Annotated in this window: 103 protein-coding genes (1 of these 103 cut by a window edge); 48 read left to right on the forward strand and 55 right to left on the reverse strand. The window is 71.9% G+C overall.

Translation table 11 applies throughout. The annotated features are described in order from the left end of the window. The coding region (locus tag AB0J69_RS27765; RefSeq protein WP_364122879.1) for a DUF916 domain-containing protein at positions 1-955 on the forward strand (955 nt) is incomplete at its 5' end. A gap of 99 nt (positions 956-1,054) precedes the next feature. Here AB0J69_RS27765 and AB0J69_RS27770 read toward each other — a convergent pair. Then, positions 1,055-1,459, reverse strand: coding sequence for a hypothetical protein (locus tag AB0J69_RS27770; RefSeq protein ID WP_364122881.1), 405 nt, complete (start codon positions 1,457-1,459; stop codon positions 1,055-1,057). A 195-nt stretch (positions 1,460-1,654) separates the two neighbouring features. Continuing rightward, positions 1,655-2,443, reverse strand: a complete 789-nt coding sequence (locus AB0J69_RS27775; RefSeq protein ID WP_364122883.1) for an SDR family oxidoreductase — start codon at positions 2,441-2,443, stop codon at positions 1,655-1,657. Positions 2,444-2,529: 86 nt separating this feature from the next. Between AB0J69_RS27775 and AB0J69_RS27780 the strand changes: the two genes are divergently transcribed. Then, the gene (locus tag AB0J69_RS27780; RefSeq protein ID WP_364122885.1) at positions 2,530-3,381 is read left to right on the forward strand and encodes a helix-turn-helix transcriptional regulator; all 852 of its coding nucleotides are present in this window, start codon (positions 2,530-2,532) and stop codon (positions 3,379-3,381) included. 1 nt (position 3,382) lies between these two features. Here AB0J69_RS27780 and AB0J69_RS27785 read toward each other — a convergent pair whose 3' ends face one another. Together AB0J69_RS27785 and AB0J69_RS27790 are read right to left on the reverse strand one after the other, a co-directional pair. Next, positions 3,383-3,703 carry a hypothetical protein gene (locus AB0J69_RS27785; RefSeq protein WP_364122886.1) on the reverse strand — a complete coding sequence of 107 codons (321 nt, stop codon included), beginning with the start codon at positions 3,701-3,703 and terminating at the stop codon, positions 3,383-3,385. 56 nt (positions 3,704-3,759) lie between these two features. Then, positions 3,760-4,125, reverse strand: coding sequence for a hypothetical protein (locus AB0J69_RS27790; RefSeq protein ID WP_364122888.1), 366 nt, complete (start codon positions 4,123-4,125; stop codon positions 3,760-3,762). A gap of 374 nt (positions 4,126-4,499) precedes the next feature. Between AB0J69_RS27790 and AB0J69_RS27795 the strand changes: the two genes are divergently transcribed. The 3 genes from AB0J69_RS27795 to AB0J69_RS27805 all read left to right on the forward strand — a co-directional run bounded on the left by AB0J69_RS27795 (position 4,500) and on the right by AB0J69_RS27805 (position 8,175). Then, on the forward strand, positions 4,500-5,822 hold the full coding sequence (locus tag AB0J69_RS27795) for a cellulase family glycosylhydrolase (RefSeq protein ID WP_364122890.1): 1,323 nt from the start codon (positions 4,500-4,502) through the stop codon (positions 5,820-5,822). 25 nt (positions 5,823-5,847) lie between these two features. After that, complete coding sequence (locus tag AB0J69_RS27800; protein WP_364122892.1) at positions 5,848-7,065, forward strand: ROK family transcriptional regulator; 1,218 nt, start codon at positions 5,848-5,850, stop codon at positions 7,063-7,065. Between the two features lie 93 nt (positions 7,066-7,158). Next, entirely contained in the window at positions 7,159-8,175 is a 1,017-nt protein-coding gene (locus AB0J69_RS27805) for a hypothetical protein (protein ID WP_364122894.1), read from the forward strand. Positions 8,176-8,182: 7 nt separating this feature from the next. Here the strand turns inward: AB0J69_RS27805 and AB0J69_RS27810 are convergent, their stop codons facing one another. The 3 genes from AB0J69_RS27810 to AB0J69_RS27820 form a co-directional block, all read right to left on the reverse strand. Further along, positions 8,183-9,175 carry a S66 peptidase family protein gene (locus tag AB0J69_RS27810; protein WP_364122896.1) on the reverse strand — a complete coding sequence of 331 codons (993 nt, stop codon included), beginning with the start codon at positions 9,173-9,175 and terminating at the stop codon, positions 8,183-8,185. Positions 9,176-9,303: 128 nt separating this feature from the next. Then, positions 9,304-10,602, reverse strand: a complete 1,299-nt coding sequence (locus AB0J69_RS27815) for an SGNH/GDSL hydrolase family protein (RefSeq protein WP_364122897.1) — start codon at positions 10,600-10,602, stop codon at positions 9,304-9,306. Positions 10,603-10,640: 38 nt separating this feature from the next. Then, positions 10,641-11,480, reverse strand: a complete 840-nt coding sequence (locus tag AB0J69_RS27820) for an NAD(P)H-binding protein (protein ID WP_364122899.1) — start codon at positions 11,478-11,480, stop codon at positions 10,641-10,643. Between the two features lie 738 nt (positions 11,481-12,218). Here AB0J69_RS27820 and AB0J69_RS27825 point away from each other — a divergent pair. From AB0J69_RS27825 to AB0J69_RS27835, 3 genes are read left to right on the forward strand one after another with little or no spacing between them, the layout of a single operon-like run. Beyond that, positions 12,219-13,343: a ThiF family adenylyltransferase gene (locus tag AB0J69_RS27825; RefSeq protein ID WP_364122901.1), complete on the forward strand. Its 1,125-nt coding sequence runs from the start codon at positions 12,219-12,221 to the stop codon at positions 13,341-13,343. After that, entirely contained in the window at positions 13,340-14,560 is a 1,221-nt protein-coding gene (locus AB0J69_RS27830; RefSeq protein WP_364122903.1) for a hypothetical protein, read from the forward strand. Before AB0J69_RS27825 ends, AB0J69_RS27830 begins: the two co-directional genes overlap by 4 nt. 7 nt (positions 14,561-14,567) lie before the next feature. Continuing rightward, the gene (locus AB0J69_RS27835; protein ID WP_364122905.1) at positions 14,568-15,740 is read left to right on the forward strand and encodes a ScyD/ScyE family protein; all 1,173 of its coding nucleotides are present in this window, start codon (positions 14,568-14,570) and stop codon (positions 15,738-15,740) included. Positions 15,741-15,751: 11 nt separating this feature from the next. Here AB0J69_RS27835 and AB0J69_RS27840 read toward each other — a convergent pair whose 3' ends face one another. Continuing rightward, positions 15,752-16,543: a maleylpyruvate isomerase family mycothiol-dependent enzyme gene (locus AB0J69_RS27840; protein WP_364122907.1), complete on the reverse strand. Its 792-nt coding sequence runs from the start codon at positions 16,541-16,543 to the stop codon at positions 15,752-15,754. Between the two features lie 76 nt (positions 16,544-16,619). Then, entirely contained in the window at positions 16,620-19,127 is a 2,508-nt protein-coding gene (locus tag AB0J69_RS27845; RefSeq protein ID WP_364122909.1) for a hypothetical protein, read from the reverse strand. 174 nt (positions 19,128-19,301) lie between these two features. Here AB0J69_RS27845 and AB0J69_RS27850 point away from each other — a divergent pair, with 174 nt between their 5' ends. Continuing rightward, a complete protein-coding gene (locus AB0J69_RS27850; protein WP_364122911.1) occupies positions 19,302-20,528 on the forward strand; it encodes a cytochrome P450 in 1,227 nt (408 codons plus the stop codon). 12 nt (positions 20,529-20,540) lie between these two features. On the opposite strand, the gene AB0J69_RS27855 is transcribed toward AB0J69_RS27850, so the two are convergent. The 5 genes from AB0J69_RS27855 to AB0J69_RS27875 form a co-directional block, all read right to left on the reverse strand. Continuing rightward, a complete protein-coding gene (locus tag AB0J69_RS27855) occupies positions 20,541-21,461 on the reverse strand; it encodes an RNA polymerase sigma-70 factor (protein ID WP_364123119.1) in 921 nt (306 codons plus the stop codon). A gap of 170 nt (positions 21,462-21,631) precedes the next feature. Then, positions 21,632-22,801 (reverse strand): serine hydrolase domain-containing protein, encoded by a 1,170-nt coding sequence (locus AB0J69_RS27860; protein WP_364122913.1) that lies wholly within the window; start codon positions 22,799-22,801, stop codon positions 21,632-21,634. A 44-nt stretch (positions 22,802-22,845) separates the two neighbouring features. After that, on the reverse strand, positions 22,846-23,223 hold the full coding sequence (locus AB0J69_RS27865; protein WP_364122915.1) for a hypothetical protein: 378 nt from the start codon (positions 23,221-23,223) through the stop codon (positions 22,846-22,848). A gap of 155 nt (positions 23,224-23,378) precedes the next feature. Then, on the reverse strand, positions 23,379-23,978 hold the full coding sequence (locus AB0J69_RS27870; protein WP_364122917.1) for a TetR family transcriptional regulator: 600 nt from the start codon (positions 23,976-23,978) through the stop codon (positions 23,379-23,381). Between the two features lie 74 nt (positions 23,979-24,052). Beyond that, the gene (locus AB0J69_RS27875) at positions 24,053-24,910 is read right to left on the reverse strand and encodes a helix-turn-helix transcriptional regulator (protein ID WP_364122919.1); all 858 of its coding nucleotides are present in this window, start codon (positions 24,908-24,910) and stop codon (positions 24,053-24,055) included. Between AB0J69_RS27875 and AB0J69_RS27880 the strand changes: the two genes are divergently transcribed. Continuing rightward, entirely contained in the window at positions 24,896-25,081 is a 186-nt protein-coding gene (locus AB0J69_RS27880) for a hypothetical protein (protein ID WP_364122921.1), read from the forward strand. The genes AB0J69_RS27875 and AB0J69_RS27880 overlap by 15 nt on opposite strands. A 76-nt stretch (positions 25,082-25,157) precedes the next feature. Here AB0J69_RS27880 and AB0J69_RS27885 read toward each other — a convergent pair whose 3' ends face one another. Continuing rightward, positions 25,158-27,485, reverse strand: coding sequence for a DUF4132 domain-containing protein (locus tag AB0J69_RS27885; protein ID WP_364122923.1), 2,328 nt, complete (start codon positions 27,483-27,485; stop codon positions 25,158-25,160). Positions 27,486-27,595: 110 nt separating this feature from the next. On the opposite strand from AB0J69_RS27885, the gene AB0J69_RS27890 reads away from it, so the two are divergent. The 6 genes from AB0J69_RS27890 to AB0J69_RS27915 all read left to right on the forward strand — a co-directional run bounded on the left by AB0J69_RS27890 (position 27,596) and on the right by AB0J69_RS27915 (position 36,593). Continuing rightward, positions 27,596-28,255 (forward strand): TetR/AcrR family transcriptional regulator C-terminal domain-containing protein, encoded by a 660-nt coding sequence (locus AB0J69_RS27890; RefSeq protein ID WP_364122925.1) that lies wholly within the window; start codon positions 27,596-27,598, stop codon positions 28,253-28,255. A gap of 62 nt (positions 28,256-28,317) precedes the next feature. Next, positions 28,318-30,894: an ATP-binding cassette domain-containing protein gene (locus AB0J69_RS27895; protein WP_364122927.1), complete on the forward strand. Its 2,577-nt coding sequence runs from the start codon at positions 28,318-28,320 to the stop codon at positions 30,892-30,894. After that, on the forward strand, positions 30,891-32,600 hold the full coding sequence (locus AB0J69_RS27900) for an ABC transporter ATP-binding protein (RefSeq protein ID WP_364122929.1): 1,710 nt from the start codon (positions 30,891-30,893) through the stop codon (positions 32,598-32,600). The genes AB0J69_RS27895 and AB0J69_RS27900 overlap by 4 nt, the downstream gene beginning before the upstream one ends. A gap of 80 nt (positions 32,601-32,680) precedes the next feature. Next, positions 32,681-33,517, forward strand: a complete 837-nt coding sequence (locus tag AB0J69_RS27905; protein WP_364122931.1) for an ABC transporter ATP-binding protein — start codon at positions 32,681-32,683, stop codon at positions 33,515-33,517. Positions 33,518-33,528: 11 nt separating this feature from the next. After that, a complete protein-coding gene (locus AB0J69_RS27910; RefSeq protein WP_364122933.1) occupies positions 33,529-34,509 on the forward strand; it encodes an iron-siderophore ABC transporter substrate-binding protein in 981 nt (326 codons plus the stop codon). Further along, positions 34,506-36,593: an iron ABC transporter permease gene (locus AB0J69_RS27915; protein ID WP_364122935.1), complete on the forward strand. Its 2,088-nt coding sequence runs from the start codon at positions 34,506-34,508 to the stop codon at positions 36,591-36,593. Before AB0J69_RS27910 ends, AB0J69_RS27915 begins: the two co-directional genes overlap by 4 nt. A 186-nt stretch (positions 36,594-36,779) precedes the next feature. Here the strand turns inward: AB0J69_RS27915 and AB0J69_RS27920 are convergent, their stop codons facing one another. The 4 genes from AB0J69_RS27920 to AB0J69_RS27935 all read right to left on the reverse strand — a co-directional run bounded on the left by AB0J69_RS27920 (position 36,780) and on the right by AB0J69_RS27935 (position 41,030). Beyond that, on the reverse strand, positions 36,780-37,607 hold the full coding sequence (locus tag AB0J69_RS27920; protein ID WP_364122937.1) for a glycerophosphodiester phosphodiesterase family protein: 828 nt from the start codon (positions 37,605-37,607) through the stop codon (positions 36,780-36,782). Between the two features lie 158 nt (positions 37,608-37,765). After that, positions 37,766-38,599 carry a discoidin domain-containing protein gene (locus tag AB0J69_RS27925; protein ID WP_364122939.1) on the reverse strand — a complete coding sequence of 278 codons (834 nt, stop codon included), beginning with the start codon at positions 38,597-38,599 and terminating at the stop codon, positions 37,766-37,768. A 13-nt stretch (positions 38,600-38,612) separates the two neighbouring features. After that, complete coding sequence (locus AB0J69_RS27930) at positions 38,613-40,199, reverse strand: alkaline phosphatase D family protein (RefSeq protein WP_364122941.1); 1,587 nt, start codon at positions 40,197-40,199, stop codon at positions 38,613-38,615. Positions 40,200-40,292: 93 nt separating this feature from the next. After that, positions 40,293-41,030, reverse strand: coding sequence for a DeoR/GlpR family DNA-binding transcription regulator (locus AB0J69_RS27935; RefSeq protein ID WP_364122943.1), 738 nt, complete (start codon positions 41,028-41,030; stop codon positions 40,293-40,295). A 259-nt stretch (positions 41,031-41,289) separates the two neighbouring features. Between AB0J69_RS27935 and AB0J69_RS27940 the strand changes: the two genes are divergently transcribed. From AB0J69_RS27940 to AB0J69_RS27955, 4 genes are read left to right on the forward strand one after another with little or no spacing between them, the layout of a single operon-like run. Further along, positions 41,290-42,594, forward strand: coding sequence for an extracellular solute-binding protein (locus AB0J69_RS27940; protein ID WP_364122945.1), 1,305 nt, complete (start codon positions 41,290-41,292; stop codon positions 42,592-42,594). Continuing rightward, a complete protein-coding gene (locus AB0J69_RS27945; RefSeq protein WP_364122948.1) occupies positions 42,591-43,502 on the forward strand; it encodes a sugar ABC transporter permease in 912 nt (303 codons plus the stop codon). The genes AB0J69_RS27940 and AB0J69_RS27945 overlap by 4 nt, the downstream gene beginning before the upstream one ends. Next, positions 43,499-44,311, forward strand: a complete 813-nt coding sequence (locus AB0J69_RS27950; protein WP_364122950.1) for a carbohydrate ABC transporter permease — start codon at positions 43,499-43,501, stop codon at positions 44,309-44,311. Before AB0J69_RS27945 ends, AB0J69_RS27950 begins: the two co-directional genes overlap by 4 nt. Then, a complete protein-coding gene (locus AB0J69_RS27955; protein ID WP_364122951.1) occupies positions 44,308-47,877 on the forward strand; it encodes a hypothetical protein in 3,570 nt (1,189 codons plus the stop codon). The genes AB0J69_RS27950 and AB0J69_RS27955 overlap by 4 nt, the downstream gene beginning before the upstream one ends. On the opposite strand, the gene AB0J69_RS27960 is transcribed toward AB0J69_RS27955, so the two are convergent. The 7 genes from AB0J69_RS27960 to AB0J69_RS27990 all read right to left on the reverse strand — a co-directional run bounded on the left by AB0J69_RS27960 (position 47,874) and on the right by AB0J69_RS27990 (position 55,493). Further along, entirely contained in the window at positions 47,874-48,767 is an 894-nt protein-coding gene (locus tag AB0J69_RS27960; RefSeq protein ID WP_364122953.1) for a sugar phosphate isomerase/epimerase, read from the reverse strand. The two genes, AB0J69_RS27955 and AB0J69_RS27960, sit on opposite strands and share 4 nt — an antisense overlap. Positions 48,768-48,775: 8 nt before the next feature. Then, positions 48,776-50,878 (reverse strand): PQQ-dependent sugar dehydrogenase, encoded by a 2,103-nt coding sequence (locus tag AB0J69_RS27965; RefSeq protein WP_364122955.1) that lies wholly within the window; start codon positions 50,876-50,878, stop codon positions 48,776-48,778. 191 nt (positions 50,879-51,069) lie between these two features. Further along, positions 51,070-52,284 (reverse strand): trypsin-like peptidase domain-containing protein, encoded by a 1,215-nt coding sequence (locus tag AB0J69_RS27970; protein WP_364122957.1) that lies wholly within the window; start codon positions 52,282-52,284, stop codon positions 51,070-51,072. Between the two features lie 148 nt (positions 52,285-52,432). Continuing rightward, complete coding sequence (locus AB0J69_RS27975) at positions 52,433-52,747, reverse strand: hypothetical protein (RefSeq protein ID WP_364122959.1); 315 nt, start codon at positions 52,745-52,747, stop codon at positions 52,433-52,435. Between the two features lie 234 nt (positions 52,748-52,981). Continuing rightward, positions 52,982-53,650, reverse strand: coding sequence for a response regulator transcription factor (locus tag AB0J69_RS27980; protein ID WP_364122961.1), 669 nt, complete (start codon positions 53,648-53,650; stop codon positions 52,982-52,984). Then, complete coding sequence (locus AB0J69_RS27985; protein WP_364122963.1) at positions 53,647-54,867, reverse strand: histidine kinase; 1,221 nt, start codon at positions 54,865-54,867, stop codon at positions 53,647-53,649. Before AB0J69_RS27985 ends, AB0J69_RS27980 begins: the two co-directional genes overlap by 4 nt. Positions 54,868-54,890: 23 nt before the next feature. Continuing rightward, positions 54,891-55,493 (reverse strand): hypothetical protein, encoded by a 603-nt coding sequence (locus AB0J69_RS27990; RefSeq protein ID WP_364122965.1) that lies wholly within the window; start codon positions 55,491-55,493, stop codon positions 54,891-54,893. A gap of 162 nt (positions 55,494-55,655) precedes the next feature. On the opposite strand from AB0J69_RS27990, the gene AB0J69_RS27995 reads away from it, so the two are divergent. Beyond that, complete coding sequence (locus AB0J69_RS27995; protein WP_364123121.1) at positions 55,656-56,855, forward strand: serine hydrolase domain-containing protein; 1,200 nt, start codon at positions 55,656-55,658, stop codon at positions 56,853-56,855. Between the two features lie 333 nt (positions 56,856-57,188). Here the strand turns inward: AB0J69_RS27995 and AB0J69_RS28000 are convergent, their stop codons facing one another. Continuing rightward, positions 57,189-57,878 carry a hypothetical protein gene (locus AB0J69_RS28000; protein ID WP_364122967.1) on the reverse strand — a complete coding sequence of 230 codons (690 nt, stop codon included), beginning with the start codon at positions 57,876-57,878 and terminating at the stop codon, positions 57,189-57,191. A gap of 306 nt (positions 57,879-58,184) precedes the next feature. Here AB0J69_RS28000 and AB0J69_RS28005 point away from each other — a divergent pair, with 306 nt between their 5' ends. Beyond that, entirely contained in the window at positions 58,185-59,243 is a 1,059-nt protein-coding gene (locus AB0J69_RS28005; protein WP_364122969.1) for a peptidase, read from the forward strand. A gap of 7 nt (positions 59,244-59,250) precedes the next feature. On the opposite strand, the gene AB0J69_RS28010 is transcribed toward AB0J69_RS28005, so the two are convergent. Further along, a complete protein-coding gene (locus tag AB0J69_RS28010) occupies positions 59,251-60,087 on the reverse strand; it encodes an alpha/beta fold hydrolase (protein WP_364122971.1) in 837 nt (278 codons plus the stop codon). Between the two features lie 153 nt (positions 60,088-60,240). On the opposite strand from AB0J69_RS28010, the gene AB0J69_RS28015 reads away from it, so the two are divergent. From AB0J69_RS28015 to AB0J69_RS28025, 3 genes are read left to right on the forward strand one after another with little or no spacing between them, the layout of a single operon-like run. Further along, positions 60,241-60,690, forward strand: a complete 450-nt coding sequence (locus AB0J69_RS28015; RefSeq protein WP_364122973.1) for a hypothetical protein — start codon at positions 60,241-60,243, stop codon at positions 60,688-60,690. A gap of 13 nt (positions 60,691-60,703) precedes the next feature. Then, the gene (locus AB0J69_RS28020; protein WP_364122975.1) at positions 60,704-61,303 is read left to right on the forward strand and encodes a cell wall protein; all 600 of its coding nucleotides are present in this window, start codon (positions 60,704-60,706) and stop codon (positions 61,301-61,303) included. A gap of 11 nt (positions 61,304-61,314) precedes the next feature. Beyond that, the gene (locus tag AB0J69_RS28025) at positions 61,315-62,070 is read left to right on the forward strand and encodes a MauE/DoxX family redox-associated membrane protein (protein ID WP_364122977.1); all 756 of its coding nucleotides are present in this window, start codon (positions 61,315-61,317) and stop codon (positions 62,068-62,070) included. Here the strand turns inward: AB0J69_RS28025 and AB0J69_RS28030 are convergent. The 4 genes from AB0J69_RS28030 to AB0J69_RS28045 are packed head-to-tail and all read right to left on the reverse strand — an operon-like array spanning position 62,067 to position 65,964. Continuing rightward, entirely contained in the window at positions 62,067-62,903 is an 837-nt protein-coding gene (locus AB0J69_RS28030) for a TIM barrel protein (protein WP_364122979.1), read from the reverse strand. The genes AB0J69_RS28025 and AB0J69_RS28030 overlap by 4 nt on opposite strands. A 12-nt stretch (positions 62,904-62,915) precedes the next feature. Further along, a complete protein-coding gene (locus AB0J69_RS28035) occupies positions 62,916-63,752 on the reverse strand; it encodes a carbohydrate ABC transporter permease (RefSeq protein ID WP_364122981.1) in 837 nt (278 codons plus the stop codon). After that, positions 63,746-64,633, reverse strand: a complete 888-nt coding sequence (locus AB0J69_RS28040; RefSeq protein WP_364122983.1) for a sugar ABC transporter permease — start codon at positions 64,631-64,633, stop codon at positions 63,746-63,748. The genes AB0J69_RS28035 and AB0J69_RS28040 overlap by 7 nt, the downstream gene beginning before the upstream one ends. An 11-nt stretch (positions 64,634-64,644) precedes the next feature. Next, positions 64,645-65,964 (reverse strand): extracellular solute-binding protein, encoded by a 1,320-nt coding sequence (locus tag AB0J69_RS28045; RefSeq protein WP_364122984.1) that lies wholly within the window; start codon positions 65,962-65,964, stop codon positions 64,645-64,647. Between the two features lie 263 nt (positions 65,965-66,227). On the opposite strand from AB0J69_RS28045, the gene AB0J69_RS28050 reads away from it, so the two are divergent. The 3 genes from AB0J69_RS28050 to AB0J69_RS28060 are packed head-to-tail and all read left to right on the forward strand — an operon-like array spanning position 66,228 to position 69,227. After that, on the forward strand, positions 66,228-67,232 hold the full coding sequence (locus tag AB0J69_RS28050; protein ID WP_364122986.1) for an SIS domain-containing protein: 1,005 nt from the start codon (positions 66,228-66,230) through the stop codon (positions 67,230-67,232). Between the two features lie 3 nt (positions 67,233-67,235). After that, positions 67,236-68,105, forward strand: a complete 870-nt coding sequence (locus AB0J69_RS28055; protein ID WP_364122988.1) for a PfkB family carbohydrate kinase — start codon at positions 67,236-67,238, stop codon at positions 68,103-68,105. A 30-nt stretch (positions 68,106-68,135) separates the two neighbouring features. After that, the gene (locus AB0J69_RS28060) at positions 68,136-69,227 is read left to right on the forward strand and encodes a LacI family DNA-binding transcriptional regulator (RefSeq protein ID WP_364122990.1); all 1,092 of its coding nucleotides are present in this window, start codon (positions 68,136-68,138) and stop codon (positions 69,225-69,227) included. Positions 69,228-69,258: 31 nt separating this feature from the next. On the opposite strand, the gene AB0J69_RS28065 is transcribed toward AB0J69_RS28060, so the two are convergent. Beyond that, positions 69,259-69,597 carry a chorismate mutase gene (locus AB0J69_RS28065; RefSeq protein WP_364122992.1) on the reverse strand — a complete coding sequence of 113 codons (339 nt, stop codon included), beginning with the start codon at positions 69,595-69,597 and terminating at the stop codon, positions 69,259-69,261. A gap of 48 nt (positions 69,598-69,645) precedes the next feature. Further along, positions 69,646-70,818, reverse strand: a complete 1,173-nt coding sequence (locus tag AB0J69_RS28070) for a 4-hydroxybenzoate 3-monooxygenase (RefSeq protein ID WP_364122994.1) — start codon at positions 70,816-70,818, stop codon at positions 69,646-69,648. A 413-nt stretch (positions 70,819-71,231) separates the two neighbouring features. On the opposite strand from AB0J69_RS28070, the gene AB0J69_RS28075 reads away from it, so the two are divergent. Next, positions 71,232-71,639, forward strand: coding sequence for a DUF2267 domain-containing protein (locus AB0J69_RS28075; RefSeq protein ID WP_364122996.1), 408 nt, complete (start codon positions 71,232-71,234; stop codon positions 71,637-71,639). 4 nt (positions 71,640-71,643) lie between these two features. Here AB0J69_RS28075 and AB0J69_RS28080 read toward each other — a convergent pair whose 3' ends face one another. The 3 genes from AB0J69_RS28080 to AB0J69_RS28090 are packed head-to-tail and all read right to left on the reverse strand — an operon-like array spanning position 71,644 to position 73,274. Further along, entirely contained in the window at positions 71,644-71,898 is a 255-nt protein-coding gene (locus AB0J69_RS28080) for a hypothetical protein (protein WP_364122998.1), read from the reverse strand. 57 nt (positions 71,899-71,955) lie between these two features. Next, positions 71,956-72,327, reverse strand: coding sequence for a hypothetical protein (locus AB0J69_RS28085; protein ID WP_364123000.1), 372 nt, complete (start codon positions 72,325-72,327; stop codon positions 71,956-71,958). After that, positions 72,324-73,274, reverse strand: coding sequence for a DUF6221 family protein (locus AB0J69_RS28090; protein WP_364123002.1), 951 nt, complete (start codon positions 73,272-73,274; stop codon positions 72,324-72,326). The genes AB0J69_RS28085 and AB0J69_RS28090 overlap by 4 nt, the downstream gene beginning before the upstream one ends. 274 nt (positions 73,275-73,548) lie before the next feature. Here AB0J69_RS28090 and AB0J69_RS28095 point away from each other — a divergent pair, with 274 nt between their 5' ends. Further along, positions 73,549-74,883 (forward strand): hypothetical protein, encoded by a 1,335-nt coding sequence (locus tag AB0J69_RS28095; RefSeq protein WP_364123004.1) that lies wholly within the window; start codon positions 73,549-73,551, stop codon positions 74,881-74,883. A 60-nt stretch (positions 74,884-74,943) separates the two neighbouring features. Here the strand turns inward: AB0J69_RS28095 and AB0J69_RS28100 are convergent, their stop codons facing one another. Further along, positions 74,944-76,347, reverse strand: a complete 1,404-nt coding sequence (locus AB0J69_RS28100; RefSeq protein WP_364123006.1) for a hypothetical protein — start codon at positions 76,345-76,347, stop codon at positions 74,944-74,946. 209 nt (positions 76,348-76,556) lie between these two features. On the opposite strand from AB0J69_RS28100, the gene AB0J69_RS28105 reads away from it, so the two are divergent. Next, positions 76,557-76,697, forward strand: coding sequence for a hypothetical protein (locus tag AB0J69_RS28105; protein WP_364123008.1), 141 nt, complete (start codon positions 76,557-76,559; stop codon positions 76,695-76,697). A gap of 121 nt (positions 76,698-76,818) precedes the next feature. Further along, on the forward strand, positions 76,819-77,601 hold the full coding sequence (locus tag AB0J69_RS28110; protein ID WP_364123010.1) for an SAM-dependent methyltransferase: 783 nt from the start codon (positions 76,819-76,821) through the stop codon (positions 77,599-77,601). Between the two features lie 187 nt (positions 77,602-77,788). Here AB0J69_RS28110 and AB0J69_RS28115 read toward each other — a convergent pair whose 3' ends face one another. Next, positions 77,789-78,142 carry a hypothetical protein gene (locus AB0J69_RS28115; protein WP_364123012.1) on the reverse strand — a complete coding sequence of 118 codons (354 nt, stop codon included), beginning with the start codon at positions 78,140-78,142 and terminating at the stop codon, positions 77,789-77,791. After that, positions 78,139-78,609 carry a hypothetical protein gene (locus AB0J69_RS28120; protein ID WP_364123014.1) on the reverse strand — a complete coding sequence of 157 codons (471 nt, stop codon included), beginning with the start codon at positions 78,607-78,609 and terminating at the stop codon, positions 78,139-78,141. Before AB0J69_RS28120 ends, AB0J69_RS28115 begins: the two co-directional genes overlap by 4 nt. A gap of 261 nt (positions 78,610-78,870) precedes the next feature. Here AB0J69_RS28120 and AB0J69_RS28125 point away from each other — a divergent pair, with 261 nt between their 5' ends. Both AB0J69_RS28125 and AB0J69_RS28130 read left to right on the forward strand, forming a co-directional pair. Beyond that, positions 78,871-79,374: a hypothetical protein gene (locus AB0J69_RS28125; RefSeq protein ID WP_364123016.1), complete on the forward strand. Its 504-nt coding sequence runs from the start codon at positions 78,871-78,873 to the stop codon at positions 79,372-79,374. Between the two features lie 112 nt (positions 79,375-79,486). Beyond that, positions 79,487-80,227 (forward strand): response regulator transcription factor, encoded by a 741-nt coding sequence (locus AB0J69_RS28130; protein WP_364123018.1) that lies wholly within the window; start codon positions 79,487-79,489, stop codon positions 80,225-80,227. Between the two features lie 69 nt (positions 80,228-80,296). Here AB0J69_RS28130 and AB0J69_RS28135 read toward each other — a convergent pair whose 3' ends face one another. Both AB0J69_RS28135 and AB0J69_RS28140 read right to left on the reverse strand, forming a co-directional pair. Beyond that, entirely contained in the window at positions 80,297-81,787 is a 1,491-nt protein-coding gene (locus tag AB0J69_RS28135) for a hypothetical protein (RefSeq protein WP_364123020.1), read from the reverse strand. Further along, entirely contained in the window at positions 81,784-82,668 is an 885-nt protein-coding gene (locus AB0J69_RS28140) for an ABC transporter ATP-binding protein (protein WP_364123022.1), read from the reverse strand. The genes AB0J69_RS28135 and AB0J69_RS28140 overlap by 4 nt, the downstream gene beginning before the upstream one ends. 65 nt (positions 82,669-82,733) lie before the next feature. Between AB0J69_RS28140 and AB0J69_RS28145 the strand changes: the two genes are divergently transcribed. From AB0J69_RS28145 to AB0J69_RS28160, 4 genes are all read left to right on the forward strand, one after another. Further along, positions 82,734-83,306, forward strand: a complete 573-nt coding sequence (locus tag AB0J69_RS28145) for a TetR/AcrR family transcriptional regulator (RefSeq protein WP_364123024.1) — start codon at positions 82,734-82,736, stop codon at positions 83,304-83,306. Positions 83,307-83,375: 69 nt separating this feature from the next. Beyond that, positions 83,376-83,954, forward strand: coding sequence for an NAD(P)H-dependent oxidoreductase (locus AB0J69_RS28150; RefSeq protein ID WP_364123123.1), 579 nt, complete (start codon positions 83,376-83,378; stop codon positions 83,952-83,954). Between the two features lie 22 nt (positions 83,955-83,976). After that, a complete protein-coding gene (locus AB0J69_RS28155) occupies positions 83,977-84,948 on the forward strand; it encodes an ATP-binding cassette domain-containing protein (RefSeq protein WP_364123026.1) in 972 nt (323 codons plus the stop codon). After that, positions 84,945-85,787, forward strand: a complete 843-nt coding sequence (locus AB0J69_RS28160; RefSeq protein ID WP_364123028.1) for an ABC transporter permease — start codon at positions 84,945-84,947, stop codon at positions 85,785-85,787. Before AB0J69_RS28155 ends, AB0J69_RS28160 begins: the two co-directional genes overlap by 4 nt. Before the next feature lie 48 nt (positions 85,788-85,835). Here the strand turns inward: AB0J69_RS28160 and AB0J69_RS28165 are convergent, their stop codons facing one another. Further along, on the reverse strand, positions 85,836-86,633 hold the full coding sequence (locus AB0J69_RS28165) for a class I SAM-dependent methyltransferase (protein ID WP_364123030.1): 798 nt from the start codon (positions 86,631-86,633) through the stop codon (positions 85,836-85,838). 85 nt (positions 86,634-86,718) lie between these two features. Here AB0J69_RS28165 and AB0J69_RS28170 point away from each other — a divergent pair, with 85 nt between their 5' ends. Together AB0J69_RS28170 and AB0J69_RS28175 are read left to right on the forward strand one after the other, a co-directional pair. After that, positions 86,719-87,324, forward strand: a complete 606-nt coding sequence (locus AB0J69_RS28170; RefSeq protein WP_364123032.1) for a YdcF family protein — start codon at positions 86,719-86,721, stop codon at positions 87,322-87,324. Positions 87,325-87,419: 95 nt separating this feature from the next. Next, complete coding sequence (locus AB0J69_RS28175) at positions 87,420-88,916, forward strand: ricin-type beta-trefoil lectin domain protein (protein ID WP_364123033.1); 1,497 nt, start codon at positions 87,420-87,422, stop codon at positions 88,914-88,916. On the opposite strand, the gene AB0J69_RS28180 is transcribed toward AB0J69_RS28175, so the two are convergent. Then, positions 88,913-92,167: an AAA family ATPase gene (locus AB0J69_RS28180; RefSeq protein ID WP_364123035.1), complete on the reverse strand. Its 3,255-nt coding sequence runs from the start codon at positions 92,165-92,167 to the stop codon at positions 88,913-88,915. The genes AB0J69_RS28175 and AB0J69_RS28180 overlap by 4 nt on opposite strands. A 111-nt stretch (positions 92,168-92,278) precedes the next feature. Further along, positions 92,279-93,475: a cytochrome P450 gene (locus AB0J69_RS28185; RefSeq protein ID WP_364123037.1), complete on the reverse strand. Its 1,197-nt coding sequence runs from the start codon at positions 93,473-93,475 to the stop codon at positions 92,279-92,281. A 190-nt stretch (positions 93,476-93,665) separates the two neighbouring features. Between AB0J69_RS28185 and AB0J69_RS28190 the strand changes: the two genes are divergently transcribed. Together AB0J69_RS28190 and AB0J69_RS28195 are read left to right on the forward strand one after the other, a co-directional pair. Beyond that, the gene (locus AB0J69_RS28190; RefSeq protein ID WP_364123039.1) at positions 93,666-95,192 is read left to right on the forward strand and encodes an FAD-dependent monooxygenase; all 1,527 of its coding nucleotides are present in this window, start codon (positions 93,666-93,668) and stop codon (positions 95,190-95,192) included. A gap of 236 nt (positions 95,193-95,428) precedes the next feature. Continuing rightward, positions 95,429-96,121 carry a maleylpyruvate isomerase family mycothiol-dependent enzyme gene (locus AB0J69_RS28195; RefSeq protein ID WP_364123041.1) on the forward strand — a complete coding sequence of 231 codons (693 nt, stop codon included), beginning with the start codon at positions 95,429-95,431 and terminating at the stop codon, positions 96,119-96,121. Between the two features lie 34 nt (positions 96,122-96,155). Here AB0J69_RS28195 and AB0J69_RS28200 read toward each other — a convergent pair whose 3' ends face one another. Together AB0J69_RS28200 and AB0J69_RS28205 are read right to left on the reverse strand one after the other, a co-directional pair. Next, on the reverse strand, positions 96,156-96,704 hold the full coding sequence (locus tag AB0J69_RS28200; RefSeq protein ID WP_364123043.1) for a hypothetical protein: 549 nt from the start codon (positions 96,702-96,704) through the stop codon (positions 96,156-96,158). Continuing rightward, on the reverse strand, positions 96,701-97,102 hold the full coding sequence (locus tag AB0J69_RS28205) for a VOC family protein (protein WP_364123045.1): 402 nt from the start codon (positions 97,100-97,102) through the stop codon (positions 96,701-96,703). The genes AB0J69_RS28200 and AB0J69_RS28205 overlap by 4 nt, the downstream gene beginning before the upstream one ends. A 60-nt stretch (positions 97,103-97,162) precedes the next feature. On the opposite strand from AB0J69_RS28205, the gene AB0J69_RS28210 reads away from it, so the two are divergent. From AB0J69_RS28210 to AB0J69_RS28220, 3 genes are all read left to right on the forward strand, one after another. Then, entirely contained in the window at positions 97,163-97,807 is a 645-nt protein-coding gene (locus AB0J69_RS28210) for a TetR/AcrR family transcriptional regulator (RefSeq protein WP_364123047.1), read from the forward strand. 110 nt (positions 97,808-97,917) lie between these two features. Continuing rightward, a complete protein-coding gene (locus tag AB0J69_RS28215; RefSeq protein ID WP_364123049.1) occupies positions 97,918-98,376 on the forward strand; it encodes an N-acetyltransferase in 459 nt (152 codons plus the stop codon). Between the two features lie 474 nt (positions 98,377-98,850). Beyond that, complete coding sequence (locus tag AB0J69_RS28220) at positions 98,851-99,819, forward strand: NAD(P)-dependent oxidoreductase (protein ID WP_364123051.1); 969 nt, start codon at positions 98,851-98,853, stop codon at positions 99,817-99,819. Positions 99,820-99,924: 105 nt separating this feature from the next. Here AB0J69_RS28220 and AB0J69_RS28225 read toward each other — a convergent pair whose 3' ends face one another. Genes AB0J69_RS28225 through AB0J69_RS28245 form a run of 5 tightly spaced genes read right to left on the reverse strand, consistent with a single transcriptional unit; the run spans position 99,925 to position 104,557 of the window. Then, entirely contained in the window at positions 99,925-101,193 is a 1,269-nt protein-coding gene (locus AB0J69_RS28225) for an ABC transporter substrate-binding protein (RefSeq protein ID WP_364123053.1), read from the reverse strand. 5 nt (positions 101,194-101,198) lie between these two features. Continuing rightward, entirely contained in the window at positions 101,199-102,203 is a 1,005-nt protein-coding gene (locus AB0J69_RS28230) for a branched-chain amino acid ABC transporter permease (protein WP_364123055.1), read from the reverse strand. Further along, entirely contained in the window at positions 102,200-103,081 is an 882-nt protein-coding gene (locus AB0J69_RS28235; RefSeq protein WP_364123057.1) for a branched-chain amino acid ABC transporter permease, read from the reverse strand. Before AB0J69_RS28235 ends, AB0J69_RS28230 begins: the two co-directional genes overlap by 4 nt. A gap of 4 nt (positions 103,082-103,085) precedes the next feature. Next, positions 103,086-103,802 (reverse strand): ABC transporter ATP-binding protein, encoded by a 717-nt coding sequence (locus tag AB0J69_RS28240; protein WP_364123059.1) that lies wholly within the window; start codon positions 103,800-103,802, stop codon positions 103,086-103,088. After that, positions 103,799-104,557: an ABC transporter ATP-binding protein gene (locus AB0J69_RS28245; RefSeq protein ID WP_364123061.1), complete on the reverse strand. Its 759-nt coding sequence runs from the start codon at positions 104,555-104,557 to the stop codon at positions 103,799-103,801. The genes AB0J69_RS28240 and AB0J69_RS28245 overlap by 4 nt, the downstream gene beginning before the upstream one ends. 178 nt (positions 104,558-104,735) lie before the next feature. Here AB0J69_RS28245 and AB0J69_RS28250 point away from each other — a divergent pair, with 178 nt between their 5' ends. From AB0J69_RS28250 to AB0J69_RS28260, 3 genes are read left to right on the forward strand one after another with little or no spacing between them, the layout of a single operon-like run. After that, on the forward strand, positions 104,736-106,100 hold the full coding sequence (locus AB0J69_RS28250) for a helix-turn-helix domain-containing protein (RefSeq protein ID WP_364123063.1): 1,365 nt from the start codon (positions 104,736-104,738) through the stop codon (positions 106,098-106,100). After that, on the forward strand, positions 106,087-107,559 hold the full coding sequence (locus tag AB0J69_RS28255; protein ID WP_364123065.1) for a long-chain fatty acid--CoA ligase: 1,473 nt from the start codon (positions 106,087-106,089) through the stop codon (positions 107,557-107,559). Before AB0J69_RS28250 ends, AB0J69_RS28255 begins: the two co-directional genes overlap by 14 nt. Before the next feature lie 41 nt (positions 107,560-107,600). After that, the gene (locus AB0J69_RS28260; protein ID WP_364123067.1) at positions 107,601-108,242 is read left to right on the forward strand and encodes a response regulator transcription factor; all 642 of its coding nucleotides are present in this window, start codon (positions 107,601-107,603) and stop codon (positions 108,240-108,242) included. 30 nt (positions 108,243-108,272) lie between these two features. Here AB0J69_RS28260 and AB0J69_RS28265 read toward each other — a convergent pair whose 3' ends face one another. The 3 genes from AB0J69_RS28265 to AB0J69_RS28275 all read right to left on the reverse strand — a co-directional run. Then, the gene (locus AB0J69_RS28265; RefSeq protein WP_364123069.1) at positions 108,273-109,961 is read right to left on the reverse strand and encodes a GAF domain-containing protein; all 1,689 of its coding nucleotides are present in this window, start codon (positions 109,959-109,961) and stop codon (positions 108,273-108,275) included. 85 nt (positions 109,962-110,046) lie between these two features. Further along, positions 110,047-110,781 (reverse strand): SDR family oxidoreductase, encoded by a 735-nt coding sequence (locus tag AB0J69_RS28270; RefSeq protein WP_364123071.1) that lies wholly within the window; start codon positions 110,779-110,781, stop codon positions 110,047-110,049. Further along, positions 110,778-111,199, reverse strand: the 3' portion of a protein-coding gene (locus AB0J69_RS28275; protein ID WP_364123073.1) for a dihydrodipicolinate synthase family protein. It continues 454 nt past the right edge of the window; only the last 422 of its 876 coding nucleotides appear in the window; its start codon lies off the right edge, out of view; the stop codon is at positions 110,778-110,780. The genes AB0J69_RS28270 and AB0J69_RS28275 overlap by 4 nt, the downstream gene beginning before the upstream one ends.

Here is a 111,199-nt window from a genome sequence, read left to right on the forward strand (position 1 = left end):
TTCGACCATGATCTGCCGGGCCGCCGCCGTGGCGCTGCTCGCCGCGCTCGGCCTCGCGGGCGCGCAGGCCGGACCCGCCACGGCGGCGGACACCTCCTGGACGGTCCGTACGGCGGCCAACGACTTCGGCTCCGACCGACAGAACTACGGCTACACCATCGACCCGGGCGGGCAGGTCACGGACGGTCTCGTGGTCGTCAACCCCGGCACCGCGCCGCTCCGCCTCGCGGTGTACGCCGCCGACGCCTTCACCGCCGGGGACGGCCGGCTCGACCTGGTCGCCAGGGACACGAAGCCGGCGGCCGTGGGCGCGTGGGTCCACCCGGACCGGCCCGAGGTGACGGTCCCGCCGGGCGGGTCGGCCGAGGTGCCGTTCACGGTGACGCTGCCGGAGGACGCCGCGCCCGGCGAGTACATGGGCGGCATCGTCACCTCGCTCGCCCGGGCCGGCGAGGCGGACGGGACCGGCGCGGGCGAGCGGCTCGGCATCCGGATCCGGCTGCGGGTGGGCGGCGCGCTGAAGCCCGGCCTGTCGGTGGAGGACCCGCGGGTGCGCTACTCGGGCAGTCCGCTCGGTAAGGGTGACGCCACTGTCACGTACACGATCCGCAACACGGGCAACGCCATCCTCGCCGCCCGGCAGACGGTGTCCGTGTCGGGCCCGTTCGGGGGCTCGGGCGTACCCGCCGGGCGGATCGGCGACTCGCCCCAGCTCCTCCCCGGCGACACCTGGAACGTCTCCGTGCCGGTGCACGGCGTGGCTCCCCTGCTGCGCCTGACGGGGACGATCAACCTCGTCCCGCTGCTCACAGACGCGTCGAACTCGGTCGCCCCGCTCGCCGCCGTCGAGGCCACGGCGGACACCTGGACCGCCCCCTGGGCACTGCCGCTCCTCCTCGCCGCCGTGTGCGTGGTCGCGGCCCTGGTCCTCCGCCGCCGGCGGCGTCACTCGTAGCGGGCCCGGCGGGCGATCATCTCGAATCCGAGACCGCGGAAGAGGGCGGCCGAGGCCGGGTTGTCGACGTCGACGTCCAGGAAGACCTCCGGGGTGGAGCTACGTCGGTCGGGCCTCCCGCCCGTGGACGATGAGCGCGTACAGCACGAGCACGTCGATCGCGATGACGGCGAGCGACCACCAGGGATTCACCGCGATCCAGGTCAGCTGGGTCAGGGCGTTCAGCATCACCAGCACGACGCCGACGATCCTGGCCCAGTCCAGCCCCATGGTGACGCCGATGCCCGTGGCCAGGACGAGGACGCCCAGGATGAAGTGGACCCAGCCCCACGTGGTGATGTCGAAGAGCAGGAGGCGGGCGGGGGTCTGTACGTAGACGCGGTTGGCGAAGACGGCGGCCAGGCCGGTGATGATGTTGAACAGCCCGGCCATGACCATCATTGCGCCGCCGAACCAGACCCAGCCGACCCACCCGGTTACCCGAGGTGTGTGATGGTAGATCATCGGAGATTTCCCTCCCCTATGTCGTCCTGCGCTCCATGGCCTGCCCCGGCAGACATCACAAAAAGCGACATTCCTCCATAAATGGGGATAAGGTGGCGGCGGATTTTCCCCGTCTTGGCGAAAGGCGGCTCGCACGAGCCGTACAGGCCCGGCCGGCGACCCGCTGACCGAAGCTGCCGGCCGGTGGGGCCCCGGTCAGAGCCGGGCCCCGCCGTCGACCCTGAGGACCGCGCCGGTGACGAAGGATGCCCGGTCGCTGAGCAGCCACGCGGCCGCCTGGGCGATCTCGCCGGGGTCGGCCGAGCGGCCCAGCGGGGTGTGCGCCTTGAGCCGCTCGACGAGGCCGGGCGAATCCTGCTCCCACGTACGGATCATCTCGGTCAGGGTGCCGCCGGGGGCGACGGCGTTGACGCGGATGCCCTCGGGGCCGTACGTGACGGCGGCCGACTCGGTGAGGCTGTTGACCGCCCGCTTCATCGCCCCGTAGGCGGGCAGCTCGGGATTGGCCCCCAGGCTGCCGACGCTGGAGTTGTTGACGATGGCCCCCGTGCCGGCGGTGGCCCGGATGGCGGCGACCTCGGCGACCATGACCAGCCACGGGCCCCTGAGGTTCACGGCGTAGACGTGGTCGAAGTCGTCCTGCGCCACCTGGTCCATGGGGCCGGGCGGCACGAACGCCGCGCCGTTGTTGAAGGCCACGTCGAGCCGCCCGTACAGGTCCACGGCGCGCTCCACGGCCGCCCGCACGCCGGCCGGGTCGGCCAGGTCGCACACCACGTGGTCGGCGGTGCCGCCCGCCGCCCTGACCTCTTCGGTCACGGCCTTCAGCTGGGCCTCGGTCCGGGCCGCGAGCAGCAGCCGGGCGCCCTCCTGGGCGAACAGCCGCGCCGCGGCGGCGCCGATGCCGCGCCCGGCGCCGGTGATGAAGGCGACCTTGCCGGCCAGCAGGCCCAGACCGGCGGAAGTGTTCGGTGTTGTGTTCATGGTTACGAGCTTGCGCGGGTCCGCCGAGCCCATCCAGGTACCGCCGATACCTGCATGAACTGCTCGGACCGGCACACACTGGAGGTATGGACAGACGAGAACTGGCGGCCTTCCTGCGCAGCAGGCGTGAGCGGATCACGCCCTCCGACGTGGGTCTGCCGGCCGGGCCGCGGCGCCGTACGCCGGGGTTGCGCCGTGAGGAGGCGGCGCAGCTGGCGTACATCTCGACCGAGTACTACACGCGGCTGGAGCAGGCCCGTGGCCCGCACCCGTCGCGGGAGGTGCTGGCCGGGCTGGCCCGGGCGCTGCGCCTGTCGGACGCCGAGCGCGTCCACCTCCACCACCTCGCCGGCGCCCCGCCCGGCCCCCCGCCCGGACCCTCGCGCGAGGTGCGGCAGAGCATCCTCGACCTGCTGCGGCGGCTGCCGCTGGCCGCCGCGACCGTGACGTCCGCGACGCACGAGGTGATCGCCTGGAACGAGCTGGCGGCCGCCCTCATGGAGGACTTCTCCGCCGTGCCGCGACGCGACCGCAACCTCCTGCGCCGCGCCTTCCTCGGACCGCACCCGGACGGGCGGCGGTTGTACGGGGTGTCGGACGCCGACGAGTTCGGCCGCCGCGCGACCCAGAACCTGCGCGCCGCCGCCGCCCGCTACCCGGACGATCCGGAAGTGGCCGAGCTGGTGCGCGATCTCCTGGCCGGGAGCGAGGAGTTCGCGCGCCTGTGGGCCTCCCACGACGTGAGCTCCGAGCCCACCTTGCGCAAGACCTTCCAGCACCCGCTGGTCGGCCCCGTCACCGTCAACTGCGACGTCCTCGACATCGCCGACCGGGACCAGCGGGTCGTGATCTACACCGCCACGCCCGGCTCGCCGTCCGAGGAGGCGCTGCGGCTGCTGTCCGTCATCGGCACGCAGCGCATGGACGTGCCCCGGTGAGCTACACCCTCAGGCCCAGCTCCGGCTGCCCCAGCCAGTCCAGCCGGACCGCCGCGGCCCGTGCCCGCTCCTCCAGCTTCAGCCGCACCTTGTACACGCTCAGCAGGAGGGCCTGCAGGGAGTCGACGCCGAAGGCCGCCCCGATTCCCGCCTCGCCCAGGCCCACGACCTGGTGAGGGCAGCACCAGTCGCCGTTCGTGCTCAGCTCGTCGGGGCGCGGCTTGCCGAACCTCACGGTGACCAGGGTGCGGGTCCCGTCGGCGGCCACCCCCTCCACCTGGCGTTCGGCCACGATCTCGCCCAGCTCGTACGTCGTCTCCATGCCTTCAGTCTGCTGCCCGGGGCCCGCCTCCGTGGGCCCCGGGCGGCATGCCGGGATCATGAGTACAGGCGGACCTGCTCCGAGTCCTGGCTGAGGTTGACGCACAGTTCGTGCGGGTCGGGGGCGTCGTCCGGCTGGCGCTGCTGGCATGACCACTGTGCCCCGTCGACCTGGACCGTCGTGGTGGCCGCATCGCCTCCCGGGCCCGGCGGGGCGCCCTCGAACCAGGCTTCGGCCACCTTGACGGCGGTGGCACAGGCGGTGGCCTTGTCCTTCGAACTCTGCGCGACGACGTGCAGGGAGGGAGACCCGCAGTCGTAGTCCTGTGACGCGGACGCGTCTGACGGCGATGACAGGACGGTGGCGGTGAGGGCTCCGGCCGCGAGCACGGCGGCCGAGGCATGGATCGTGACCTTGTTCATGATTCCCCCCGATTGATCGCCTGATGGCGGGAAGTCGGCCGGCCCCGAATGTCCAGATCCTTCCGGTACGCCTCCAGGATGTCCGCCCTATCTGGCCCGCGCGGCAACGGCGCGGCCAAGACCAGCCCATGGGTTCATACGGCAGGCCGGACCGTGGCGATCCAAACCCCGGCGCTTATTTAACTACTGAAAGTTTCAGCAGCCGCGGCCTGCCGTCCACGGACTCCGATGGCCCGGTCGCCGCAGGTGGAAGCACCGATCCGGGCCGCCGGCCACCCGTACGCAACCGGACGTGATCTTCATCGTCCTTCACTCCGCTTCGGCGGATATGTAGCGTTTGGCCGCCCCGGCCCCGACGCGACACGAGGTAGGTCATGAAGAGGAAGCTTCTCGCCCTGGGCGCGGCCCTGCTCGCGGCCGTCGCGTCGATCCTGGTGGTGCACCTCCCGCCCGCCTCCGCCGCCGGAGGCCTGCATGTCAGCGGGACGAAGATCGTGGAGGCGAACGGCCAGGAGTTCGTCATGCGGGGCGTCAACCACCCGCATGTCTGGTTCACCGGCCGGACCAGCTCGTTCGCCGACATCAAGGCGCTCGGCGCCAACACCGTCCGGGTCGTGCTGGGCAGCGGCAAGCGGTGGGGCCCGTCCGACGACGTGGCCGAGGTGATCTCCCTGTGCAAGCAGAACCGGCTGATCTGCGTACTGGAGGTGCACGACACCACCGGCTACGGCGAGGAGGGCGCCGCCGCCTCGCTCGACGAGGCGGTCACCTACTGGATCGGCCACAAGAGCGCCCTGGTCGGCCAGGAGAACTACGTCGTGATCAACATCGGCAACGAGCCGATCGGCAACGTCGACGCCGGCCAGTGGATCGACGCCACCGCGAACGCGGTCAAGAGGATGCGCGGCAACGGATTCGAGCACCTGCTCATGGTCGACGCGCCCAACTGGGGCCAGGACTGGCAGTTCACCATGCGGGACAACGCGCAGACGATCCTGGACGCCGACAGCCTGCGCAACACGGTGTTGTCGATCCACATGTACAGCGTCTTCAACACCCCCGCCGCCATCACCGACTACCTCGACCGCTTCCAGGCCAACGGGTGGCCGCTGGTCATCGGTGAGTTCGGCTGGCGGTTCAACACGGGCGAAGCGGACGACGAGACGATCGTGGCCGAGGCGCGGTCGCGGGGACTCGGGTACCTCGCCTGGTCCTGGAGCGGCAACACCGACCCGATCCTGGACATGACGGTCAACTTCGATCCCAACCAGCTCACCACCTGGGGCAAGCGGATCTTCGACGGCCCCAACGGCATCAAGGCGACCGCCAAGGAGGCCACGATCTACGGCGGCGGGACCGGCAGCCCGTCCCCGACCGTCTCGCCGACCCCGCCGACCGGCGGCTGCTCGGCCACCTACCGGGTGACCGGCCAGTGGGGCGGCGGCTTCCAGGGCGACGTACGGGTCACCGCGGGCAGCTCGGCGATCAGGGGCTGGACGGTGACGTGGACCTTCGCCAACGGCCAGACCGTCACCAACGCCTGGAACGCGACGGTCAGCAGCAGCGGGTCCGACGTGACCGCCCGCAACATGGGCTACAACGGCAGCCTCGGCGCCGGCGCGAGCACGACCTTCGGATTCCTCGGCTCGTGGAACGGCAGCAACGGCGTTCCCACGCCGTCCTGCACCGCGAGCTGACGCGACGAAGGAAGGAGGAGGCAGGATGGCGACCCGCTCCGGGAGGCGGCCGAGGACGCGCGGCATGGTCCTCGACCGCATCCGGGCGGCCCGCACCATCAGCCGCATCGAGCTGGCCGCCAGCTCCGGAGTGACGCCGGCGACCATCACCCAGGTGGTCCGCGAGCTCATGGCCCACGAGCTGGTCGTCGAGGTCGGGCGCGGCGCCTCGACCGGCGGCAAGCCGCGGACGATGCTGCAGCTCAACCCACGGGCGCGGTACGCCGTGGGAGTCCTGTTCGAGCGCAACACGTGCGTCGTCGTCATCGTCGACCTGACCGGGCGGCAGGTCGCGCGGACCTCGTTCCCCGGCACGACGCTGCTGCCTCCCGAGGAGGCGCTTGCGCAGGTGGCCGCGCGGGTGGAGGCGCTGCTCGGCACCGCCGGCGTCGAGCGCGACCGGGTGCTCGGGGTGGGCCTGGTGACCTACGGGCCCCAGGATCGGCGGGCCGGCGTACTGCTGACCCACCAGCCGACCGGCGCCTGGTTCGGGTACCCGGTCGCGCCCCGCCTGTCGGAGCTCCTGGACCTGCCGGTGCTGCTCGACAACGACGCGGCGGCCGCGGCGATCGGCGAGCACTGGCTGGGGGCGGCGCGGTCGGACACCTTCGGCTGCATCTACATGGCCAGCGGGATCGGCGGAGGGGTCGTCCTCGACGGCCAGGTGTACCGGGGCAGCTCCTCCAACGGCGTCGAGATCGGCCACATCACCGTCGACCTGGACGGAGGCCCGTGCGACTGCGGCAACCACGGCTGCCTGGCGAACTACGCGGACCCCACCGCGGTGATCAGGCAGGCGGTGGCGACGCCGAGCCTCGGCCGGCGGCTGGAGCTCGACCCGGACGACCCGGACGTCATGACCGGGTTCGGCCGGATCGCGGCCGCGGCCGGCGCCGGGGACCCGGCCGCCCGGGCTCTCATCGAGCGCTCCGCCCGCCTTCTGGGCACCGCCGCCGTCACCCTGGCGAGCCTGTTCGACCTCGACCTGATCGTGCTGGCCGGGCCCAGCCTCACCGTGGCGGGCCCGATCTACCGGCCGGTGGTCGAGGAGGAGGTGCGGCGCCGCACGTTCGCCCGCCGGGCGCATCCGGTACGGGTGATCACCTCGGTCAGCGGCTCGGACGCGGCGGCGATCGGCGGCGCCGTGCTCGTCCTGCAGAGCGAGCTGGCCGTCCTGGAGCTGGACGCGCCGGCCCGGGCGTGACCCCGGGAGGTCACCGGAACCCCAGCCCTCTGGACAACCACCGCGACGCAGCCGATCCTCAATCCAGTGATTCGCCCTCTTGGAGGAGGACCGTTGGTCAGGATCGGTTTCCTGCTGCTGCTCGTCGGGTTCGGCTGGCTGACCGCGGACATGACCGGCCTGTCCCGGCTGGAGCACTCCGGCGGCTACCTGCTGCTCAGCAGCCTGCTGCTCGCGGTGGGCCTGTACGGCAGCACGCACGGCATCGACCGGACCGAGGCGCGCCAGCACACGAAGCTGATCCTGCTCGCGGTGACCGTCGGGGTGCTGTTGAAGGCGGCCTTCATCGCCGGCGTGGTCTATCTGGTGTCCGGGGACCCGCGGGCGATGATCCTGGCGGTGACCGTCGCCCAGATCGACCCGCTGTCGGTGGCCTCGGCCATGGGCGGTAACCGCCTGTCGGACCGGGCCAGGACCATCCTCGGCGCGTGGTCGTCCTTCGACGATCCGGTGACCGTGATCCTGGCGTTCTACGCGGTGTCGTTCACCAAGCCGGGCCAGGACGGCCTGTCGGCGTCGTACCTGGCGGATCTGGGGCTGAACGCGCTGTTCGTGGCGGTCGCGTACGGGGTGTGGCGGCTGATCAGGAACGCGCCGCCGGTGCTGAGCTACCTCGCGGCGATCAGCGCGGTCCTGTCCGCGGCGTGGAGCTCGCTCATGCTCGGCGTGGCGGCCGCCGGGCTCTACCTGCGACTGCCGGACCCGCGATGGCTGGCGCGGGCGGTGAGCGTGGCGTTCGCCCTGTCGGCGTTCCTGATGGGTCTGTTGCTGGTCGGCGGGGCGAACCTGATGATGGGCGTCCTGCTGGGGCTGGCGGCGTTCGCCGCGCAGATGCTCGCGGCACTCGTCCTCACCCGTGGGCTGCCCGTCGCCGACCGGGTGCACCTGGGGCTGGCGCAGCAGAACGGCATCACCGCGGTGATCCTGGCCCTGGCCTTCGAGCGCGACTTCCCGGGCTTCGTGGCGGTGATCGCCCCCGCGATCCTGACCGTCAACCTGGTCTACGTCGCCGCCAACCGCATCGCCGACGCCTGCCGCGTCCGCCGCGACCTGTCCGCCCCGCAGGAGTAGCGGAGGGTCAGTGGCGCAGCAGGGTCAGCTCCGCGTCCGTGCCGGTGACGGTGAGCCGGGCCTGGCCGCCGATCGGGAAGGTGGCCAGCGGATAGGTGTGGCCGACGTCGATGTTGGCCAGGACAGGGAGTCCGGCCAGCGCCGGCTGGGTGTCGACGATCTGCTCCAGCAGCGGGCGGGACATGCGGCTGGCCTGCTGGAACCGGCCGATCGCCAGCCCACGGACCCGCGGGCCGTCGGGAAGCTGCAGCAGGGAGGTCAGGTCGCGGGCGAAGGTCGCCGGGTGCGACTCCAGGTCGTCCTCGATGATCAGGATCGCGCCGTCGAGTGAGGGCATGTACGGGGTGCCCTGCAGCAGGTTCAGCGTGGCCAGGTTGCCGCCGACGAGGTGCCCCTCCGCGGCGCCCGGCCGGATCCGCCACCACCCGTCGTTGGGGATGAGCTCGCGCTTGTCCTGGTCGAGGAACCAGAGGTCGTCGCTCCAGTGCGCCGCCGGGGACAGGGCGACCGGGGCGGTGCCGAACATGACCGAGGTGAACCAGTCAAGCGTCTGCTCGAAGTGATCCCGCATCCCGAACGTCGACCAGTGCGGACCCGAGTAGGTGACCAGCCCGGTGCGGGCGAGGATGGCGTTCTGCAGGGCGGAGATGTCGGAGTAGCCGCACAGGATCTTCGGGTTGGCCCGGATCAGCTCCCAGTCCAGGAACGGCAGGAGCTCGTTGCAGTTGTAGCCGCCGATGACCGTCAGGATCGCCGCCACCGACGGGTCCGCGAAGGCTTCGTGCAGGTCGGCGACCCGTGAGGCGACGCCGGCGGAGTCGAACGCGTCCCGCTCGTCGACGTGCTCGCCGTACGAGAGCGTCAGGCCGAGCTCGGCGAACCGGGAGTCGATGAGGCCGGTGTGGTCATGCTCCATCACCATCGCGCGGGACCTGGCCGGCGCCACCACGCGCACCCCGTCGCCTGCCTTCAACTTGGGCGGGAACATCACATCCGTCACCCCCGAACCCTATCGGCGACGCCGTTCCCACCCTTGCACTCGATGACGGAAGCCTGCTCGGCGAAGTGGTCCGGCCAACGGATGCTGAACACGGCCGGAATGTATCGGCCCGGGGAAGCCGGGGTCGGTCAGCGGAGCGTGCCGAGGTCGATCGCGCGGGCCATGGCGTCGAGGCCGGCATCGTTGGGGTGCAGCCAGTCGCCCTCCTGGCCGTCGCGGGTGTTGTACTCGGGACGCAGCCGGTCAGGGTCATGGGGGTCGGCGAGGACTCGTTCGAAGTCGACCACGGCGTCGTACTCACCACCGGTACGGATCCAGTGGTTGACCGCGTCACGCGTCTTCTCCATGGCGAGCGTCTGCGCGTTGTCCTGCGGGTAGAGCCAGGGGTTGCCCTTGAACGGCATGATCGTGCCGCCGATGACCTTGATCCCGTGGGCGCGGGCCGCCCGGATGAGCGCGCGGTGGCCCTCGATGAGCTGCTCGGCCGTCACCGCCGTGTTCGGCTTGCTGCACGGGGTGTCCATCAGCGGGTACGTGATGTCGTTGATCCCCTCCATCACGATCACCGACTGCACGCCCGGCCGGTCGAGCACGTCTCGCCGGAAGCGGGCGGAGGCGTTCTCCCCGAAGCAGGCGGAGTCGTTCAGCAGCCGGTTGCCCGAGATGCCGGCGTTGAGCACGCCGAGCCGCCGGCCGGAGGCGGCGAGCCGCTCGGCGAGCTGGTCGGGGTAGCGGTTGTCCGCCCCCTCGGTCGAACCGGTGCCGTCGGTGACCGAATCGCCGAACGTGACCACCGAGCCGGTGCCGCCGAGCACGTCCACGCCGGTCAGGTAGTACCAGGAGGACGAGGTCTCGGTGAACGCCGTGGCACGCGGGTCGAGGCGGTGGTCCCCGCGGGCGCGGTAGGTGGTGGCCGAAGCGATGTCGTGGAAGGTGGCCGGGCCGGTGGGGGCCTTGACGTAGAGGGTGACGCTCACCTTGTCGAGCGCGGCGACGGGCAGCCGGACGGCGTCGCTGACGGCCTCCTGACCGGCGGGGATGACCGTGCCGGGCCAGTGGCGGAACGTGACGGGTCTCAGCGTGGCCGGGTGGACCGACGCACCGGCACCGGCCCTGCCGACGGTGACGCCGGTTACCTGCAGCGGGGTGGCGCCGTACCGGTTGGACAGCCTGATCCTGAGCTTCGCGCCGCCGGTGCTGACGCGCACCACCTGGCGGAGCGTGTGGTCGGTGAAGCCGGCCTCGGACCAGTTGGTGCTGCCGGGCATGCCGCCCGGGGAGGGCTGCTGCATCGCGGCAGCCCACGCCCCGGTCCAGGCTCCGGGCCCGGCGGTGGCGGCGGCCTGGACAGGAAGGCCCGGCGGCGCGATCAGCGCCGCCACGGTGGCGGCGGCGATCGCGGCGGCGCGGTTCAGGGGAATTCTCATGAGAGTGCGGGATCCGTTGCTCGGAGGCGGGTGACAGGTCAGCTGAAGTCGGCGACGTGGTCGGCGACCCACTGCGCGTAGCCGCGGGCGGGCCGGCCGGTGAGGTCGGCGACCAGGGAGTTCACCGGGGCGGGCTTGCCCACGGTCGCCGCCATCAGGTCGAACAGCGCGTTGATGAAGGCCGGATCCATGAACTGGCCCATCTGCGCCCGGACCGGCTCCGGGTCGAGCTCCTCGAAGCTCAGCGGGCGGCCGAGCACCCGGCCGAGCGTGCTCACCTGCTCGGCCTGGGTCATGGACTCGGGCCCGGTGAGCTCGTAGACCTTCCCGGCGTGCCCGTCCTCGGTCAGCACGCGCGCCGCCACCTCGCCGACGTCGCCCTCGTGGACGGGGGCGCTCTGGGCGCCGGCGTACGGGCCGCGCACGACGTCACCATCGGCGAGCTGCATCGCGAACGACAACGAGTTGATCGCCGGGAAGAAGATCCGCAGGAACGTCCACTCCGCGCCGTTCGCCCTGATGGCCCGCTCGACACCGTGGTGGTAGGCGGCGATCACATCGGGCTGCTCGTCAGCGCCCTCGACCACGGCGCCGGAGGACAGGAACACGATCCGCCCCACCCCCGCCTCGCGCGCCGCGTCCAGGAACGCCGTCGGGTCCATCTGGTACGGCAGCACCAGAAACACCGCCGTCACCCCGGTCAACGCCGGGGCCAGCGTCGCTGCCTGCGTGAGGTCTCCCCGCACGACCTCGACGCCATCGGGGAGCCCGGCGGCCTCCGGCGTCCGGCTCAGCGCCCGGACCTGATGGCCCGCGGCGACGAGCGACTCGACGGCCTGCCGGCCGAAGTGGGCGGTGGCTCCGGCAACAAGGATCATCTTCGTTTCCTTCGATCATGGCGGCTGAACGCCGCGGCTACCTACGGGACGAGTCTACCAGAACGGAATACTATGTTCCGACAGTGGGCTTCCAGCTTCCGCCCGCACATGCGTGGCGACGGCCGGCCCCGTCGCCAGCCACGGTCTACGCTCCACCCGGCCTCCTCACCCGCAAAAATGCACACGAAGCATATGTAACAGCCACAAATCATCACTTCCCTCACGCCTCGGCCGCGATGCCGCGCCGCAGGTTCCCCGGCCGACCGACGGCGGTCAGGGTCAGGGTCCGGCACGAAGGCAGCCGCTCGCGATGTCCCGCCTCCAGCCGCGGCAGGCGCCTCGCGCAAGATGCGCATGTCCTCGGCCGGCAGCACCCGAATCACCTCGGTGACCTGCCTTCAGGGCGAAGGATGTCCGCAGCTCAGCGAAGTGGAGCCTGCGCGCCGGAAATGGCGGTTGAAACGAAATTGCAACGGCTCCTGTGACCCTGGGCAAAGGGACGACGGATTCGCTCGTGAATTCGTGCCCCCGGGTGCGTGAAAGGAGGTGGACAACGATGAAGGTTCAGATCCGGCGCCTCGAGAAGATCGAGACGACTGCTGCCTGTAACGCTTGCTGCTGCTGCGGCGACTGCTGATGCCCTATTACCCGGCCCCGGCATCGGCAGCGGTGCGGGGCCGGGCCCCGGGCCGCCCTGTCCGATGAGGAACACGCCGAGGAACACGGAGAAAAGAAGATATGCAACGCCCACGGATGAAATTAGTCTTCCCGCCGATTCCCATCGGCGCCGGACGCATCCGGATCGCCAGCATGGACCTGGGCATCGCCTCCGAACTGGAGGACGACGACCAGGGCAACACCTGGCGGCTGATGGAGCTCATGGACGGCACGCGTACCGTGCCGGAGCTGCACGCCGACATGCGGGGCGAGAACCGTGACGTCACCCTGACCGACATCGAGGACGCGGTCGCCGCGCTCGGGAACGCCGGCTTCGCGGAGGACGCCGCGATCCCGCCACCGGACAGCCTCTCCCCCGCCGAGCTGGAGCGTTACCGGCGCAACCTCGAGTTCTTCTCCTACTTCCACCGCCCGCCGGCCACGTCGTACGACTTCCAGCGCCGGCTGCAGGGAGCGAGGGTCACGCTGCTCGGGCTCGGCGGGCTCGGCTCGTTCGTCGCGATGAGCCTGGCCGCGATCGGCGTGGGCGACATCCTGCTGGTGGACTACGACCGTGTCGAGCTGATGAATCTCAACCGCCAGATTCTCTACACCGACCGCGACATAGGCCGGTTGAAGACCGACGCCTCGGCCGACCGGCTGCGCCTGATCAACCCGCACGTCACCGTCACCACCCTGAACACCATGGTGGACGGCGTGGACGCGGCGCGGGCCATCATGGCGGGCCGCGATCTCATCATATGCGCGGCGGATCGGCCGCGAATTCAGCTTTACCAGTGGCTCAACGAGGCGGCGCTGGCCGAGGGAATCGCGTGGGTCCGGGGCTCCCAGAGCGGGCTCACGGTGAATCTCATGATGCATATTCCGCAGGAAAGCGCCTGTTTCCAGTGCGCGGAGCAGGACGCGCTCGCCAAATTCCCCTGGTACGGCCCGTCACAACGCTATTTCATGGACGTCATCGGGGACCGCACGGTCAATCCCTGCATGGCACCGCTCGCCGGGATGATCGGCAATCTGGCCGCTCTGGAGGCGGTGAAATATCTCACCGGAATGGCGGACCCGGTCATTCGCGGCCGCATGTTCTTCATCGACCTGCTGCGCATGAGCACCGAGTTCGCCGAGCCCGGCCGGCTCGCTGATTGCACGGCCTGTGGATCAGCGGTCGCCCCTGCGGTGAGCGCATGAACGACGACAGCGTCGTCACCCTGCACGAGCTGCACTTCGGCGTCGAGGAGGACGGCGAGTGGGAGGTCGGCAGGCCGGAGACCGGGCAGTTCGTGCGGTTGCCGGTGGAGGGCGTCGCGTTGCTGGAGTTGCTCTCGCTCGGGCTGCGGCTCGCGGAGGTGCGCGAGCGCTTCGCCGACCGGTTCGGCGCCGAGCCCGAGCTCGACGAGTTCCTCGAGGGGATCGGTGAGTGCGGCTTCGTCGCGTCCGTGGACGGCCAGGTGCTCGCCGACCCGCTCGGCCCCGCCGCGCCGCGCAGGGGGCTGACCCTGCTGGCGAACGTCCGGCAGGAGCGGGTCGCCTGGCTGGTCACCCGGCCGATGCTCGCCCTCTACCTGGCCGTCTGGGTCGCCGTGCCGGTGCTGCTGCTGGCCGACCCGCGGCTGCTGCCCCGGCCGTCGGACGCGCTGCCGTTCGACGGGGCCCTCGTCAACGCCGTCACGCTGGGCTTCGTCGGCTGGGGACTCGTCCTGCTGCACGAGTGCGCGCACGCCATCATCGCGCGGGCCCTCGGCTGCACCGGCTCGCTCTCGCTGAGCCGCCGGCTGTACTTCCTGGTCGCGCAGACCGACGTGAGCGGGGTGCGGTCCGCCCCCCGCCGCCGCCGGTACGCCGTCTTCCTCGCCGGGATGACCTGGGACCTGGCCGTCATGCTCGGTTGCCTCGCCGGTCAGCTCCTCGGCCTGAGCGGTCCCGCCGAGCAGCTGGCCCGCGCGGTCGCGTACGCGCTCGCCCTTTCGGTGATCTTCCAGTTCCAGGTGTTCATGCGTACGGACATGTACTACGTGCTCGTCAACTGGCTGCGGCTCGGCAACTTGATGGAGGACACCCGGCACTGGCTCGCCGATGCCGTGCGGTCCCTGGTCAACCGGCCGCCGCGGCACGACATGAGCCTGGTGCCCGCGCGTGAGCTGCGCATCGTCCGCTGGTACGCGCCCTTCTACCTGCTCGGCTCGGCCGCGGCGTTCGCCGTGCTGGGCCTGCTGACGGTCCCCGCGCTGAGTCAGATGGTCGACCTCGCGCTGCGGGGTATCGGCGGCGGCCCGTCCTCTTCCCACTTCTGGGACGGCCTCGGCTTCCTGCTGCTGGTCGCGTTCCAGCTCGCCGCGCTCGCCTGGGTGTTCGTCGTCGAACGACGTGACCGCCGGGGCGGCGAGTTATCCGTCGGCTCTCCTTAGGTTGCACATGAAGAAATCGACACGCGGCGCCCTGGCCCTGGCATTGACCGGCACGGCGCTGAGCACAGTGATGCTGCCCGCGGATCCCGCCGCGGCGCGAGCAGGCAGCACGATCGAGGTGGTGGCCGAAGGGCTGGACACCCCGCGCGGGCTCGTCTACGACGCGGGCAACCGCCGGGTGCTGCTCGCCGAGGCCGGCGAGGGCGGGCCGTCGGGGCCCGACGGCGGCACCTGCGGGCAAACCGGTCTCGGCGCGGTCTGGTGCTACGGGGCGACCGGGGCGATCTTCCAGTACTCCGAGCGCCGCCGGTCCGGCCGCCGGATCGTCACCGGGCTTCCCTCCACCGGGATCTACGACGACAGCGGGACCCAGCGGTTCAGCGTGCTCGGCGTGCACGACCTGAGCCTGAGCTCGGCCGGCCACCTGCGCGCCGTCTTCGGGCTCGCCGGGGAACGGCCGTTCCGCGACCAGCTCGGCCCGGGGGCGGTGCCGCTCGGGCAGCTCGCCCGGGTCGCCGGTCACTCGGGCGAGCTCGTTCCCGAGGCCGATCTCGCCACGTACGAGCAGCGGCACGACCCGCATCCGGGCGACACCGAGTCCAACCTCTACGGCCTGGACTCCGGCCCGTACGGGACCGTCGTCGTGGACGCGTCCGGCAACGACGTGCTGCTGGTCCGGCCGGACGGCGGCATCAAGGTGCTCGCCGTGCTCCCGGCCAGAGCCCCGGCCGCCGATCCGGGCGGGCTCGTCGAATCCGTGCCGACGGCGGTGGTCCGGGGCCCCGGCGGCGCGTTCTACGTCGGCGAGCTCAGCGGTTTCCCGTACCACAAGGGCGAGGCCAAGGTCTGGCGGCTGGTCCCCGGCCGGTCCCCCACGGTGTACGCCGACGGCTTCACCAACATCGCCGACCTCACCTTCGACGAGCGCGGCCGGCTGATCGTGCTGGAGATGGCGAAGGACGGCCTCTTCGACGGCAACCCCGGGCACAGCGGGGACACCGTGACCGGCCGGCTGGTGCGGGTGAACGCCGACGGGTCACGGACCGACCTGGCCACCACCGGCCTGGAGAACCCGGGCGGGGTGGCGTACGCCGGGGACGGCGTGTTCTACGTGACCAACCGCAGCACGGGCGCCGGCGACACGGGGCAGCTCCTCCGCGTCAAGGTGCCCCGCGGCTGATGCCCCGCGGCTCAGTAGCCGGGGAAGACCCGGCGCAGCAGGTCGAGCTCGGCGGCGCCGGTGGTGACGACGTCGCCGGGGGTGTGGCGCGGCGCCAGCCGGCCGGCCACCAGCCGCAACCAGGCTTCTGCGGGCAGTTCGAGCGTGCCGTCGGGCTTGTCGGGGAGGTCGAAGTCCACGCTGATCCGTTCGCCCAGGCGCAGGGCGAACTCCGACGCGGGCTCGGTCGTGGTGACCCGGAGGACCGCCTGCCGGCCCTCGAGCTGCTCGGGCTTGCCGGTCCAGCCGATGAGGTCGGGCGAGCCGTGCAGGAGCTGGTGGGTGGCGGCCGGGGTGAGCACGGCGTGCTCGTCGAAGGCCACGCGTACGTCCCACGAGTGCAGGGCCAGCTCGCTGAGCCGCATCCGCGCCGCCGTGGCCAGGTCCACGGGGGCGGGCAGGAAGCCCAGATCGATGCGCAGGTTGGTCCGGGTGGGCGCGTCGAGGGATTCGTACAGCGCGGTCAGGCTCTCGTTCGCCTGGAGGAAGCCGTCGGCGCGTTGGCGGCGCGTCATGGCGTTCCACCGGTCCCAGACGCTGTGCATGAAGTCCTGGCCCGGAGCCGGCTCGCCGTCCAGAGCTGCCCGGAGGGTGGCCCGCGTGATCTCGGCGCCGCTGCCGAGATGGCTCAGCACCTCCGAGACATCCCATTCGGCCGCGCCCGAGGGCCGGGCCAGGTCGTCCTCGCCGAATGAGGACACTGCTTCGGTGAGCACGCCGTATTCGGTACGGAGTGCGGCGATCACCGCGTCGGAGCCTGTCATACGTTCTCCAGAGGTGTGTCGGCGGCTGTGAGGGCGGGCGTCGTCGCCCGCCCTCACAGCGAACGTATCGTGGCCGTCAGACACCGAAGGCAGGCAGGGTTCCGGACGTCTGAGGCAGGCGGGCGGTGGCGGAGTTGTTCCGGATGAAGCCGATCCGGATCCGCTGCCCCGGCGAGAGGCCGAGGCCGGACAGGGGGACGGCCGCCTCGACGACAGTGTCGTTGCGGGCGAAGGTGGCCTGGCCGCGCGGAGTCCACGACCAGCCGCTGCCGCCGTGGCGGTAGAGGTTCGCGTTCTCCAGCATGAACTCGGCGCCCGACGGGTTCGTCCAGCCGGCCGCCGCGTAACCGGTCGCGGGATTGTTGTCGGTGTCGAGGAAGAACTGCTCCAGGACGTTGAGGCCGGTGCCGCGGGCGAGCAGGTACAGGTGGACGCCGTCGCTGGCCGCCGAGATCGACTGCACGTCGCCGGTGCCGGTCATCAGCGGCGCCGTCCCGGCCCAGTCGGACGCCGACCCGTCGATGGTGAAGCCCTGCCCCGGGGTGGGAGTGGGGGTGGGGGTAGGAGTGGGAGTCGGCGTGGGGGTCGGGGTCGGCGTGGGGGTCGGAGTCGGGGTGGAGGTGCCCCCCGGTACGGTGAACGCGACCGAGGCCCCGCCGAAGTTGGCGCTCCTGAACCAGGTCCAGATCTCCCTGCCCGCCATGGTCTCGGGAAAGACGTGCTCCCTGGCGAACTCCAGCTCCGCCCGGTTGCCCGACTGCACCACCCGTACGGGCCATCCCCGGTTCGCCGGCGAGCCCGTGCTGGAGAATCGGAAGACGTCGCCCTGACCGGCCCCCGCGTGCGGCAGCAGGTACGCCTGGTTCAGGGACTCCAGGTAGACCCGCGCGTCCGGCGAGGTCGGCCACCACGGCTGCCACCCGGACGGGCCGTCCCGGTCGTGGTCGAAGTAGATCATCTCCTGGGCCAGGTTGAGCGCCTGCCTGGCCTCGACCATCATGAAGAACCGGTCGCCGACGAACCTGGTGAAGACCTTGGTGATCCCCTTGCCGTTGGCGCCGGCCGGGTCGTTGAAGACCGGGGTCTGCGCGGACCACTCGCCGAACGAGCCGTCCGCCACGAAGCCCCCGCACAGGTCGGTGGGATGCGCCCCCGCCTGGCCCTGCGCGGCAAGCCCCTGGGCGTCCAGCCAGTTCTTGGCGTCGTCGTAGATCGCCGAGTTGAAGTGGTTGGCGCCGCTGACGTCGTAGCCGAGGTAGCCGCTGCGGGTGACCACCTCGTTCATCCACTTGTGGGTGCCGGACGCGGGCACCCGGAAGTCGATGATCACCACGTTGAAGCCGTCGGCGGCGCCGGCCTGGGCGTTGACGTAGTCCTTCCAGAAGCCGCCGAAGTTGTCGCGGCTCCGGTACGTCGGCGAGCCCGGGTCGGTGTTCCAGTTGTCGGCGTATCCGGGGCTGGTGTCGTAGAAGCCCGGTATGTAGGTGTTGTAGTACCAGGACTCGGTCACGAAGACGTTGATGGCGTGGCGGTAGCGGGCGGCGAACTGGGAGGTGCCCTCGTCGGGGTTGAAGTACCAGTAGCCGCGGTTGGCCGCCACCACCTTCGACGGGTCCACCGCCTTGATCTTCTCCACGAGCTCGACCATGCCCTTGGCGGTGAACCCGAAGTTGCCCCTCGGCCCCCAGGACACCGACGGCCCGGCCCCGCCGACCGGGTCGGGGGTGTCGACGGTGTCCAGGAAAACGCCGTCGTACTCGCCGTCGTGCACGATCTTGTCCACCTGGTAGGTGACGAACCGCTGCCACGCGGGGTCGCCGCCGTTGATGTACCCGCCTCCGTACGTGCGGTTGACGTCCACGACGCCGTCGCCGTCCTTCCAGTAGCCGCCGTACGGGTAGCGCGCGTCGGTCACCCAGGTGCCCTGCTGGTCGAGGTACCAGGGCATGACTCCCTTGCCGGCCCAGCGCAGCCGGTTGCCCCAGGAGGAGTGGTCAGGGGCGATGGAGACGCCCTGGTAGCCGGCGTAGTCGTCGCCGTAGGTGCCGTCGGGCGTCGCGCCGTGCTCGACGTCCACGTACCCGCCGGAGGCGGTGTAGTTCCACGGATTGGGGCCGTGCAGCGGCCCCGACGGGCCCTGGTAGCCGGCGGGCAGCAGGCCCAGCTCGATGCCCTTGGCGACGGTCATGTGCCCGGACGACCCGGGGATGATCGTGGGGAGCATCTCGCCCACCGAGAGGTAGCCGAGCACGATCACGTCGTCCGCCGTGCCGAGCGCGCCGTCCAGGCCGCGCTTGATCTCCTGGACCTGGGCGCTGGTGACCGACTCGAAGTAGAAGTGGTCGGCGGTCACGTTGAGCACGCGCAGCGTGGGTTCGAGCACGACGAGGTCGTAGCCCTTGAGCTGGTTGGTCTTGGTCTGGTCGAGCTGGCCGTACCAGAAGGCGACGCGGCTGTTGCGGTCGAGCGTGGGGACCTTGCCGTAGAACGGCGTGCGGCCGAGCTCGAACTGCGCCGCCGAGGCGGTCTCCAGCGGGAACAGGATCGTGGCGACGAGGAGAAGTAACAGGGGCAGGAGTCTCATGGGGGCTCCTCAGGGGCTGGATCTTGAGCTTAATAATGGAGTCCATGGAAATTAAGTCAAGACCTCAGCGCGCCGATCAGGCTGATCAGTGCTGATATCAGGGAGACCTGAATAAAGACTCATTGCGGGTTATAGTCAGGGCAAATTGCCAATCTTCGGGCAAAGGTGATGGGCATGTCCCTGGGCGATCTCTACGACCCGCTCCGTACGCACCTGAACGATCCCTATCCCTTCTACGAGCGGGCACGGCGCGAGGAGCCGATGTTCTTCTCCCCGGCGATCGGCGCCTGGGTCGTGACGAAGATGGCCGACGTGCGCAAAGTGCTGCGCGACGGGCAGACCTACTCCTCGGCCAACACCCTGCGGCCGTACGCGCCGTTTCCCCCGGCGGTCCTCCAGGAGCTGGCCAAGGGCATACCGCCGCGGGAGAACTTCATCACGATGGACGGCGAACCGCACCGGCGGCTGCGGGCGCCCGGGGCGGCGGCCCTGTCCCCCGAACGCGTCACCGCGGCCGAGCCGTACATCACCGAACGCGCCGGGCAGCTCATCGACGGCTTCGCCAAGGACGGCCGCGTCGAGTTCATGGCCGGGTACGCCAACCGGCTCCCCGTCGACGTGATCGCCCGGCTGACCGGCTTCGCGGAGGAGGACAGCACCGCGTTCGGGGACGACAGCCGGGCCGGGGCGGCCATGAGCATGGGGCACCAGTTCAGGTCGGACGAGGAGCAGCTCGAGTGCGCGCGGGCGTGGGTGCGCTTCCAGCGGCTCATCGAGCGGTACGTGACCGATCGCCGCGCGGCGCCCCGTGACGACCTGATCAGCGACTACATCGCCGCGTACGCCCCGGGCGACGGACCGCTCACCGACGAGCAGATGGCGGGACTCGTCGGCCTGGTCCTGGGCGTCGCCCTGCCGGGCCACATCACCACCTCGGCGCTGCTCGGCAACGGGCTGCTCCGGCTGCTGTCGCACCCCGAGCAGTGGCGGCTGCTCCGCGAACGGCCCGACCTCGTGCCGAACGCGGCGGAGGAGATCGCCCGCTACGACACGCCCACCCACATGTTCCTCCGGGTGGCGACCGCCGACACCAGCCTCGGCGGACGAGACCTCCCGGCCGGCACCGAGGTCGCCCTCTGCCTGGCCTCCGCCAACCGCGACGAGGAGGCCTTCGAGCGGGCCGAGGAGTTCGACATCACCCGGCCGCTGCGGGCCAACGTGGTCTTCGGCCAGGGCGCCCACTACTGCCCCGGCGCCGGGCTGGCCCGCCGCCAGGTCGAGATCTCGCTGCGCCTGCTCACCGAACGCCTGCCCGATCTCCGCCTCGTACCGGACCAGCGCGTCGAGTACCGCGGCACGCTGGATCACCGGGGCCCCTTCGAGCTCCACTTCCAGTGGTGAGCCCGCGCCCGGTCAGCCGGGCGCGGCGGCCGGACGCGGGCGTGACCGTTCGAAGGCGTCGAGCTTGACCGGGTTGACGATCCACATGACGTGATGGATGCCCTGCGGCGAGGCCTCGACGGTGAGCATCGTGACCCCGCTGCGGCCGCGCGGGACGATCGCGGCGGCGAGCCCGTTCACCTCGACCCACTCCATCTCGGCGCCCGGCCAGAACCTCGGGGCGAACGCGGCCAGGAACCGCGCCACCCGGAGGCTGCCCAGCAGCGGGAAGCGGGCCGCCCCTCTGAGCCCGCCGCCGTCGGAGGAGCTGACGACGTCCGCGGCGAACAGGTCTTCCAGCGCGGCGATGTCCCCCGTCTGGGCGGCGTCGATGAAGGCCCGCAGGAGACGCCGGTGCTCGCTCTTGTCGATGGGCTCGCGCCGCGCGGCGGTCAGCCGCTTGCGGGCGCGGCTGACGAGCTGGCGGACGTTGACCGGGGTGAGCTGGAGGATCTCCGCGATCTGGCGGTAGGGGTAGACGAAGGCTTCGCGCAGGACGTACGCGGCTCGCTCGGTGGGGTTGAGCCTTTCCAGCAGGAGCAGGAAGGCGAGCTCGAGCGCCTCCCCGCGTTCGGCACCGAGCGCGGGGTCGAGGCTGGTGTCCACGGGCTCGGGGAGCCAGGGCCCGATGTAGGTCTCGCGGCGCGCGCGGGCGGAGGTGGCGACGTTGATGGACAGGCGGGTGGTGATCAACGCCAGGTAGGCCGAGGGATTGTCGACGGCCGCCCGGTCGGTGCCCTGCCACCGCATCCAGACCTCCTGCAGGATGTCCTCGGCCTCCGACGCGCTGCCCAGCATCCGATAGGCGATGCCGAACAACCGCGGGCGCAGCTCGACGAAGGCGGAAGCGGCCTCGTCGAGCGCGCTCGCGTGGTCCAGGAACTCTGTCTGCATGTCCACCCGTGCCTTCGCTGCGTTCGCCCGGCAGATCACCCGCGGTGACGCGCACCCGAGATCAGGACGCGCCTGGATACCGGGCGTCTCTCGCCGACCCCGTCGTCAGCTAAGACAAGGCAGCCTCCCCGCTTTGTGACGGTTTCGGGGAAATTTCTTCGCCGCCGATCTCAGAGGGCGCTCCGGACCGCGTCGAAGAGCTTGGCCGCCCTCGGGTCCGGCACGCCTTCCTGGATGTGGTTCATGACGTAGCCGAAGGCGAGGCCGGTCGCCGGGTCGGCGAAGCCGAGCGATCCGCCGTAGCCGCCGAACCCGAAGGCGGTCGGGCTGTACCAGAACATCTCGGGCGTGGGCAGGCCGAAGCCCGTGCCGATCCGGACCGGCATGCGCAGGACCCGGTCGACGCCGCTGACCTGTTCGGCGGTCGCGGCCGCCAGCGTGCCGGGCGACAGGATGCGGTGCCCGTCGACCTCGCCGATGAGCGCGGCGTAGAAGCGGGCCAGGGCGCGGGCGGTGCAGATGCCGTTGGTCGACGGCATCTCGGCGTACTGCTCGGCGGGGTCGTCGTGGTTCAGCGGCGGCGTGACGACGCTCATCGCGCGTACGGTCAGCGACGTCGGATCGGCGAAGGCGGCCATCACGTCGCGCGTGGCCTCGGGGAGGGTGTCCAGGTCGGTCCCGGTCAGCGCGTCCAGGTCGACCTTCGGGACGACGAGCCGGCTGACCCGGTGCCGCTCCGCTTCCGGCAACCCGATCCACAGGTCCAGGCCGAGCGGTGCGGCGATCTCCTCGGCGAGGAACGTGCCGATGCTGCGGCCGGTCACCCGGCGGACGACCTCGCCGACGAGCCAGCCGTACGTGAGCGCGTGGTAGCCGTGCTCGGTGCCCGGCTCCCAGCACGGCCGCTGGGCGGCCAGCGCGGTCACCATCGGCTCCCACGCGAGCGCCTCGGCCGGGGTGATCGGCCGGTCGAGCACCGGCAGCCCGGCCTGGTGGGTGAGCAGCCAGCGGACCGGGACGCGCTCCTTCCCGTTCGCCGCGAACTCGGGCCAGTAGGCGGCGACGGGCGCGTCGAGGTCCAGCTCGCCCCGCTGGGCCAGCAGGTGCGCGCACGCGGCGGTGACGCCCTTGGTGGTGGAGAACACGACCTGGAGGGTGTCGCGCTCCCAGCGGCGGCCGGTGCCCGGGTCGGCGACGCCGCCCCACAGGTCGACGACCTTGCGGCCGTGCACGTAGACGCCGACCGCGGCGCCCACCTCCTGGCCGCCGGCCAGATTGGCCGCGAACGCCTCCCGCACCCCTTCGAATCCCGGTGCGGTCTCCCCGCCGATTTCGAGCATGCGTCATCGCCTTCCGTTGCAGGTGTGGTGTGCCGCCGGAGGTGCTAGCCGCGCCAGTGCCCGATGAGCCAGGCGCAGACCTCCGGCTCGGTCATCTCGGGAAATTCCTCGGTGAACGTGGCGAGCGCGCGCAGGGCCTCGTCCCGGTCGAGGCCGCGGATGGCGGCCGCCTTGAGGTATTCCTGGCGCGCGGCGGTAGGGCGGCCGCCACCGGCGCCGCGGCCCGGCAGGCTGTCGCGCCACCGGACGATTTCCGGCAGCCGCTCGGGCCGCCAGCCGGGAGCCCCGTCGATCTCGACGTCGGGCTCGGGAAACGGGTGCGTCGAATCACCCGGGTGGCGGGAGCGCCACTTGTGCACCGCGTGCCGGCTCACCCCCAGCGCTTCGGCAATGCCGAGCACACCGAGGTAGGACACGGTCATGGCGCACCAACTTGTCTGTCTGGCCTCCTCAGGAATCTCATTACTACCACGCCGCCGGCAGGACGATACGTGTCAACGTCGTCTCGCTCGGAGACGACGTTAGTGGTCCCATCAAAGGTCGTCAACAACGTGGACGAAGATTCAGCCGGTGCTCGTCAGAGCAGGCGCCGCTGCACGACGTCGGCCATGACGGTGGCGACGACCCGGTCGACGGCCCCGGTCTCCGGCGGGGCGCCCTCGCGGCCGGCGAAGAGCAGGTGGGCGGCGCCGATCAGCGTGAGGGCGAGCGTGTCGACGTCGGCGTCGGCGGCGATGCGGCCCAGCGCGCGCTCCTCGGTGAGGTAGGAGGCGATCATGGCCGCCCCCTCCGTCAGGATGGGGATGCCGGCCGGCGTGGTCTGGCGGAGCCGGGCGCGCAGCTCGTCCCGGAAGATCAGCAGGCCGACGATCGCCACGCCGACCGACTCGAACAGGTCGATCAGCGCGCCGGTGAGGTTGGCCGTGACGGTGCCGGTGCCGGCCGCCCCGCGCAGGGCGATCGTCCGGGCGTCGATCCGGCCGATGCGATCGCGTACGAGCTCGGCCAGGAAGGCGTCGAAGTCGGCGAAGTGCCGGTGCAGGACCCCTTTGGCGCAGCCCGCCTCCGTGGTGACGGCCCGGCTGGTCAGCGCGTTCGGCCCGTCGCGGAGCAGGACCCGCTCGGCGGCCTCGAACAGCTGCCGGCGCGCGTCGCGCATGGCCACCCCTGTCGGCATACCGCGCCTTCCCTCTCCTGCCGTGCCCCGTTGACGAGTGGGCGCACGCCCACTAAGGTGGGCACACGCCCACCCTAACCGAGAACGGTCCTGGGTACGTCCGGCGTGCGCGCCCAGGTGGCCGGCAGCCGGACCGCGGCCTCGGTGGTGCCGCCCTCGACCGGCACGAGCACGACCAGCCGCTGCCGGGAGTCGCCGGTCGGGATGAAGTGCTCATAGGCGAACGTGACGGTGCCCAGGGCGGGATGCCGGAAGCTCTTCACCCCATGCGTACGCACGCTGACGTCGCGGGCGCTCCACAAGCCGCGGAACGCCTCGCTGCCGTCGTGCAGCTCGCCGATCAGCTCGGCCAGCTCGGTGTCCCTCGGGTACAGCCCCCGCGTGACCCGCAGCTGCCCCGCGGTCAGGGCGGCCATCTCCTCCCACTCGACGTAGAAGTCCTGGCCGGCAGGATCGAGGAACAGCCGCCTGGCCAGGTTCGGCCGCTGCCGTGAGCCCTCCAGGGAGAACAGGCGGGCGGCCACGGCGTTGGCCGCGAGGACGCCGAACCGGTCGTCGATCACCATGGCGGGCGTGTGGATCAGGTGCAGCATCCGTACCAGGTCCGGGCGGACGTCCTCGGCCCGCGAGCCGGGCGCCGGGAGGGGGCGTTCCCGTACCGCGAGGGCCAGTGAGCGCAGGTGCTCGCGCTCCACGTCGTCGAGGCGGAGCGCGGCGGCGATGGCGTCGAGCACCTCGGGCGACGGATGCGCGGCCCGCCCCTGCTCCAGCCGCTGGTAGTACTCCACGCTGATCCCGGCGAGCTGGGCGACCTCCTCCCGGCGCAACCCCGCCACCCGGCGTCGCGCCCCGCCACTGGGGCCGGCGTTCTCGGGGGCGACCCGCCCCCTACGGGAGCGGAGGAATCCGGCCAGCTCGTGTCGATCTGCCACGAGGCCCAGTATGTCGGGTTTCATCGACTATGGGCAGCGCTGACCACCACCTTCCACCGGGCCGGCAAGACCTGGGCGGCGCACGTGTACGAGGGCACGCCGCACTCGATCTTCGACGCCTGGCACCGCGTCCCCGCCTGCACCGCACGGCACCGGCAGCCGACGGCGTGAAACGGAGAGGTGACGTCGGCGACCAGCCGCGTGCGGGGTGCTCGGCGACGTCGGCGGCCGGCCGCGTGCGGGGTGCTCAGCCCTTGATCTGCCTGACGATGCTCTCGTCGGTGATCTCGGTGTCCCTGGCGAGGAGCAGGGCCTTGCTGAGGATGAGCGCCAGCCGGTCGTCCTCCTCGAAGGGCAGGAACAGCCGCTCGTCGCGGTCGCGTGCGGACACGATGCACAAATAGACGTCACCCGGCTCCATGAGGATGTTGCCGCTGCCCAGATGGATCTTGTAAGTGCGCAGGTCACCACGCACCACCAGGAACCGATCGCCGAGGACGCAGCGGTCGGCGACGGACGTGCGCGGCAGGATGCGGGCCAGCGCGTCGCGGCGCACCTCGCCCGAGGGTTGCAGCGGGCCGAAGGAGGTCTCGCGCCAATAGTCGAGATGGCGGTCGTGCCCGCGATCGGCCCACTCCGGATCGGCCGCGATCGAGGTCACCGCCACGAACAGGTCCACGTCGCGCATCGCCTCGCTGAACACCAGCGGGGGCACCTCCGCCAGCGGCGCCTCCTGCCAGCCCTCGGCGCCGCGCCGGTGGAAGCGCACCTGGTCGGTGGTGGCGTATTCGCCCGGCTCGTCGTACAGGTAGTCGTGGTAGAACGACACCTGCCACCGGCCCTCGGCCAGCACTCGCCTGGCCTCCCCCGCGTCGCCGCCGTCCCACGGGCCGAGCATCCGCGTCTCCCAGGCGCGTGCCTTGAACATCGCGTACAGGCGGCGGTAGTCGACGACGTGGGCGGCGAACCGGTTGGAATAGGCGGCCGTCTCCTCCTCCGCCGGCGTCAGCGGGTAGACCTCGCGGAAGGCCTGCTTGAACGGCTGCCTGAGCCGCCTCTCGGTCACCGCCTCCCGCCAGCGGCCCACCTCCGCCACCGTCGCGCGCGCCGGATGCCACAGCCGCACCCGGTCGCCGGTCACCTCCAGCGCTTCCGGGCCGCCCAGCACGGCCCGCCACTCGCCGGGCGCCACCTCGATCTCCCAGATCAGCCGCGCCGCCATCGAGCCGGCGATCGGGTGCTCGGCCACCTGCCCGCGCCACATCGCGTACGGCAGCGCGCTCTCCCCCGCGAACCCCGCCTCCAGCGCCCTGGCCAGCGTCGTCAGCTGCCGCCGCACCTGCTTGACCAGCTCGCGCAGCCGCTTGACCTCCTCGGGATGCTCCTTGCGCACCGCCGCGGGCACGCTCTTGAGCTGCCGGTCGCCCTGCCACCAGCTCAGCGCGAACTCGCCGCCCTCGCCGGGCGCGACCACCGCCCGGTGCTCTCCCAGCGGCACCTCCAGCCGCCCGCCCGGCCCGAACCCCAGGTCCGGCATGCGGAAGGCCGCCTCGACGCGGTCGGCCAGCCCCGGCTCGGCCCGCTTGATCATGCGGTCGAGCTGCTTGACCACCCCGGCGTGCCGGGTGGCCGCGCGGGCCGCGCGCAGCGCCGTGAGCGCCTCCGGGGTCGGGAACCGCTCCACCGCGCGGCCGATCTCGAACAGCAGCGCCTGCGACGGCAGCGTCTTGGCCGCCGTCGGCGCGACCGCGACCCGGCTCAGCAGGCTGCCGATCAGCTCGGGCAGCCACGGCTCGTCGCGGAACAGCGCCAGCCGCGCGGCCCGGCCGAGCGCCGGCACCTCCGCCGCGGTGAACGCCTTGTCGGCGCGGTAGGGCAGCTCGCCGGCGTGGATCGCGGCCAGCCTGGCCTCGGCGGCCTCCAGCGCGGCGCGGGCGAAGCTCACGTAGGCGGGCAACTCCGCCAGCCGCTCCCAGGCATCGGGGAGCTCGGGCGGCGACCCGTAGGAGCGGGGCCCGACCTCCGCGACCAGCGCCCGGCCGGCCGGATCGAGGCCCAGCACCAGGTCGCGCTCGGCCGCCGCCAGCGAGGCGGGCTGCTCGTCCGTCATCACCGTCACCTCGTCCATCCCGGCCACCCCGGCCACGGCCAGCAGCGCGTACGGCGTCTCGAGCCGCTCGTTCGCGACCATGAACCCGGTCAGGACGCGCGCGAGACCGGCCAGCTCTCCGGTCTCCGCCCCGCCCGGCGTCCGCAGCAGCGCCCCCGCCGCCAGGCACATGTCGGCCCACTTGCGTTTCTCCAGGCGGTCGACCAGGGCTTCGTAGAGCGCGCGGCGCGACTCCCGGGTGAACTCCGGCTGCCGCTGCCTGACCTCGTCCTCCACGGCGCGCCGCATCGAGAAGGCCGGGCTCCCGGTGCCCGGTGTGCGGTAGGCGAGGGGCAGCAGGTGGCCCAGGTCGGTGGCGGTCAGCCGGGAGGGCTCCGGCCACGGGTCGGGATAGCCGATATCGGGCTCCGTCAGATAGCGGTGCACCCGCCGGGCCTCGGGGGAGAGCGCGTGTGTCACGTCCACGGGTCAGCAGCCTGCCGCATGCCACCGACAAATCCCAGGGGCGCGCGACCCTTGCGCCTCCCCGGATCGTTCTTCTAAGTTAGGCCCCGTAACTAAGGGAAGGCTAACCAATGAAAACCGGCGGGCGCACGGCCAGTTTCACGCTCCAGGACGTGATCGACGCGGGCGTGCGGATCGGCCTGACCGACCTGTCCATGCAGGGCGTGGCCGACGCGCTCGGGGTCACGGCGGCCGCCGTCTACCGCCACGTACGGAGCCGTGCGGCGCTGGAGAGCCTGATCGGCGAGGCGATCCTCGAGGGCCTGCACCTGGTCGACGACCCGGCGGAACCGGCCGCTCGCCACCTGGTCGGCTTCGCCGTGCAGCTGCGCGGCTTCACGCTCGCGCACCCGGGCACGGCCCGCTATCTCCAGCGGCTGTTCCCGCGCGGGCCGTCCGGCATCCGGCTCCTCGAGCACGAGATCACCGCCCTGGGCAGGCGCGGCTACGACCCGGCCGCGGCCACCGCGCTCACCTCCGCCGTCGCCACCCTCACGATCGGCGCCACCGTGGCCGAGCAGGAGCGCGCGGCGGCCCACCTCGAGACCGAGGCCACCGACGCGGCACTGGCCGCGATGGCGGGCTCGGCGCTCATCCGGCAGGCGCAGGCGGGTATCCCGGCACACACTCCGGAGGACTACTTCGTGTTCATGCTCACCGCGACCGCCGAGGGGCTGGTCGCCCAGCTCCCGCCCGGCAAGCCGATCACGATCCCGAGGATGTCGTCCTGAACGCCAGAGGGTACGGCGGCGCGATCGCCAAGGCGTTCGGGGCCCAGGATCACACGATCACCGTGGCGGCCGTCCGGGACGTCACCCCGCACTTCCGCCGCATCACGTTCGACGCGCCGACATTGTTCGACGAGCATCCGATCGAACCGGCCGCCTGGGTACGCCTCTGGGCGCCCGACCCGGACCGCCCGGGCCGCGAGCACCAGCGGGGCTACACGCTCGTCGACCCCGACCCGGACCGGCGGCAGGTCACCCTGGAGTTCCTGCTGCACGAACCGGCGGGCCCGGCCTCGGCGTGGGCGCGCCGGGCCGGCGTCGGTGACACCGTCTCCGTGACGAGATGGGCCTCCACCCACTTCGCCGCGCCCGACCCGGCCCCGGAGGGCTACCTGCTGATCGGCGACGCGGCCTCGCTGCCGGGGATCAACGCGATCCTCGCCGCCGTACCGGACACGACACCGGTCGAGCTGCTGCTGGAGCAGTTCCACGAGGGGGACCGGGAGATCCCGATCACCCCGCACCCGGCGTGCGCCGTCACGTGGTTACCGTCCGGCGGCGACCCGGCCACGCTCGCCCGCGCGATCGGCGAGCGGGACTGGTCGAACTGGTACGCCTGGGTCACCGGCGAGACGGCGACCACCAAGCAGGTCCGGGCCCGGCTGAAGGAGCTCGGCTTCCCCAAGCCGGACGTGCACGGCCGGGCGTACTGGACCAGGGGCAAGGCCATGGGCGTCGACCGCGAGCGCCCCGCCGAACCGGAACGCCCCGTAGACGGCGAGCGCCCCGCCGAACCGGAACGCCCCGCAGACGGCGAGCGACCCGACGAACCGGAACGCCGCGTGCACGACGAGCGGCCGGACGAGCAGGGGCGCCTTGAGGAGCTGGAGCGACCTGAGGAGCGGGGGCCGTCGCGGAAGCCGGGCTCGGGCCGGTGGCGGTCGCGGGCGGGGGCGCGGCTGCTGGCCCCGCTGCGGACCCGCCTCCTGGCGGCCGGGCTCCTCCAGGCCGTGATCTCCCTGCTCCAGCTCGCCCCCTACGTCCTGCTGGCCGAGCTGTGCCGCAGGCTGCTGGCCGGCGAGGGCGGCCTGGCGGAGCTGGGCGTCCTCGCCCTGATCCTGATGGGCGCGGGGACGGCCCTGGCGGGCCTGCTGGTCGTGGCGATGCACGTGCTGGACGCCCGGTTCGGCCACCAGGTACGCACGCAGGTGGTGAACAAGCTGTCCCGCCTCCCCCTGGGCTGGTTCAGCGCCCGCAGCTCCGGCCGGATCAAACAGGCCGTCCAGGACGACGCGGCCGACCTGCACTACCTGGTGACCCACGCGGTGCTCGACGTCGTGGCGGCCCTGGTGACGCCGCTGGCCGTGCTGGCGTACCTGTTCTCCGTCTCGGGCTGGCTGGCGGCGACCCTGCTGGTCCCGCTGCTGGTCTTCTTCGTCCTGACCGCCCGCATGGTCCAGAGCTCGACCGCGCAGCTGGCCCGGTTCACGGAGTGGGAGGCGCGGGTCGGCTCGGAGGCGATCGCCTATCTCGACGGCCTGGCCGTGGTGCGGGCCTACGACTCCGGCCCGGCGGGCGGGTTCCGCGCCACCCTCGCCGAGCGGGCCCGCTTCCTGGACGCCTGGCAGCGGCCGCTGTCGAGCCGCAAGACGCTGGTCGAGCTGGTGGCCCGCCCGCTGACCTCGCTGGTGCTGATCATCGTGGCGGGCGGGCTGATGCTGGCATGCGGCCTGCTGACGGCGGTGGACCTGCTGCCGTTCCTGTTGCTCGGGGTGACCTTCGGCAGCCAGCTGCTGGCGGCGGCGTACGGGATGGGCTCGGTCCGGGAGGCGCAGGCGGCCGCTCAGCGGATCGGCCTGCTGCTTGATGAGCCCGAGCTGGCCGAGCCGGACCGGCCCCGCTCCCTGGCGGGCGATCGCCACACGGTCCGGTTCGAGAACGTCGGGTTCGGTTACGACGGGCGGCCGTCCGTACTGGAGGGCATCGACCTGGAGCTGGCCCCCGGCACGGTGACGGCGCTGGTCGGCCCGAGCGGCGCGGGCAAGTCCACCCTCGCCGCGCTGCTGGCGCGCTTCCACGACCCGGCCGAGGGCCGGATCACGCTCGACGGCGTCGACCTCGCCGACCTTCCCCTGGCCGAGCTCTACCGCAAGGTCGGCTTCGTCTTCCAGGACGTCTCCCTGGTCCAGGGCAGCGTGCACGACAACATCGCGCTGGCCCGGCCCGGGGCGAGCCGCGAGGAGGTGGAGCGGGCGGCCAGGGCGGCCGGGATCCACGACCGGATCACGCGGCTGCCCGAGGGCTACGACACGCACGCCCGGCTGTCCGGCGGCGAGGCGCAGCGCGTCACCATCGCCCGGGCGCTGCTGGCCGATCCCAGCGTGCTGGTGCTGGACGAGGCGACCGCCTTCGCCGACCCGGAGTCGGAACACCAGGTGCAGCGGGCACTCAGCCACCTGGTGGCCGGCCGTACCGTCCTGGTCATCGCGCACCGCCTGCACACGATCGCCGGCGCCGACGCCATCGTGGTGCTCGACGGCGGGCGCGTGGTGCAGCGGGGCACGCATCCCCAGCTCCTCGCCGTGCCGGGGCTCTACCGCGAGCTGTGGCTGGCCGCCCAGCCGAGTGAGGTTTCCACGTGATCCTGGACCTGATCGACGACCGCCGTACGGTCGCCCGCTACGCGGCCCTGCTCGCGGCGAGCGCCGTGATCCGGGCCGGGGCCATGCTGAGCCTGGTCCCGCTGCTGTCCGCGCTCTTCTCCGGCGGCGCCGCGCTGCCCTGGATCGCCACGCTGGCGGTGCTGGTGGCCGCGGGCTGGGTGCTGGACCACCGCGTGGCGGACGCCGGGTTCGCCATCGGGTTCCAGCTGCTGGGCGGCCTGGAGCAACGGCTGGTCGACCGGCTGCGGCGGACGCCGCTGGGCTGGTTCACCGCCGAGCGGAAGGGGGAGGGCCGGCGGGCGCTGACGTCGTCCGGCCGCGAGCTGTGCCAGGCGATCACCTGGCTGGTCACCCCGGCCGCCAACGCGCTGCTCACCCCGGCGCTGATCGGGCTCGGCCTGCTGCTGGTCGCCCCGGCCCTGGGGCTGGTCGCGCTGGCGGCGGTGCCGCTGCTGCTGGGCACGCTCTGGGCGAGCATGCGGCTGGTCCGGGCCGCGGACGACTCCTACGCCGCGGCCTCGGCGGAGGCGGGGCAGCGCATCGTCGAGCTGGCCCTGGCCCAGCGCGCGCTGCGGGCGGCCGGCCGGGCCGGCACGGAGGGCACCGCCATCGGCCGCGCGCTGGCCAGACAGCGCACGGCGGCGCTGCGGCTCGTCGGGTACGGCGTGCCGGGGCAGCTCATGTTCGGCCTGGCCACGCAGGCGATCCTGCTCGGCCTGGCCGCCACCGCCGTGCTGTCGGAGCTGACCGCGCCCGAGGTGGTCGGCCTGGTCATCGTCGCGGTCCGGTTCATCGAGCCGTTCACCACCCTGGCCGAGCTCTCCCCGGCGCTGCAGAACCTGCGCGGCACGCTCGTCCGGGTGCGGGCCCTGCTCGGCGCGCCCGTGCTCGACGGTTCGGTGCTCGCCCCCGATCCGGGCGCGCCCGCGCTGGAGCTGTGCGACGTACGGTTCGGCTACGAGCCGGGGCCCGCCACGATCGACGGCGTCTCCTTCACCGTGGAACGCGGGACCACCACGGCCGTCGTCGGCCCGTCCGGCGCGGGCAAGAGCACCCTGCTGGCGCTCATCGCCCGCTTCCACGAGGTGGACGCCGGCGCCATCCGGGTCGGCGGCCACGACGTGCGCGACTACGACCCGGCGGCGCTGATGGCCCAGCTCGGCATCGTCTTCCAGGACGTCTACCTGTTCGAGGCGAGCCTCCTGGACAACGTCCGGCTGGGGCACGCGCGAGCCGGCGACGAGCAGGTCCGGGCGGCGGCCTCGGCGGCCCGGCTCGACGAGCTGGTCGAGCGCCTGCCCGACGGCTGGGAGACCCGGGTCGGCGAGCGGGGCGCCACCCTGTCCGGCGGCGAGCGCCAGCGGGTCAGCATCGCCCGCGCCCTGCTCAAGGACGCGCCCGTCCTGCTGCTGGACGAGGCCACCGCCGCGCTGGACACGGGCAACGAGCGGGCCATCGTGGGCGCTCTGGAGGCCGGCGGGAAGGAGCGGGCGACATTGATCATCGCGCACCGGCTGAGCACCATCGCGCGCGCCGACCGGATCGTCTTCCTGGAGGGCGGGCGCGTGGTGGAGTCGGGGACGATGGCCGAGTTGCTCGCCCAGGAGGGCAGGTTCGCGGACTACTGGCGGCAGCGCGAGCAGGCGGCGGGCTGGACGCTCACCGAGGTCCCCGTCACCGAGTAGGAGGGCCCGCCGGACTCGATCCGGCCAATCGGGCATACCCGCCATAGCGCCCAAAGCAAGGTTAGCCTAACCTTAGCTCCATGACCGAGGAGATCTCCCTCCGCGGCACGGAGCTCTGCCTCAGTTACCACGGCACCACCGTGGTCGAGGACGGCCGCATAGCCCTGCGGCCGGGCCACGTGACCGCCCTCGTGGGCCCGAACGGCAGCGGCAAGTCCACGCTGCTGCGCGCGCTGGCCAGGCTGCACCGCCCCGACAGCGGCGCCGTGACCCTGGGCGACGGCGCCAGCGCGCTGGACCTGTCGGCGCGCGACTTCGCCCGGCGGGTTACTCTGCTGGCGCAGAGCCGGCCCACCCCCGGTGGCGTGCAGGTGCGCGACGTCGTCGAGTACGGCCGCCACCCCTACAGGCGCCGGTGGAAGGCCGCGGACCCCGCGGGTGCCGCGGCCGTCGCCAGGGCGATGGAGCTCACCGGCGTGACCGCGATGGCCGACCGGCCCGTGGACGAGCTGTCCGGCGGCGAGCTGCAGCGCGTCTGGCTGGCCACCTGCCTGGCCCAGGACACCGGCGTCCTGCTGCTGGACGAGCCCACCACGTTCCTCGACCTGCGTTACCAGGTGGAGCTGCTGGAGCTCGTCCGCGACCTGGCCGACGACCACGGCGTCGCGATCGGCGTCGTCCTGCACGACCTCAACCAGGCCGCCGAGATCGCCGACCACGTCGTCCTGCTGCACCGGGGCCGGGTCCGCGCCGACGGCCCGCCCGCGCAGGTCCTCACCGAGAGCCTGCTCACCGACACCTACGGCCTGCGCATCGAGGTCAGCCAGGACCCCCGGACGGGCACCGTCATCACCCGCCCCGTAGGCCGCCACACCAGAAGCATTTCCAACAGCTCGACCGTCCCAGCAACAACATGACAGGAACCAGCATGCGCAGTGCCCTGACGGCCATCGCCGCAATCGTCGCCCTCGCCGCCTGCGGCACGACCGAGGCACCCGTACCCGAGCAGGCCCCGTCCAGCGGCGCGGCATCGGCCGCCCCCGCGGCGGTGACCGTGACCGACGGCCGCGGCAAGGAGATCAAACTCGACGCCCCGGCCACCCGGGTGGTCAGCCTCGAGTGGGGCGAGACCGAGATGCTGGTCAGCCTCGGCGTCATGCCCGTGGGCGCGGCCGACGTGAAGGGGTACGCCACCTGGGTGACCGCCGCCGGGCTCGACTCCTCGGTCAAGGACGTCGGCACCCGGCAGGAGCCGAGCGTCGACTCCATCAGCGCGCTCCAGCCCGATCTGGTCGTCATGGAGTCCGACGACGAGGAGCTGGCCGCCCAGCTCGAGAAGTTCGTGCCGGTGCTCGTGGCCAAGGGCAGCGACGCCACCGACAACCTCAAGCGCATGCGCGACGACCTCACCATGATCGCCACGGCGGTCGGCAAGACGGACGCCGCCGCCAAGCTGATGTCCGACTTCGACGCGGCGATGGCCGCCGGCAAGGAGAAGATCGCCGCCGCGGGCGCCGCGGGCAAGCCGTTCGTCATGGCCGACGGATGGAAGCAGGGCAGCACGATCTCCGTCCGCACGTTCGGCGAGGGCTCGCTGGTCTCCGAGGTCGCCACCCGGCTCGGCCTGAAGAACGCCTGGACGGGCAAGGTCGACGAGATCTGGGGCCTGGGCACCACCGACGTCGAGGGCCTGTCCGTGCTCAAGGACCCCGACATCCGCTTCTTCTACAACGCCTCGGACGGGGTCGACGTGTTCGCCGACGGGCTGGCGGGCAACGCCATCTGGAAGTCGCTGCCGTTCGTGAAGAACCAGCAGGTCACCAAGATCCCGAACGGCATCTGGACCTTCGGTGGCCCGCTGTCCTGCCGGCAGTTCGCCGACGTGATGGTGAAGGCGTTCACGGGTTGAGCACGGACGTCCTGGCCCCGGCACCGCCCCAGACGCCGCTGCGGCGGCTGGGCACCACCGGGGTCTTCCTTCTCGCGCTGGCCGCCACCCTCCTGGTGGCCGCCGTGCACGTGACGCAGGGGACGTCGTCGGTCGGCGCGCTGGACCTGCTGGCGCTGCCGTTCGGCGGCAGCGACGAGGCCGCCCGCGTGCTGCTGGCCTCCCGGCTGCCCCGGCTGCTGGCCGGCGTCTGCGTCGGCGTCGCGCTCGGCGTGGCCGGCGCGCTGCTGCAGGCCATCGCCCGCAACGCGATGGCCTCACCGGACACGCTGGCCGTCAGCTCGGGCGCCTACCTGGCGGTCGCCGCCGCGGCCGCGTTCGGGCTGACGCTGCCGGTGCCGGTGTCGGGCGCGCTCGCCCTGGTGGGCGGGCTGGCCGCGGCCGCGCTGGTGATGGCGCTGTCGGCGGGCGGGCGTACCGGGACGACCCGGCTGATCCTGGCCGGCTCGGCCACCGCCCTGGCGCTCAGCTCCCTGACGAACCTGCTCATGATCCTTTTCGAGCAGGAGACCACCGGGCTGTTCGCCTGGGGCAGCGGCTCGCTCGTGCAGAGCGATCTGGACGCCGTCACCCAGCTCGGCCCGGTGATCGCGCTGGCGCTGGCCGCCGCGATGGCGGCCGGGCCCCGGCTGGACATCCTCGGCCTGGGCGACGACACCGCCACCGTGCTCGGGGTGAACGTGCGGCGGCTGCGCCTGTGGCTCACCCTGCTGGCCGTGCTGCTGGCCGCTGCCGCGGTGACGATCGCGGGGCCGATCGGGTTCGTCGGGCTGTGCGCGCCGGTGATCGTCCGGCTGCTGCCCAGGTCCGTCCCCGGCCTGCACCGGAGCCGCACGATGGTGCCCCTTTCGGGCGTCGCGGGTGTGCTGGTCGTGCTGGGCTCCGACATCGCACTGCGCGCCGCGCTGGGCGCGCAGGCGGGCGTGGAGGTGCCGCCCGGCGTGGTGACCACGGTGCTCGGCGCGGCGGTGATGATGTGGCTGGCCCGCCGCTATCGCGACGCCGGGCCGACGCGCCGGCCGCCGGCCGTGCGTACGGGCGCGACCCGATCGCGTACGGCCTTCCTGGCCGTGGTCGCCGTCTGCGCCGCCCTGCTCGCCGGGGCGCTGCTCCTGGGCCTGCTCGGCGGGGACCGGTGGCTGCTGACCGGCGACGTGGTCAACTGGCTCCAGGGGCGCAGCGGGCGGGCCCTGACCTTCGTGCTCGACCAGCGCTGGCCGCGCGTGCTCGCCGCCGTACTGGCCGGGGCGGCGCTGGCGGTGGCCGGGTCGGCCGTGCAGGCCGTGTGCCGCAACCCGCTCGCCGAGCCGGGCGTGCTGGGCGTCACCGCCGGTGCGGGCGTGGGCGCGGTCCTGCTGCTCACGCTGGTGCCGCTGGCCGGCATCTGGCCGATGTCCGTGGCGGCCGGCCTGGGCGCGCTGATCGCGTTCGCCGTGGTGTATGGGCTGTCCTGGCGCGGCGGGCTGGACTCCGACCGCCTCGTCCTCATCGGGGTCGGCGTGCAGGCCGCCTGCACCGCCATCACCGTCCTGATCATCGTGCTGTCCGACCCCTGGAACACCGCCAAGGCCCTGACCTGGCTGTCCGGCTCCACGTACGGCCGCGTGCCGGCCCAGCTCGTCCCCGTCGCCCTGGCGCTCCTGCTCAGCGTCCCGCTGCTGGCCTGGCTGCGCCGGGACCTCGACCTGCTGTCGCTGGACGAGGACACCCCGCGCATCCTGGGCGTCCCCCTGGAGCCGGTCCGGCTCGGCGCCCTCGCCTGCGCCGTGCTGCTCACCTCGACGGCGGTGTCGGCGGTCGGCGTGATCGGGTTCGTCGGCCTGGTGGCCCCGCACGTGGCCCGCGCCCTGGTCGGGACCCACCACGTCAGGGTCCTGCCGGTGGCCGCACTGCTCGGCGCGCTCCTGGTGAGCCTGGCCGACACCCTCGGGCGCACGGTGATCGCCCCCGCGCAGGTGCCGGCGGGGCTGGTGACGGCGCTGCTCGGCACGCCGTACTTCGTCTACCTGCTGTGGCGCGCCCGCGCCCGGAGCGAGGCCGGCTGAATCCGGCCGGCGGGCCGGGCTCGGCCGTGCCGGCATCGTCGTGCGGCCGTCAGTCGGCGGCGTGGGCGGGGCGCCTGCCGAAGACGCCGCCGAGGACGTGGAACACGCCCATGGCCAGCACCCCCAGCGCGCCGGTGACGAGCGCGACGATCGGCCGTAGCGGCTGTGAGCAAGATTGTCAGATCGTCAACGGGCGTACCGCTTGACGTCGGCCAGGCGGTCGGGCCGGTTGGTCATGATGCCGTCCACCCCGTACGAGATCAGGCGGCCCATGACGGCCGGCCGGTCCGCCGTCCAGGTGTAGACCCGCATGCCCCGGTCGTGCACCTTCCTGACGTATCGCGTGGTCAGGCCGCCGTGCGGGAGGGTGATCCCGTCGGCGTAGCGGGCCAGCTCGGCCAGCCGGGCGGCGGGCGGCTTGCCGAGCAGCGCGATCGGGACGTCGGGCACCATGTCGTTCAGCACCCGCATCGACGGCCAGCCGAACGCCTGCACGGTCAGCCGGTCGGCGCTCCACGACTCGCGGTTCTCCTGCAGCTCGGCGGCCACCCGCCGGTCGATGTCCGGGCTGCGCGGATCGTGCTTGATCTCCAGGAGCAGCCTGGCCCCGGTGCCGCGGATCTCCTGGAGGGCCTCCAGGAGGGTGGGCACCCGCTCGCCCCGGTAGCGTTGCGAGAACCACGAGCCGGCGTCCAGCCGCTGGATCTCCGCGAGCGTGAAGTCGGAGACCCGCCACGGCGACCGGCGGGGGAAGACCTTCTCGACGTCGGTCGTACGGGCCAGCGTCTCGTCGTGCATGAGCACGAGCCGGTGGTCCTTGGTCTGCTGGACGTCGAACTCGCACACATCGGCCCCCTGCTTCCGGGCAACTTCGCAGGCCGCGATAGTGTTCTCTGGCGCGAGCGCGGAGCCGCCCCGGTGCGCGATGTTGTCGACCTGCGGCGGCGCGGCCCAGGCGGGCCGCGCCATGACGGCCAGGGTCGCGATGACGGCGATGCCGAGCGAGCGGTACATGTTCCTCCTCAGGCGGGGCCCGACCCGACAAAGACCTCTTATGTCGGAGTTATGGAGAAAAGTGCCCACAAGGGATAGCAACGACCGTTATCGCCCGGCGTGTCGCTCCTTTTGCGACGAACATTTTGGCAGCCGGAAAGAGCCGTTTGGCGCAGCCGTCAGCGGATCTCCACCTCGATGATCCGGGTGTAGTCGTTGGCCCCGTTCGAGGCCAGGGCGACGACGCGGACCGCGTCGGCGCCGACGGGGGCGAAGTCGGAGCGCGCGTTGCCCGCGGTGTTGCCGCGTACCTGCGCGACCGTCTGCCACTGGCCGCCCACCTGCGCCTGCACGTCCCAGTCCCGCAGCCCGAAGGTCGCGGCCGGATAGCGTTCGGTGTCCAGCGTGTACAGGTCCACCCGGGAGACCTGCCGGGTCCCGCCCAGCGCGATCGCCACGGTGTCCGGCCAGGCCCGGCCGGTGGCGTCGTTCCAGCCGTTGCCGCCGGCCCAGCCGTTGGAGGAGCGGTCGCCGTCGGCGATGCTGCAGGGCGGGTAGTTGGCGTTGACGTGCTGGGAGGAGGCGGTGACCGGGCGGCGGAGCGCGACATTGCCGCCGTTGTCGAGCCGGTCCACGGGCACCACCTCGACCGGCACCGACAACGTCCGGGCCGGGGTGCGCAGGCGCAGGCCGTACTCGCCTTCCGTGGCCCCGGGCGGGACGGCGACCAGCAGCTTCGCGCCGAGCTCGTAGCCGGGCGGCAAATAGCTGGTCAGCATGGAGCGGGAGGCGGTCAGCGGCGGGTCGATCTCCACGTTCATGGTGGCGTACTGGGGCTTCTTCGCGTCGCTGCGCATGCCGATCTCGATCTTGGCGGGGCAGGCGGGGTCCACGCCGAGCGGGGCGATCAAACGGTCGGCCCCGGCGATCGGGGTCACGTCCCCGGGCCTGGCGGCGCCGGTGGTGGCGATGACCAGGGCGGCCATGGCGAGCGCGGCGGTGAGGTGGCGCATGGTCGTTTCCTTCCTAGAGCGCTTGCAGGCCGGGGACGCCGTCGAGGGTGACCAGGCTCGCCCTGGTGGAGACCGGGGCGCCGGGCCGGTCCACGTACGGGACGACCTTGAAGTCGGCCCGCCACTGACTCCTGGTGACCTCGCACGAGACGTAGCCGCGCTGGTAGCTGGAGAACCTGAGATGCGGGTTGACCGGGTCGCTGCCGCCCGGCGGCAGGCCCGTGTTCGCGTTGCCGTTGCCGCCGCTGCTGACGGACGTGCCGACGAACTCCACGCCGATCGCGGGCGAGGCCGGGTCGTCGAAGTTCGTCCGCAGTTCGCCGGCCATGTTGTAGTGGAGGTCGCCGGTCAGCACCACGGGATTGCTCACCTGGCGCTCGACCATGCCGTTGAGCACGCGGTCCTTGGCCGCCTTGTAGCCGTCCCAGAGGTCCATGCTGAGCCGCTGCGCCGGGCCCGGGTCGTAGTCGAGCTGGATCATGGCGATCTGCTGGGCCAGGACGTTCCACCTGGCGCGGGAGGCGTCCAGGCCGTCGAGCAGCCACTTCTCCTGCTCGGCGCCGAGCATCTGCCTGGCCGGGTCGAGCCGCTCGGCGCAGTCCACCTGCTGGCCGTCGCCGCAGACCTGGTCGTCGCGGTACTGCCGGGTGTCGAGCACGTTGAACTCGGCGAGGTCGCCGAAGGCGAACCTGCGGTAGATCCGGGCGTCCGGCCCCTGCACCTCCGGCACCCGGACCGGCATGTTCTCCCAGAAGGCGCGGAAGGCGTTGGCCCGGATGACCAGGTAGTCCTGCTCGGTCACCTCGCCGCCGGGGCCGTTCGGGCCCGCCCAGTTGTCGAGCACCTCGTGGTCGTCCCAGGTGACGATCCACGGCGCGCGGTGGTGCGCGGCCTGGAGGTCGGGGTCGCTCTTGTAGAGGCCGTACTGGACGCGGAAGCGGTCGAGGGTGTCGCACTGCACCCGGAACTGCTCGGGCACCGGCGTGTTCCGCAGGCCGCCGGTGGGCACGATGCCGTACTCGTAGATGTAGTCCCCGAGGTGGAAGACCACGTCGGGCTCCTCCTCGGCGAGGTGGCGGTAGGCGCTGTAGTAGCCGTCCTGCCACAGCGCGCACGAGGCGAAGGCCAGGCGCAGCGCCTCGGGGCTGCTCCCGGGCGCGGGCGCGGTCTTGGTGCGGCCGACGGGGCTGGTCTCGCCGCCGGCGCGGAAGCGGTAGAAGTATTCGCGGCCCGGCCGCAGGCCCTTGGCGTCCACGTGGACGGAGTGGCCGTACTCGGGGGTGGCCCAGGTGGAGCCGTGGCGGGCGCGCCGGGTGAACGCCTCGTCCTCCGCGATCTCCCAGTCGACCCTGATCCTCGCGTACGGCAGCCCGCCGAGCGGCTCCAGCGGGTCGGCCGCCAGCCGCGTCCAGAGGATCACCCGGTCGGGCAGCGGATCACCGGAGGCGACGCCCAACCGGAAGGGATAGCCGGCCCGGAAGGGGTCGTCGCCCTTCACGCCGGCCCGTGCCGTCCACGGGTCGGCCAGGTCGGTGGTGAAGGCCAGGGCGAGCGCGGCGCTGCCGAGGCCGAGGAACGATCGGCGCGAGGGAGGGCACATGTTGCTTCCTAAGCTGGGGGGCGAAAGCCCTCACTTTGTAGCAAGCAGGCAACCTCTTAACAAGATGCAAGTTACAAATCACGCCGATTAGCGTTACAACTGGGCGACCCGAACGTCCGCGTGGTGGTCGCGCAGCCGCTGGAGCAGATCGCCCGGAGCGTTGGCGTCGACCACGACGACGTCGAAGTCGTCGAGCGGCGCGACCCGGTGCAGCGCCACCCGGGCCAGCTTGGAGCCGTCCACGGCCAGGATGCGCCGGGCGCCGGCGCGCAGCATCGCCCGCTTCACCAGCACGATCTCCTGCTCCTGGTGGAAGGCGTACTTCTCGGAGATGGCCGAGGTGGAGACCACGACCACGTCCGTGCTGACCGCTTCGACCGCGTCCACGCAGCCGAGCCCGAGAAAGGAGTCGTGGGTGGCGTGATATTCGCCGCCCAGCGCGATGAGCCGGACGTCGGGGCTGCCGGCCAGCAGCCTGATCGCCTCCAGGAAGTTCGTCACCACGGTCAGCGGGCCCACCTCGGCCAGGTGGCGGGCCACCGCCAGCGCGGTCGTGGAGTCGTCGAGCATGACCGAGCTGCCCGGCTCGATCAGCTCCGTGACCAGGCGCGCGATGGCGTCCTTCTCGGCGGTGTGCGCCTTGAGCCGGTAGGCGATGTTGCTCTCCCACACGTTGCTGGCCTGGGCGGTGGCGCCGCCGCGGACCTTGCGCACCATGCCCTGGCGCTCCAGCTCGTCGAGGTCACGGTGGACGGTCATCACGCTGACCCCGAAGCTCTCGGCGAGCTCCGTGACGGAGGCGGAGCCCTGCCGCACGATGTGCTCGGCCATGCCATGCCAGCGCGCTGACCTGCTGGAGGTTTGCTGCCGGGAATTCACTCTGGGTCTCCACCCTCTCGGACGGCTGCGCATCCTACCCTTGACACCCGTCTCGGGCGACTCATACCCTCCCCACATCTACCACTTTTAACAAGATTGATTGTTAACTTAACAATCCAGTCACGGGGAGCGCGCCGAGCGCTTCCGGCCGGCCTTCATTAAAACGTTCGCATTGCTGTTCCTCGGGGGATCGGATCTTAGGAGACGTAGCATGACCGACCTGCTGCACGACGCCCGGGTGAGTCGCGGCCAGTTCCTTCGCATGATGGGCGGCCTGGCCGTGGCCGCGGCCGCCACCGCGTGTTCGACCCGCCCCGAGACCACGGCCACGACCGGTGGCGGGCAGGCCACGACCGAGCTGAAGTTCATCGGCGTGGCCGACCAGAAGACGCCGATGGACGAGCTGGTGACCGCCTACCAGAAGGTCAAGCCCACGGTGCGGCTCACCGCGTCCTACGCCCCCACCGACCAGGTGCAGACCTCCGTACGCACCCAGCTGGGCGCCGGCAACGCCCCTGACCTGCACGTCGTGTACCCGGGCAACGGCAGCGCCATGTCCATGAGCCAGATCGCCAAGGCCGGGCTGCTGGCCGACCTGTCGGCCCAGGCGTGGACCCGGACCATCCCCGCGGGGTTCAAGCCCGCCTTCCAGCTCGACGGCAAGACCTACATCTACTCGGCGGGCTCGTCGGTCATCGGGGCGGTCTACAACAAGAAGGCGTTCGAGCAGGCGGGCATCGACGCGCCGCCGACGACGTGGACCGAGTTCCTCGCGGTCTGCGACAAGCTGAAGAAGGCCGGGATCGTGCCGATCGCGCTGGGCGCGCAGACGCCGTGGGTCACCCAGCTCATCACGTACGCGCTAGTGCCCTCCACCGTCTACGCCAAGGACCCCACGTTCGACGACAAGCAGCTCGCCGGGCAGACCACGTTCGCGCAGTCCGGCTGGCGCCAGGCCATGGAGATGTACCTGGAGCTGCAGAAGCGCGGCTTCTTCAACGACAAGCCCAACGGCACCACGTTCGAGCAGCAGACCTCCATGGTGGCCACCGGCAAGGCCGCCATGGCCGTGCAGGTGTCGGCCGTGCTGCCGGACTTCCGCAAGGCCGCCTCCTCCCCCGACGACCTGTCGATGTTCCCCGTGCCGGGCGCCGACGACGCGGCCTCGGTGTGGATCCCGGCCGGCGTCGTCGTCGGGCTCGGGGCCAGCGCCAAGGGCAAGAACGTGGAGGAGGCCAAGGCGTTCCTCGACTTCCTCGGCAAGCAGGAGAACATCAACGCCTGGGCCAAGGCGATCGCCGCCATCCCGCTCACCCAGGACGCCTCCTCGACCATCGACCCGGCCGTGCAGTCGTTCCTGCCGTTCACCAAGGACCGGGCCGTGCCCTTCATGGACCAGCGCTGGCCCAACGCCGAGGTGCAGCCGGTGCACTTCGCGGTGATCCAGGAGCTGCTGGCCGGCAAGTCCACGATCGACGAGGCCCTGAAGAAGATGGACGAGGCGTACCAGAAGTGACCCCGCTGACCGCCTTCCGTGCCCGGCCCGCACGCGCGGCGCGGCGGCGCTCCAGCGCCGCCACGCCGCCCTGGCTGTTCGCCGCGCCCGCCCTCGTGGTGTACGCGCTGGTGGTGCTCCATCCCGCGGTCAGCGGCGTGGTCTACGCGTTCACGGACTGGAGCGGGATCGGCCAGGACATGTCGTTCGTCGGCCTGGCCAACTTCCGCACGCTGCTGGGCGACGAGCAGGCCATGGGCTCCATCGGCAACACGCTGCTGCTCACCGTGGCGATCGTGGCCGTGCAGAACGGCGTCGGCCTGCTGCTGGCCCTCGGCGTGCACGCGAAGCTGAAGAGCCGGGCGCTGCTGCGGGTGATCTTCTTCGCGCCGGTCGTGGTCAGCCCGGTCATGGTGGCGTTCCTGTGGAAGTACATCTACAACCCCGACCCGGCCGCCGGGCTCAACGGCCTGCTCGGCCTGGAGGTGGACTGGCTCGGCGACCCGTCGATGGCGCTGTGGTCGATCGCCGGCATGGTGGTCTGGCAGTACGCCGGATACTCCATGGTCATCTTCCTGGCCGGGCTGGAGGGGGTGCCCAAGGAGCTGCACGAGGCGGCCATGATCGACGGCGCGGGCACCTGGCAGCGCTTCCGCTACGTCACCTGGCCGCTGCTCGCCCCCGCCGTGACGATCAACCTGATGTTGTCCACGATCGGCGGGCTCAAGCTCTTCGACCAGATCTTCGCCGCCACGAACGGCGGCCCCGGCTACGCCACGGAGACGCTGTCCACCGTGCTCTACAAGCAGGCGTTCGTGTTCGGCAAGTTCGGCTACAGCACGGCGATCGCGCTGGTGCTGGCCCTGTTCGTGGCCGCGGTGTCCCTCGTACAGGTCTATTACCTGCGCGGCCGGGAGGTGTCGGCGTGAGAAGGACCTTCCTGCTGGAGATCGTGATGATCGCGGTGGCGGTGGCGTTCCTGTTCCCCGTCTACACGCTGGTCTCGCTGTCGCTGAAGGATCCGGCGCAGATCTCCCAGTCGCCGCTGGCGCTGCCGAACCCGCCCACGTTCGGCAACTTCGCCGACGCGTGGTCGCTGGCGGCGCTCGGCCCGTCCCTGGTGAACAGCACGGTGATCACGGTGGTCAGCCTGGTCGCCCTCATCGCGCTCGGCTCGTTCGCCGCCTACTTCCTGGCCCGGGTGCAGACCCGCCTCGGATACGGCCTGTACGTGCTGTTCCTGCTGGGCATCGTGCTGCCGTTCCAGCTCGGCATGATCCCGCTCTACGAGCTGGTGACCGACCTGGGGCTGATCGGCTCACACGCCGGGATGATCCTCTTCTACACCGGCATCCAGCTCCCGTTCACGGTGTTCCTCTACACCGGGTTCATCAGGGCGCTGCCCCGCGACTACGCCAGCGCCGCCCAGATCGACGGCGCCACCCACTTCGTGGCCTTCACCCGCGTCGTCTTCCCGCTGCTGCGCCCCATCACCGGCACGGTGCTGATCCTCAACGCCGTCTTCATCTGGAACGACTTCTTCACCCCGCTGGTCTACCTCGGCGGCTCCGGCTTCGAGACGGTCCCGGTCAGCGTCTTCGCCTACGTCGGCCAGTACGTCTCCCAGCACGGCCTGGTCTTCGCCGGCCTCGTGCTCGGCGCGCTGCCGATCGTGCTGGTCTTCCTGGCCCTGCAGCGCTACGTCATCAAGGGCTTTTCCACCGGACTCAAGGGATGAACGTGCTCGACCTGCTCAGGGAGCCGCCCCGTCAGTACTCCCCGGCGGCCATCTGGTGGTGGAGCGGCGACCCGCTGCGCCGGGACCGGCTGCGCTGGCAGATGGAGCGCCTGGTCGCCGGGGGCGTGCACAACCTGGTCATCCTGAACCTCGCGCCCTCGGGGCCGACGTTCGGCGCGGACGCCGACGACCCGCCGTTCCTGTCGGAGGCGTGGTGGGAGTTGCTCGACGGGGTGTGCGCCGACGCGTACGAGCTGGGCGCGTACCTGTGGTTCTACGACCAGCTCGGCTTCTCCGGCGCGGACCTGCAGGCCCGGCTGGTGGTCGAACGCCCGGAGTTCGCCGGGCAGTGGCTGGCCCCGGACGGGTCCGTGTCGCTGCGCGGGTTCGACTACCTCTCGCCCGAGGCGTGCGCGGTGCTGCTGGACCGGGTGCACGGCGAGTTCGAGCGGCGGGTCGGGAAGTGGTTCGGGCGGGTGATCGCCGGGTCGTTCCAGGACGAGCTGCCGACCCTGCCCACCTGGTCCGCCCGCTTCGCCGAGGAGTACCGGGCCCGCCGGGGCGTGGAGTTCTCGCTCGGCGACCCGGACTGGCGGGCGTACCAGCGGACCCGTGCCGAGCTTGCCGAGGAGGCGTTCTTCCGGCCGCTGGCCGAGTGGCACGAGCGGCACGGCCTGCTGAACGGCTGCGACCAGCAGGACCCGGCCCGAGCCGGGCACCCGGTGGAGGGCGTGCAGCTCTACGCCGACTACGCGCGCACCCACCGCTGGTTCGGCGCGCCCGGCTCCGACCACCACGGCGACGCCCGCCTGCACGCCTCCCTCGCCCACCTGTACGGGCGGTCGCGCACCTGGATCGAGGCGTTCCACTCCAGCGGCTGGGGCGGCACCCTGGAGGAGACCCTCGACTGGCTGCTGCCCTGGTTGCGGGCCGGGGCGACGCTGTACAACCCGCACGCGGTCTACTACACGACCCGGCGCGGCTGGTGGGAGTGGGCACCGCCGTCCACCGACTGGCGGCAGCCGTACTGGCGGCACCACCGGGTCTTCGCCGACGCCGTCACCCGGCTGTGCGCCGCGCTGTCCCAGGGACGGCACGCCTGCGACGTCGCGGTCCTGCTGCCCACGGCCACCGCCCAATCCGGCACCGGCCTCGACCGGGTGGACCCGGCCGCCGCGCGGGCGCAGGAGGTCTACCGGGAGATCGTGGGCGACATGGCCTGGTTCGCCACCGTGCCCGGCGTGCTCGACCGGCTGTGCCTCGACGCCGACGTGATCGACGACGACTCGGTGCGCCGGGCGGCGGTCGCGGACGGGCGGCTGGCCGTGTCCACCGAGGCGTACCGCGCGATCGTCCTGCCCGCCGTCACGACCCTCGACGAGGACGTCGCCGCCCGGCTGGCCGAGTTCGCCGCGCACGGCGGCTCGCTCGTCGCCGTCGGCACGCTGCCCGACTCCCTGCGCGGCCTGGCCTCCTACGTGGCCGCCCCGGACCAGCTCGGCGAGGCGCTGGCCGGGCTGCCCCGCCGGGTCGAGGCGCCGGTGCCCGCGCTGGTGCGCGAGGTGGGCGACACCACGCTGGTGTTCCTCACGGCGGCGCACCCCATGGCCAGCAGGATCGGCGTGGGACGGCCCGAGGAGCGCGGCGTCGAGCTCGGCTGGCTGGACGCCGTCATCGACTTCGACCCCGCCCGGTACGCCCGCGACATGCGGATCACCGTCAGGGGCGTCTCGGGCACCCCGCTGCTGGCCCGCCTCTTCGACGGGGGCGAGCCCCGGCCGCTGCCGCACACGCGTGACGGGGACGACGTGGAGGTCGTCGTGCCGTTCGACGACGGGCCGGCCGCACTGCTGGTGTTCGACGGCACGACCGCCGAGCCGGCCCCGCCGCCCGAGCCGCTCCCCGTGGAGGTCGATCTCGGGGACGAGTGGGACGTCGAGCTGGTGCCCACCCTGGACGACACGTGGTCCGATTTCGGCGGGTCCGATTCCGGCGGGTCCGATCTCGGCGCGTCCGATCTCGGCGGGTCCGGCGTCGAGTGCTGGACCCTGCGGACGCCCGGCGGGGAGCGGGTGGACGTGACGTTCGGGCCCGGGGGCGAGCAGCGGACGGGCGACGGCCCGTGGACGCCCTCGGTGTGGTCGGCCTCCCGGGGGCTGCGCAAGGACCCCGTCCATCGGGAGACGCTCGGGCCGAAGGGGCACGTGCCCATGGAGTTCCTGGCGTTCGGCCGCGTCGGGGCGGGCGTCGAGGCCCGCTTCCGCACCGTGCTCACCGTGCCGCCCGGCCCGCCCGCCTGGCCGGCCATCGGGGCGGGAGCGGCGAAGACCCTCTGGCTCGACGGTGAGCGGCAGCCGCTCGCCGACCGCGGCTATGCCGCCGTCGCGCTATCGCCCCTCGCCCCCGGCGAACATCTGGTGGAGCTGCTGCTCGTCCCGGACGAGGAGCTCGACCTGCGGGCCTACGTGTGCCTGGTGGCCGACCCCGACGACGCCGTCCGCCCCGAGTGGATCGCCGGCACGCCGCTGGAGACCGTCGTGCGCGCCGGAGCGGAGCCGCCGGAGCTGTTGCAGGTGGCCTCCACCGCGGCCTGCCGGGTGCTGGTCAACGGCACGGAAGTGGGCAGGCAGGGCGGTTTCGACCCCTACGCCGAGGCGGACATCCCCCGGGTGCGCAGGTATGACGTGTCCCACGTGCTGCGCCCGGGCGACAACACGATCAGGATCGAGTCGGACGGCTGGGTGCTGGTCGACGGTCTCGCGGTCTCCGGTCCTGGCTGGTCGCCCGATCCCCGGGTGCGCCGCCGCCAGCACGGCGACCCCGCCGCCCTCTACCTGCGCCCCCGCCCGCACCCGCTGCCGCAGGCGGGCTGGCTCGACGGCCGCCCGGCCGCCCTGCCCGCCGTCTTCGCCGTCCCTGGCGCCCGCCCGCGGACCGAGACGTTCCTCCTGGACCCGCCGCCAGGGGCGACCGGCATCGAGGTGGACGGTGACGTGGAGGTGCGCGGGGAACTGCCCGGGACGATCGAGGGCGACGTGGAGGCGCGCGGGAAGCTGCCCAGGACGGTCGAGGGCGACGTGGAGGCGCGCCGGGAGCTGCCCAGGACGATCGAGCTGCGTGCCGTCACGGTGCCGGGAGCGCAGGCGGGGGCGGCGTTCGCCGGGCCCGTCCGGTTCACCTGCGGGCCCGGGCGGATGCGGCTCGGGAACTGGGAGGAGCGCGGCCTGGCCGGGTACAGCGGCGGCGTCCGGTACCGCACCACCGTTTCCGCCGACGCACCCGGGCCGGGCGTGCTGGACCTGGGGCGGGTCCGGGGCACGGCCGAGGTGACGGTGAACGGGCGGGCGTGCGGGGTGCGGGTGTGCTCGCCGTACACGTTCGAGGTCGAGCTGGGGGAAGGGGTCAACACGGTCGAGATCCTGGTGCTCGGCACGCTGGCGCCGTACTTCGACGAGGTCAGCCCGACCCACTTCGTCTTCCTCGGCCAGCGCACCACCGGCCTGTTCGGCCCCGTACGGCTGCGCACCCGCCGGGCCCGGACCGGGCCCGGCGGGGCACCGCGCTAGAACCGCAGCTTGCGCAGGTAGCGGTAGCCGACCTCCGAGGTCTGCCGGGGCGTCACGTCAGGAGTGTCGTTCTCCACGATGTACTCCCGCACGCGGTGCGCGTCGAAGACGCGGCGGAAGTCGATCGTCCCGGTGCCGAGGTCGGCCATGTCGCCGTCCAGGTGCCGGTCCTTGACGTGGTACTGCAGCACGCGCTGCGGCGCCCTGCGGATGACGTCGATCGCGAACTTCACCGGGTCGCGGGCGCCGCGCCCGACGCCGCCGGTGACCGCCCAGTAGATGTCGATCTCCAGGTGGACCAGGCGCGGGTCGAGCTCGGCGGTGAGCACGTCCCACGGCGTCTTCCCGCCGCCGAGGTCGGTCGTGAACTCGTGGGCGTGGTTGTGGTAGCCGTAGCGCAGGCCGGCCGACCGGGCGGCCCGCGCCTCGACGTTCATCCGCTCGGCCCAGCCCTTCCACTCGTCCAGGCTGGTGGAGTTCAGGTAGGGCACGACCATGTACGTCTGGCCGAGGGTCAGCGCGTTCTCGATCTTCGTCTCCAGCGCGGCGTCATCGGGGCTGATGCCGTCGTGGCTGGAGCTGGCCTCGAGGCCGAGCCCGTCGAGGAACTCGCGGAGCTGACTCGCCGTGCGGCCGAAGTAGCCGAGCGCGAGCTCGACCTTCGGGTAGCCGATCTCGGCCAGGTAGGCGAGCGTGGTGTCGTAGTTCTGGGCGAGGTCGTCACGTACGGTCCAGAGCTGGACGCTGATCTGGCCCGGCGGGACGCGCTCCCCGCGCGGATGGCCCGTCGACGCCGCGGCGGCCGGGGAGGCGGCGGCCAGGGCGGCCGCGCCTAACCCGAGGCCCGCGGCCAGCAGGGAGCGCCTGCTGGGGCCGTAGCCGTAACACATGGGGTCTCCTAACTCGTGGGCTGGAGCACCACCTGGGTGCTGCCGGTCAGCGGCGGCAGGCCGCCGGTGCCGGGGTCGGTGTAGCTGGCGACGAAGACGCCGGTGAGGTCGTCCGTCTCCGGGTCGTGCCCGCTGGGGACGGTGGTCTGGATGGAGCCCGTGCAGCCGCGGGCCGTGGTCTGCGGATGGCCGTGGTCGGCGTGGCCGAGGATGTAGTCCACGGTCACGTTGGCGCAGTTCACCGGCTGGTCGTCGGTGACGCGCACCTCGAACTCGACGACGTCGCCGAACGTGAACTGCTGCCCGTTGACCGGCCGGACCAGCTCCACGACCGGCGTGGCGTTGCCGACCACGATCCGTACGGACGTGGCCGCCGACATGCCGTCGGGGTCGGTGACCCGCAGCGTGGCGTTGTAGAGGCCGTTCTCGCGGTAGGTGTACGACCCCGAGGGGCTGCGCGAGTCGACCCTGCCGTCGGCGTTGAAGTCCCACGCGTAGCGGAGCCGGTCGCCGTCGGGGTCGCTCGTGCCGGTGCTGGTGAAGTTGACGGTGAGCGGCGCGTGGCCGGCCGTCGCCGACGCCTGGGCCGCCGGGATCGGCGAGTGGTTGCCGGTGTATCCGATGTAGTCGATCCGGGACAGCTGGGCGTCCGGGTTCTCGCTGAAGAAGCCGTCGCCGTACTCCAGCACGTAGAGCGCGCCGTCGGGGCCGAACTCCAGGTCCATCGGGTTGTCGAAGACGAACGAGGACAGCACGTCCTCGATCCGCCCGTCCCGGTGGAACGCCTTGACGTAGTCGCGGGTCCACTCGTAGAAGAGCGGCACGCCGTCGTAGTACCTCGGCCAGGCCACGGGAGCGCGGCCGCGCGTGTCAGCCGGGTCGAACTCGTACGCGGGCCCGGCCATCGGCCCGATCCCGCCGGTGCCCAGCGCGGGGAACTCGGGTGACTGCCCGTACGAGTACCACACGTCCGGCTGCGTGACCGGAGGCAGCTCGCGCAGGCCCGTGTTGCGCGGCGACTCGTTGACCGGGGCCGCGCAGTTGAACGCCGCGCCCGACGCGCCGGTCGCGAAGTCGTAGTCCACGTACGGCAGCCGCGCCGTCGCGCAGTACGGCCAGCCGTAGTTCCCGGCCTTGCGGATGACCGTCCACTTGCCGGTGCCCGACGGGCCGCGCTGGGGATCGGCCTCCCGCTGGTCGGGGGAGTAGTCGCCGACGTACAACTCGCCGGTGGAGCGGTTCAGCTCGATCCGGAACGGGTTGCGCAGGCCCATCGCGTAGATCTCCGGCCGCGTACGCGCCGTGCCGGGGCGGAAGAGGTTGCCGCGGGGGATCGTGTAGGAGCCGTCGGAGCGCACGCTGATGCGCAGGATCTTGCCCCGCAGGTCGTTGGTGTTGCCGGAGCTGCGCTGGGCGTCGAAGGCCGGGTTCCGGTCGGGCCGCTCGTCGATCGGGGTGAAGCCGTCGGAGAAGAACGGGTTCGTGTCGTCGCCGGTGGACAGGTAGAGGTTGCCCGCGGCGTCGAAGACGATGTCCCCGCCGACGTGGCAGCAGATGCCGCGGTCCACCGGCACGTCGAGGATGCGCTGCTCGGTGCGCAGGTCGATGGTGGCGCCGGTGAAGCGGAAGCGGGACAACCGGATCAGGCCCTTGAAGGGCGCGAAGTCCTGCGGCGTGCCGGTGAACGGGGCGTCGCCCTCGTTCACGTCCGGCGTGGCCGGGTCGTCGACGGGGGTGTCGAGCGGGGGCGAGTAGTAGAGGTAGACCCAGTCGTCCTTCTTGGAGCCCTTGCCGAAGCCGGGGCTGAGGGCGATGCTCTGGAGGCCCTCCTCGTCGTGCTGGTAGACGTCGAGGCGGGCGGCCAGCGTGTTGAGACCGGTCTTGGGATCGTGTAACCAGACCTCGCCGGGCCTGGTGGTGTGCAGGACCCTCGAATCCGGTAACACCGCCAGGTCCATCGGCTCGCCCGGGTTGTCGTTGAGCGTCACCTTCTGGAACTGGTCGTCCGGCGGTGGGGCCGCGGCGCCCGCGGTCCCGGAGGCTTGTGCGGCAGCCGCCGGCATGAGGATCGCCGCAGCTGTAAGGGCCGCGATCGCGGTTCTCGCTCTCATGCCTCTCTCCTTCGGTCTACTCGGGGAATAAGAGAGGGCAAATTAACGTGAATGTATCCCGGCTTACGCCGATCGAGGAGGGCCTAATCACGCACGATCGGTCACCTTTCGCCTCCGATCGGACTAAGTGCTCCGGACAGCAAAGCGCCTCCCACCCGCGGGGAGCGGGCAGGAGGCGCTTTGACGTGGGCTTACTTCTTCTCCTCCATGGTGAGGGTCACGGTGCCCGGCTTGCCGTCGCGCTGGTAGGCGATCTCGACCTGCTGGCCGACCTTGTACCCCCGTACCTGTCCGACGACCGTGTCCCCGCCCTGCACCGGCGTGTCGCCGATCTTCGTGATCAGGTCCCCCTGCTTCAGGCCGGCCTTCTCGGCCGGGCCGCCCGCGGTCACCTGGCGGACGAGCGCGCCGGGCACGTCGCCGGTGGCGTCGGCGAGGCTCACGCCCAGGTACACGTGGCTCACCGTCCCCTTGCTGATGAGCTGCTCGGAGACGTGCTTGGCGGTGTTCACCGGGATCGCGAAGCCGAGGTTGACGCCGTCGGCGGCGACCGCGCTGTTGATGCCGACCAGCTCGCCGGCGGCGTTCACCAGGGCGCCGCCCGAGTTGCCGGGGTTGATCGCCGCGTCGGTCTGGATCATGCCGCCCAGCGTGGTCGTCTCCGCCGCCTGCTCCCGCCCGCCGAAGCCGGGCGGGAGCTGCCGCTCGTCCGGCCCGCTCCCGGAGGTCACGGTACGGTCCAGCGCGCTGACGATGCCCGAGGTCACAGTCCCGTCCAGGCCCAGCGGGCTGCCGATGGCCAGCACGTCGTCGCCCACCTTGAGCTGGTCGCTGTCGCCCAGCGCCACCTTGGCCAGCCCCGACACGCCCTCGGCCCGGATGACGGCCAGGTCCGTCGCCGGGTCGGCGCCGGCCACGCTCGCCTTGGCCGTCCTCCCGTCGTTGAACTTGACCGTGAGCGGGCTCTTCTGCCCGGACACCACGTGGTTGTTGGTGAGGATCAGCCCGTCCTCCGACAGCACCACGCCGGAGCCCTCACTGGTCTGCCCCTGGATCATCACCACGGACGGCTGCACCTTCTCCGCCACCTGCGCGACCGTGTACTGGTCCGCGGCGGTACGGAACACGGGGCTGGCGCCGGCGGGCGTGGCGGTCGCCGCCGGCCGGCTCCCCTCGGCCAGGTACGCGCCCATCGCGCCACCGCCCAGCGCCGCCGCCGACAGGGCGGCCACGGCCGCCAGCGCGAGCCCGGCGATCGCCTTGCGGGTCAGCACGAACCCGGCCCGCCGCGGCGCGGGGGGCCGGGGCGGCGTGACCGGCGGGCTCGGCCGGGTGAACCCGCCGGCGGCGGGCGGCGTCTCGCCGAACTGGCTCCAACCACCGGAACGAGGTTCGTTCGCGTCCATGTCATCTCCTAGTGTCCCGATGACACAAGAGTGACCAATGGTGGGTAAATGCCAGCTAAGCCGTTGATCGCCGCCCTCCGCAGCCCCTCATTTCCGCCTTATCCCCCCTGGCTGGGCACGCCGCCCAATCCAGGAAATTTCCCGAAATTCACGGCGCCGTGTCGCAGTACGGCCCCGGCGGCACGCCCATCCCGTAGAACGACATGCACATCACGTCCCCCGAGACCAGCGGCGGGAACGGCTGGTACCAGCCCCGCAGGTAGCCGGGCCCGGTGACGTAGGACATGCTGCCGGTGGCGGGCGCCCCGTTGACCGTGGCGCTCACCGACAGCGTGGCGGGCGCCGGCTGGATCGTGAAGACGAAGCGCCCGTTGTCGAGGCCCGCGCACACGGGCGCCTCGGGAACGCAGAACGGCGCGGCCTGCGCCGGCTGAGCCGCCACGAGCAGGGCGAGGGGCGTCAAGAGCCCCAGGACGATGCGGGTGACCAGTTTGGCGTTGATGACGCACCCCCGTCGGGTTGGTGGGTACTCGCGAAACGACCTGACAGTAACCCGATCAACCGGTCAGGTCCATGGGTGATCCGCGGGCTCCCGGCGCCCGTCGGCGGGCGCCGCTGGGGACCGGTCCCCGGGCGTCACGGGGAACGGTCGGCGGGCGTCGCCGGGGAACGGTCGGCGGGCGCCGGCCGGGCGGGGTCAGCGACTATCGCCCGGGACGGTCAGGCCCGTCTCGTACGCGACGATCACCGCCTGCACCCGGTCGCGCAGCCCCAGCTTGGTCAGCACGTTGCTGACGTGCGTCTTCACCGTGTGCTCGCTCACCACCAGCTCCCGCGCGATCTCCGCGTTGGACAGCCCCCTGGCGATCAGCCGCAGCGTCTCCTGCTCGCGCCCGGTCAGCGCCGACAGCCGCTCCGCGGGCGGCGCGGCGGGCCGGGGGGCCGCCCTGGAGGTGAAGTCGGCGATCAGCTTCGTGGTGACCGAGGGGGCGAGCAGGGATTCGCCGGCCGCGACCACCCGTACGGCGTGCACGAGGTCGTCGCGCCGGACGTCCTTGAGCAGGAACCCGCTGGCCCCCGCCCGCAGCGCGTCGTAGACGTAGTCGTCCAGGTCGAACGTGGTCAGCATGAGGACGCGGCAGTCCCCGTCCGCGCACACGATCCGGGCGGCCTCGATGCCGTCCATGACAGGCATCCGGATGTCGAGCAGGAGCAGGTCAGGGCGGTGTTCGCGGACGGCGGCGACCGCCTGCTCGCCGTCGCCCGCCTCGGCGACGACCTCGATGTCCGGCTGGGCGTCGAGGATCATGCTGAACCCGGCGCGTACCAGCTCCTGGTCGTCGGCCACCACGACGCGGATGGTCATGCCGCCGCCAGCGGGAGCCGCACGAGCACGCGGAAGCCGGGGCCGTCCGGGCGCGGCCCGGTGACGGCGGTGCCGCCGCAGGCGGCGGCGCGCTCGCGGATGCCGATGAGGCCGTTCCCGCCCGAGGGGAGGCCAGTGGGGAGGCCAGTGGGGATGCCCTCGGGGATACCTGTGGGGAGGCCCGCGGGAAGGCCCGGGTCCCGGCCCCGGCCGTCGTCGGTGATCTCGATCATGAGTGCGTGGTCCTGCCAGGCGAGGGCGATGCCGGCGCGCGTGGCGCCCGCGTGCTTGACGATGTTGGTGAGGGCTTCCTGGGTGATCCGGTACGCGGCCACCTCCGCGTCGGGAGACAGCGGCCTCGGCTCGCCCGAGGTGGAGTATGTCACGTGGAGTCCGGTTGCCCGGACCTGGTCGGCCAGGGCGGGCAGCGTGGCGATGGTCGGCTGGGGCCCGCGCGGGCCCTGCTCCTCCTTCAGGACGTTCAGCATCCGGCGGAGCTGGTCCATGGCGTCGCGACCGGCGGCGGCGATCGCGTCGAAGGCGGCCACGGCCCTGGCCGGGTCGCTCCCGACCGCCACGGGCCCGGCCTCGGCCTGGACCACCATGACGCTGACCGCGTGGGCGAGGATGTCGTGCATGTCGCGGGCGATCCTGGCCCGCTCGCGCTCGGCGGCCCGCTCGGCCTCGGCCTCGCGCTCGCGGGCGAGCTGGGCGGCGCGCTCCTCCAGCGCGACGGCGTGGGCGCGGGAGGCGGCGGCCGCGCGGCCGATGGCGTACGCGGCGACGAACAGCACGATCCCGCGCAGCGCGGTCTCGGCCGAGCCGACGATGAGCAGGCCGCCGGCGAGCGTGATGGCGAACATGGCCCAGCGGATCCACCTGGTGCAGTAGACGGCCACGGTGTAGAAGGCCACCAGTCCCCCGTACCAGATCGGCTGGGCGGGCACCTGGTCCACGATGTCGTAGAGGGTGGTCGGGAGGAGCGTGCCGAGCAGGACGGCCACCGGCGCGCGGCGCCGCCAGACCAGCGGCACGCACGCGGCGACCACGACGGCGTAGCCGAGCCAGTGCCAGGGCCCGCCCCACGGGTTGTCCCGCGAGACGAACGGCCACAGCTGCACGACCAGCACCAGCGCCGCGAGAGCGGCGTCCACCAGGATCGTGGGCAGCGAGGCCGACCAGCGGCGGAACCGCGTGACATACCGTGGCTCGGACATGGGACCCCATCTTGCCCTGCGCGTCATGACATGGTCGCGGCGGGCCGCACGGTCGCGGCAGCGGGGACCTCGCGGCGCGCGAGCGGGGCGAACGAGACGAGCAGGAAGAGCGCGCCGAGCGGGATGAGGTCCTTGTCGGCGAACGGCAGGGCGAGGTCGATCAGCACCAGGACCGGCGTCCACGGCTGGACCCGGCGCATGACCGCGAGCTGGATCACCAGGGCGAGCTGGGCCAGGTAGAACAGGAACGGTCCCCCGTCGTAGACGGCGATGGCCACGCCCGGGACGCTCTGCACCCGGTCGAACAGCACGCTCATGCCGGCGTGGTCGGCGGCCAGGAACCCGACCACGACGTCGATGCCGAACTGCGCGAGCAGCGCGGCGATCCCGGCGGTGCCGGCCACGGCGCTCACGGTGGACAGGGTGTCCCGGCCGGCCATGGCGCGCAGTTGCCAGAAGATCCCGGCGAACAGCACGAGGGCCGCCATGAAGGCGAGGTGGCCCGTGGTCCAGGCGAGGCCGGGGCCGCGGCTGCCGTCGAGACCGTCGAGGATGCGGATCACGCCGTAGGCGAGGACGAGCAGGGGCGCGGCGATGAAGGCGGAGCGAGCGTTCATGGGGTTCATGGAGAGAATCCTCGGCCGGGAGAGGGAGGCCGGGCATCGCCGGTGCGAGGGATTCGGGGGCTCCCTCTCGGGAGCGAGGCGAAATGGGTCGTACCGGCGATCCGCCGAGAGGGCCGTCTTCAGCAGGATTGCCGCATTCCCGAAACCTGGAGAAACACCGTGATGAAGACCGCCGCCGCCTGCCTCGCCCTCGCCACCCTGCTCGTGGGGGCGCCCGCCCGGGCGGCCACGCCGACGCCGAGCCCCTGCCCGACACCGCCGGCCGTCCAGGTTCCGCAGGACGGCCGGCAGATCCCGCCGATCAACGAGGCGGCGCTGCGCAAGTCCATCGCGGGCCTGCCGGCGGCCGACGCCACCGCGGCGGTCGTGCGCGTGGGCGGCACGGAGGGCTCGTGGCGAGGGGTGACCGGGGTCGCCGACCTGCGGACGGGGCGCAAGGCGTCCGAGCACGTACGCTTCCGCGCGGGCAGCGTGACGAAGATGTTCACCACCGCGGTCGTGCTGCAGCTCGTGGCCGAGGGGAAGGTCTCGCTCGACGGCACCGTGCAGGACTACCTGCCCGGCCTGCTGCCCGATTCCTACCCTGACGTAAGCGTCGGCCGGCTGCTGAACCACACCAGCGGCCTGCCCGCCCCCGACCTGCCCGACTCGTTCGAGTGGGTCTACGAGACCCGGTTCAAGACGTGGACGCCCCGCGAGTACGTCGCCCTGGCCGTGCGCAACCCCATCGAGTTCACCCCCGGAACCAGGCAGCACTACCTCAACATCAACACGTTCGTGGCGGGGATGCTGATCGAGAAGGTCACGGGCAGATCGTACGAGCACGAGGTCACCACCCGGATCCTGCGCCCCGTCGGCATGCGGGACAGCTATCTGCCCGGCACGTCGGTGCGCGTCAAGGGCCCGCATCACCAGGGTTACCAGTCCGTGCCCGCCGGCTTCCCGAACGCCGTTCCCTACGAGGACGGGCACGTGGTGGACGTCACGAACACGAGCGTCACCTCGACCTGGGCCTCCGGCGATCTCGTCTCGACCGTCGCCGACCTGGAGAAGTTCGTCAAGGCGCTGTTCTCCGGCAAGGTGGTGCCGCCGGCGCAGCTGGAGCCCATGTTCACCGTCCCGGACGTGCTGGCGTACGGCAAGTGCGAGCCCGCGAGCTACACCTCTGGGATGTCCAGGCTGGTGCTGCCCGGCGGGATCGTCGCGTACGGCAAGACCGGTGCCCGCTGGGGCTACGCCGCCGGCGTCGGTGCCACCCGGGACCTGTCCCGTACGGTGGTCTACTCGGTCAACTCCACCGACGCCAAGGCCTCCGGCCAGAACCAGCGGACGCTGGGCATCGCGCTGGCGTCCTTCTCCTGACCGTCACGTACTCGTGGACACCACGCGAGATGTGAGGGTGGACGCCCTCACATCCCGGGGACGATCGCTCATCGGCGGTGGCGCCGCCTGCGGCGGCGTGCGCGGCTGCTGGAGTCGCCGTTGCCGTACGGAGGCTTGGGCTCTGGGCCGGGAATGCGGAGGAATGGCACGCGGAACGATGTCATTCCCAGATATCGCAGGATGCTCATGGTGTCCCCCTCGTCGAAGCCTAGGAGGCCCCGCGCACCGGACGGCTGCGCGTCCGGGCACAGCCGGACTGGACCCATCCCATACCCGGCGAATCAGTCCGGAACCCATCTGACCTGGGATTCTCTACTTCACCGACAGAAGGCGGCGCTTGAACATCGGGTGCTTGGTCTCCCAGTAGCGCCAGCCCTCGACCCTGGAGGGCACGTTGGCGATGCCGGTGTCGATCGCGCGGCGCTCGCAGGAGCCGAACACCGACCACGCGGACCAGCCGACGCGGTAACCGAAGACCCGGTACCACATGTTGCCGTATTTCCCGTCGCTGATCTCCCGGGTGTATTCGTGCCCGGTGAAGACCATGTGCCGCTCTTCGAGGTGCGGCAGACCGAGCCGGCGCAATTGCTCGAGCACCGTCTTGGTGTCGAGATTCGTCTCGTCGCCCTCCTTCGTGAATGTCTTCGCCAGTTCCTTGGTCTTCTCGTTCTCCGACTCGAGGAAGGCGAGGACCTCGTGCTCGCGCGTGACCGACACCGTCATCGAGCCGCCGGGGCCGTCGGTGTAGCGGGTGCGGGGCACGAAGAAGTTCCGCGGCGAGAGCTTGTGGATCCGGAAGAACGTGTGTGGCCTGCAGTTCCTGCCACCGTCGTCGCCGTGGTGGTCGGTGTGGAAGCCACGGTCGCTGTGGATGCCCTTGAAGTGCCGGTCCTTGTCGGGGTCCGAGGCCGCGCTAGCCGCCGGCGCCATGGTGACCGCCAGCGTCACCGCGAGAAGGCCATGCGTGGCGGGCCTCGCTATTTTTCTGATTGGGGTGAGCATTTTACCGTTCCTTTCGGAATGCGACCCATAGTCGCCAGACCGGTACGATGCTTACAGTTGCCGCGAGCGAGATGACAACGCCACGCCGAAGTCGAATTTCCCTTAACGGGAAAGAACCGGTGAAAGAGCGTCAATATCCGGTGCCTATTCCATAAAGAGCACGCCAAAACCATCCCACCGTGACACTCCGTGGCCTGTCGCGTTCATCCCGTAATAGCGCCATATCCAAATGCGCAGGCGTTGAGGAAGATGGACCGCTCCGCGCGTACCTCCCTACGGCAGATTCCGGGTTTCGGGAGGTACGCAATGCACCGCAGAGTCGCCCTGCTCTCCACCGTCGCGCTCGCCCTCGCGGGCGCCCTGGTTCCCGCGGGCGCCGCGCAGGCCGGCACCGCGAACGAGCTCGACCCCAGGCGGCCCGCCGGGTGGACGGCCACGGACTCCTGGTCGGAGCGCAGGACCGTCTCGCAGTACTGGACCACGCGGCGCATGCTCGCCGCCCAGCCACTGCAGGCGCCCGCGCCCCGCCGCGGCACCCAGTCGCGCGGGCCGTCCCAGGGCACCCCGTGGGCCACCCGCGGCGCCTCGGCCACCACCACCCGGCGCACCCCGTGGAGCACCCGCGGCACGTCCTGGGCGAGCTTCGCCACCGCTCGGACGCAGGCCCTGGTGCCCAACAGCCCCGGCCTGCAGTGGACGGACGGCGGCGCGGTGGTGCGCACCGTCGGCCGGGTCTTCTTCACCACCGCGGACGGCCGCAACTCCTCCTGCTCCGGCACGGCCGTGACCAGCGCCAACGAGAGCGTCGTGATGACCGCGGGGCACTGCGTGAAGCTGAACGGCGCCGCCCACCGCAACTGGATGTTCGTCCCGGCGTTCGACGACGGGCGCGCTCCGTTCGGGGCCTGGGTGGCCACGAGAATGCTGACGACGCAGCAGTGGAACGCCAGGGAGGACATCAACTTCGACGTGGCCGCCGTCGTCGTGGCGCCGCTGAACGGCCGCACGCTGACCGACGTGGTGGGCGGGCAGGGGGTGGCGTTCAACCAGCCCAGGCAGCGGCAGAACTTCGCCTTCGGGTACCCGGCGGCGGAGCCGTTCGACGGGTCGGAGCTGATCTACTGCAGCGGGCGCGCGTTCAACGACACCGTCATGACGAGGGACCAGGGGCTGCGCTGCAACATGACCGGCGGGTCCAGCGGCGGGCCGTGGTTCCAGGGGTTCGACGAGTCGACGGGGCTCGGCTGGCTGAACTCGGTCAACAGCTTCACCTACAACTTCGCCCCGAACTTCATGTTCGGCCCCTTCTTCGGGAACGAGGCCATGGCCGTCTACCAGGCGGCGCAGAACGCCGACGCCGCCTGATCCGCGCTCAGCGCACGGGGACGTGCCGGCCGAGGAAGGCCAGCACCGCGCGGGTGAGGGCCACGCGGTGGTCTGACAGGGCGTGGTCGGTCGGGAAGAGGTGGTGTTCGAGGCGCTCGACCGGCTGCGCCCGGTAGGCGGCCAGCACGGGCTCGTAGTGCGCAGGCGCCGGGGTGACGTCGTCGCGCCCGGTGCCGATCAGCAGGACGGGCCGGTCGGCCAGCCGCCCGGCCAGCCCCGCCAGGCTCCAGCGCTCCCCCGCCGCCTCCATCTCGGCGACCAGCGCCTCGCCGCTGGTCCCGCGCAGGGGCAACAACTCGCCGTCGAAGGCCTCGACGTACGCGGCCCGCGCCCCGGCACTCGCGCGGCAGGCCGCGGCGGCGACCCCGAAGTCGAAGGCCGCGATCGAGGCCACGGCGGCGATCGACGGGTCCGCCGCCGCGGTCATCAGCGCCGCGAACCCGCCGAGGCTGTGCCCGGCCAGCGCCACCCGCCCCGGGTCCAGCCGGTGCGCCGCCGCCGTCCCGGGCTCGCGCACGGCGGCGACCGCGGCGGCGGTGTCCTCCAGGACGTTCGCCCACGAGTACGAGCCCCCGACCCCCCACGAGCCCCGGTAGTGGAAGACCAGCGCCGCGTACCCGGCCCGCCGCAGCGCCTGCGCCAGGTCGAAGTTGCGCTCGTTGCCCGGGAAGCCGTGCGCCAGCACGACGACGGGATACGGCCCCGGCCCCGCCGGGACGTGCAGCACCCCGAGCAGCGGCACACCCCCGATGGCCAGGGAAGGAGTGCTGGCCGGAGGCACGAGGCCGCCCGGCTGGTCGGTGACGAGAGGGTCCACGCTCACGGCTGCTCCAGCAGAGATCGAACCGATCGGTACGACCTCACCATCCCACAAATCGGCCATTGACGAAAAATCCTTACATGGTACTCATAGATCGAGTCGGAAAGCTTCAACCCCTCGCTGAGATCGTCCAGAGCTCACCCAAGGAGGACGCGCATGGCGCGTAGCAAGTCCACCGACCCGCCCGCCGACTTACTCGGCCCCGTCCAAGGAGAGGTCTCCTGGTTCTGCTGCGGCACCGCCTGGGGACCGTGCAGCAGCACCGGCAAGGGAGCCTGCGGCACCTGCAACTCCGGGAACCTCCAGCACGCCTGGCCCAACACCTCGGACGCCTGCTGGGCGATCACCCGCCCCGACAGCTGCGGCGTCGGCCTGTCGCGCCGGACCTGCGGTTTCCGCCACCGCGTCACGGCACTGTGCAGCGGCACCAGCGTCGTCACCGCCATCGCCGACTGCGGCCCGCAGACCGACCTGTTCTGCGGGGAGCGCAGCTGCTGCGGCGCGACCTGCGCGAGCAACCGGCTGATCGACCTCACCCCGGCCGCCTACAGCCAGATCGCCAGCCTCTCGTCCGGCCTGCGGCCGGTGGAGATCTCGACGGCCTAGAAGGGGGCGACCGATGCGCAGCAGAAGGGACATGCTCAGGTCGGCCGTGCTCGGCGGAGGCGCCGGCGTCGTCGCCGCGACCGCGCTGGGCTCGCTCGGCCCCGAGGCGGCCTTCGCCACCACGACCGCCCAGAAGGTCGAGCCGGGCGCGCCCGACCCGGACTTCGCCGAGGGCCGGATCCGCTCGATCAAGGACAACACGCTGCTCGTCCTGGGCTCGAACATGGTCTTCCACACCATCAGGGTCGTGGACGGCACGAGCCTGTGGAAGCTCGGTCCGGTCCCGTTCGACCAGGCCAGACCCGGTGACGGCCTGTACGCCAGGGGCGTGCGCATGCCGGACGGGATGCTGGCCGCCGAGTCGGTGTGGCTCAACATCGTCAACATCAAGGGCCACATCAAGAACATCACCAGCCAGACCATCCACCTCGACCACAACGGTCACGAGGTGCTGTGCCACGTCGTGGCCGGCAGGTCGGTCGCCATCCACTCCGAGTCGCCGCCCACCGCGGACCTGTCGATGCTGAAAGTGAGCCAGCACGTGCAGATCCTCGGCGCCTGGCGCCCGGACACGAACGAAGTGGACATCGCCACCGTCTTCTCCCCTCACTAGGAAGGAAGCAGATGCACGGGATCGCCGCGTCGCAGCCGTACGTGATCGCCCTCTTCCTCCTCTGGGCCGGCCTGACGAAGCTGCTCAGCCGCCGGATGCGGGCACAGGCCGGGCAGACCGCCCTGGCCCGGCTGACCGGCCCGGCGCGCGCGGTCCCCGCGCTGCGGCTCGTCGGCCTGGCCGAGCTGGCGGTGGCGGCCGCGCTGCCGCTGCCCTCGCTCCACCCCCTGAACGCGACGGCCGCCGCGGCGCTGTCGGCCGGGTTCCTCGCCTACCTCACCTACGCGCACGTCGCCGCGCCCACCGCGTCGTGCGGCTGCCTGGGCGCCCACTCCCGGCCCGTGGACGCGCGCGCCTTCGCCCGCGCCGGGCTGCTGCTGGCCGCCGCCCTGATCGCCATGACCGGATCGGGGCAACCGCCACTGCCCGCCGTCGTGCTGGTGGAGGTCCTGGTCCTGCTGGCTCTCTCGGCCGAGCTGGACCGCCACTGGCTCACCCCGCTGCGGCGCCTCCTGGTCCGCCTGCGCCGCCCCCTCGCCGGCCCGGCTCCCGCGGCCGTCCCGCTGGAGTCCTCCCTGCACCTGCTGCGCCGCAGCCCCGCGTACTGCTCGGCGTCCGCCCAGCTCACCTCGGACGTGCGCGAGACGTGGGACGAGGACGGCGTGCGGTTCGTGGTGTACGGGGCCCGCGAGCGCACTGCGGTCTTCGCCGTCCCCCTGTCCGGCGACGACCCCGGAGCCGTACGGGTCGCCCTGGTGAACGCCTAACCGGGCAGCGCGGCCCGCACGGCGGCGAGACAGCGCTCGACGGCCGCCCGGGGGCCGAAGGCGTACGTGCCGTCGCCGAACAGCTCGAACGTCAGCTGCCCCCGATACCCCCGGCGGTCCAGGGCCGCCAGGTAGCCGGCCAGCGGCAGCTCCCCGTCGCCCCAGGCCAGATGGCCGGCCGGGCGCCCGTCGATCAGGTGGACGTGCCGGACGCGGTCGCCGAGGGCGTCGAAGTAGTCGTCCACCGACTCCCCCGCGACCGCCATGGCCACGGTGTCGAGCACGGCGCCCAGGTTCGGCGCCCTGATCTCGCCGATCATCCTGGCCAGCGCCCGCGAGTCGTTGACCAGGTTCGACTCCACCCGCTGGAGCGCCTCCAGCACGCATGTCACGCCGAGCGTCCGCGCGTACTCGGCGATCTCGCCGATCGCGTCGGCCGAGCGGCGCCACCCGGCCTCGACCGGCTCGTCCTCGAAGCCGCGCCCCGGCGTGAGCAGCAGCAGCTCCGCCCCGAGTTCGGCGCTCAGCTCCGCGGCCCGGCGGAACACGGCCACGCTCCGCGCGCGCAGCCAGGTGACCGGGGAGGCCAGGTTGACCGGGTACATCACCTGCTCGGGGGTGAGGCAGTGGACGGCGAGCCCGCGCGACTCGACGCGGCGCCGGATCGCGCGGGCCTCGGCGTCGCTGAGCCGCGGGACGTGCAGCTGGGGCGCGATGCCCCACAGCTCGACCCGCTCGCGGCCGAGCTCCGCGGCGTCGTCCAGGAAGCGGTCGAACGGCAGGTGCTGGTAGCCGAAGTTCGAGCCGGTGACCTGCCGGAGGGAGAGTGCCATCTTCGGAGCTCCTTACTTGCCCATGCCGTCGGCCAGGCCCTTGACGATGTAGCGCTGGCCGAGGAAGAACAGCAGCACCACCGGGAGCGCCGCGATCACCATCCCGGCGAAGACGACGGGATATTCGGTGCCGTGCTTGCTCATCAGGCTCGTCAGGCCCACCGGGAGGGTCTGCACGCCGGTGCCGCTGGTGAAGACCATCGCGAAGAGGTACTCGTTCCAGGTGAAGAGGATCTGCAGCAGCACCGTCGAGGTGAGGATCGGCTTGCACATCGGCAGGATGATCCGCCAGAACGCCGTCCACCTGCCCGCCCCGTCCATCTCCGCGGCCTCGTCCACCTCACGCGGCAGATCGATCATGTACGCGCGGATGAGGAAGGTCGTGAACGGGATGCGGAAGGCGGTGTACAGGATGAGCAGCGCCCAGAACGTGTTGTACAGCCCCATGGCCTGGAACATCTTCACCAGCGGCACGAGCGCCACGGTCGGGGCGAGCATGAGCCCGCCGAGGATCGCCGCCGTGAGGGTCCTGTTGAGCGGGATGTTCACCCGGGTCAGGCCGTAGGCGGCCCACGCGCTGACGAACACGGTGGCGACCGTCGAGGTCAGCGTGACCAGCACGCTGGTGGTGAGATAGTCGCTGACGCCGCGGTTCCACGCCTTCTGGTAGTTCTCGAAGCTCCAGTGCACGGGCAGCGCGAACGGGTCGCCGAACAGCTCGGCGTTGGTCTTGAACCCGTTGAGCGTCATCCACAGCAGGGGATAGAGCACGACCACCGCGAGGGCCAGCAGGAACGCCCACATGAAGACCCGGGCGATCACCCCGAGGAAGCTCAGGCGCGTCACCATTCCACCCTTCTCCTGCGGGTGACCCAGAGCTGCGCCACCGCGATGCCGAGCGTGATCATGAACAGGACGGTCGCGATGGCGGCGGCGTAGCCGAAGTTGTTGCGGACGAACCCGCTGCGGTACAACCAGGTGCCCAGCACCTGCGTCGAGTTGTTCGGCCCGCCGGCGGTCATCACCATGACCTCGTTGAACACCTGGAACGCGCCCGAGATCGTGACGATCGCCATGAGCCCGGTCATCTCCCGCACGAGCGGCACCGTCACGCTGAAGAAGCGGCGCACCGGGCCGACGCCGTCGATGGCGGCGGCCCCGTAGATCTCCGTGGGGATGCGCTGGATGGCGACCGCGAACAGCAGCGTGGAGTAGCCGAAGCCCTGCCACTGGCTCATCGCGATGATCGCCGACATGGCCGTGCTCTCCTGCCCCAGCCACGCCTGGGCCAGGTCGCCGAGGCCGGCCGCCTTGAGCGCGTGGTTGAGCGGGCCCAGGTTGGGCTCGTAGACGAAGTAGAACAGCAGGCCCGCCACGGTCAGCGAGATCGCCGACGGGATGAAGTAGACCGCCCGCAACACGCGCTGCCACCGCTCGCTGCGCACTCCCTCGATGATCGCGGCCAGCAGCAGCGCGCCGAACACCTGGAACACGATAGAGACCACCGCGTACAGCACGTTGTTGCCGAACGACGACCAGAAGACCGGGTCCTCGACGAGCTTCGTGTAGTTGGCCAGGCCGACGTACTCCTGGCTGCCGCTGTAGATGTCCCACTTGAGCGTGCTGAACTGCAGGTTCTGGACGAGCGGCAGGTAGACGAACGCTCCGACCAGCACGAGGGCGGGCAGGACCCACGCCAGGCCGAGGGTCCTTCGCAGGGTGGCGCGCACGGAGGGTCTCCCTACCTGGCCTCGGCCGAGGCCTGACGCACGCTTTCGAGCACCTTCTCGGCCGTCATGCCACCGCTGATGATCGCCTCGCCGCCGGCCAGCCACGCGTCGGCCACCTCGGGCACGGTGACGGTGTCGAGCCAGATGGCCAGCTTGGGCGCCTTGTTGACGAGTTGCACGCCCTCGTAGACGGCCTTGCTGGAGGTCTCGGGCGTGACCGCGCCGACGACCGTGCTGGGCTGCCCGTACGGCGGGGAGGACAGGGTCTTGGCGTTGTCCAGGCTCGTGGCGAACTTCATGAAGTCCACGGCCAGCGCGGCCCGGGGCGACTTGGCGTTGATCAGGTAGCCCTCGGGCGAGCCCTCCAGCACCGCCGGGTCACCCGCGGCGCCCTGCGGGACCGGGAGCTGGAAGATGCCGAAGTCGTCCGGCTTCACCCGGGCCGACGTGGCGTTGTCGAACTCCAGGATCTCCTGGTAGTACATGGCGGCCTTGCCGTTGGCGAACGCCTCCTGGGCGGAGCTGTAGAGCACGCCGTTCGTGCCGTCGCGGGTGTCGGTGCACTGGTCGACCAGGGTCCTGAACTGGCCGAGCGCCTTGACGTAGCCCGGGTCGTCGAGCTTGGCCGTGGCCGGGTCGAAGTCTGCCTGCAGAGTGGCCTCGGGCACGTTGTAGGCGAAGAGCTGCTGCAGGTAGTGCAGGGCGGGCCAGCCGTCCTTGTTGCCGAAGGCGATGGGCTCGTACCCGGCCTCGCGCAGGGGGCCGCAGGCGGCGATCAGCTCCTCGAACGTGCCGGGCACCTTGACCCCGGCCTTGTCGAAGGCGCTCTTGCTGTAGCCCATGAACTTGCCGTTGCCGTACAGCGGGATCCCGTAGTTCTTGCCGTCGCGGGCGAAGGCGGCCAGCGAGCCCGGGCTGAAGGTCCGGCCCCATTCGGTGTCCGGGCCGATCACCTTCGTGAGGTCGGCCGCGCGGCCGCCGCGGATGTAGTTGTCCGCCCAGTTGCCGGTCCAGGTGAAGTAGACGTCGGGCAGCGCGTCGGAGGCGGTGAGCGTCTTGAGCTTGTCCTTGATGCTCTGGTCGGTCTCCTGGATGAGCTCGATCTTCACCTGCGGGTGCTGCTTCTGGTACGCGGCCGCGAGGTTCTCGAAATAGGGGCCCGTGGGCTCACCGGCGAACTTGGTGAGGATGCTCAGCGTGCCGGAGAACTCCGGCTTGGCCGCGGTGTCGGCCGCCGGGGCCGGTGCGGCGGCACCGCCGCCTCCGGAGCAGGCGGCCAGCGTGAGGGTCCCGAGGAGTGCCGCGAACGTCGACAGTGCGCGAGGGCGCATGGGCTTCCTTTCTCTTCCAGGAGCCTTGGTGTTGGCCGACCATACAGCTCGTCTGATACCGGTACCAGACCCGTAAGCCAAGATCTTTCTTTCGTTAACCCGGCGTGACCTCATGACGCTCCAACGAATCCCTGCTCAGACCGGCTATAGAGGCAGGCGAGGTTGACGGCGCGAGGCGCGCTGTGCCAACGTGACTGCCGCGTGATACCGGTATCAGACCGCATGGACGGCGCCGGTCGCGGCATTTCCCCGGAAAGGATGCGATGATGCTCGGATTCGACGAGCCGGAATTTGTCTCCCAGGTGGCGAGCGCGGTGGCCCTGCGCCCTGAGATTGAGGAGCTGGTCGACCGGCTCGCGGACCGGGGGTTCGACCAGTTGCTCCTGGTCGGCGCGGGCGGCACATATGCCCAGATGTGGCCGTACGAGCACCTCGCCCGGCGGCTGTCCACGCTCGACGTGCGCGCCGCGATCGCGGCCGAGCTGATCGTCTCCGGTGACGCCCGGCTCGGCGAGCGCACGGTGGCGGTCTTCACCTCCGTCTCCGGCACCACCGACGACAGCGTCCGCGCCATCGAGTACTGCAGGTCCAAGGGCGCCTACACGATCGCCTTCACCGGCCACGCCGACTCGCCCATCGCCGAGAAGGTGGACGCGGCGCTCGTCTCCAAGCCCAAGACCTGGCCGTTCGACATGCAGCTGCTGCTGTTCACGGGCCGGCTGCTCGCCCGCAGGGGCGAGTTCGACGGTTACGGGAAGCTGGCCGACGAGCTGGCCGGGCTGCCCGGGATCCTGGTCGAGGTGGCCAGGCAGGCCGAGCCGGTGGCCGCCGCGTTCGCCGAGGCCCACAAGGACGCCGACTACCACTTCCTCATCGGCGGCGGGAACCTGTGGGGCTTCACCTACCTCTACTCCATGTGCATCCTCGAGGAGATGCAGTGGCTGCGCACCACCAGGGTGCACAGCGCGGAGTTCTTCCACGGCTCACTGGAGCTGCTGGAGGAGGACACGAGCGTGATCGTCTTCCAGGGCGAGGACGAGACGCGGCCGCTCACCGACCGCGCCGAGGCGTTCGCCCGCCGCGTCTCCAAGGACGTCACCGTCTTCGACACGCGTGACTACCCCCTCACCGGGATCAGCTCCGAGTTCCGCGGCCTGCTCGCGCCGCTCGTGCTCGACACCGTGATGAGCCGGGTCAGCAAGCACCTGGAGCGGGTCCGCGACCACTCCCTCGACCTGCGCCGCTACTACCGGGTCATGGACTACTGAGTAATGAGAGTGCTCGGCTTCGGCGACAACATCGTCGACCGGTTCGGCGACCGGGGCATCGACTACCCGGGCGGCAACAGCGTCAACGTCGCCGTCTACGCCCGCCGCCTCGGCGCCGAGGCCGCCTACCTGGGCGTCTTCGGAAACGACGACCTGGGGCGCTTCCTGCGCGAGTCGATCGCCGCCGAAGGGGTGGCCGTGGAGCGCAGCGTCGTACGGGCGGGTGAGAGCGGCGTCTCGCACCTGCGCGTCGACGACGGCGACCGCGTCTTCCTCGGCTGGAACGGCGGCGGCGTCACCGTGCGCGAGCCTCTCGTGCTCGACGACGACCTGCTCGCCTACGTGAGCGGCTTCGACCTCGTGCATTCGAGCGTCTACTCCCGCAGCGAGCCCGAGCTGCCCAAGCTGGCCGCGCTCGGCACGCTGGTCAGCTTCGACCTGTCCAGCGAGGAGGACTACCGCGACACCGGCTACCTCGACCGCGTCTGCCCGCACGCCGACCTGGTGCTGCTGTCCTGCTCCCACCTGGACGAGGAGGCCACCGCCGGCCTGCTCGCCGAGGCGGTACGGCGGGGCGCCCGGCTCGCGCTCGGCACCCGCGGCGTGCACGGCGCGCTCGCCCATGACGGCCGGGTCACCCTGTCGGCCCCGGCCCGCCTGGCCGAGGGCATCATGGACACGATGGGCTGCGGCGACGCCTTCCTCACCGGGTTCGCCGTCTCGCTGCTGCGCGACGGCTGGGCCGCCGGCTCCCCCGCGAGGCCCGCCATGATCGAGCGGGCCCTGCGGCAGGGCGCCGAGGCGGCCCGGGATCAGTGCTTCGTCGAGGGCGCCTTCGGCCATGGCCGGCGGGCTCCCGTGACTAGCATGTGATGGGCCGAACAGGAACGAGGGACGGGATCCATGCCAGCTGACCGTGGCCAGGCGGGGCCGACCATCTCCGAGGTGGCGGCGGAGGCCGGCGTGGGCCGCGCCACGGCGGCCCGGACGCTGGGCGGTTACGGATACGTCAGCCCCGAGCTGCGCGCGCGGGTGCTCGCGGCCGCCGAAAAGCTCGGTTACCGGGCCAACGCCCTGGCGCGGAGCATGTCCACGGGCGTGAGCCACACCCTGGGCGTGATCGTCGCCGACATCGGCAACCCGTTCTTCGCCGGGCTGCTGCGCGGCATCTCCGACACCTCGCGGGCGCGGGGCTTCGACGTGATCGTGCTGAGCACGTACGAGAACCTCCAGGAGGAGGTGGCGGCCACCGACGTGCTCATCGACAAGCGCGTGGACGGCATGATCGTCTCCTCGGCGGCCCTCGACCGCAACCAGGTCGCCCACCTCAGGGCCGCCATGGACCGGGGCATCCCGGTCGTGCTGGTCGACCGCGCGGTCGCCGCGCTCGACCTCGACGCGGTGGTCATCGAGAACCGGGAGGCGGCGCGCGAGGCGGTCGAGGTGCTCATCGCGGCCGGGCACCGCCGCATCGGGTTCGTCTGGGGGCCACCGGTCGCGAAGGTCCCCGCGACCAGGCGGGAGCTGCTGGCCGCCGCCGCCCACAACCTGTGGACGGACGGGGAGCGGCTGCGCGGATACCTCGACGCGCTCGATGACGCGCACATCCCGTTCGATCCGGAGCTGGTGATGGTCGGGCCCAAGACCGAGGAGCGGGTGGTGGGCGAGGTCGGCCGCATGCTCGCGCTGCCCGACCGGGTCACCGCCGTGTTCTGCACCGAGACCGACGGCATGACGGGCACGCTGCGCGCCCTGCGGAAGGCGGGGCTGTCCTATCCGGACGACGTGGCGCTGATCGGCTTCGACGACAGCGCGTGGGCCGCCGTCATGGAGCCACCGCTGACGATGATCGCCCAGCCGGTGCACGAGCTGGGCGCGAAGGCCGCGCAGGTGCTCCTCGACATCCTCGGCGGGGCCGCGCCCGCCCGCGAGATGCACACCCTGCGCTCACGCCTCATCCAGCGCGCCTCGGTGGCTGCTCCTCGGGAGGGCTGACCTGCCGGCGTGCTCGTTCTCCCCGGCGGCCTCAGGTGGCGCGGGCCGCGGCCCTGCTGCTGGCGATCAGCTCGTGGTGCCGGACGACCTCGGCGATGATGAAGGTCAGGAACCGCTCGGCGAAGACCGGATCGAGCTTGGAGTCCTCGGCCAGCGCGCGCAGGCGGCGGATCTGGGCCGCCTCCCGCTCGGGGTCCGCCGGGGGGAGCTGATATTCGGCCTTGAGCCGGCCGACCTCCTGGGTGCACTTGAACCGCTCGGCCAGCAGGTGGACGAGGGCGGCGTCCAGGTTGTCGATGCTTGCCCGGAGCCGCTGCAGCTCCTTGCGGACGAATATCTCCTCATCAGGCCGATCTTCAGAGGCTTTCACCACAAAAATGTCCCCCTTGGGCGGAATATGGCCTTTGAAGGGGAAATGTTACCCGCCAGCCATCAGGTCGGCGAAGGCACGAGCCGCCGCGCCCGAGGCGAACAGCCGCTCCAGCCGCGCCCTGGCGAGCTCACGGCGGAACGGCCCGGCCAGCGTGGCGTCACCCGACTCGTGCAGCATCTCGGTCATCCAGCGGGAGAACTCCTGGTGGTTCCAGACCCGCTTGAGGCATGTGGCCGAGTACGCGGCCAGCCGCTCGTCATCACCCTCGCGCAGCGCCGCGCGCAACGCGTGGGCCAGCACGTTCGCATCGGCGATGGCCAGGTTCATGCCCTTGCCGCCCATCGGGGTGATGATGTGCGCGGCGTCGCCGACCAGGAAGAGCCGGCCGTGGCTCATCGGGTCGACGACGAAGCTGCGCATCTCCACGACCGCCTTCTCCGTGATCGGCCCCTCGGGCAGGCCCGCGTCACCGAGCCGGAGCCTCAACTGCGCCCAGATCCGCTCGTCTCCCCAGTCGCCGAGGGCGTCGTCGGGCGCGCATTCGAGATAGAAGCGGCTGGCCCTGGGCCCTCTGGGGAACTGGGCCGCGAAGCCCGCCGGATGCACCGCGAGGAGCGGGTGGCGCGGCGGCGGGACGTCGGCGAGCACAGTGAACCAGCCGATGCCGTGGTCGTAGGTGTACGTGGTCAGCGCCCCCGCGGGCACGGCGGTGCGGCTGACGCCGTGGTAGCCGTCACAGCCGGCGACGTAGGAGCAGGCGATCTCGCGTACGACGCCATCCGGGCCCCGGTAGGTGACGGCCGGGGAGGCGCCGTCGAGGTCGTGCGGGCTCACCTCGCCCGCGTCGAACCGCAGATCTCCCCCACCCTCCAGGAAGGCCGCGACGAGCCGGCCGACGAGGACCTGCTGCGGCACGATCCGGCCCGCCCTGCCGTCGGCCAGGCCGGGAACGTCGAGGTAGCGCGGCTCGCCGTCCACGCGGATCTCCAGCATGCCGTCGCGCGGCGTGCCCGCGAGCACGCTGTCGGCCAGGCCCCAGTCCTCGAAGACACGCGCGCCCGCGTGTTCCAGCACGCCCGCGCGCTGCCGCTGCTCCACGTAGGACCGGCTCTGCCGCTCCAGCACCACGCAGGCGACACCGGCCCGCTGGAGCAGGTTGGCCAGGGTCAGGCCGGCCGGGCCGGCTCCGATGACGACGACCTCGGTGCTCTCGCGCATGCCGGTCTCCTGGGGGTGAGAGATCCCTACGGCTCGGCATCCGACACCAAGATCGACGCATCCGCAACCCTTCCAGGTCACGAGGGGTCCGCGGGGCCCTCCTCCTGCGCCACCGGCACGCCGCGGGCGAACTGCTGGAAGCGCTCGTTGTCCACCAGGCGGCCGTCCGGCCGCTCGGTGATCATCTTCCCTGCCACGCGTCCTCCCTCGATCGGGGACACTTTCATCCCGCCGCCACGCGTAGGAGTCGTTTCCGTATAAGGCGCACGGGTAGCCAGCTCAGGAGGGCCCGCTCTTCCCGGGATTCCGTGCCCGGGCCGGGGGGCGGGAGCCAGCCCGCCCAGTAGGCGGCGCTGTAGATCCTCGGTCAACACATCCACGCCACAGGGCGGACTCAGTCGTGTGGAGGAATCGTGCAACACGACGAATTCATCGGAAAAGTACAGGCACGCGCTCACCTCCGCGGCCGTGAGCAGGCCGAGCGGGCGAGCAGGGCGACACTGGAGACGCTCGGCGAGCGCATTCCCGAAGGGCTCGCCGAACATCTCGCCGCCCAGTTGCCGCACGAGATCGCCGAGAACCTCCGGCGTACCGAGGTCTTCGGGGGCCTCGGCACCGGGGAGCACTTCGGACGGGAGGAGTTCGTGCAGCGGGTCGCCGGCCGCGCCGGCGTCGACAAGCCGCAGGCCACCTACATCGCGCGGGTGGTGCTGGAGGTCACCGCGGAGGCGACGCAGGGCCATGTCATGGACAAGGTCTGCGACAGCCTCCCGCAGGACCTGCGCCCGCTCGTGACGGCCGGCAGCCGGGGTCACCTCTGACGGATCAGGCGCCCAGGTCCCGGACGATGTTGTCCAGCCGGTGGGCCAGGTCGTCGAGGACCTGGTCCGTCGGGGCGTCGTCCGGGAGCTGGGCCAGCACCTCGTCCCGCCGCGCGATGACCAGCCCCTTGTGGGCGTCGTCCACCTGAGCGGCCGGCATGACCACGCAGTCGCCCCGTACGAACACCAGCGTGGCGTCCGGCTGCGACGAGTCCAGCAGTTGGCGGACGCATTCTCTGTCGATCAGCGACATGGACATCTCAAGCTCCTCCGTCGGCTCCCGCCTGGCGTTTACCCAGCTGGGAGCTGTGAAACCTCAGCCGAACGTGGGCGGGCCGCCGTTCGAGCGGGACCGCCGCACGCTGAAGGCGACCAGGTAGACGGCCGCGGCCAGCGCCACCACGGCGGGCGGGACGGCCAGCGCGGGCCGGGCGGCGAGCAGCGCCAGCACGGTCAGCACCACCCCGGCGAGCAGCACGAGGGCGGCGGCGAGCAGGCGCAGGCTCAGTTTGTTCGCCGGCGGCGGGGATTGCGGCCAGTGCCCGTGACCGGCTCCGGGCACGCCCGGCACACCGGTGTCGCTCACCGGCCCGTCCTCCGGGGGCGGCGGCTCCCGCAGCACCGGAGCGAAGAACTCGTCGTCGGGATCGTCCCGCCGGTTCGTGCCGGGGTCGTCGGGCCGGTTCATGATGCGCCCCTTGCCGCCCATTCGTCCCGCCAGCCGGGACGCAGGTGGTAGCCGGCCGCCAGGCACCGCAGCGTCGAGCAGGGCGACCCGGCCGCGCACTCGGGGCAGTCCCGGCCGTGCTCGGCCAGCAGCGCCAGCTCGGCCGTGCAGCGCGCGACGACGTCGGCCGGGTCGTGCAGCGCGATGTGGATCGCCTCCACCGGCTGCAGCAGGTCGTCGTCGTGGAAGCCGATCGCGGCCACGCTCCGCCGCTCGTCGAACTCCAGCCGGTTGCCCTTGTGGGCCGGCACGTACCGCCAGGCGCGCGCCCCCGCCGACTCGGCGGTCGCCTTGTCCGCCTCGATCTGCGTACGCAGCCACTCCGGCATCGGCCCCGCCTCCCCGCCGCCCTCCAGCTCCCGCACGAACGGGGTGACCACGGCGTTCAGCTCCGCGATGAGCGCCTCGAGCGCGGCCTGGGCGTCGTCGAGATTGGGCAGCCCGGAGGCCCGCGCCTTGGTGGGGGTGGGCAGGCGGTCGGCGGGCAGGGGCAGGCGCAGCTCCATCGTGGTCAGCGCGGTCGGCCGCTCGTACGGCGGCGCCGCGTACGTCCCGTCGTCCCCGTCCTGCCGCTGCCAGCTCAGCCATCCGCCGGACAGCCGCACCGGCGCCGGCACGGCCAGCTCGATCACCGCCAGCAGGCCCCGCGCCTCCTCCGGCCGGTGGCAGGTGGCGTCCAGCACGCGGGCGTGGCGGCGTACGTAGGGAGAGTCCGCCACCGGCCGGGTGGCCACCTCCCAGGCCCCCAGCGCGAAGTGCAGCGGATCCAGCGTGACGCCCTCCGCCGCCGGCTCGTCCTCCGTGGCCGCGAAGGCGTGCCGCCACTTGCGCAACTGCTCGCCGTAGTGCTCCTGCGTGCCTTCGTGTGCGGCGTCGATCCAGAACGCCTGCGTTCCGGTGCCGGCCATGGCTCCCCCGAACTCATCCGATGTCCTCCGTCCGTGCCCCTCCTCTGCCCCGGGCCGATGCGAATATTGCCCGCCCGGGACAGGGGGGCGCCGGATCCGCGGGCCCCGTGGCCAATGCCGCCGAGCCGGCCGGGCTTGGGCGTCGCGACCTCACTTGACCTGGGGGAACGCCATACCACGCCACCACGTTTTGTGCTCGGAATATTACCGAACGTAACCGTAGGGTGTGCTCAGTGGCCCCCGGTGGGCCCCGCAGCTATCGAGAGGATCGAGCATGGCGCAGGAACCGAGAATCGACGTCGAGACCAGGGCAGACGGGATCGAGCGCAGTCTGAGCTCCGAGCAGGTCGAGCGGATCGCCGGCTCGCTCGGGCAGCAGGGGGTCTGGTTCGCCACCCCGCCGCAACGCCAGGGAGAGGCCCGCCAGGCCGAGCAGACCTGGGACCTGGTGGGCGACCAGCCGCACCACGGCCGCATCGCCACCGGCCGGGCGGCCGTGCACCTGGCCGACGGGCACGACGCGCTGACCAGGCCGCTGATCCTGGCCGACGGCTTCAACTACGGGCCGAGCGACCTGGACGAGCTGTGGCGGCACTTCAACAAGCCGTACCAGAAGGGCGCGCCCGGCTTCCTCGACCAGCTCAGGACGATGGGCATCGACGTCGTGCTGCTCGGGTTCGACCAGCGGCACATCTCCATCCAGGCCAACGCCGCCGTGGCGGTCACCTGCGTGCTGCGCGCGATCGAGGAGCGGCGGGGCGACAACCCGCTGGTCGTCGGCGGGGTCAGCATGGGCGGCATGATCACCAGGTACGCCCTGGCCCGCATGGAGAACGAGCGCATCGACCACCAGACCGACAAGTACTTCTCCTACGACACCCCGCACCTCGGCGCCTGGATCCCGCTGGTGCTCCAACAGCTCGCCTACCTGCACGAGGCGCTGGAGCCGCGCTCCGACGGTCCCGGGCAGGCGGAGCTGATCCGCAGCCCGGCCGCGCAGCAGCTCCTGTGGGGCTGGGTCGAGAGCGCGGACTACTCGGGTCCGGTGACGAGCTCCAGCGCGCTGCGCCAGGAGTTCCTGGAGGACCTGCGCAGGGTGGGCTGGTTCCCGATGCGCCCGTACAAGCTGGGCCTGGCCAACGGCACCGGCAACGGCACCGGTCCCGACCTGGCTCCGGGAACGCCGGTCTTCGACCTGCAGCACGAAGCGCTGCAGCTCACGGCCCGGATCCAGCCGGACATGGGCGAGCTGCAGAACGTCGGCGTCGTGCGCTTCGGCGCGCCGGTGTGGACGAGCGCCACCTCGCACGTGGCCGCGTTCGACGGGGCGCCCGGCGGCACGCTGGAGTCCTGGGGCCGGCTCGCCGACGCGGTGGGGCTGCCGATCCAGGACCGGTTCAGGTGGAGCTGCTTCGTCCCGGCGGTCAGCGCGATCGCCCTGGCCAGGGACCCGTTCCAGTGGCAGTCGGACCTGTACCGGGACCTCAGCGACCTGCCGAAGGACGAGACGTTCCTGGACGCGTTCTGCTGCGACGTGGCCAACACCGAGCACGGCTCCGTGTCCAGGCCGCTGATCGAGTGGTTCCTGGAGCAGCTCGCCGGCTGGTGACCTGCCCCTGAGAACACGAGTGCCGGCCCGCGGACCGCGAGCCGGCACTTTCCATGTCCGCTAGCGGATGCCCCGGTGCACGCACAGGAGCTGGTCGCGGGTGGCGTTCTTGTCGCGGTAGGCGATGGCGGCCGGGCCCTCGGCGCTGTAGTGCTCGGGCAGCCGCTCGTCGGCGGTCCAGCCGGAGCCGTTGAAGCTGGTCCACCACAGGCTCTGGTCCGAGCCGCCGCGGTGCACGCAGTAGAGCCGGTCCTTGTAGACGGTCAGGGCCGGGCCCTCCGTGGCGTGGTGGGCGGGCAGCTTCTGGTCGGGGCTCCACTTCGAGCCGTCCCAGCGCGTCCACCACAGCGCCGAATCGTCGCCGGCGCCGCGGTGCACGCAGTAGAGGTGGCCCCGGTAGACCGCCAGCGCCGGGTTCGAGCGGCTGGCGTGGCCGGGCAGCTTCTGGTCCGGGCTCCACTTCGAGCCGTCCCAGCGCGTCCACCACAGCGCCGAATCGTCGCCGGCGCCGCGGTGCACGCAGTAGAGCTGCCCGTCGTACGCGGCCAGCGCGGGAGCCACCTCGCTGAAGTGCTGCGGCAGCTTCTCGTCCGCGCTCCAGCTCGACCCGTCCCAGCGGGCCCACCACAGCGCCGCGTCGCCGCCGGCGCCGCGGTGCACGCAGTAGAGCTGCCCGTCGTACGCCGCCAGCGCCGGCCCCGCGTCGCTGAAGTGCTGCGGGAAGCGCTGGTCCTCGCTCCAGCCCTCCTCGGCGTCGTAGACCGCCCACCACAGGGCGGCGTCGCCGGCGTTGCCCCGATGGGCCAGGTAGAGCCGGTCCTGGAACTCGGCCAGGGCCGGGCTCGACACGCTGAAGTGGTCGACGAACCGCTGGTCCCGGCTCCAGCCCTCCCCCGGCTCGTGCACCGCCCAGTACAGCGCGGCGTCCCCGGCGGGCCGGCCGTCCTGCCGGGCCGGTACGAGCATGGCGGGCGCGGTCCACGGCGAGACCAGCTTGACCCCGTACGGCCGGGCGACCGAGGCGATCCAACCGGCCTTGGCCCGCACGGCGCGCTCGACGATCGGCGCGAGCCAGGGACCGAGCACGGTGCCCGCGGTCTCGCCGATGAGCTGCGGGATCTCGGCGGCCAGCAGCGCGGCCGACTCGTTGAGGTGGATCTCGTAGCCCCACCACCTGGCCACCGGCCAGACGTCGGCGCCCATGGTGCGCAGCTCACGCTGGAAACGGCGGACCCGCTCCTGGTCCTTGGAGGTGAGCTCGGCGATCTGGTGCTCGCTCTCCCGCCTGGCTTCGACCGCCTCGCGCGCCGGGGCATCTTCCAGCAGCTCGGTCTCGACCGCCGCGTCGACGGCGGCCGAGGCCAGCGGGTCGTCCTGGGCGTGCAGCAGCGCGGCCTCCCCGCCGAGCGCCACCTCTTCCTCCGTGTCGATACTGATCTTGTCGGCCCGGGTCTCGTCAGTCATTCCAGCCCCCTGGAGTAATAGATGCGCGAACTTCGCCATAGTAACTTTGAGTAGTGATTCGATTACTCTAAGGCTGGATTGTTCCGGGTAAAGCCCGGCGAACGGCGTGCAACCGCCCGCCGACCTCGCCGGACGTCCCCAGGGAGACGGACCCGGCCGCGTCGCCCTCCGACGACGCCGCCCGACTCCGGCAGAGCGGCAGCGTCTGCGTGAGTTGCACCGGCCAGCAGGAGACCGGCGGCTCGGCCTTCACCCCGGGTTCGTTCCACCCCTACACCCTCGACCCGGTCGCCGACGTGCCGAACCTGCTGCGGACGTACGCGGGACCGCGGAGCAACATCGGAACCTGACCCACGCCTGCCCTTCCCCAGAAGCCGGGTGCAGGCGATCTTCGACGAGTACGATCTTCCTCATATCGCCATATAGCCCGATATCCGATGACTTGCCGTTGTCCCTGGGAAGGCGCCACCGATGACCGAACGTCCGCTCGACACCGACATCCCGAGCCCAGCCCGCATCTACGATTTGTGGCTGGGGGGCAAGGACAACTACGAGATCGACCGCGTCGTGAGCGAGCAGATCCTCGCGGCCGTGCCCGAGTTGCCGGTGCTGGCACGTACCAACAGGGAGTTCCTCGGCCGGGCGGTGCGCTACATGGCCGGCGAGGCGGGCATCCGCCAGTTCCTGGACATCGGCACCGGCATCCCGACCGCGAACAACACCCACCAGGTGGCCCAGTCGGTGGCGCCGGACAGCCACGTCGTGTACGTCGACAACGACCCGATGGTCCTGGCCCACGCCCGCGCCCTGCTGCGCAGCGCCCCGGACGGGACGACCGCGTTCATCGACGCCGACCTGCGCGAACCCGACAAGATCCTGGCCGCCGTCCGCGACCTGCTCGACTTCGACCGCCCCATCGGCCTGACCCTCCTCGGCGTCGTGGACTTCCTCCCCGACACCGCCGAGGCCGCCTCGATCATCCGCACTCTCCTGGCCCCCATGGCACCGGGCAGCCACCTGGCCATCTCCCACGGCCTCGTCGGCACGCAACTCGACGAGGGCGTACGGCACTGGAACGAGAGCGGCGGCAGCCCGATGACCCTGCGCACCCTCGAAGAGGTCACCGGCTTCTTCGACGGCCTCGACCTCCTGGAGCCAGGCGTGGTCGCCCTCCCCCGCTGGCGCCCCGTCCCCGAAACCCTGTACGCCGACCGCGAGGCCGTCTATTACGCGGGCGTGGGCCGCAAGGCCTGACGGACAAGGGACCAGAATCGCCTGACCGACAGCGGGACCGGCCACGAGGAAGATCTCCGCGGGCCGCTCCTCGGCGCGCTGACGCCGGGGACCTCACTCAGGCGTGTGGCCGGCGCAGTGAGCCCTGGTGATTGCCTGCATCCTGACAGGATCCTGGTGCGGCACGCCGCCCTCTGCGACGAGTTCGCTATTCGGTGTCCTTGGGGTGTCGAGGCGACGCGTAGATCACCCAGACGGTACGCGTCGCGTCGTCGATGGCATAACGCACACGCCCGCCGCTCGTGACCTCGAACTCCCACTGTTCCAAGTCCTTGCCGTTGTGACGATGAGTCGCGAGGTCACCCCGTAGACGATGTTGCCGATCGTGGCTGGAGCCCGAACGTGGATCGACCCGCAGCGTCTCGAAGCACCGACGTGTATTGGCCAGGGCATGACGGCACAGCTCTTCCCAGCCCCGAACCGCGTCGCTGGTGCCGAACCGCACATCCCACTGGCCATCCGGAGGCGGCACCGTAACGCGATCCCCGCGCTTCGGGCTCATGCCGAGACCTGCACCGGCCCGAAGTCACCGTTCGTGGGCCGGCGGGCCTCGGCGTGGTGCACAGGGTCGGCCTTGATTCTGGCAGTGGCTCGCCAGCCCGCTATGACCTCCTGGGTAGTCGCATCGACGTCCAGTTCGGCCGCGTCCGAGAGGGCTTCAACCAGTTCCAGGGTGAATGCACGCAGCTCGTCCGAAGTCAGGTGGCGAACCCATGGGAAGACCTCAGGCATGGCTATGACCAGCGCACGCGCGGTGGGGTCGTGCTTGATCAAGGCGAGGAGCAACCGGGACGCGGTGTTCAGCGTCCGTTCGCGCTCCTCTTCACGGTCCGCCGCGGTCAGGTAGAAGTCGGGGGCGTCTCGATGCGTGACACGCACCCTTCCCAGGCGAGCCGCCCGCTCGGCGACCGCGCGTGGGTTTCTCGACAAATCGGAGAAGGTCACTGCGTCGGCATGGCTATTGCTCACCCATCGAGCCTATGTCAGAACACGTTCTGATGTCGGCGATCGACACCTTGAGGCCGAGCGTTGTCCCAGCGAGCCTCAGGTCGCGTGCGTGTGGTTCGAGCTCTCCGAGCAGGGGCTGATCAGCCGGATCACCGACTAATGGCCGGAGCCGTACGAAACCGCCGGCTGGCCGCGAGCATCTGGTGGAGCGCTGGTAGGGCGCTGATCCCGGACCGGTTGTCCCCGGCGAACCTCCGGTCGCGTCCCGGCATCGAAACGACCATGGACCTACGGCGCCTGAGACGCTCGCCCGCCCTGCTGTGTGCTCTGACGGCCCCGTTGCTGTACGCCGCGGTGAACCTGATCTCGTTCCGGATCGCCGCCCACCCGACGGGGCTCAACCCCTGGTACGAGGTGCCCTGGAACGACACTTTGCTGGAAGACCTGGACCGAGCCGTCGCACGGGCCAGGGCGGTGACCGTCAGCCTCACCGTCATCCTCGCCACCGAGGCCGCCCTTCTTGCCGCCCTCGACCGGCCGGGGCGGCGGACCACAGTCGCTGGAGGCCTGGCGTTCGTCGGGTCCGGCCTGGTCTACCTGCTGACTCTTGCCCTGGCTGTCGCGGTCAATCCCACGACTTCGCCCTGGAGGATCAACGACGAGTACGATCTCGCGGCGCTCGGTCCCGATTGGTACATGCCTGCGCTGATCGGGGTTGCCGTCAGCGCCATCGCCGGGGTGGCCGTCCGGGTTTTCACGATGGTCAGGGAGGGCCTGACGTCCTGACGGCGTCCACGCCTCCGCTGCTCAGAGACGGTCAAGCCTCGCTCATCGACTCACAGTCGATTCATAAGAAGCCATCATCAAACACTCATACAAGCACGTCATCGTCACGACCATGCACACGACCAGCACGAACCTCCAGTCCGGGCCGGTGCACCGGCCCCACGGCAACTCGATCAACATCCTGGTGGTGGACGACGAGCCCCCGCTGACGAAGCTCCTGTCGAGGGTCATGCGCCAGGAGTCGTGGGACGTGCGCTGCGCGCACAACGGCGGCGAGGCCATCCGCGTGGCCCGGGGCTTCCGGCCTGACGCGATCGTCCTGGACGTCATGCTGCCCGACATGGACGGGATCCAGCTCCTGCCCAGGTTGCGCGCGGTGCTGCCGCGGGTGCCGATCCTGTGCCTGACCGCGCGGGGCTCGGTGCAGGACCGGCTCCTGGGGCTGCGGGCGGGGGCCGACGACTACGTCACGAAGCCGTTCAGCCTGGAGGAGGTCGTCATCAGGCTGCGGGGACTGCTGCGCCGCTCGGGCGCGGAGCGGGCGCGGCCGGACTCCGGGCTCGCGGTCGGGGACCTCACGCTGGATCAGGAGACCCACGAGGTACGCAGGGCCGGCAAGGAGATCAGGCTGACGCCCACGGAGTTCGAGCTGCTGCGCTTCCTCATGCACAACCCGGGACGGGTGCTCAGCAAGGCGCAGATCCTCGACCGCGTGTGGGCCTACGACTTCGGCGGCCAGAGCAACGTGGTCGAGCTGTACATCTCCTACCTGCGCCGCAAGATCGACGCCCAGCGCAAGCCGATGATCCACACCGTGCGCGGCGTGGGATACACCATCCGACCGGCCGTATGACGATGTCGCTGCAGACCAGGCGGGTCGGCGTGACCAGCGTCCCGGGGAGGCCGGCGGGACCTGCCGGCCTCACCCGAGCAGGTCCCGCCGGGCGAACGCGACACCGCCGACGGCCACGAGCACGGCGGCGACCAGGGCGAACGCGGCCGGAGCCAGGAAGCCGGGCGAGATCGCGGGATGGCCGTAGCCGAACGGGGTGAGCAGGAACGCCGCCCTGCCGATCGTCCCGGCCTCCCACATCGCCACGCAGGCGGCCGAGAGCGCGACCGTCACCCAGCCGGCGGGGGCGGCGAGGCGCGGGCGCAGGCCGTACGCGGCGATCGTGATGCCGGCGATCGCCCAGGAGGCGGGCGCGAACATCAGCGCCGTGCCGATCTGGCTGGCCGGCCGGCCGCTGCCGAGTCCGGTGCCGAGGCCGACGGCCAGCAGCATGGCGGTGGGCGCCGCGATCGCGAGCGCGACGTGCCCGGCCAGCCAGCGCGTCCTGCCGGTGGGCCGGGCCAGCAGGGGCTCCGCGCGGCCGCGGCTCTCCTCCGCGTACGGCCGCAGCGCCCCCGCCACGGCCAGGCAGGCCACGACCAGGCAGAAGACGTACGTGAAGATCTCCAGCAGGCTCTGCCCCGTGATCGTGCCGACCTCGAACGAGCCGGACACCCAGCCCACCCCCACCGAGACCGTGCCCAGGCTGACCGTCCAGCCGGCCGCCTGCCCGCCGGACAACCGCCAGGCCAGCGCGCCGGGGCTGCCCAGCCTGCCCCGCACCGGCCCGGTGCCGCCCGCGCGGTCCGGCAGCAGGCCCGCGCCCAGGTCACGGCGCCCCGAGACCGCGTACGCGACCAGGGTGAGCACCACCGCGAACCCCAGCGGCAGCAGCGGGACCCACCACTGCTCGTCCCCGTACGCACGGGCGATGCGCGGCCACCCGGCCGGGAAGATCCCGATCCGGTCCTCCGGCACCACGACGCCGGGCACGAGCCCCGCCACCAGCACGCCCACGCCGGCGCTGCGCGCGAGCGGCGCGCTCTGGGAGAGCTGCGCCGCGAGGAGCCCGCAGGCGGCGAACACCGTGCCTCCCGCCCCGGCCGTCAGCCCGAACAGCAGCGACCCCCCGAAGGGATGACCGAACCCGAGGGGCAGCACGACGGCGAGCAGCGCGGCGATGGCCACGTTCACAGCGGTGGCCACGGCCATGACGGCGCTGACGGAGGCGTGCCGGCCGGCGGCTCCCGCCGCCACCAGCTCCCCGCGGCCCGCGTCCTCCTCGGCCCGGGTGTGCCTGATGGCGAACAGCAGCCCCGCCAGACCCGTGATGAGCAGACTCTGCACGCTCGACCGCCAGGCGACCAGCCCCTCGATAGAGGTGTCGTGGACCGGGCCGAGCAGCGCCGTGGTGATCGGGTTGGCGGTGCTGACCGCCACGAACTCTTCCCTGATCTGCCGGGTGGGCAGCAGCGCGCCCAGGGAGTAGGCGTTGAACGCCGGCACCGCGACGGCCGCGGCGATCCAGAGGGCGATGAGCAGCCGGTCGCGGCGCAGGATGAGGCGGACCAGCGTGCTCATGGGGTCGCCGCCACCTGGTAGTGGCGCAGGAACAGCTCCTCCAGCGTGGCCGGCTGGGCGGTGAGGTCGCGCAGGCCGAACGCGGTCAGCCGGGTGAGCACCTCACCGGCCTGACCGCTGTCGACGCGGAAGCTCACCTCCGTGCCGTGCACGCGCAGGTCGTGCACGCCGTCCAGCCGCTCCAGGGGCCGCTCCAGCCGGGCGGTGATCGAGGTCCAGGTGAGGTGGCGCAGCTCGGCCAGGGTGCCCGACTCGACGACGCTGCCCTGGCGGACGATGCTCACCCGGTCGCACAGGGCCTCCACCTCGGCCAGGATGTGGCTGGACAGCAGGATCGTGGTGCCCTGCGCGCGGCGCTCGGCCAGGCAGCGGCGGAACTCGGCCTCCATGAGCGGGTCGAGGCCGGAGGTGGGCTCGTCCAGCAGGAGCAGCTCGGCCTCGGCCGACAGCGCGGCGATCAGCGCGACCTTCTGCCGGTTGCCCTTGGAGTAGGTGCGCGCCTTCTTGCCCGGGTCCAGCCCGAACCGGTCGATCAGCTCCGCGCGCCGCCGCTCGTCCACCCGGCCGTGCAGCCGCCCGAGCAGGTCGATCGTCTCGCCGCCGGTCAGCTCGTCCCACAGGGTGACGTCGCCGGGCACGTACGCCAGGCGGCGGTGCAGGCGTACGGCGTCATGCCAGGGATGCCCGCCCAGCAGCCGCACCTCGCCCGCGTCGGCGCGCAACATCCCCAGCAGCACGCGCAGCGTGGTCGTCTTCCCCGCGCCGTTGGGTCCGAGGTAGCCGTGGATCTCCCCGGCCGCCACCTGGAGGTCGAGCCCGTCCAGCGCGCGGACCCGCCCGTACGACTTGACGAGGCCGGACACCGCGATCACAGGATCCATGGCTGGGACGCTACGCAAAACTTGCAGTCCTGTAAATATGCATCGGTTGCAATATCATGGCCGGCATGTCGTTGCGGGAGCGGAAGAAGCAGCGGACGCGGCAGGCGCTCATCGACGCCGCCGGGCGGCTGTTCGACGAGCAGGGGTACGAGGCCACGACCGTCGCGCAGATAGCCGCCGCGGCCGAGGTGTCCCCGCGCACGTTCTTCACCTACTTCCGGCACAAGGCGGACGTGCTGATCACCCACGGCGTGGAGCGGGTGGACGCGGGCGTGGCGGTGATCGGCACCCGCGCCCCCGGCGAGCCGCCCGCCGCGCTGCTGGCCAGGGCCTTCGACGAGATGCTGACGGAGAGCTGGGATCTGGGGATGACGCCCGGCCTGGTCGGGGAGGCGGTCAAGCTGCCGATCTTCTCGCCGCGGGCCTCCATCGACCGCTCGAACACCCGGCTGGAGCGGCTGGCCGCCGCGCTCGTGAACGCCTGCGAGATCGACCGGACGACCGCGTACGCGATGGTCGGGGCCGCGATCGGGGCCGTGAGCGCGACGGCGGCGGCCGCGATCGGCGAGGGCAGATCCGACGAGGAGACCCTCGCCGAGGCCCGCCGCACCTGCCGCCGCGCGTTGGCGGGCTTCTGACCGAACCCCCTCGCTAGATCCGATCTAGCGGCCCACCTAGCGCCTTGAGGGTGGAAGGGGGTGACCACCATGCCGGGTGACGACGACCCGCTCCACGTCGCGGTGATCATCGGCAGCACCCGGGTGGGGCGCGTGTGCGACACGCTCGGCGGCTGGTTCGCCGCGCGGGCCCGGCGCCGCGAGGACCTGTCCGTCGAGGTGCTCGACCTGGCCGGATACACCTTCCCCGCCTGCTACCCGGACGAGTCGACGCCGTCCATGCGGCACTTCACCGCGGCCGTCGGCGGCTCCGACGCCTTCGTCGTGGTCACCCCCGAGTACAACCGCAGCTTCCCCGCCCCGCTCAAGCAGGCCATCGACTTCGCCTACGACGAGTGGCAGGCCAAACCGGTCGGGATCGTGGCCTACGGCTCCGGCTCGTGCGGCCACTACGCCGTCGAGCAGCTCCGCACGGTCTTCTCCGCCCTGCACGCCGTGACGATGCGCGACTGGGTAGGGCTCGACCTGCTCGGCGCGGGCGTCGACGAGTGCGGCCGGCCGCGCGACACCGACGACCTCCTGCGGGCCGTCGCGGCCCTGCTCGACCAGCTCACCTGGTGGGGCCGGACGCTCCGCGAGGGCCGCCGCAGGCAGCCGTACGCCTCATGACCTCATCTCGAAGGGAACACCCATGACAGATCTGGCGATACAGACCTCCGGCCTGGTCAAGGTCTTCGGCGACACGCGCGCCGTGGACGGCCTCGACCTCGCCGTGCCCGCCGGCGCCGTGTACGGCGTGCTCGGGCCCAACGGCGCCGGGAAGACGACCGCCGTACGCATGCTGGCCACGCTGCTGCGGCCCGACGGCGGCGAGGCGACCGTGTTCGGGCACGACGTCGTGCGCGAGGCGGACGCCGTACGCTCCCGGGTCAGCCTGACCGGCCAGTACGCCTCCGTGGACGAGGAGATGACCGGCGCCGAGAACCTGATCCTGCTCGGCCGCCTCCTCGGCCACCGCAAACCGGCCGCCCGCGAGCGGGCCGCGGACCTGCTGGAGGCGTTCGGGCTGACGGAGGCGGCGGGACGGCAGGTCAAGACGTACTCGGGGGGCATGCGGCGGCGGCTCGACATCGCGGCCAGCATCCTGAACACGCCCGACCTGCTCTTCCTCGACGAGCCCACGACCGGCCTGGACCCGCGCAGCCGCAACCAGGTCTGGGACATCGTCCGCATCGTCGTCGCCCACGGCACCACGGTGCTGCTGACCACCCAGTACCTGGAGGAGGCCGACCGGCTCGCCCAGCGCATCGCGGTCATCGACCACGGCCGGCTCATCGCCGAGGGCACGCCGGGCGAGCTGAAGTCGTCCGTCGGGTCCGGCTCGGTCCACGTACGGCTGCGCGACGCCGCCACCCGCCCCGACGCCGAGCGCCTGCTGGCCGAGACGCTGGACACGCCCGTCTACCTGGAGGCGGACCCGGTGGCGCTCACCGCCCGCATCACCGGCGGCGGCAACGAGGCCGAGCAGGCCTCCCGCGCGCTCGGCCGCCTGGCCGAGGCCGGCATCGTCGTCGACGACTTCTCCCTCGGCCAGCCCAGCCTGGACGAGGTCTTCCTCGCCCTCACCGACCACCCCGCCACCACCGAGGAGGCAGCAGCATGAGCACCACCACCGACAGCACCACCACGTACGCACCCGCGGCCGAGGCCCTGGCCACGGTCCTGGCACCCGGGGCCAGACCACCCCGGCCGAGCGCGTGGTCGGCGTCGATGACGTTCGGCTGGCGGGCGATGTTGAAGATCAAGCACGTGCCCGAGCAGCTCTTCGACGTGACGGCGTTCCCGCTGATGATGACGCTGCTGTTCACGTACCTGTTCGGCGGCGCGCTGGCCGGCTCTCCCACGGAATACCTGCAGTTCCTGTTGCCCGGCATCATGGTGACGAGCGTCGTGATGATCACCATGTACACCGGTGTGGAGGTCAACAAGGACATCGAGAAGGGCGTCTTCGACCGCTTCCGCACCCTGCCGATCTGGCGCCCGTCCACCATGGTCGGCTACCTGCTCGGTGACGTCCTGCGGTACACGATGGCCTCGACGGTCATCTTCCTGGTCGGCCTGGTGCTCGGCTTCCGCCCGCAGGGCGGCCTCGCCGGGGCGGTGGCGGGGATCCTGCTGCTGCTGGTGTTCTCGTTCGCGTTCTCGTGGGTGTGGACGATGTTCGGCCTGCTGATGCGCAGCGAGAAGGCGGTGATGGGGGTCAGCATGCTGGTGCTGTTCCCGCTGACCTTCCTGAGCAACGTGTACGTCGATCCGGCGACGATGCCGGGCTGGCTGCAGGTGTTCGTCAACGCCAACCCGATCTCCCACCTGGTCACCTCGGTACGGTCACTGATGGGCGGGGCGCCCGACATGGGGGAGATCACCTGGGTGCTGGTGTCGGCGGCCCTGTTCGTCGCCATCTTCGGCACGCTGACGATGCGCCTGTACAACCGCAAGTAGGTCCACGCGGCCCAGGGCCGGCGGTCCTGGCGCTGACGCCGACAACGCTCAGAGGCGGCGGCCGACGGTGAGGACGACATACCAGTGGCGGGTGAGCCGGCCGTCCGGGCGGGTGGCGAGGAGGCGGCGGATCTCCTGGTAGAGGTGCCGGCGCCGGTCAGGCTCCATGGCGATGTGGCCGGAGAACGTGTCGAGCAGGGCCAGGTATTCGTCGGCCGTGTAGCGCAGGGCCCACACGTAGAGCCGGGTCCCTGCCACCGTGAAGTGCCCGGAGGTCTCGAACTCGGTGGCGACGGGGTTGGGCTGCTCCTCGGGCGTCGGTCCCGGCCATGGGCCGTCGTGGCCCTCGTCGATCTCTTCGTAGACCTCCTGGATCTCGTCGAAGATCGGGTCGTAGCCGGCGGGCATGGCGTGCTCGGCGTTCCACACGGCCAGGTGGCCGCCCGGGGCGAGCAGGGAGGCCGCCTTGTCATACTTGACGGCGGGGTCCAGCCACTTCCAGGCCGTGGCGGCGTACACGAGGTCGAACCGGTCGCCGGCCGGCGGCTGCCAGCCCTCGAACGGCGAGGTGATCACCGAGACGCCGGCGAAGTCGGCGAGGCGGCGCCGGGCCTCCGCCGCGAGGGCCTGGCCGAGCTCGACCGCGGTGATCCGGAAGCCCAGCCGCGCCAGCGGGAGCGTGGCCTTGCCCGGGCCGCAGCCGACTTCGAGCAGGTGCGCGGGCGGTGTGAGGCCGGTGATGCGGAGCAGGTCGGAAAAGAGCTCGGCCGGGTAGTCGGGACGGGCGTCCTGGTAGGTGGCGGCTGCTCTGTCGAAGGTGGCCGACAGCCGGCGGTCGAAAGACATCGTCCCATCCTGGCGGTGCCGTGCGACGGGAGGCGAGCCGATTTATCGTGACCGTGAGGTGGGATCCGACCGGTGAGGAGCACGGATGACCGACGACCTTGGTTCCGAGCAGATCGCCGCCATCACCGCTTTCGTGGACACCGAGGCCCTTCCGCCCGACGGGCGGCCCACGGCGCTCATCCTCTTCGGCACCATGTACGTCCGCCCGCCCGTCGAGATCGCGGCCGAGCAGTATCACCGGGGGCTCGCGCCGCTCATCATCGCCACCGGCGGCGTCAATCGCCACGACGGCACCCACGAGGCGCGTACGTTCCGCCGCCTCCTGCTCGAACGCGACGTCCCGGACGACGCCATCCGGTGCGAGGACCGCTCGCTCAACACCTGGCAGAACGTCGAGCTCTCGCTGCCCTTCCTGCATGAGGCGCTGGCGTCGGGGCTCGCCGTCACGGCGGTCTGCAAGTGGTACCACCGGCGGGCGATCCACATGCTGAAGACCCTCGTGCCCGGCCTCGGCCCCTTCCACGGCATCACCTGGGAGCCGCCCGGCGCCGACCGGCCGATCACGCGCACGGACTGGCCCGCCATGTCCGGTGGCAGGCAGCGGGTGCTGCGCGAATGGGAAGAGGTGTCGCGCCGCGTCGCAGACGGCAGCCTCCAGGACCTCGTGCTCACCGGCGGCGCGTGGCGCTGACGGGGCCGAAGATCCCTGACGTTCTCCCTGACCCGTACATGTACGTTCCGTTACCATGAGCCGACTCACGGTGCCGGACGGACGACGGAGGGTGCATGCGCGCGAAACCCGCCCTGGTGGCCGGCGCGGTCGTCCTGCTCGGCGCGGTCTGCTCCGTGCTGACCGGCGTCTACGTCAACTTCGCCACCGACGGCCGACCGGAGCTCAACCCGGCCCACATCCTGCCCGCCGTGCTCTTCGCCTGCCTGGCCTCCGCGTTCCCGCCGCTGGGCGAGGTCCTGCGCTCGCGCTGGGCCAACCGCACGGCGAGCGCCGCCGACCCGTTCAGCGCGCACGACCTGCCCACGTTCAAGCGGCTGCTCAAGGAGCTGCGCAGGCGGGCGGGCACGCCCCGCTTCGCCGAGCTGGAGACGCGCGCCGCCGCCCGCGGGCTGGCGTTCGGGCGGGCCGACCTGGAGCAGGTCACCGGCCGGCGCACCAGCTGGCTGAACGACGCCGGGCAGGCCGAGCCGGTCATCCGCGCCTTCCTCGCGGTGCATGACGTGCCGGGCGCCGCGGCGGACAAGTGGCTGCGGTCCTACCGCAGGCTGGCCGATCCCCAGCCGGAGGCACCCGGCCGCCGCGTCAAGCTGGTCGCCGTCGTGACGGTGCCGGTCGTGTGCGCGACCGCGGCCTTCCTGGGTTACGTGACGTACGCCGAAGCGCAGGTACGCGACTCGCTCAGGCGCTCGAACGTGACGATCCTCTCCCTGTACGTCCCCGGCCGTTACCTGGTCGTCAACAACTCGGCGCCCGCTCCCCCGCACGCCAGGCTGGGCGCCTCGATCGTCAACACGAGCCCCGGCCAGACCTACCGGTGGGACCTCGAACCGGACAAGCGCGGCGGCACGTACCTGCACCGGATCCGCAACCGCGCCACCCAGCGCTGCCTGACCCCGGAGGCCCGGCACCTCACCGAGGGGATCCACCTCACCGAGGCGGCCTGCGGCGACTCCGGCGACCAGCTCTGGCGGGTGACCGACCAGTCCCTCGCCATCTCCTCGCCGCAGGGCGAGCTGTGCGCCGAGCCGAACATGGGCTCCACCATGGCCGGCACCCCGCTGATCCTGCGGGCCTGCGCCGGCGGGCGGCTCGTCCAGCGCTGGCTGGTCACCGACCGCCTGCCGGACCTGGGCAGCTCGCTGGCCAGCGCGGAGAACGGCGTGTGCCTGGACGCCGCGAACGACACCGACGTGATCACGTGGGAGTGCCACGGCCGCGCCAACCAGGCCTTCAGCTATCCGCGCGACGCCCGGGGCGACTACGCGATCAGGAGCATGGGCCGCTGCCTGGCCGTCTCCGGCCCGCCGGGGCGGCAACACCCCGTCCGCGAGCCCTGCTCCAGGGGCCCCGGCCAGCTGTGGCGCTTCACCTACCGCTCGCCCTTCCACGAGTGGCTCTACTGGGAGGTCAAGCATGTCGCCACCGGCCTGTGCCTGCAGCTGGAGCCGGACGGGCGGTCGCTGTCCATGACTCCCTGCGTGCGCTCGAACGTCCAGCAGTGGCGCACCCCCGACTGGCTGCACCCGCCGAACACCCCGGTCCACCCCTAGAGGCGCCACCCGATCTTGTCGTCGCCCGGCTGGTAGCGGCAGGTGGCGCCGGTGGAGACCGTCGCCCGCAGGTGGGCGGCCAGCTCGGGATGGGCGTGGTCGAGCTTGCGCAGCGTGTCGCGGATGCGCGCGGTGACGGTCTTGCGGGCCCGCTCCGCCTCGTCGCCCAGCCGCCGGGTGCGCCCGCCCAGCCCGGCCGCGGCCCGCAGCTCGGCCAGCAACGCGGCCCGCTCCCGGTCGAACTCCGCCGCCCGCCCGTCGTCGCCCAGCTCGGCGGCCCGGTCGATCTCCTCGTCGAGCCGGGCCAGACGGCGGCGGTATCGGGTCTTGGCCTCCTCGTCGAGCACGTCGTCACCGCCCATCCGGCGGGCCGCCACGACGAGCTCGCCGCCTTCGGGATCGAGCAGCAGCACGGCGGGCACGTCGTCACCGGGACGGCTCAGCAGGGTGTGCAGGTCGCGCAGGCCCTTGGCGTCGGGCAGGTGAGCCACCCGGCCGTCGAACGCCAGCGACCAGACCGCTCCCTCCCGCCGGAACTCCCCGGCCGGGCTGCCCGAGCCTCCGGCGCCGCCACGCCAGGCGTTGCCCGGCAGCGCCTGGGCGTCTTCCGGCACCGCGTGCCCGGCGGCCCGCGCAGGGGGTGGCTCGCCGATGTGCACGGGCTGCGGAAGCTGCCGCATGCCCAGCTCCACCGCCTCCCAGCGCACCTCCTCCAGCAGTGCCCGCGCGGCCTCGGCGTCGCCGGGCCCGGCCCGGGAGAGCAGCGTCTCGGCCAGACGGCCCCGGGCCAGCACCGACCACGGCCGCGCCCGCATCGCGTCGGCCGCGCGGTAGGCGGCGGTGAGCTCCGCGACGGCCTCCGCCCAGCGCTCCTCCGCGGCGTCCACCAGGCCGAGCCAGAGGTCGTAGGGACCGCCGATCTCCCAGCCGAACAGCGACACCGCCCACCGCCCCCGATGCCGCGCCAGCCCGGCCCGCGCCCGGGCGCACAGCTCCGGGTCCTGCGTGGCCGCGGCCACCTCCGCCAGGAAGCGCAGCCAGATCGGCTGGACCATGCGGTCGTCCGGCTCCTCGTCGGTGAGCTGGCGCAGCGCCGCGTGGAGGTCGCCGGCGTGCAGGGCGGTCAGCCCCTCCAGCAGCGGCACGCACGGGTGGCCGGTGCCCCTCAGCTCGCGCAGCGCCTGCTCCTGCTCGTCGATCCGGCCCTGCAGCGCCATCAACGACCAGCGGTGGTGCATGAGCATGAAGGTGAAGTGTTCGTGGCGGGCGTCGGGCTCGATGGCCGCGAGCAGGGACTCCGCCTCGGCGAAGCGGCCGGCGAGACCCGCGATGATGCTGGCGTCGACGTCGGCGGTCATCGCGAGGTGCGGGCGCTCGCTGCGCCGCGCCCTGGCGTCGTAGTCGTGGAACTCGTCGAGGTAGCGCGGGTCGCCCTGCTCGATCATGGCCACCCAGCGCAGGGCGCTCGCGAAGTGCTCGAGGTCGGCGTCGGAGGTGCGCCGGGCCACGGCGATCAGCTCACCCGTCAGCACCACCCGCTCCCCGGCCGTGCCCGGCCCCCAGATGATGTCGTGGTGCGCCCACAGCCCGAACGCCAGCGCGTCGTCGTTGCCCTCCTGCCTGGCCAGGTTGATGAGGTGGAGCACCAGGTCGGTCGCGAGCCGCTCGTCCGGCACCGAGCCGCCGACCAGCCGGCGATGGGCGTCCTTGAGCCGGTCGAGAGCCTTCTCCCGGCCGTAGTGGCTGTGGAGGACCAGCGCGACCCGGGCGGGCAGCTCGGGGTCGTCGATGTCGCGGGCGATGGCCGCGGCCTCCTCGAAGACCCGCCTGGCCTGCTCGGGCTCGCCGGTGTGGTGCAGCTCCCTGCCCAGGTCGAGCGCGATCAGGCCGCGCCGGCGCGGGCTGGAGGCGGCGCTCAGCTCGTACGCCCTGCGCAGGTGACCGACCTGCTCCTCCCCGGCGAGCCTGCCGCCGGCCTCGCGGGCCGCGTCGAGCAGGAGGTCGATGGCCTTCTCCGGGTCGAGCCGGTCACCGGCGAGGTAGGCGTGCCTGGCCAGGTCGCTGGGCGGCAGCCTGCCGGCCAGGCCCGGCGCGCTCTCCACCGCGGCGACCACGGCGGCGTGCCGGTCGGGCGGGTCGTCGAGGGAGTCGTAGAGGGTCTCGCGCACCAGGTCGTGCGCGAACGCGAACACGCCCCCGCCCCTGGTCACCACGAGCCTGGCCACCACGGCCAGCTCGAGCAGCCGGTCGACGTGCGCGACCGGCTGCGCGATGGTGGCGGCGAGCACCTGGCGGTGGAACTCCCGGCCCAGCACCGCCGCGGCCGGCAGCAGCTCGGACACCTGGCGCGGCAGCAGGGACAGCCGCCGCAGCAGCGCGTCGCGCACGCCGGGCGCGATCGCGCTGGCCGAGCCGCCGCTGCGCCACAGCCGGGCGGTCTGCTCGACGAAGAACGGGTTGCCGCCCGTGCGCAGGTGGACCTCCTCGACCAGCTCGGGCGGCGGGTCGAGGCCGGCGGTGCGGGCCATGAGCGCGCCGACGCCCGCCCGGTCGAGCCCGGTGAGCGTGATCGTGGTGGCCTTGGCCACGAGCGGTGACAGCAGGTCGCGCAGCGGGTGGTCGACGGGCTCCACCTCGGCGTCGCGGTAGGTGCCGATCAGCAGCAGCCGCTCGAACCAGGTCTGCTGCGCCGCGAACTCCAGCAGCCGCAGCGAGGCCGGGTCGGCGACGTGCAGGTCGTCGATGACGATCACCACCGGGCGCCGCTGCGAGAGCGCGACCAGGGCGGAGGTGACCGCGTCGAAGAGCTGGAAGCCGTCGGGCGTCGCCCCACCGCTCGGCAGCTCACCGAACTCGGGTGTCCTGCCCTTGGCGGCGTCACCGAGCTCGGTGCCCCTGCCCCTGGCATGCGCCTCGCCGAGCAGGGCGGTCAGGCTCGCGCCCGCCGCCTCCTCGGCCGCCGCCCACTCCTCGGGCTCGGCGGCCCGCCGCAGGGCCCTGATGACCTGCACCCACGGCCAGTAGCCGGGGGCGCTGCCGGAATCCCAGCACGCGCCGCCGACCACCAGCGCGCCGCGCCGCCTGGCCTCGCCCGCCGCGCTGGTGACGAGCGTGGTCTTGCCGATGCCCGCCTCGCCGGTGACCAGCACCAGGCCGCCGTGGCTGCCCACGACCCGGGTGATCTCGGCGCGCAGCAGCTCGGCCGGGTGCTCCCGGCCGATCAGCTCGTGGGCCGCGACGTCCATAGGCATGACGCTTGCACGTTATCCGCCCGAGCCGACAATTTCCCAACGCCTGCCCAGCGGTTCCGGCGGGCGGGATGCACGTCTCCGGGTCGATCGGGCCGGCGCCGGTGGCCCGGTCTACCAGGCCACCTCCAGGGAGCTGAGCCCGTACACGATGGAGGAGGTGCGGAAGCGCGGGGCGGTGTCCGTCACGCGCAGGTTCGGGAAGCGCTTGAGCAGCGCGGGGAAGGCGATCCGCAGCTCCATGCGGGCCAGCGGGGCGCCCAGGCAGTGGTGTACGCCGTGACCGAAGGCGACGTGGCCGGGCGCGCCGCGGCTGAGGTCGAACGCGTCCGCGTCCGGCAGGAACGACGGGTCCCGGTTGGCCACGGGCAGGGTGCAGATCAGCAGGTCGCCCGCCTCGATCCGCCGGCCGCCCACCTCGGTGTCCGCGGTCGCGACCTTGGTGGTGCCCGAATTGACGACGCTGAGCCAGCGCAGCAGCTCCTCCACCGCGGCGTCGATGCGCTCGGGCTCCTTCCGCAGCAGGTCGAGCTGCTCGGGGTGGCGCAGCAGGGCGAGCGTGCCCAGGGAGAGCATGTTGGAGGTGGTCTCGTGCCCGGCGAACAGCAGCAGGCCGCCGATCCCGACCAGCTCGTCGGTGGACAGGTCGTCGCCGTGCTCGCGGACGAGCATGCCGAGCAGCTCCTCGCCCGGGTCGGCCTGGATGCGGGTGACCAGGCCCTCCATGTACGCGCGCTGCTCGAACTGGAGCATCATGCGCTGCTCGCCGGGCACGGTCATGTCGAGCATCCTGGCGGTGCGCTCCTGGAAGCCCTCGCGCTCCTCGTACGGCACCCCGAGCAGCTCGCAGATCACCAGCGACGGGATCGGCAGCGCGAACGACGGCACCAGGTCGGCGGGCGAGCCCGCGGCCTCGATGGCGTCCAGGTGCTCCTCGACGATGCGCGTGATCCGCGGCTCCAGCCGGTTGATCCGGCGGATCGTGAACTCGGGGGTCAGCATCCTGCGCAGCCGCGTGTGCTCGGGCGGGTCCACGCCGAGCAGGTTGCCGGCGCGCACCTTGGCCTTCTGCTCCTCTGTCATCTCCGGCGCTCCGGGCAGCCGGGCGATGGTCTGTGGCGCGACCTTGAACCGCTCGGCGTCGCCCAGCACCTCCCGCACGTCGGCGTAGCGCGTCACGAGCCAGGCGTCGGTGCCGAACGCCGTCGTGATCCGTTTGATCCGCTCCTGGTCCCGCGCGGCCGCCAACTCCGGCGCCGGATCGAACTCCACCCGCCGCATGTGCAGCGGCATCGTCGAGGTCTCGCTCATGCAATCCCCTGGCTGATCCTGATTTTTGCGTAGAACGCTACTGATGCGGGCGATGCGGGCACTAGTGCGATCTTGAATCGTTGTGCGCTCGTACCTGAATCATGGCCTGGCGGCGGTGCGTGGCGCCCTTTGACGCGGGCCGGACGGCGCCAGGAATATACCTGCATCCCCTACGACAAAGAGGACGCCCATGGATCTGGCGCGGCAAATCCCCGGCCACGTGCCCCCGTCCGTGCCCGTGCTCGTCGCGGGAGGCGGGCCCGTCGGCCTGGCGACCGCCGTGGAGCTGGCCCATCACGGCGTTCGCTGCCTGGTGGTCGAGCCGCGCGAGTCGGTCTCGTGGCTGCGCCCGCGCGCCAAGACCACCTCGGCGCGCTCGATGGAGCTGCTGCGCAGGTGGGGGCTGGCGGAAACGTTACGGGCGCGGGCGCCGCTGGCGGTGTCGTGGTCGGACGCGGCGGTGTTCGTCAACAGCCTGCTCGGGCGCGAGATCACCAGGATCGGCGGCTGCTTCGGCCTCGACCTGGCCGGCTCCGACCTCGCCGCCGAGCCCGGCCAGCAGGCGCCGCAACCGCTGGTGGAGGAGGTGCTGCGGGAGGCCGTCGGCGACGCGCTGTTGACGGGCCGGCAGGTGACCGGCCTCCGCGAGGACGCCGACGGGGTGACGGTGCGGATCACCTCCGCCGATGGCGAGGAGCACGAGGTACGCGCCCAGTACGTGGTGGGCTGCGACGGCCCGCGCAGCGTCACCAGGGCGGCCATCGGCGCCCGCTACGAGGGCCGCCAGGACGCCAGGCCCAACTTCAACATCGTCTTCCGCGCCCCCGGGCTGGCCGAGCGCATGCCGCACGGCCCCGCCGTGCACTACTGGGTGCTGAACCCGGCCCAGCCCGGCCTGGTCGGCCGCCTGGACCTGGAGGAGACCTGGTGGTGCATCGCGCAGGGCGTACGCGCGCAGGACGCCGACCCGGTGCGCCTGGTACGGAACCTGGCCGGGGCCGACATCGAGGTGGAGATCCTGGCCACCGACCCGTGGACCGCGCGGATGTTGCTGGCCGACCGGTACGGGAGCGGGCGCGTGTTCCTGGCGGGCGACGCGGCGCACCAGAACCCGCCCTACGGAGGCCACGGGTTCAACACCGGCATCGGCGACGCGGTCAACATCGGCTGGAAGCTGGCCGCCGTACTGCAGGGGTGGGCTCCGGCGGAGCTGCTGGCCACGTACGAGAGCGAGCGCCGCCCCATCGCCGCCGACACCATCGAGGCCGCCGCCGCGAACATGGCCACCCTCGCCCCCGAACTGGCCGACCCGGCGCTGATGGGGGACGAGGCCGAGTTCGAGAAGGTACGGCCGGCGGTGGCGGAGGCGGTGCTCAGGACCAAGGACAGCGAGTTCCACAGCCTGGACCTGGTGCTCGGGTACACGTACGCGGGCTCGCCCATCGTCGCCCCGGACGCCGGGGAGCGGCTGCCGCACCGGTGGCTCTCACCCGGCGAATCCCTGTACGACCGCCTGGGCCCCGCCTTCAGCCTCGTCGGGGACCAGGGGCTGCCCGGGGCCGCCGTGGTGGTGGGGGAAGCGCGGGAGCTGGGCGTACCGCTCCGGGTGGTGCACCTGCCCGGCGAGCCCTTGACGGTCGTCCGGCCGGACCAGCACGTGGCGTGGCGGGGTGCGGATCCGTCCGGTGCATTGCGGATGGCGCTCGGGCTCTCCTGACCCGGGGGTGGGTCGGTAGGTGTACCCGGGGCCCTCGTTGAGCTGAGAAACCCCCGCTTGACGAAGCCCACACGTCAGGTCATCGCCAACGGTCACCCTCCCGCCACACGGTTGCAGAGCCGTCCTGACCTGCCAGGCAGGAACCCCAGCCCCCATAATCGATGACCGAAGACCGATGACTTTCACCACCTTGGGATGTCTCTCTTCCCAGAACCCTCAGAAGAAAGACGTCCGGAATGCCAGACACGAGCCCAAAATCCACCCGTCGCCGTCGCCGCCGTGACCCGGCCGCCATCTGGCCGCTGATCCACACCGAACGAGCAGCCCTGACGTCCGACCTCGCCGCCCTGACAGAGGAGCAGTGGGCCACCCCGTCCCTGTGCGAAGGTCTGACGGTGCGCGAGGTGCTCGCCCACCTCACGGCGGGGGCCAGCCTGAACCCGGTGCGGTGGCTGGCGGGCGTGGTCCGCTGCCGCTTCGACTTCGACAGGCAGGTGGCCATGCGCCTGGCCGAGCACCTCGGCGCCACCGGAGCCGAGACCCTGGAGAGGTTCGAGGCCGTCGTCACGAGCACCACGTCCCCGCCGCTCCCGGTCATGGCGATGCTCGGGGAGACGATCGTGCACGGGGAGGACATCCGGCGCCCACTCGGCCTGAGCCGCGACTATCCGATCCCGACGCTCACCCGGCTGGCCGAGTACTACCGGGAATCGGACCTGGTCGTCCAGGCCAAGGGCCGGATCGGCGGGTTGCGGCTCGCCGCCACCGACGGCCCCTTCGAGGCCGGCGCCGGACCGGCTCTCGTGTCGGGGCGGACGCTGTCGCTGATCATGGCGATGACGGGGCGGGCGGCCTACTGCGACGAGCTGCAAGGAGACGGGGTCCCGATCCTGCGCGACCGCTCCGAGACAGCCGGAGAGCGGGCGTAGAGGGCCCGATCGGGTCCCAACGTCGGGTCCGCGTTCACGGGAACGCGGTGAACAGCACTTTCCAGGTCCCCGAGTACAGGCAGTTGGCGCTCGGCCTGGCGGACTTGGCCTCGCTGCACACCTTGAGCTCCACCTCAGTGACGTCCGACCTGCTGAAGAGGAGGCTGGGTGTCTCGTCGTCGAAGCAGTTGCGCAGGCGCTTGTGGGTGAGAGCGGGCTGTCCCTCGTCGTCGTAGTAGGTGATGCGGAAGACGGCCCACGCGCAGCGGGAGTCGCTGGGAGTGCGGTCGGCGAGCAGCACCCGGACGCGTACGTGCGCTACGGGCAGGTCGTCCTCGGGGTCGAGGCCGGTGGCCCGCAGCTCGCCGAGGGCCTTGGCCTGGCGGCCCGGCGAGTAGACGGGCCCCCAGCGGTCGAACGGGGCAACGCCAGCGGACGTACCGAACCTGGCGGACGCGACTGCTGAGGCCGCTGAGGCCGTGGAGGCAGAGGCGGTTGAGGCTGTGGCTGAGGCCGGGACGGCGGGGAGCGCGGCTAAGGCGGCCAGCAGCGCGCCGGCTGACAGGACGTGGACGGTACTCATCGTTGCTCCTTCTTCTGCTGCAGGGTGTAGAGACGGATCTCGATGCCGTCGGGATCGATCAGGCCGGCGACCAGCCAGCCGATGCTGCCCTCGGTGATGCCGGCGTGGGAGACGCCGAGGTCGTCGAGGCGGGCGACCCAGTCGCGGAGCGCGTCGAGCGTGGGCACCCCCAGCGCGACGGGGTCGAACCCGCCCAGAGCACGTACGCGGTCCGGCTCCTCGCGTAACGCGATCATCAGCGTCTGCCCCGCGTCGCGCATGGCCACGCCACGGAGCACCCCCTCCTCGACGAACTCGATCGCCACGCCGAGGCCCAGCACCCGCCCGTACCACTCCGCGCTCTTGCGTACGTCGGACACAGGCAGCTTGATGTGGTGGAAACCCTTGAGGACGGTCACAACCGGCCTCCTTGTCGGCGAAAGATTTAGAGTGACACTTTAAAGTGGTACTCTAAGTTCATGGCGGACGTCAATACCAGGAATCGGCGATCAGCACCGACCAGGCGGCGCATCGTGGAGGCGGCGCACGGCCTGTTCGCCACGCGCGGCTACTCGGGCACCACCTTCCAGGAGGTGGCCGACACGGCCGGGGTGTCCGTGCAGACGGTCTACTTCCATTACGGCAGCAAGAGCCAGCTGCTCAAGCACGTGGTGGACGTCGCCTCGGTGGGCGACGACGAGCCGATCCCGCTGCTGGAACGCCCCTGGTTCGTGGAGTTGCGCGGCTCGACCGACCCGAGGAAGGCGATCGCGCTGTGGGTCCGTGAGAGCGGGGCCATCTTCGACCGGGTGGCGGCGATCCTGGCGGTGGTGCGCGACGCGGCGGCCGGGGACCCGGAGATGGCCGAGCAGTGGCAGGTCAACAGTGGGCAGCGGCGCACGGCGCACGAGACCTTCGTCGGCATCCTCGACGGTCTCGATGCGCTGCGGCCCGGAATGGACGTCCAGCGGGCGACGGACGTCACTGTGGGGTTGCTGTCGCCCGATCTGTTCCTGGTGCTGGAGCGGGAGTGCGGCTGGAGCACCGCGCAGTGGTCGGCCTGGGCGGCCGGCCAGCTCGCCTATGCGCTGCTGGGGGCGGATGATGAGTGCTCTGACCGGTGACGTTCACCGGGTTGCCGCCGGAGGCGACAGACGGGCTGGGCGGTGAGCGGCGCGAGGGGCGGAATCAATCCGAATGCGACCCATGAGCTCAGCCTCATAGCCTCGGCATCATGAACGACCGCGCCCTCGTCCCGGACGACTTCGACGTGCCCCTGTACCTGGCCACCCCGCAGTTCCGTCTGGAGCCCCTGGGGCCCCAGCACAACGTTGCCGACCACGCCGCCTGGACCAGCAGCATCGAGCACATCCGCGCGACCCCGGGCTTCCCGGACGGAAACTGGCCTCCCGTTGGCGGCATGACCCTGGAGGCGAACCTCGCCGACCTGCAGCGCCACGCGGACGACTTCGCCCAGCGCCGCGGGTTCACCTACACCGTCCTCGATCCGGCCGGCGGCAAGGTGATCGGCTGCGTCTACATCTATCCCTCCCCCAGCGACCACCACGCCACTGACGTGACCTCCTGGGTCCGGGCCGACCGAGCCGAACTGGACGTGCCCTTGTACGAAGCCGTGACAGCCTGGCTGTCCACGCACTGGCCCCTCGGGACGCTCAACTATCACCCGCGCTGAGTCCACACCATCCCGAAGGGAACCGCCTCGGCCTCTGCGGGACGCCGCCCTGCGAAGTTGTTGTCCACCGCCTGTGGACAAACCTCACCGACCCCGCCCGCGCGAAGCACCCCAGGCGAAGGCCCTCGTGCGCGAAGCATCCCGCGCGAAGCGCCCCCTGGGCGGAGGCGTCGCGTGCCGGAGGGCCAGGCAAAGGCCCTCATGCGCGAAGCGCCCCCGGACCCCGGGCGAAGCGCCCCCGGGCGAAGACTCCTCTGCGCGAAGCGCCCCCTGGGCGGAGGCGTCGCGTGCCGGAGGCGCGCGCCTGGAAGACAGCCCGAGCGGCAGCGAGGTCCACTCGGGGCGGGCGTAGGGGGCCAAGCCGGTAACCAGCCCACGGGTGGGCGCCGGGCCTTTCCGGCGGGCACAAGCGGGCCGAACCGGTAAGCAGCCCACGGGTGGGCGGCGTCGCCGGGGCGGGTCTACGCTGGGCGCATGCGCGTAGTGGTCATCGGTGGTAGCGGTCACATCGGTACGTACCTCATCCCCAGGCTCGTCGAAGCCGGTCACGATGTCGTCAACGTGAGCCGGGGCAAACGTGACCCCTACACCCCGCACGGCGCGTGGCAGCGGGTCAGCACCGTCATCGCCGATCGGGAGGCCGAGGAAGCGAACGGGGCGGACGGGGCGTTCGGGCGGCGGATCGCCGAGCTCGAAGGTGACGTGGTCATCGATCTGATCTGCTTCAAGGAGAGCAGCGCGCGGGAGATCGCCGCCGCCCTCACCGGGCGCGTGCGCCAGTTCCTGCACTGCGGCACCATTTGGGTGCACGGGCCGAGCGCGCAGGTGCCGACGACCGAGGATCGCCGACGCGCGCCCTTCGGCGAGTACGGCGTGCAGAAGGCCGCCATCGAGGCGTTCCTGCTCGACCTCGCCCGCCGCGACGGGTTCCCCGCGACGATCATCCATCCGGGGCACATCACCGGGCCGGGGTGGGTGCCGGTCAACCCGGCGGGCAACGTCAATCCCGCCGTCTACCAGGCGCTCGCCGACGGTGACGAGCTCGCGCTGCCCAATCTGGGCATGGAGACCGTCCAGCACGTGCACGCCGACGACGTGGCGCGGCTGTTCATGGACGCCATGGCCAGTCCCTCCGCCGCCATCGGGGAGAACTTCCACTCCGTCGCCACCACCGCGCTGACGCTGCGCGGGTTCGCCGAGGCGGTGGCCGGCTGGTTCGGGAGGGACGCGCGGCTGGCGTTCCTGCCGTGGGAGCAGTGGCGGGGCACGGTGTCCGAGGAGGACGCCCAGGTGACGTACGACCACATCGCGCACAGCCCGCACTGCAGCATGGCGAAGGCCGAGCGGCTGCTCGGGCACCGGCGCCGGTACACCTCTCTGGAGGCCGTCTCCGAGGCGGTCGACTGGCTGGTCCGGGCCGGGACGATCAAGCCCCAGCCCTGACCGTCCAGCCCTGACCGTCCAACCCTGACCGTCCAACCCCGACCGTCCAACCCCGACCGTCCAGCCCCGACCGTCCAGCCCCGAGCGGCCCCGTTCGTCAGCCGGTCAGCCCGTCAGCGGGCCGAACTCCTTGCGGGTGTCGATCACCTCGCCGAACAGCTCCCACCGCTCACCCTTGAACGTCATGAGCTGCATCGACTCGATCGGGAACCCGTCGCCCTGGGCGGTGTTCAGCGTCACCCCGGGCAGCAGCATGTCCACCTTCACGTCCTTCAGGTTGCGGACGGAGTCCCGCAGCCCCTCGCGGGTCGGGCACGCGGCCGCCTCCATGGCCCTGTGGAAGCTGGTCGCCGCCGCCCATCCGAACGTGTGGTACGGCACGTTCGGGTCGGCACTGGGCGCGTACTGCTTCATCTTCTCCTTGTAGAGCATCATCTCGGCGTCGTTCGCCCATGTCGGGTCGTTCGGGTCCTTGTAGTACGTGGCCGACACGACGCCCTGGACGTTCTCGAAGCCCACCGGCTTGAGCACGGTGATCGAGGCGGCGACGTTGTTGACGATGTGCAGCGGGTTCCACTTGGTGTTCTTGGCGTCGGCCGCCAGCGCCTGCGAGCCGAACTTGGGCGTGGTGATGTTGAGGAACACGTCCGCCTTGGAGTCGGCGAGGTTGCGCACCTGCGGGTCGATGCTGGGGTCGGAGACCTCGTAGCTCTGCTCGGCCACGACCTTGATCTGGGTGCCCTCCAGCGCCCGCTTGAACCCGCCCAGCAGGTCCTTGCCGAAGTCGTCGTTCTGGTAGAGGACGGCGACCTTGGCCTCCGGCTTCTCCTGCTTGAGGTAGGCCGCGTAGACGCGGGCCTCGGAGACGTAGTTGGGTTGCCAGCCGATGGTCCACGGGTGCGCGGCGTCGGTGCCCCACTTCGAGGCGCCGGTGGCGACGAAGACCTGCGGCACCTTGCGCTGGTTGGCGTAGTCCCAGGTCGCCGTGGTCGAGGGGGTGCCCAGCGTCTGGAACAGGGCGAACACCTGCTCCTGCTCCACCAGCCTGCGGGCCTCCTCGACGGCCTTGGGCGGCTGGTAGCCGTCGTCGCGTACGACGAACTCGACCTTGCGCCCGCCGATGCCGTTCTTCTCGGCGTTGATGTAGTCGAAGTACGCCTTGATGCCTTTGGGGATGTCCCCGTAGGCGGAGGCGGGGCCGGACAGCGGGTAGATGCCGCCCAGTTTGATGCTCTTGTCGGTGATGCCGGTCGTCTGCTGCCCCTGGCACTGGCCCGAGGCGGCCGTACCGGTGCCGCCGCCGCTGTCCCGCCCCCCGCAGGCGGCGACGGCAAGCAGGAGCAGCGCCGTGCAACCGATCGCAGAAACTCGCATCCCTCTTACTCCTTCCGGGGAATCTTCTTGATCAAGCGCCCGGCCAGCCCGGCGAGCCCCGTCGGGGCCACGTACATCACCACGATGATCAGCAGGCCGAAGATGACGCCGGGCGCGGCGTCGTTGACGTCCTGCGAGATGCTCGGCACGAACATCACGAACAGCCCGCCGAGCACAGGTCCGGACAGCGAGCCCAGTCCCCCGACGACCAGGCCGGCCAGCAGGGTGATCGACAGGTTCACCGTGAACGAGTCCGGTGACACGAACCCGATCACCCACGTGTAGACGCAGCCCGCCGCTCCCGCGAACATGGCGCTCCAGGCGAACGCGAGCGTCTTGTAGAACGACAACCGCACACCCATGACCTCGGCGGCCGTCTCGTTGTCCCGGAGGGCGTGCAGCGCCCGGCCGACGCGCGACCGCAGCAGGCCGGCGACCAGCAGGAACGCGACCACGGCGACGGCCAGGGTGAGGAAGTACAGCCACTGGTCCTCGGCCAGGCCGCTCCACGCGGGCGGCGCGGGCTTGGGCAGGGTCAGGCCCATGGACCCGCCGGTCACCTCCTCGAACCGCTTGAGCAGCGGCACGAGGAAGATCGCGATGGCGAGCGTCACGAGCGCCAGGTACAGGCCGCGCAGCCGCATCGCCGGGATGCCGAGGGCCAGCCCGATCAGGAACGCCACCCCCGCCGCGACAGGCAGGGTCAGCAGGTACGGGAGCTCCCAGCGGTCGAGCAGGATGGCTCCCGTGTACGCGCCGACGGCGAAGAAGGCGCCGTGGCCGAGGGAGATCTGCCCGGCGTGCCCGACGAGCAGGTTGAGCCCGAGCAGCGCCACCGCGTACACCAGCACCATCGTGAGCTGGAAGACGTGGAAGGGGACGAGCTGGAAGGGCGCGTAGACGGCGGCGGCCAGCAGCAGGGCCGCCCCCACCCACCGCCAGCGGGGGTCGAACGTCCGCCGCTGCCGTACGGAGGGCGGCGTCACCTTGGCACCGACCTGTGTGCTCATGCCCGCTCCACCACCGCTCGCCCGAACAGTCCTTGGGGCCGTAGCAGCAGGACGCCGAGGATGATCACCAGCGGCACCCCCACTTTCAGGTCGGAGCCGATGAAGCCGACGTAGGCGCCGGCGAGCGTCTCCGCGACGCCGACGACGAGCCCGCCGACGACCGCCCCCACCGGGCTGTCGAACCCGCCGAGCGTGGCGGCGGCGAAGGCGTAGATGAGGACGCCGCCCATCATGTTGGGCTCCAGGAACAGCAGCGGCGCCACCAGCACGCCCGACACCGCGCCCACGGTGGCGGCCAGCCCCCAGCCGAGCGCGAGCGTCCAGCCCACCCTGATGCCGACCAGCCGCGCCGAGGCGGGGTTGGTGGCCACCGCCCGCATCCCGAGGCCGATCTTGGTGTGCTGGAAGAGCAGGTACAGCAGCCCCATGACCAGCGCCACCACCCCGAGCACGCCGAGCGTGGACAGGCTCACGCTGACCCCGGCCGCCTCCAGGGCGCCGCCGGGGAACGGGTTCGGGAAGTCCTTGATGAGGAACGTCCAGATCCAGCCGGCCGCCGCGTTGACGAAGATGAACAGCCCGACGGTGACGATCACGATGGTCAGCTCGGGCGCGCCCTCGACCGGCCGGATGATCACCCGTTCGATGAGCATCCCGCCCGCGAACGACACCACCAGCGTCACCGCCAGCGCCGCCCAGAACGGCAGCCCGGCGGCCACGCACTGCCAGGCGATGTACGTGGAGAACATGGCCAGCTCGCCCTGGGCGAAGTTCACGATCCCGGTGAACTGGTAGATCAGCACCAGGGCCAGCGCCAGGCTGGCGTAGATGGCGCCCGCGCCGAGGCCCTCGACGAGTTGCTGCAGGAATCCGGCCATCGCGCTACACCCGGTACCCGAGGTAGGACTGCGCGACCTGCTCGTCGGCCCTGATGTCCTCGGCCGTGCCCGACAGCACGATCCGCCCGGTCTCCAGGACGTGCGCCTGCTGGGCGATGCCCAGGGCGAGGTGGGCGTTCTGCTCGACGACGACCACGGTGGTGCGCTCCTCTGCGTTGATGGCCTGCACGATGCGGAACAGCTCCCGGGTGACCAGCGGGGCCAGGCCGAGCGACGGCTCGTCGAGCAGCAGCAGCCGGGGGCGCAGCATGAGGGCGCGGCCGATGGCCAGCATCTGCTGCTCGCCGCCGCTGAGGCTGCCGGCCGTCTGCTTGAGGCGGGTCTTCAGGACCGGGAAGTAGGTGTGGATGCGGCCGAGGTCCTCCTCGACACTCGCCCGGCCACGCCGGACGAACGCGCCCAGCCGCAGGTTCTCCTCGACGGTCAGCGACATGAACGTGCCCCGCCCCTCGGGCACATGCGCGATGCCCTGCCTGGCGAGCGCGTCGGGCGAGCGGCCCACGAGCTCGGTGCCGCCCAGCGAGACCTTGCCGCGCGCCTTGACCATGCCGGACAGCGCCCGGAGCAACGTCGTCTTGCCCGCGCCGTTGGGCCCGAGGATCGCGCAGATCTCGCCCTCGCGTACGGTGAAGCGCACGCCGTGCAGCACCCGCGCGTCCCCGTAGCCGGCGACCAGGTCTTCCACCACCAAGTCGGTCATGCGGCCGTCCCCAGGTACGCCTCGATCACGGCGGGGTTCCGCTGGACCTCTTCCGGCGGGCCTTCGGCGATCTTGCGGCCGAAGTCCAGGCAGACGATGCGCTCGCAGATCCCCATGACGAATCCCATGTGGTGCTCGACCACGACCACCGTGAGGTCGTACTCGGAGCGGATCGCCGCCAGCGTGCCGGCGAACTCCTCCACCTCGGACGAGCTGAGCCCGTTCACCGGCTCGTCGAGCAGCAGCAGCCGGGGCCGGCCGACGAGCGCCCGGGCCAGCTCGACCCGTTTCAGGGTGCCGAACGGCAGCCCGGTCGCCGGATGCCCGGCCACCTCGGACAGGCCGAGCTGCCGCAGCACGGCGTCGGCGTCGGCCCGCAGGGCGCGCTCCTCGCGGCCCACGCCCGGCAGGCGCAGCCCGGCGGACAGGAATCCGGCGCGGCCCCGGTGATGCGCGCCGACCAGCACGTTGTCGCGGACGGACAGGCGGGGGAACAGGCCCAGGTTCTGGAACGTCCTGGCGATGCCGAGCCGCGCGATGGCGTGCGGCGCCACGGCGGTCAGGTCCGCGCCCTCGTACGCGATGGTCCCCGAGTCGGCGTCGTAGCGCCGGGTCAGGCAGTTGAACAAGGTGGTCTTGCCGGCACCGTTCGGCCCGATGAGCCCCACCATCTCGCCGCCCGCCACCTCGAACCCCACGCCGTCCAGCGCGGTGATGCCGCCGAAGCGAACGGTAAGATCGTGTACCTCCAGCATCCGGCCTCCTGGAGAACAATGTTCTAAGTTGGGCTCAGCGTAGGATCCGCTGAGAGAAGGCCGCATTGGGCACGGTGACCCAAGATGTTTCAGGCGAGTTGTCCTCTGAGCACAGCGTGGGTCTCGGAGCGGTTACGACCCGTTGACCGCCCGGCCATGGCCATGGATCATCCCGGGCATGTCCACCGGTTCGAGCACCGTGGAAGCCGCCGTCCGCGCGGAACGCACTCGCATCCTGTCCGAGCTGCTCAACGACCTCCATGAACTGGCCGGCGTCGCGGTCGCGACGATGCGCGAGGAGATCCCCGCCTACGAGGCGCAGGGACCGGCCTTCCACGCTGACGTGCGGGACCAGGTGGTCAAGCACTACGGGGCCAAGCTGGGCGTGCTGCTGGAGGAGCGCACGGTCACGTTCGAGGACATCGCGTTCACCCGGCGGGCCGCGATGCGCCGGGCCAGGGCGGGGGTGGCGCTGGCCGACTACATCAACGCCTTCCGGGTCGGGCAGCAGGTGTTCTGGGAGGCCGTGGTCGAGCGGGCCGGGCACGCGTACGCGGGCCGCGAGGCGGCGCTGTCGCTGGCGGCCCCGCTGATGCGCTACTGCGACTTCGCCAGCACGCACGCGGCGAACGCGTACATGGAGTTCCAGCAGTACGCGGCGGCCGAGGCCGTCCGGGAGAGCCGGGACCTGCTGGAGACGCTGCTGGCGGGCGGCGTGCCGACGCGCGGCAGGGAGCTGGCCGCCGCGCAGGCGCACGGCCTGGGCCCGGACGCGCGCACGCCGCTGCTCGTGGTGATCGCGGTGCTCGCCGGGCCGCCCACCTCCGTGACGACGGGTCCCGACCAGGGCACCGACGCCCGGCACGCGGCCTGCGCGGCGATCGCCAGGACCGGCGGGAACGGCACGCGCACGCTGTCGGTCGTCCGCCAGTCGGAGATCGTGGCCATCCCCGCGCTGGGGCCCGGCACCGGGCCCGAGGAGTTGTGCGACCGGCTGCAGGGCGTGCTGGAGAGCCTGGCCGCCGAGGGCATCAGGCTGGCCATGGGCATCAGCACCGTCTCGACGGGCACCGCGCAGATCCCCCAGGCCTACCAGGAGGCCAGGGCCGTGCTGGACTTCGTGCCCGAGGAGGGCGGCGTGGCGGCGCTGCCCAGGATCACGCCGTTCCAGTATCTGGCGCTGAAGGCCGACGACACCGCCCGCCACCTGGTGGACCCGCGCATCACGTCGCTGCTGGCCGAGGACCGGGCGCGCGGCGGCGTGCTGACGGCCACGATCAGGGAGTTCGCCGCCGCCGACCTGAACCTGCGGGCCGCCGCCGAGCGGTTGCAGATCCACCCCAACACCGCTCAGTACCGGCTGCGCCGGATCCAGGAACGCACCGGGCGGAGCCTGCGCTCGATCAACGATCTCGTCGAGCTGCTCGTCGCGATCGCGCTCCAGGACACTCTTCCCACCAATACTGGGCGGGAAAGACTGGCCACCGCGACCAATGAGGGGCGTGCGAGAGCCGACGTACGGTCTTTCCATGAACCTCGCTGACCGGCTCCACGCCGCCGCCGCCCGGCTCGGCGGCAGGGCGGTTCTCACGCTGGACGAGGCGGAGCTCACCTACGGCGCGCTCGACGGGCTCAGCGCCCGCCTCGCGGGCCTGCTGCGGTGCCGCGGGGTCGGCCCCGGCGACCGGGTCGCGATCATGTTGCCGAACGTGCCCGAGTTCGGCGTCGTCTACTACGGGGTCCTGCGGCTGGGGGCCGTGGTGGTGCCGCTCGATCCGCTGCTGAAGCGGCGGGAGATCGCCGCGTACCTGGGGAACTGCGGGGCCCGGCTGCTGATCGCCTGGCACGCGTTCGCCGAGGCGGCGGAGGCGGGCTCGGCCGGCACGAAGGCGGACTGCTTCTTCGTGGTGCCCGGGGAGTTCCGGCGGCTGCTGCGCGGCGTCGCGGCCGAGCCCGAGATCGCCTCGATGGCGGGCGGCGACACCGCGGTCATCCACTACACCTCCGGCACGACGGGGCGGCCCAAGGGCATCGAGCTGACCCACGCGAACCTGGGCGGCAACGCCGCCACCGTGGCCCGGATGCACGCGCTCGGGGTGGACGACGTGGTGCTGGGCGCGCTGCCGCTCTATCACACGTTCGGGCAGACCTGCTCGCTCAACGCGACCGTGCACGCGGGCGCGCGGCTGACGCTGCTGCGCCGCTTCGAGGCGGGGCCGGCGCTGGAGGTCATCAGGCGCGACGGGGTGACGGTCTTCCAGGGCGTGCCGACGATGTTCATCGCGCTGCTCGACCATCCAGGCGCCTCCGACATGTCGATGTTGCGGGTCTGCGCCTCGGGCGGTGCGGCGCTGCCGCTGGACGTGCTGCGCGCGTACGACGCCAGGTTCGGCTGCGAGATCATCGAGGGGTACGGCCTCAGCGAGACCTCCCCCGTGACCGCGACCAACCGGGGCGGCCACCTCCGCCGGCCGGGCTCGATCGGCTGGCCCATCAGGGGCGTCGAGATGAAGGTCGTCGGCGAGGACGGCCACGAGGTGCCCGGCGGCGAGATCGGCGAGATCGTGGTCCGGGGCCCCAATGTCATGAAGGGCTACTGGAACGACCCCGAGGCCACGGCGGAGGCCGTCCGCGACGGCTGGTTCCACACCGGCGACCTCGGCCGGGTGGACGAGGACGGCTACTTCTTCCTGGTGGACCGGCGCCGCGACGTGATCATCCGGGGCGGCTACACGGTCTACCCGCGCGAGGTGGAGGAGGTCCTGTACGAGCACCCGGCGGTGCGGCAGGCGGCCGTCCTCGGGGTGCCGCACCCGGAGCTGGGCGAGGAGATCGAGGCCGTGGTGGCCCTGCGCGCCCCGGTGACCAGCGACGAGCTGCGCGACTTCGTACGGGAGCGGGTGGCCGCGTACAAGTATCCCCGCCGCGTGTCGTTCGTGGACGAGCTGCCGATGAGCCCCACGGGCAAGATCCTCAAACGCGCTCTCACGTCGAGGACCTAGGTCCCTACCGGGCGGGCGCGGGCAGCGCATAGCGTGGAGGCATGATACGCGTGTTCCTCCTCGACGATCATGAAGTCGTCCGCCGTGGTGTGGCCGCCTTGCTGGACTCGGAGGACGACATCGAGGTCATCGGCGAGGCCGGCACGGCCGAGTCGGCGATCGCGCGCATCCCCGCGCTCATGCCCGACGTGGCGGTGCTCGACGTGCGGCTGCCCGACGGCAATGGCGTGGACGTGTGCCGCGAGGTGCGCTCCCGGGTGCCGGGGCTGGCGTGCCTGATGCTGACGTCGTTCGCCGACGACGACGCGCTGTTCGACGCGGTGATGGCGGGGGCCTCCGGCTACGTGCTCAAGCAGATCCACGGCTCCGACCTGGTGGGCGCGGTGCGTACGGTGGCGTCCGGGCAGTCGCTGCTCGACCCGCAGACCACCGCCGCCATGCTCCAGCGCCTGCGCGACCAGTCCGCCAAAAAGGACCCGCTGGCGGCGCTGTCGGAGCAGGAGCGGCACATCCTCGACCTGATCGGCGAGGGGCTGACCAACCGGCAGATCGGCGAGCGCATGTTCCTGGCCGAGAAGACGGTCAAGAACTACGTGTCCAACCTGCTGTCCAAGCTCAACATGCAGCGGCGCACCCAGGCGGCGGCGCTGTCGGCCCGCCTGCGCGCCGACCGGCACGAATGACCTGACCACGACCGCCGGCGCCGGACGCGGTCACAGGGGCACCGTCCAGTTCAGCGCCGTGCCGCCGCCCTCGGCCGGGGCCGCCTCGAACGTGCCGCCCAGCCCGGCGGCCCGCTCCTCGAGGTTGCGCAGCCCGCTGCGCCGCCCCTCTTCGGGCAGCCCCACCCCGTTGTCCCGCACGGCGAGCGTGAGCCGGTCGCCGGTCACCTCCACCGACACCTCCGCCCTGGTGGCCTTGGCGTGCCGGACCACGTTGGACAGCGCCTCGCGCAGGACAGCCAGCACCTGCTCGGCGAGGTCCTCGGAGATCAGGTTGTCGAGCTGGCCCTCCATCCGCAGGCCCGGCATGAAGCCGAGGTGGCCGCGCGCGCCCTCCACCAGGCCCACGATCCGCGCCCGCAGGCTGGGACCGGCCGTCTCCCTGACGTTCTGCAGGGCGAAGATCGTGGAGCGGATCTGGCGGATCGTCTCGTCCAGCTCGTCGATGGCGTGCTGCAGCCGGTTGGCCGCCTCGGGCCGCTCCACCAGCCGGACCGTGCTCATCAGGGTCATGGCGGTGGCGAACAGGCGCTGGATGACCACGTCGTGCAGGTCCTTGGCGATCCGGTCGCGGTCCTCCAGCAGGCCCAGGCGCTCGGCGTCGCGGCGCGTGTCGGCCAGCTCCAGCGCGATCGCGGCCTGGCCGGCGAACGCCTCCAGCATGCGCAGGTCGGCGCCGCTGAACGGCAGCCGGCCCGACCGCTTGGCCAGGGCCAGCACGCCGCGTACGGAGCGGCCGGCGCCCAGCGGCATGAGCAGCTCGGGCCCGAGGCCGAGCGGGCGCAGCGGGGAGTCCTCGTCGAGCAGGTTGCCCGCCGACACCGCCCGCCCCTCGTTGAACACCCCGCCGGCCGCCGTGGAGGTCAGCTCGAACATCAGGTCCGACACCTCCTGGACCAGCTCGCCCTGCGCGCACTCCACCCGCAGGTGGTCGCCGCCGTCGTCGGGCAGCAGGATCTGTACGAGATCCGCGTCGGTCATCTGCCGGGCCCTGGTCGCCACGATGCTCAGCACCTGGCTGGTGTCAGCCCCTGACAGCAGGCTGGTCGTCACTTCCGACGACGCCTCCAGCCAGGTCTCGCGCCTGCGCGTCTCCTCATAGAGGCGGGCGTTCTCCACCGCGACGCCGGCGGCCGTGGCCAGCGCGATCACGATGGCCTCGTCCTCCTCGTCGAAGTCGCCGCCGCCGCGCTTCTCCGTCAGGTAGAGGTTGCCGAACACCTCGTCGCGCACCCGGATCGGCACCCCGAGGAACGTGCCCATCGGCGGGTGGCCGGGCGGGAACCCGTACGACTCGGGGTGGTCGGAGATGCGGCCCAGCCGCAGCGGGCGCGCGTCCTTGATCAGCAGCCCGAGCAGGCCGAGCCCGTGCGGCCAGTGCTCGATCTTGGCGATCTCCTCGTCCGTCAGCCCCACGGGGATGAACTGGACGAGCGTCTGCTCCTGCCCGACCACGCCGAGCGCGCCGTAGCTGGCGTCCACCAGCTTGGTCGCGGTCTCCACGATGCGCCGCAGCACGGTCTCCAGGTCCAGGTCACTGCCGACGGACACGACCGCCTCCAGCAGCGCGTGCACGCGGTCCCTGGTGGCCAGCACGGCGTTGAGCCGGACCTGGAGCTCGGCCAGCAGCTCGTCGAGCCGCATGTTGGGCATCAACGGAGGGTGCTCTCCATCCACCATGGGCCCAGTTTCGCACCTTTGGGCAGCGGACGGCGCGGCCGGTACGGGTTGTCGCGACGAGCTCGGCACCCTCCCTGGTCACGGCTCAGGGCAGGAAGCGTTCGCGCAGGTCGGGGCGGAGCCACGCGGCCGGGGACGCGATCGACAACCCGCCGTCCACGGGCAGGACGACACCGGTGACGAACGCCGCCTGCGGCGAGGCCAGGAACGCCACCGCCCCGGCCACGTCCTCCGGGGTCCCGGTGCGGCCGAGCGGGTAGCCCTCGGTGGCGCGCGCCAGGTCCTCGCCGCCGATCAGGCCCGGGGCCACCGAGTTGACGCGGATGCCGGCGGGGCCGTACTCGAGGGCGAGCTGGCGGACGAAGGCGTCCAGACCGCCCTTGGCGGCGGCGTACGCGGGCAGGCCCGGGGCGGCCAGGAAGGAGTTGACCGACCCGACGGCCACCACCGCACCGCCCCTGGGCATCTTGGGCAGGGCGGACCTGCACAGGTGGAAGGCCACGTCCAGGGTGGCCCCCAGCGCGGCCCGCCACTGCTCGTCCGTGGTGGCCACGACGGGGGCGACGGGCATCACGGCGGTGGCCAGCACCAGCACGTCCAGCCCGCCGGCCAGCTCCGCCGCCTCCTCCACCGCCACGGCGGCCTCGGCGGGGTCGGCGCAGTCGCGGGTGAGGAAACCGGCGTAGGCGGGGTCGTCGCACGGCTCCAGCCCGATGCCGACGACGCGGTCGCCCCGCGCGGCGAAGGTCGCGGCGACGGCCCGCCCGATGGGCGAGTTGCCGCCGGCCAGCAGCACGCCCCGGGCGTCCGGCCGGGTCACCACAGGTCCGCCATGACGTGCTCCAGCAGGGCGCGGCTGGCCGCGTCGAGGGGCCGGGCCGGGGAGCGGACCGCCGCCGAGGCGATCAGCCCGCGCCGGACCAGCACCTCCTTGTGCACCGCCCACGCCAGTCCGGGCTGCATCCCCGAGCGGATCAGCGGCAGCAGCCGGGCGTGCCCGGCGCGCGCCTCCCCGGTACGTCCCGCCGCCCAGTCGGCCAGCACCGGCGCGAGCAGGTCCGTGAACTCGCAGGCCGGCATCGTCCCGACCGCCCCGAGGGCGTACTCCTCCAGGCAGAACAGCGCGTTCTGCCCCCCGAACACCGCGAACCCGTCGGCCACCCCCGCCACCACGGCGGCGACCTTGGGCGCCGTCGGCGGCGCCTCCACCTTGACGGAGGTCACCCCGTCGAGCTTGC

This window comes from Nonomuraea sp. NPDC049709, from assembly GCF_040674815.1.
Lineage (GTDB): Bacteria > Actinomycetota > Actinomycetes > Streptosporangiales > Streptosporangiaceae > Nonomuraea.

What these genes read in the sequence shown, in the direction of transcription:
- AB0J69_RS27780 (WP_364122885.1), top strand. Translation starts at nt 2,530, where the DNA reads ATGGACAGACGAGAACTGGCGGCCTTCCTGCGCAGCAGGCGTGAGCGG.
- AB0J69_RS28055 (WP_364122988.1), top strand. Translation starts at nt 67,236, where the DNA reads ATGAGAGTGCTCGGCTTCGGCGACAACATCGTCGACCGGTTCGGCGAC.
- AB0J69_RS27835 (WP_364122905.1), top strand. Translation starts at nt 14,568, where the DNA reads ATGAAGAAATCGACACGCGGCGCCCTGGCCCTGGCATTGACCGGCACG.
- AB0J69_RS27980 (WP_364122961.1), bottom strand. Translation starts at nt 53,650, where the DNA reads ATGACCATCCGCGTCGTGGTGGCCGACGACCAGGAGCTGGTACGCGCC.
- AB0J69_RS28025 (WP_364122977.1), top strand. Translation starts at nt 61,315, where the DNA reads ATGCACGGGATCGCCGCGTCGCAGCCGTACGTGATCGCCCTCTTCCTC.
- AB0J69_RS28235 (WP_364123057.1), bottom strand. Translation starts at nt 103,081, where the DNA reads ATGGCCGGATTCCTGCAGCAACTCGTCGAGGGCCTCGGCGCGGGCGCC.
- AB0J69_RS27815 (WP_364122897.1), bottom strand. Translation starts at nt 10,602, where the DNA reads ATGAGAATTCCCCTGAACCGCGCCGCCGCGATCGCCGCCGCCACCGTG.
- AB0J69_RS27845 (WP_364122909.1), bottom strand. Translation starts at nt 19,127, where the DNA reads ATGAGACTCCTGCCCCTGTTACTTCTCCTCGTCGCCACGATCCTGTTC.
- AB0J69_RS27840 (WP_364122907.1), bottom strand. Translation starts at nt 16,543, where the DNA reads ATGACAGGCTCCGACGCGGTGATCGCCGCACTCCGTACCGAATACGGC.
- AB0J69_RS27850 (WP_364122911.1), top strand. Translation starts at nt 19,302, where the DNA reads ATGTCCCTGGGCGATCTCTACGACCCGCTCCGTACGCACCTGAACGAT.
- AB0J69_RS28175 (WP_364123033.1), top strand. Translation starts at nt 87,420, where the DNA reads ATGCGCGCGAAACCCGCCCTGGTGGCCGGCGCGGTCGTCCTGCTCGGC.
- AB0J69_RS27910 (WP_364122933.1), top strand. Translation starts at nt 33,529, where the DNA reads ATGCGCAGTGCCCTGACGGCCATCGCCGCAATCGTCGCCCTCGCCGCC.
- AB0J69_RS28110 (WP_364123010.1), top strand. Translation starts at nt 76,819, where the DNA reads ATGACCGAACGTCCGCTCGACACCGACATCCCGAGCCCAGCCCGCATC.
- AB0J69_RS28220 (WP_364123051.1), top strand. Translation starts at nt 98,851, where the DNA reads ATGCGCGTAGTGGTCATCGGTGGTAGCGGTCACATCGGTACGTACCTC.
- AB0J69_RS28100 (WP_364123006.1), bottom strand. Translation starts at nt 76,347, where the DNA reads ATGACTGACGAGACCCGGGCCGACAAGATCAGTATCGACACGGAGGAA.
- AB0J69_RS27990 (WP_364122965.1), bottom strand. Translation starts at nt 55,493, where the DNA reads ATGAACCCCATGAACGCTCGCTCCGCCTTCATCGCCGCGCCCCTGCTC.
- AB0J69_RS27770 (WP_364122881.1), bottom strand. Translation starts at nt 1,459, where the DNA reads ATGATCTACCATCACACACCTCGGGTAACCGGGTGGGTCGGCTGGGTC.
- AB0J69_RS28185 (WP_364123037.1), bottom strand. Translation starts at nt 93,475, where the DNA reads ATGAGCGAGACCTCGACGATGCCGCTGCACATGCGGCGGGTGGAGTTC.
- AB0J69_RS27905 (WP_364122931.1), top strand. Translation starts at nt 32,681, where the DNA reads ATGACCGAGGAGATCTCCCTCCGCGGCACGGAGCTCTGCCTCAGTTAC.
- AB0J69_RS28255 (WP_364123065.1), top strand. Translation starts at nt 106,087, where the DNA reads ATGAACCTCGCTGACCGGCTCCACGCCGCCGCCGCCCGGCTCGGCGGC.
- AB0J69_RS28060 (WP_364122990.1), top strand. Translation starts at nt 68,136, where the DNA reads ATGCCAGCTGACCGTGGCCAGGCGGGGCCGACCATCTCCGAGGTGGCG.
- AB0J69_RS27785 (WP_364122886.1), bottom strand. Translation starts at nt 3,703, where the DNA reads ATGGAGACGACGTACGAGCTGGGCGAGATCGTGGCCGAACGCCAGGTG.
- AB0J69_RS28035 (WP_364122981.1), bottom strand. Translation starts at nt 63,752, where the DNA reads ATGGTGACGCGCCTGAGCTTCCTCGGGGTGATCGCCCGGGTCTTCATG.
- AB0J69_RS27790 (WP_364122888.1), bottom strand. Translation starts at nt 4,125, where the DNA reads ATGAACAAGGTCACGATCCATGCCTCGGCCGCCGTGCTCGCGGCCGGA.
- AB0J69_RS27960 (WP_364122953.1), bottom strand. Translation starts at nt 48,767, where the DNA reads ATGTGTTACGGCTACGGCCCCAGCAGGCGCTCCCTGCTGGCCGCGGGC.
- AB0J69_RS28015 (WP_364122973.1), top strand. Translation starts at nt 60,241, where the DNA reads ATGGCGCGTAGCAAGTCCACCGACCCGCCCGCCGACTTACTCGGCCCC.
- AB0J69_RS27830 (WP_364122903.1), top strand. Translation starts at nt 13,340, where the DNA reads ATGAACGACGACAGCGTCGTCACCCTGCACGAGCTGCACTTCGGCGTC.
- AB0J69_RS28170 (WP_364123032.1), top strand. Translation starts at nt 86,719, where the DNA reads ATGACCGACGACCTTGGTTCCGAGCAGATCGCCGCCATCACCGCTTTC.
- AB0J69_RS27970 (WP_364122957.1), bottom strand. Translation starts at nt 52,284, where the DNA reads ATGGACGCGAACGAACCTCGTTCCGGTGGTTGGAGCCAGTTCGGCGAG.
- AB0J69_RS28160 (WP_364123028.1), top strand. Translation starts at nt 84,945, where the DNA reads ATGAGCACCACCACCGACAGCACCACCACGTACGCACCCGCGGCCGAG.
- AB0J69_RS28240 (WP_364123059.1), bottom strand. Translation starts at nt 103,802, where the DNA reads ATGACCGACTTGGTGGTGGAAGACCTGGTCGCCGGCTACGGGGACGCG.
- AB0J69_RS27965 (WP_364122955.1), bottom strand. Translation starts at nt 50,878, where the DNA reads ATGAGAGCGAGAACCGCGATCGCGGCCCTTACAGCTGCGGCGATCCTC.
- AB0J69_RS28200 (WP_364123043.1), bottom strand. Translation starts at nt 96,704, where the DNA reads ATGAGTACCGTCCACGTCCTGTCAGCCGGCGCGCTGCTGGCCGCCTTA.
- AB0J69_RS28165 (WP_364123030.1), bottom strand. Translation starts at nt 86,633, where the DNA reads ATGTCTTTCGACCGCCGGCTGTCGGCCACCTTCGACAGAGCAGCCGCC.
- AB0J69_RS27775 (WP_364122883.1), bottom strand. Translation starts at nt 2,443, where the DNA reads ATGAACACAACACCGAACACTTCCGCCGGTCTGGGCCTGCTGGCCGGC.
- AB0J69_RS28050 (WP_364122986.1), top strand. Translation starts at nt 66,228, where the DNA reads ATGATGCTCGGATTCGACGAGCCGGAATTTGTCTCCCAGGTGGCGAGC.
- AB0J69_RS27800 (WP_364122892.1), top strand. Translation starts at nt 5,848, where the DNA reads ATGGCGACCCGCTCCGGGAGGCGGCCGAGGACGCGCGGCATGGTCCTC.
- AB0J69_RS28265 (WP_364123069.1), bottom strand. Translation starts at nt 109,961, where the DNA reads ATGGTGGATGGAGAGCACCCTCCGTTGATGCCCAACATGCGGCTCGAC.
- AB0J69_RS28115 (WP_364123012.1), bottom strand. Translation starts at nt 78,142, where the DNA reads ATGAGCCCGAAGCGCGGGGATCGCGTTACGGTGCCGCCTCCGGATGGC.
- AB0J69_RS27920 (WP_364122937.1), bottom strand. Translation starts at nt 37,607, where the DNA reads ATGTACCGCTCGCTCGGCATCGCCGTCATCGCGACCCTGGCCGTCATG.
- AB0J69_RS27870 (WP_364122917.1), bottom strand. Translation starts at nt 23,978, where the DNA reads ATGCCGACAGGGGTGGCCATGCGCGACGCGCGCCGGCAGCTGTTCGAG.
- AB0J69_RS28030 (WP_364122979.1), bottom strand. Translation starts at nt 62,903, where the DNA reads ATGGCACTCTCCCTCCGGCAGGTCACCGGCTCGAACTTCGGCTACCAG.
- AB0J69_RS28020 (WP_364122975.1), top strand. Translation starts at nt 60,704, where the DNA reads ATGCGCAGCAGAAGGGACATGCTCAGGTCGGCCGTGCTCGGCGGAGGC.
- AB0J69_RS28130 (WP_364123018.1), top strand. Translation starts at nt 79,487, where the DNA reads ATGCACACGACCAGCACGAACCTCCAGTCCGGGCCGGTGCACCGGCCC.
- AB0J69_RS28245 (WP_364123061.1), bottom strand. Translation starts at nt 104,557, where the DNA reads ATGCTGGAGGTACACGATCTTACCGTTCGCTTCGGCGGCATCACCGCG.
- AB0J69_RS28125 (WP_364123016.1), top strand. Translation starts at nt 78,871, where the DNA reads ATGGACCTACGGCGCCTGAGACGCTCGCCCGCCCTGCTGTGTGCTCTG.
- AB0J69_RS28045 (WP_364122984.1), bottom strand. Translation starts at nt 65,964, where the DNA reads ATGCGCCCTCGCGCACTGTCGACGTTCGCGGCACTCCTCGGGACCCTC.
- AB0J69_RS27890 (WP_364122925.1), top strand. Translation starts at nt 27,596, where the DNA reads ATGAAAACCGGCGGGCGCACGGCCAGTTTCACGCTCCAGGACGTGATC.
- AB0J69_RS28225 (WP_364123053.1), bottom strand. Translation starts at nt 101,193, where the DNA reads ATGCGAGTTTCTGCGATCGGTTGCACGGCGCTGCTCCTGCTTGCCGTC.
- AB0J69_RS27860 (WP_364122913.1), bottom strand. Translation starts at nt 22,801, where the DNA reads ATGCTCGAAATCGGCGGGGAGACCGCACCGGGATTCGAAGGGGTGCGG.
- AB0J69_RS28150 (WP_364123123.1), top strand. Translation starts at nt 83,376, where the DNA reads ATGCCGGGTGACGACGACCCGCTCCACGTCGCGGTGATCATCGGCAGC.
- AB0J69_RS27955 (WP_364122951.1), top strand. Translation starts at nt 44,308, where the DNA reads ATGAACGTGCTCGACCTGCTCAGGGAGCCGCCCCGTCAGTACTCCCCG.
- AB0J69_RS28190 (WP_364123039.1), top strand. Translation starts at nt 93,666, where the DNA reads ATGGATCTGGCGCGGCAAATCCCCGGCCACGTGCCCCCGTCCGTGCCC.
- AB0J69_RS28135 (WP_364123020.1), bottom strand. Translation starts at nt 81,787, where the DNA reads ATGAGCACGCTGGTCCGCCTCATCCTGCGCCGCGACCGGCTGCTCATC.
- AB0J69_RS27820 (WP_364122899.1), bottom strand. Translation starts at nt 11,480, where the DNA reads ATGATCCTTGTTGCCGGAGCCACCGCCCACTTCGGCCGGCAGGCCGTC.
- AB0J69_RS27795 (WP_364122890.1), top strand. Translation starts at nt 4,500, where the DNA reads ATGAAGAGGAAGCTTCTCGCCCTGGGCGCGGCCCTGCTCGCGGCCGTC.
- AB0J69_RS28260 (WP_364123067.1), top strand. Translation starts at nt 107,601, where the DNA reads ATGATACGCGTGTTCCTCCTCGACGATCATGAAGTCGTCCGCCGTGGT.
- AB0J69_RS28215 (WP_364123049.1), top strand. Translation starts at nt 97,918, where the DNA reads ATGAACGACCGCGCCCTCGTCCCGGACGACTTCGACGTGCCCCTGTAC.
- AB0J69_RS28180 (WP_364123035.1), bottom strand. Translation starts at nt 92,167, where the DNA reads ATGCCTATGGACGTCGCGGCCCACGAGCTGATCGGCCGGGAGCACCCG.
- AB0J69_RS27930 (WP_364122941.1), bottom strand. Translation starts at nt 40,199, where the DNA reads ATGTGCCCTCCCTCGCGCCGATCGTTCCTCGGCCTCGGCAGCGCCGCG.
- AB0J69_RS27925 (WP_364122939.1), bottom strand. Translation starts at nt 38,599, where the DNA reads ATGCGCCACCTCACCGCCGCGCTCGCCATGGCCGCCCTGGTCATCGCC.
- AB0J69_RS28145 (WP_364123024.1), top strand. Translation starts at nt 82,734, where the DNA reads ATGTCGTTGCGGGAGCGGAAGAAGCAGCGGACGCGGCAGGCGCTCATC.
- AB0J69_RS28250 (WP_364123063.1), top strand. Translation starts at nt 104,736, where the DNA reads ATGTCCACCGGTTCGAGCACCGTGGAAGCCGCCGTCCGCGCGGAACGC.
- AB0J69_RS28230 (WP_364123055.1), bottom strand. Translation starts at nt 102,203, where the DNA reads ATGAGCACACAGGTCGGTGCCAAGGTGACGCCGCCCTCCGTACGGCAG.
- AB0J69_RS27855 (WP_364123119.1), bottom strand. Translation starts at nt 21,461, where the DNA reads ATGCAGACAGAGTTCCTGGACCACGCGAGCGCGCTCGACGAGGCCGCT.
- AB0J69_RS28070 (WP_364122994.1), bottom strand. Translation starts at nt 70,818, where the DNA reads ATGCGCGAGAGCACCGAGGTCGTCGTCATCGGAGCCGGCCCGGCCGGC.
- AB0J69_RS27995 (WP_364123121.1), top strand. Translation starts at nt 55,656, where the DNA reads ATGAAGACCGCCGCCGCCTGCCTCGCCCTCGCCACCCTGCTCGTGGGG.
- AB0J69_RS28095 (WP_364123004.1), top strand. Translation starts at nt 73,549, where the DNA reads ATGGCGCAGGAACCGAGAATCGACGTCGAGACCAGGGCAGACGGGATC.
- AB0J69_RS28000 (WP_364122967.1), bottom strand. Translation starts at nt 57,878, where the DNA reads ATGCTCACCCCAATCAGAAAAATAGCGAGGCCCGCCACGCATGGCCTT.
- AB0J69_RS27985 (WP_364122963.1), bottom strand. Translation starts at nt 54,867, where the DNA reads ATGTCCGAGCCACGGTATGTCACGCGGTTCCGCCGCTGGTCGGCCTCG.
- AB0J69_RS27825 (WP_364122901.1), top strand. Translation starts at nt 12,219, where the DNA reads ATGCAACGCCCACGGATGAAATTAGTCTTCCCGCCGATTCCCATCGGC.
- AB0J69_RS28005 (WP_364122969.1), top strand. Translation starts at nt 58,185, where the DNA reads ATGCACCGCAGAGTCGCCCTGCTCTCCACCGTCGCGCTCGCCCTCGCG.
- AB0J69_RS27865 (WP_364122915.1), bottom strand. Translation starts at nt 23,223, where the DNA reads ATGACCGTGTCCTACCTCGGTGTGCTCGGCATTGCCGAAGCGCTGGGG.
- AB0J69_RS27940 (WP_364122945.1), top strand. Translation starts at nt 41,290, where the DNA reads ATGACCGACCTGCTGCACGACGCCCGGGTGAGTCGCGGCCAGTTCCTT.
- AB0J69_RS28140 (WP_364123022.1), bottom strand. Translation starts at nt 82,668, where the DNA reads ATGGATCCTGTGATCGCGGTGTCCGGCCTCGTCAAGTCGTACGGGCGG.
- AB0J69_RS27935 (WP_364122943.1), bottom strand. Translation starts at nt 41,030, where the DNA reads ATGGCCGAGCACATCGTGCGGCAGGGCTCCGCCTCCGTCACGGAGCTC.
- AB0J69_RS28080 (WP_364122998.1), bottom strand. Translation starts at nt 71,898, where the DNA reads ATGTCCATGTCGCTGATCGACAGAGAATGCGTCCGCCAACTGCTGGAC.
- AB0J69_RS28195 (WP_364123041.1), top strand. Translation starts at nt 95,429, where the DNA reads ATGCCAGACACGAGCCCAAAATCCACCCGTCGCCGTCGCCGCCGTGAC.
- AB0J69_RS28090 (WP_364123002.1), bottom strand. Translation starts at nt 73,274, where the DNA reads ATGGCCGGCACCGGAACGCAGGCGTTCTGGATCGACGCCGCACACGAA.
- AB0J69_RS28210 (WP_364123047.1), top strand. Translation starts at nt 97,163, where the DNA reads ATGGCGGACGTCAATACCAGGAATCGGCGATCAGCACCGACCAGGCGG.
- AB0J69_RS28155 (WP_364123026.1), top strand. Translation starts at nt 83,977, where the DNA reads ATGACAGATCTGGCGATACAGACCTCCGGCCTGGTCAAGGTCTTCGGC.
- AB0J69_RS28085 (WP_364123000.1), bottom strand. Translation starts at nt 72,327, where the DNA reads ATGAACCGGCCCGACGACCCCGGCACGAACCGGCGGGACGATCCCGAC.